93 protein-coding genes, 2 tRNA genes and 19 pseudogenes (2 of these 114 running past the window's edge) are annotated in these 115,343 nt (G+C 61.9%); 61 read left to right on the forward strand and 53 right to left on the reverse strand.

The features are described 5' to 3' along the window. Positions 1-1,456: pseudogene (locus tag L0Z65_RS07565) on the forward strand (3-hydroxyacyl-CoA dehydrogenase NAD-binding domain-containing protein) (it extends 748 nt beyond the left edge of the window). Between the two features lie 151 nt (positions 1,457-1,607). Here the strand turns inward: L0Z65_RS07565 and L0Z65_RS07570 are convergent. Together L0Z65_RS07570 and L0Z65_RS07575 are read right to left on the reverse strand one after the other, a co-directional pair. Next, entirely contained in the window at positions 1,608-2,297 is a 690-nt protein-coding gene (locus tag L0Z65_RS07570) for a Hint domain-containing protein (protein WP_040173098.1), read from the reverse strand. Between the two features lie 164 nt (positions 2,298-2,461). Beyond that, positions 2,462-3,127, reverse strand: a complete 666-nt coding sequence (locus L0Z65_RS07575) for a sulfotransferase family 2 domain-containing protein (protein WP_405112087.1) — start codon at positions 3,125-3,127, stop codon at positions 2,462-2,464. Between the two features lie 169 nt (positions 3,128-3,296). On the opposite strand from L0Z65_RS07575, the gene L0Z65_RS07580 reads away from it, so the two are divergent. After that, positions 3,297-4,925, forward strand: coding sequence for an AMP-binding protein (locus L0Z65_RS07580; protein ID WP_405112486.1), 1,629 nt, complete (start codon positions 3,297-3,299; stop codon positions 4,923-4,925). A gap of 113 nt (positions 4,926-5,038) precedes the next feature. Further along, a complete protein-coding gene (locus L0Z65_RS07585; RefSeq protein ID WP_027247543.1) occupies positions 5,039-6,049 on the forward strand; it encodes a hypothetical protein in 1,011 nt (336 codons plus the stop codon). 88 nt (positions 6,050-6,137) lie between these two features. Here L0Z65_RS07585 and L0Z65_RS07590 read toward each other — a convergent pair whose 3' ends face one another. The 6 genes and pseudogenes from L0Z65_RS07590 to L0Z65_RS07615 form a co-directional block, all read right to left on the reverse strand. Continuing rightward, positions 6,138-7,460, reverse strand: coding sequence for an SPOR domain-containing protein (locus tag L0Z65_RS07590; protein ID WP_405112091.1), 1,323 nt, complete (start codon positions 7,458-7,460; stop codon positions 6,138-6,140). 206 nt (positions 7,461-7,666) lie between these two features. Continuing rightward, positions 7,667-8,299, reverse strand: a complete 633-nt coding sequence (upp, locus tag L0Z65_RS07595) for a uracil phosphoribosyltransferase (RefSeq protein WP_040173087.1) — start codon at positions 8,297-8,299, stop codon at positions 7,667-7,669. 141 nt (positions 8,300-8,440) lie between these two features. After that, a complete protein-coding gene (locus L0Z65_RS07600; RefSeq protein ID WP_405112094.1) occupies positions 8,441-9,661 on the reverse strand; it encodes a phosphopentomutase in 1,221 nt (406 codons plus the stop codon). Beyond that, positions 9,661-10,972 (reverse strand): annotated as a pseudogene (locus L0Z65_RS07605) (thymidine phosphorylase). Before L0Z65_RS07605 ends, L0Z65_RS07600 begins: the two are co-directional and overlap by 1 nt. Positions 10,973-10,975: 3 nt before the next feature. After that, positions 10,976-11,367, reverse strand: a pseudogene (locus L0Z65_RS07610) (cytidine deaminase). Positions 11,368-11,506: 139 nt separating this feature from the next. Continuing rightward, a complete protein-coding gene (locus L0Z65_RS07615) occupies positions 11,507-12,604 on the reverse strand; it encodes a cupin domain-containing protein (RefSeq protein ID WP_405112097.1) in 1,098 nt (365 codons plus the stop codon). Positions 12,605-12,759: 155 nt separating this feature from the next. Between L0Z65_RS07615 and L0Z65_RS07620 the strand changes: the two genes are divergently transcribed. The 3 genes and pseudogenes from L0Z65_RS07620 to L0Z65_RS07630 all read left to right on the forward strand — a co-directional run bounded on the left by L0Z65_RS07620 (position 12,760) and on the right by L0Z65_RS07630 (position 18,840). Next, the gene (locus L0Z65_RS07620; RefSeq protein WP_102897174.1) at positions 12,760-15,048 is read left to right on the forward strand and encodes an NADP-dependent malic enzyme; all 2,289 of its coding nucleotides are present in this window, start codon (positions 12,760-12,762) and stop codon (positions 15,046-15,048) included. Positions 15,049-15,360: 312 nt separating this feature from the next. Further along, positions 15,361-17,251: pseudogene (prpE, locus tag L0Z65_RS07625) on the forward strand (propionate-CoA ligase PrpE). A 144-nt stretch (positions 17,252-17,395) separates the two neighbouring features. Further along, positions 17,396-18,840 (forward strand): annotated as a pseudogene (locus tag L0Z65_RS07630) (amidase family protein). Between the two features lie 359 nt (positions 18,841-19,199). Here the strand turns inward: L0Z65_RS07630 and L0Z65_RS07635 are convergent. Further along, positions 19,200-19,962 (reverse strand): annotated as a pseudogene (locus tag L0Z65_RS07635) (NAD kinase). A gap of 170 nt (positions 19,963-20,132) precedes the next feature. Between L0Z65_RS07635 and glyA the strand changes: the two are divergent. Then, positions 20,133-21,431, forward strand: coding sequence for a serine hydroxymethyltransferase (gene glyA, locus L0Z65_RS07640; RefSeq protein WP_040178175.1), 1,299 nt, complete (start codon positions 20,133-20,135; stop codon positions 21,429-21,431). A gap of 77 nt (positions 21,432-21,508) precedes the next feature. On the opposite strand, the gene L0Z65_RS07645 is transcribed toward glyA, so the two are convergent. The 4 genes from L0Z65_RS07645 to L0Z65_RS07660 all read right to left on the reverse strand — a co-directional run bounded on the left by L0Z65_RS07645 (position 21,509) and on the right by L0Z65_RS07660 (position 23,668). After that, positions 21,509-21,793, reverse strand: coding sequence for a hypothetical protein (locus tag L0Z65_RS07645; RefSeq protein WP_014874314.1), 285 nt, complete (start codon positions 21,791-21,793; stop codon positions 21,509-21,511). Positions 21,794-21,871: 78 nt separating this feature from the next. After that, complete coding sequence (locus tag L0Z65_RS07650; protein WP_096873113.1) at positions 21,872-22,549, reverse strand: PspA/IM30 family protein; 678 nt, start codon at positions 22,547-22,549, stop codon at positions 21,872-21,874. Positions 22,550-22,641: 92 nt separating this feature from the next. Beyond that, positions 22,642-23,229, reverse strand: a complete 588-nt coding sequence (locus tag L0Z65_RS07655) for a TetR/AcrR family transcriptional regulator (protein ID WP_096868589.1) — start codon at positions 23,227-23,229, stop codon at positions 22,642-22,644. A 73-nt stretch (positions 23,230-23,302) separates the two neighbouring features. Continuing rightward, the gene (locus tag L0Z65_RS07660) at positions 23,303-23,668 is read right to left on the reverse strand and encodes a hypothetical protein (RefSeq protein ID WP_405112102.1); all 366 of its coding nucleotides are present in this window, start codon (positions 23,666-23,668) and stop codon (positions 23,303-23,305) included. A 144-nt stretch (positions 23,669-23,812) separates the two neighbouring features. Between L0Z65_RS07660 and L0Z65_RS07665 the strand changes: the two genes are divergently transcribed. Then, entirely contained in the window at positions 23,813-24,571 is a 759-nt protein-coding gene (locus tag L0Z65_RS07665) for an alpha/beta fold hydrolase (RefSeq protein WP_405112105.1), read from the forward strand. Positions 24,572-24,600: 29 nt separating this feature from the next. Here L0Z65_RS07665 and L0Z65_RS07670 read toward each other — a convergent pair whose 3' ends face one another. Together L0Z65_RS07670 and L0Z65_RS07675 are read right to left on the reverse strand one after the other, a co-directional pair. After that, complete coding sequence (locus L0Z65_RS07670) at positions 24,601-24,783, reverse strand: hypothetical protein (RefSeq protein WP_014874309.1); 183 nt, start codon at positions 24,781-24,783, stop codon at positions 24,601-24,603. A 282-nt stretch (positions 24,784-25,065) separates the two neighbouring features. Beyond that, positions 25,066-26,439 carry a methyl-accepting chemotaxis protein gene (locus L0Z65_RS07675; RefSeq protein ID WP_405112108.1) on the reverse strand — a complete coding sequence of 458 codons (1,374 nt, stop codon included), beginning with the start codon at positions 26,437-26,439 and terminating at the stop codon, positions 25,066-25,068. 456 nt (positions 26,440-26,895) lie between these two features. Here L0Z65_RS07675 and L0Z65_RS07680 point away from each other — a divergent pair, with 456 nt between their 5' ends. From L0Z65_RS07680 to L0Z65_RS07690, 3 genes are read left to right on the forward strand one after another with little or no spacing between them, the layout of a single operon-like run. Continuing rightward, the gene (locus L0Z65_RS07680) at positions 26,896-27,474 is read left to right on the forward strand and encodes a CHASE domain-containing protein (protein ID WP_405112111.1); all 579 of its coding nucleotides are present in this window, start codon (positions 26,896-26,898) and stop codon (positions 27,472-27,474) included. Next, entirely contained in the window at positions 27,461-28,498 is a 1,038-nt protein-coding gene (locus L0Z65_RS07685; RefSeq protein WP_405112114.1) for a histidine kinase dimerization/phospho-acceptor domain-containing protein, read from the forward strand. Before L0Z65_RS07680 ends, L0Z65_RS07685 begins: the two co-directional genes overlap by 14 nt. After that, on the forward strand, positions 28,479-29,426 hold the full coding sequence (locus tag L0Z65_RS07690; protein WP_405112117.1) for an ATP-binding protein: 948 nt from the start codon (positions 28,479-28,481) through the stop codon (positions 29,424-29,426). Before L0Z65_RS07685 ends, L0Z65_RS07690 begins: the two co-directional genes overlap by 20 nt. Positions 29,427-29,455: 29 nt before the next feature. Here L0Z65_RS07690 and L0Z65_RS07695 read toward each other — a convergent pair whose 3' ends face one another. From L0Z65_RS07695 to L0Z65_RS07710, 4 genes are all read right to left on the reverse strand, one after another. After that, positions 29,456-30,436 (reverse strand): glycosyltransferase family 2 protein, encoded by a 981-nt coding sequence (locus tag L0Z65_RS07695; protein ID WP_405112120.1) that lies wholly within the window; start codon positions 30,434-30,436, stop codon positions 29,456-29,458. 31 nt (positions 30,437-30,467) lie between these two features. Beyond that, positions 30,468-30,553: transfer RNA gene (locus tag L0Z65_RS07700), tRNA-Leu, on the reverse strand. Between the two features lie 108 nt (positions 30,554-30,661). Beyond that, the gene (locus L0Z65_RS07705) at positions 30,662-31,291 is read right to left on the reverse strand and encodes a tetratricopeptide repeat protein (RefSeq protein WP_405112123.1); all 630 of its coding nucleotides are present in this window, start codon (positions 31,289-31,291) and stop codon (positions 30,662-30,664) included. Between the two features lie 69 nt (positions 31,292-31,360). Then, positions 31,361-31,834 carry an Lrp/AsnC family transcriptional regulator gene (locus L0Z65_RS07710; protein WP_014879695.1) on the reverse strand — a complete coding sequence of 158 codons (474 nt, stop codon included), beginning with the start codon at positions 31,832-31,834 and terminating at the stop codon, positions 31,361-31,363. Between the two features lie 168 nt (positions 31,835-32,002). On the opposite strand from L0Z65_RS07710, the gene putA reads away from it, so the two are divergent. The 3 genes from putA (at position 32,003) to L0Z65_RS07725 (ending at position 36,778) form a co-directional block, all read left to right on the forward strand. Then, positions 32,003-35,446 (forward strand): bifunctional proline dehydrogenase/L-glutamate gamma-semialdehyde dehydrogenase PutA, encoded by a 3,444-nt coding sequence (gene putA, locus L0Z65_RS07715; RefSeq protein WP_405112489.1) that lies wholly within the window; start codon positions 32,003-32,005, stop codon positions 35,444-35,446. 86 nt (positions 35,447-35,532) lie between these two features. Continuing rightward, a complete protein-coding gene (locus L0Z65_RS07720) occupies positions 35,533-36,321 on the forward strand; it encodes a rhomboid family intramembrane serine protease (protein ID WP_405112127.1) in 789 nt (262 codons plus the stop codon). Between the two features lie 40 nt (positions 36,322-36,361). Beyond that, positions 36,362-36,778: a GFA family protein gene (locus L0Z65_RS07725; protein WP_405112130.1), complete on the forward strand. Its 417-nt coding sequence runs from the start codon at positions 36,362-36,364 to the stop codon at positions 36,776-36,778. Between the two features lie 93 nt (positions 36,779-36,871). Here the strand turns inward: L0Z65_RS07725 and L0Z65_RS07730 are convergent, their stop codons facing one another. Continuing rightward, positions 36,872-37,657 carry an inositol monophosphatase family protein gene (locus L0Z65_RS07730; RefSeq protein WP_102897244.1) on the reverse strand — a complete coding sequence of 262 codons (786 nt, stop codon included), beginning with the start codon at positions 37,655-37,657 and terminating at the stop codon, positions 36,872-36,874. Positions 37,658-37,862: 205 nt separating this feature from the next. Next, a complete protein-coding gene (locus L0Z65_RS07735; protein WP_040173045.1) occupies positions 37,863-38,768 on the reverse strand; it encodes a LysR family transcriptional regulator in 906 nt (301 codons plus the stop codon). A 96-nt stretch (positions 38,769-38,864) separates the two neighbouring features. Between L0Z65_RS07735 and metF the strand changes: the two are divergent. The 3 genes and pseudogenes from metF to L0Z65_RS07750 all read left to right on the forward strand — a co-directional run bounded on the left by metF (position 38,865) and on the right by L0Z65_RS07750 (position 42,087). Beyond that, positions 38,865-39,736, forward strand: a pseudogene (gene metF / locus L0Z65_RS07740) (methylenetetrahydrofolate reductase [NAD(P)H]). 177 nt (positions 39,737-39,913) lie between these two features. Then, positions 39,914-40,369, forward strand: a complete 456-nt coding sequence (locus L0Z65_RS07745; RefSeq protein WP_405112492.1) for a PaaI family thioesterase — start codon at positions 39,914-39,916, stop codon at positions 40,367-40,369. A gap of 377 nt (positions 40,370-40,746) precedes the next feature. Beyond that, the gene (locus L0Z65_RS07750; protein ID WP_405112134.1) at positions 40,747-42,087 is read left to right on the forward strand and encodes an alpha/beta hydrolase family protein; all 1,341 of its coding nucleotides are present in this window, start codon (positions 40,747-40,749) and stop codon (positions 42,085-42,087) included. A 336-nt stretch (positions 42,088-42,423) separates the two neighbouring features. On the opposite strand, the gene L0Z65_RS07755 is transcribed toward L0Z65_RS07750, so the two are convergent. From L0Z65_RS07755 to L0Z65_RS07765, 3 genes and pseudogenes are all read right to left on the reverse strand, one after another. After that, the gene (locus L0Z65_RS07755) at positions 42,424-43,611 is read right to left on the reverse strand and encodes a DUF2235 domain-containing protein (RefSeq protein WP_405112137.1); all 1,188 of its coding nucleotides are present in this window, start codon (positions 43,609-43,611) and stop codon (positions 42,424-42,426) included. After that, positions 43,589-45,888: pseudogene (locus L0Z65_RS07760) on the reverse strand (xanthine dehydrogenase family protein molybdopterin-binding subunit). Before L0Z65_RS07760 ends, L0Z65_RS07755 begins: the two are co-directional and overlap by 23 nt. 122 nt (positions 45,889-46,010) lie before the next feature. Continuing rightward, entirely contained in the window at positions 46,011-47,162 is a 1,152-nt protein-coding gene (locus tag L0Z65_RS07765) for a type III PLP-dependent enzyme (protein WP_405112140.1), read from the reverse strand. Between the two features lie 110 nt (positions 47,163-47,272). On the opposite strand from L0Z65_RS07765, the gene L0Z65_RS07770 reads away from it, so the two are divergent. The 19 genes and pseudogenes from L0Z65_RS07770 (at position 47,273) to L0Z65_RS07860 (ending at position 66,676) form a co-directional block, all read left to right on the forward strand. Next, positions 47,273-47,710 carry an Lrp/AsnC family transcriptional regulator gene (locus L0Z65_RS07770; RefSeq protein ID WP_014874276.1) on the forward strand — a complete coding sequence of 146 codons (438 nt, stop codon included), beginning with the start codon at positions 47,273-47,275 and terminating at the stop codon, positions 47,708-47,710. Positions 47,711-48,144: 434 nt separating this feature from the next. Continuing rightward, positions 48,145-51,213 carry a valine--tRNA ligase gene (locus tag L0Z65_RS07775; protein WP_405112143.1) on the forward strand — a complete coding sequence of 1,023 codons (3,069 nt, stop codon included), beginning with the start codon at positions 48,145-48,147 and terminating at the stop codon, positions 51,211-51,213. A gap of 274 nt (positions 51,214-51,487) precedes the next feature. Continuing rightward, positions 51,488-51,781, forward strand: coding sequence for a DUF1330 domain-containing protein (locus L0Z65_RS07780; protein WP_014874274.1), 294 nt, complete (start codon positions 51,488-51,490; stop codon positions 51,779-51,781). 42 nt (positions 51,782-51,823) lie between these two features. Continuing rightward, on the forward strand, positions 51,824-52,375 hold the full coding sequence (locus L0Z65_RS07785; RefSeq protein ID WP_405112147.1) for a TerB family tellurite resistance protein: 552 nt from the start codon (positions 51,824-51,826) through the stop codon (positions 52,373-52,375). After that, positions 52,372-52,812 carry a TerB family tellurite resistance protein gene (locus L0Z65_RS07790; RefSeq protein WP_014879681.1) on the forward strand — a complete coding sequence of 147 codons (441 nt, stop codon included), beginning with the start codon at positions 52,372-52,374 and terminating at the stop codon, positions 52,810-52,812. The genes L0Z65_RS07785 and L0Z65_RS07790 overlap by 4 nt, the downstream gene beginning before the upstream one ends. Then, complete coding sequence (locus L0Z65_RS07795; protein ID WP_405112151.1) at positions 52,809-53,594, forward strand: phosphate/phosphite/phosphonate ABC transporter substrate-binding protein; 786 nt, start codon at positions 52,809-52,811, stop codon at positions 53,592-53,594. The genes L0Z65_RS07790 and L0Z65_RS07795 overlap by 4 nt, the downstream gene beginning before the upstream one ends. Before the next feature lie 269 nt (positions 53,595-53,863). Continuing rightward, positions 53,864-54,643, forward strand: a complete 780-nt coding sequence (locus tag L0Z65_RS07800) for an ABC transporter ATP-binding protein (protein ID WP_102897255.1) — start codon at positions 53,864-53,866, stop codon at positions 54,641-54,643. Between the two features lie 36 nt (positions 54,644-54,679). Beyond that, the gene (locus tag L0Z65_RS07805; RefSeq protein WP_014874269.1) at positions 54,680-55,390 is read left to right on the forward strand and encodes a transporter substrate-binding domain-containing protein; all 711 of its coding nucleotides are present in this window, start codon (positions 54,680-54,682) and stop codon (positions 55,388-55,390) included. Between the two features lie 113 nt (positions 55,391-55,503). Then, on the forward strand, positions 55,504-56,385 hold the full coding sequence (locus tag L0Z65_RS07810; protein ID WP_405112495.1) for an ABC transporter permease: 882 nt from the start codon (positions 55,504-55,506) through the stop codon (positions 56,383-56,385). Continuing rightward, a complete protein-coding gene (locus L0Z65_RS07815; RefSeq protein WP_405112155.1) occupies positions 56,382-57,188 on the forward strand; it encodes an ABC transporter permease in 807 nt (268 codons plus the stop codon). Before L0Z65_RS07810 ends, L0Z65_RS07815 begins: the two co-directional genes overlap by 4 nt. Before the next feature lie 160 nt (positions 57,189-57,348). Further along, positions 57,349-58,669, forward strand: a pseudogene (locus tag L0Z65_RS07820) (glutamine synthetase family protein). A gap of 93 nt (positions 58,670-58,762) precedes the next feature. After that, a complete protein-coding gene (locus L0Z65_RS07825) occupies positions 58,763-59,443 on the forward strand; it encodes a type 1 glutamine amidotransferase (RefSeq protein ID WP_405112158.1) in 681 nt (226 codons plus the stop codon). Then, a complete protein-coding gene (locus L0Z65_RS07830; protein ID WP_040177998.1) occupies positions 59,443-60,801 on the forward strand; it encodes a glutamine synthetase family protein in 1,359 nt (452 codons plus the stop codon). Before L0Z65_RS07825 ends, L0Z65_RS07830 begins: the two co-directional genes overlap by 1 nt. 114 nt (positions 60,802-60,915) lie before the next feature. Beyond that, positions 60,916-62,227 (forward strand): annotated as a pseudogene (locus L0Z65_RS07835) (NAD(P)/FAD-dependent oxidoreductase). Between the two features lie 171 nt (positions 62,228-62,398). Continuing rightward, complete coding sequence (locus L0Z65_RS07840) at positions 62,399-63,619, forward strand: DegT/DnrJ/EryC1/StrS aminotransferase family protein (protein ID WP_040177997.1); 1,221 nt, start codon at positions 62,399-62,401, stop codon at positions 63,617-63,619. A 168-nt stretch (positions 63,620-63,787) separates the two neighbouring features. Beyond that, complete coding sequence (locus L0Z65_RS07845; protein WP_405112162.1) at positions 63,788-64,729, forward strand: nucleoside hydrolase; 942 nt, start codon at positions 63,788-63,790, stop codon at positions 64,727-64,729. Then, positions 64,726-65,253 (forward strand): GrpB family protein, encoded by a 528-nt coding sequence (locus L0Z65_RS07850; RefSeq protein ID WP_405112165.1) that lies wholly within the window; start codon positions 64,726-64,728, stop codon positions 65,251-65,253. The genes L0Z65_RS07845 and L0Z65_RS07850 overlap by 4 nt, the downstream gene beginning before the upstream one ends. Next, positions 65,250-65,699: a GNAT family N-acetyltransferase gene (locus tag L0Z65_RS07855; protein WP_405112168.1), complete on the forward strand. Its 450-nt coding sequence runs from the start codon at positions 65,250-65,252 to the stop codon at positions 65,697-65,699. Before L0Z65_RS07850 ends, L0Z65_RS07855 begins: the two co-directional genes overlap by 4 nt. A gap of 701 nt (positions 65,700-66,400) precedes the next feature. After that, positions 66,401-66,676: a glycine zipper 2TM domain-containing protein gene (locus tag L0Z65_RS07860; RefSeq protein WP_024097740.1), complete on the forward strand. Its 276-nt coding sequence runs from the start codon at positions 66,401-66,403 to the stop codon at positions 66,674-66,676. Positions 66,677-66,883: 207 nt separating this feature from the next. On the opposite strand, the gene L0Z65_RS07865 is transcribed toward L0Z65_RS07860, so the two are convergent. The 6 genes from L0Z65_RS07865 to L0Z65_RS07890 form a co-directional block, all read right to left on the reverse strand. Next, a complete protein-coding gene (locus L0Z65_RS07865; RefSeq protein ID WP_040177992.1) occupies positions 66,884-67,141 on the reverse strand; it encodes a hypothetical protein in 258 nt (85 codons plus the stop codon). Between the two features lie 245 nt (positions 67,142-67,386). After that, a complete protein-coding gene (locus L0Z65_RS07870) occupies positions 67,387-67,710 on the reverse strand; it encodes a hypothetical protein (protein WP_405112172.1) in 324 nt (107 codons plus the stop codon). A gap of 8 nt (positions 67,711-67,718) precedes the next feature. Continuing rightward, complete coding sequence (locus L0Z65_RS07875) at positions 67,719-67,904, reverse strand: hypothetical protein (RefSeq protein WP_405112175.1); 186 nt, start codon at positions 67,902-67,904, stop codon at positions 67,719-67,721. Positions 67,905-67,968: 64 nt separating this feature from the next. After that, positions 67,969-69,243, reverse strand: coding sequence for a phosphopyruvate hydratase (eno, locus tag L0Z65_RS07880; protein WP_040173008.1), 1,275 nt, complete (start codon positions 69,241-69,243; stop codon positions 67,969-67,971). A gap of 174 nt (positions 69,244-69,417) precedes the next feature. Continuing rightward, on the reverse strand, positions 69,418-70,314 hold the full coding sequence (locus tag L0Z65_RS07885; protein WP_405112179.1) for a DMT family transporter: 897 nt from the start codon (positions 70,312-70,314) through the stop codon (positions 69,418-69,420). Between the two features lie 259 nt (positions 70,315-70,573). Beyond that, positions 70,574-70,987, reverse strand: a complete 414-nt coding sequence (locus L0Z65_RS07890; RefSeq protein ID WP_014874254.1) for a Fur family transcriptional regulator — start codon at positions 70,985-70,987, stop codon at positions 70,574-70,576. 378 nt (positions 70,988-71,365) lie between these two features. On the opposite strand from L0Z65_RS07890, the gene L0Z65_RS07895 reads away from it, so the two are divergent. Then, complete coding sequence (locus tag L0Z65_RS07895; RefSeq protein WP_254683086.1) at positions 71,366-72,697, forward strand: DEAD/DEAH box helicase; 1,332 nt, start codon at positions 71,366-71,368, stop codon at positions 72,695-72,697. A 157-nt stretch (positions 72,698-72,854) separates the two neighbouring features. On the opposite strand, the gene L0Z65_RS07900 is transcribed toward L0Z65_RS07895, so the two are convergent. Next, a complete protein-coding gene (locus L0Z65_RS07900; RefSeq protein ID WP_405112183.1) occupies positions 72,855-73,580 on the reverse strand; it encodes an endonuclease/exonuclease/phosphatase family protein in 726 nt (241 codons plus the stop codon). Between the two features lie 159 nt (positions 73,581-73,739). Between L0Z65_RS07900 and L0Z65_RS07905 the strand changes: the two genes are divergently transcribed. Then, positions 73,740-74,651, forward strand: a complete 912-nt coding sequence (locus tag L0Z65_RS07905; protein WP_405112186.1) for a DMT family transporter — start codon at positions 73,740-73,742, stop codon at positions 74,649-74,651. Positions 74,652-74,661: 10 nt separating this feature from the next. Here the strand turns inward: L0Z65_RS07905 and L0Z65_RS07910 are convergent, their stop codons facing one another. Beyond that, positions 74,662-76,101, reverse strand: a complete 1,440-nt coding sequence (locus L0Z65_RS07910; RefSeq protein ID WP_405112189.1) for a protein adenylyltransferase SelO — start codon at positions 76,099-76,101, stop codon at positions 74,662-74,664. 78 nt (positions 76,102-76,179) lie between these two features. On the opposite strand from L0Z65_RS07910, the gene L0Z65_RS07915 reads away from it, so the two are divergent. Next, on the forward strand, positions 76,180-76,611 hold the full coding sequence (locus L0Z65_RS07915; RefSeq protein WP_405112192.1) for a cupin domain-containing protein: 432 nt from the start codon (positions 76,180-76,182) through the stop codon (positions 76,609-76,611). A gap of 60 nt (positions 76,612-76,671) precedes the next feature. Here L0Z65_RS07915 and L0Z65_RS07920 read toward each other — a convergent pair. Continuing rightward, positions 76,672-77,839: pseudogene (locus L0Z65_RS07920) on the reverse strand (anhydro-N-acetylmuramic acid kinase). Positions 77,840-77,992: 153 nt separating this feature from the next. Here L0Z65_RS07920 and tyrS point away from each other — a divergent pair. Beyond that, positions 77,993-79,342, forward strand: a pseudogene (gene tyrS, locus L0Z65_RS07925) (tyrosine--tRNA ligase). A gap of 93 nt (positions 79,343-79,435) precedes the next feature. Here tyrS and L0Z65_RS07930 read toward each other — a convergent pair. Then, positions 79,436-79,573 (reverse strand): hypothetical protein, encoded by a 138-nt coding sequence (locus L0Z65_RS07930; RefSeq protein WP_165587458.1) that lies wholly within the window; start codon positions 79,571-79,573, stop codon positions 79,436-79,438. A 45-nt stretch (positions 79,574-79,618) separates the two neighbouring features. Between L0Z65_RS07930 and L0Z65_RS07935 the strand changes: the two genes are divergently transcribed. From L0Z65_RS07935 to L0Z65_RS07950, 4 genes and pseudogenes are all read left to right on the forward strand, one after another. Then, positions 79,619-80,563, forward strand: a complete 945-nt coding sequence (locus L0Z65_RS07935; protein ID WP_040172996.1) for a GNAT family N-acetyltransferase — start codon at positions 79,619-79,621, stop codon at positions 80,561-80,563. Between the two features lie 72 nt (positions 80,564-80,635). Then, positions 80,636-81,392: pseudogene (locus L0Z65_RS07940) on the forward strand (SDR family NAD(P)-dependent oxidoreductase). Between the two features lie 169 nt (positions 81,393-81,561). Next, a complete protein-coding gene (locus tag L0Z65_RS07945; protein ID WP_405112197.1) occupies positions 81,562-82,056 on the forward strand; it encodes a GFA family protein in 495 nt (164 codons plus the stop codon). Next, positions 82,053-82,607 (forward strand): sugar O-acetyltransferase, encoded by a 555-nt coding sequence (locus L0Z65_RS07950; protein WP_405112200.1) that lies wholly within the window; start codon positions 82,053-82,055, stop codon positions 82,605-82,607. Before L0Z65_RS07945 ends, L0Z65_RS07950 begins: the two co-directional genes overlap by 4 nt. Positions 82,608-82,773: 166 nt before the next feature. Here L0Z65_RS07950 and L0Z65_RS07955 read toward each other — a convergent pair. From L0Z65_RS07955 to L0Z65_RS07965, 3 genes and pseudogenes are all read right to left on the reverse strand, one after another. Next, positions 82,774-84,586 (reverse strand): annotated as a pseudogene (locus L0Z65_RS07955) (ABC-F family ATP-binding cassette domain-containing protein). A gap of 41 nt (positions 84,587-84,627) precedes the next feature. After that, positions 84,628-85,446: a GNAT family N-acetyltransferase gene (locus L0Z65_RS07960; RefSeq protein WP_405112203.1), complete on the reverse strand. Its 819-nt coding sequence runs from the start codon at positions 85,444-85,446 to the stop codon at positions 84,628-84,630. 156 nt (positions 85,447-85,602) lie between these two features. After that, on the reverse strand, positions 85,603-86,070 hold the full coding sequence (locus L0Z65_RS07965) for an outer membrane protein assembly factor BamE (protein ID WP_014879657.1): 468 nt from the start codon (positions 86,068-86,070) through the stop codon (positions 85,603-85,605). 87 nt (positions 86,071-86,157) lie between these two features. Between L0Z65_RS07965 and L0Z65_RS07970 the strand changes: the two genes are divergently transcribed. From L0Z65_RS07970 to L0Z65_RS08005, 8 genes and pseudogenes are all read left to right on the forward strand, one after another. Then, positions 86,158-86,703 carry a DUF177 domain-containing protein gene (locus tag L0Z65_RS07970; RefSeq protein ID WP_040172981.1) on the forward strand — a complete coding sequence of 182 codons (546 nt, stop codon included), beginning with the start codon at positions 86,158-86,160 and terminating at the stop codon, positions 86,701-86,703. 219 nt (positions 86,704-86,922) lie between these two features. Then, positions 86,923-87,129, forward strand: a complete 207-nt coding sequence (gene rpmF / locus L0Z65_RS07975; protein ID WP_014874239.1) for a 50S ribosomal protein L32 — start codon at positions 86,923-86,925, stop codon at positions 87,127-87,129. A gap of 39 nt (positions 87,130-87,168) precedes the next feature. After that, positions 87,169-88,295 (forward strand): annotated as a pseudogene (gene plsX, locus L0Z65_RS07980) (phosphate acyltransferase PlsX). 15 nt (positions 88,296-88,310) lie between these two features. Then, positions 88,311-89,284 (forward strand): annotated as a pseudogene (locus tag L0Z65_RS07985) (beta-ketoacyl-ACP synthase III). A gap of 119 nt (positions 89,285-89,403) precedes the next feature. Further along, a complete protein-coding gene (gene ihfA / locus L0Z65_RS07990; RefSeq protein WP_014874236.1) occupies positions 89,404-89,706 on the forward strand; it encodes an integration host factor subunit alpha in 303 nt (100 codons plus the stop codon). A gap of 29 nt (positions 89,707-89,735) precedes the next feature. After that, positions 89,736-93,059 (forward strand): MerR family transcriptional regulator, encoded by a 3,324-nt coding sequence (locus L0Z65_RS07995; protein ID WP_405112208.1) that lies wholly within the window; start codon positions 89,736-89,738, stop codon positions 93,057-93,059. Between the two features lie 75 nt (positions 93,060-93,134). Next, a tRNA-Pro gene (locus tag L0Z65_RS08000) sits at positions 93,135-93,211 on the forward strand. Between the two features lie 110 nt (positions 93,212-93,321). Continuing rightward, entirely contained in the window at positions 93,322-94,440 is a 1,119-nt protein-coding gene (locus L0Z65_RS08005) for a 2'-deoxycytidine 5'-triphosphate deaminase (protein ID WP_096788945.1), read from the forward strand. A gap of 6 nt (positions 94,441-94,446) precedes the next feature. Here L0Z65_RS08005 and L0Z65_RS08010 read toward each other — a convergent pair whose 3' ends face one another. From L0Z65_RS08010 to L0Z65_RS08050, 9 genes and pseudogenes are all read right to left on the reverse strand, one after another. Further along, complete coding sequence (locus L0Z65_RS08010; protein ID WP_096871026.1) at positions 94,447-94,653, reverse strand: hypothetical protein; 207 nt, start codon at positions 94,651-94,653, stop codon at positions 94,447-94,449. Positions 94,654-94,758: 105 nt separating this feature from the next. Continuing rightward, positions 94,759-95,421, reverse strand: coding sequence for an SMC-Scp complex subunit ScpB (gene scpB / locus L0Z65_RS08015; RefSeq protein WP_405112212.1), 663 nt, complete (start codon positions 95,419-95,421; stop codon positions 94,759-94,761). After that, complete coding sequence (locus tag L0Z65_RS08020; protein WP_405112215.1) at positions 95,421-96,212, reverse strand: segregation and condensation protein A; 792 nt, start codon at positions 96,210-96,212, stop codon at positions 95,421-95,423. The genes scpB and L0Z65_RS08020 overlap by 1 nt, the downstream gene beginning before the upstream one ends. Further along, positions 96,205-97,210 (reverse strand): annotated as a pseudogene (gene nagZ, locus L0Z65_RS08025) (beta-N-acetylhexosaminidase). The gene L0Z65_RS08020 and the pseudogene nagZ overlap by 8 nt, the downstream one beginning before the upstream one ends. Positions 97,211-97,373: 163 nt before the next feature. After that, positions 97,374-98,384 (reverse strand): SPOR domain-containing protein, encoded by a 1,011-nt coding sequence (locus L0Z65_RS08030; RefSeq protein WP_405112218.1) that lies wholly within the window; start codon positions 98,382-98,384, stop codon positions 97,374-97,376. Further along, positions 98,317-98,757 (reverse strand): hypothetical protein, encoded by a 441-nt coding sequence (locus tag L0Z65_RS08035; protein ID WP_405112221.1) that lies wholly within the window; start codon positions 98,755-98,757, stop codon positions 98,317-98,319. Before L0Z65_RS08035 ends, L0Z65_RS08030 begins: the two co-directional genes overlap by 68 nt. A gap of 92 nt (positions 98,758-98,849) precedes the next feature. Next, the gene (gene argS / locus L0Z65_RS08040) at positions 98,850-100,595 is read right to left on the reverse strand and encodes an arginine--tRNA ligase (RefSeq protein WP_405112224.1); all 1,746 of its coding nucleotides are present in this window, start codon (positions 100,593-100,595) and stop codon (positions 98,850-98,852) included. Between the two features lie 205 nt (positions 100,596-100,800). Next, positions 100,801-101,130, reverse strand: a complete 330-nt coding sequence (locus tag L0Z65_RS08045) for a hypothetical protein (RefSeq protein WP_040172957.1) — start codon at positions 101,128-101,130, stop codon at positions 100,801-100,803. Between the two features lie 112 nt (positions 101,131-101,242). After that, positions 101,243-102,401, reverse strand: a pseudogene (locus L0Z65_RS08050) (deoxyguanosinetriphosphate triphosphohydrolase). Between the two features lie 123 nt (positions 102,402-102,524). Here L0Z65_RS08050 and L0Z65_RS08055 point away from each other — a divergent pair. Together L0Z65_RS08055 and L0Z65_RS08060 are read left to right on the forward strand one after the other, a co-directional pair. Continuing rightward, positions 102,525-102,848 carry an iron-sulfur cluster assembly accessory protein gene (locus L0Z65_RS08055; protein WP_014874225.1) on the forward strand — a complete coding sequence of 108 codons (324 nt, stop codon included), beginning with the start codon at positions 102,525-102,527 and terminating at the stop codon, positions 102,846-102,848. Positions 102,849-103,055: 207 nt separating this feature from the next. Further along, positions 103,056-103,574 carry a DUF421 domain-containing protein gene (locus L0Z65_RS08060; RefSeq protein WP_096871020.1) on the forward strand — a complete coding sequence of 173 codons (519 nt, stop codon included), beginning with the start codon at positions 103,056-103,058 and terminating at the stop codon, positions 103,572-103,574. Between the two features lie 12 nt (positions 103,575-103,586). On the opposite strand, the gene L0Z65_RS08065 is transcribed toward L0Z65_RS08060, so the two are convergent. Together L0Z65_RS08065 and L0Z65_RS08070 are read right to left on the reverse strand one after the other, a co-directional pair. Further along, positions 103,587-104,840 (reverse strand): DUF6902 family protein, encoded by a 1,254-nt coding sequence (locus tag L0Z65_RS08065; RefSeq protein ID WP_405112229.1) that lies wholly within the window; start codon positions 104,838-104,840, stop codon positions 103,587-103,589. Between the two features lie 71 nt (positions 104,841-104,911). Then, positions 104,912-105,148: a hypothetical protein gene (locus L0Z65_RS08070; protein WP_405112232.1), complete on the reverse strand. Its 237-nt coding sequence runs from the start codon at positions 105,146-105,148 to the stop codon at positions 104,912-104,914. Positions 105,149-105,536: 388 nt separating this feature from the next. On the opposite strand from L0Z65_RS08070, the gene xth reads away from it, so the two are divergent. Continuing rightward, the gene (gene xth / locus L0Z65_RS08075) at positions 105,537-106,343 is read left to right on the forward strand and encodes an exodeoxyribonuclease III (protein WP_040177970.1); all 807 of its coding nucleotides are present in this window, start codon (positions 105,537-105,539) and stop codon (positions 106,341-106,343) included. An 89-nt stretch (positions 106,344-106,432) separates the two neighbouring features. On the opposite strand, the gene L0Z65_RS08080 is transcribed toward xth, so the two are convergent. The 3 genes from L0Z65_RS08080 to dksA all read right to left on the reverse strand — a co-directional run bounded on the left by L0Z65_RS08080 (position 106,433) and on the right by dksA (position 108,671). After that, the gene (locus L0Z65_RS08080; RefSeq protein ID WP_405112235.1) at positions 106,433-106,705 is read right to left on the reverse strand and encodes a hypothetical protein; all 273 of its coding nucleotides are present in this window, start codon (positions 106,703-106,705) and stop codon (positions 106,433-106,435) included. 197 nt (positions 106,706-106,902) lie between these two features. Then, positions 106,903-108,129, reverse strand: a complete 1,227-nt coding sequence (locus L0Z65_RS08085; RefSeq protein WP_405112238.1) for an FAD-dependent monooxygenase — start codon at positions 108,127-108,129, stop codon at positions 106,903-106,905. 119 nt (positions 108,130-108,248) lie between these two features. After that, the gene (dksA, locus tag L0Z65_RS08090) at positions 108,249-108,671 is read right to left on the reverse strand and encodes an RNA polymerase-binding protein DksA (RefSeq protein WP_040173297.1); all 423 of its coding nucleotides are present in this window, start codon (positions 108,669-108,671) and stop codon (positions 108,249-108,251) included. 193 nt (positions 108,672-108,864) lie between these two features. Between dksA and L0Z65_RS08095 the strand changes: the two genes are divergently transcribed. Both L0Z65_RS08095 and L0Z65_RS08100 read left to right on the forward strand, forming a co-directional pair. Beyond that, the gene (locus L0Z65_RS08095; protein ID WP_040172939.1) at positions 108,865-109,704 is read left to right on the forward strand and encodes a MoxR family ATPase; all 840 of its coding nucleotides are present in this window, start codon (positions 108,865-108,867) and stop codon (positions 109,702-109,704) included. A gap of 392 nt (positions 109,705-110,096) precedes the next feature. Then, complete coding sequence (locus L0Z65_RS08100) at positions 110,097-110,810, forward strand: DNA helicase (RefSeq protein WP_096871014.1); 714 nt, start codon at positions 110,097-110,099, stop codon at positions 110,808-110,810. 138 nt (positions 110,811-110,948) lie between these two features. Here L0Z65_RS08100 and L0Z65_RS08105 read toward each other — a convergent pair whose 3' ends face one another. Both L0Z65_RS08105 and L0Z65_RS08110 read right to left on the reverse strand, forming a co-directional pair. After that, positions 110,949-111,299: a DNA-binding transcriptional regulator gene (locus L0Z65_RS08105; protein ID WP_036767018.1), complete on the reverse strand. Its 351-nt coding sequence runs from the start codon at positions 111,297-111,299 to the stop codon at positions 110,949-110,951. A gap of 1 nt (position 111,300) precedes the next feature. Continuing rightward, positions 111,301-111,678, reverse strand: a complete 378-nt coding sequence (locus L0Z65_RS08110) for a hypothetical protein (RefSeq protein WP_096871012.1) — start codon at positions 111,676-111,678, stop codon at positions 111,301-111,303. 300 nt (positions 111,679-111,978) lie between these two features. Between L0Z65_RS08110 and L0Z65_RS08115 the strand changes: the two genes are divergently transcribed. From L0Z65_RS08115 to rsgA, 4 genes and pseudogenes are all read left to right on the forward strand, one after another. Beyond that, a complete protein-coding gene (locus tag L0Z65_RS08115; RefSeq protein ID WP_405112499.1) occupies positions 111,979-113,322 on the forward strand; it encodes a DUF2927 domain-containing protein in 1,344 nt (447 codons plus the stop codon). A gap of 95 nt (positions 113,323-113,417) precedes the next feature. Next, positions 113,418-113,585, forward strand: coding sequence for a hypothetical protein (locus tag L0Z65_RS08120; RefSeq protein ID WP_040177966.1), 168 nt, complete (start codon positions 113,418-113,420; stop codon positions 113,583-113,585). Between the two features lie 53 nt (positions 113,586-113,638). Beyond that, positions 113,639-114,823, forward strand: coding sequence for a vWA domain-containing protein (locus tag L0Z65_RS08125; protein ID WP_405112244.1), 1,185 nt, complete (start codon positions 113,639-113,641; stop codon positions 114,821-114,823). A gap of 252 nt (positions 114,824-115,075) precedes the next feature. Then, positions 115,076-115,343, forward strand: a pseudogene (rsgA, locus tag L0Z65_RS08130) (ribosome small subunit-dependent GTPase A); it runs 826 nt beyond the window's last position.

Below are 115,343 nucleotides of genomic sequence, written 5' to 3' on the forward strand. Positions count from 1 at the left end.
GATGGTGCATGGCAAGACCTTCGGCGCCTTCCCGGCGGCCAAGGCCCTGCTGAGTGCCGTCTATGAGGGCGCGCTCGTGCCCTTTGACACCGCGCTGAAGATCGAGGCGCGCTGGTTCACACATGTGCTGATGAACCCCTCCTCCGAGGCGATGATCCGCTCGCTCTTCCTCAACAAGGAAGCGCTGGAAAAAGGCGCCGTGCGTCCTGCGGGCATCGAGGATCAGTCCGTGAAGAAAATCGGCGTTCTGGGTGCTGGCATGATGGGGGCAGGCATCGCGCTGGTCTCCGCTCAGGCTGGCATGGAGGTTGTGCTGGTTGACCGTGATCAGGACGCCGCTGACAAGGGCAAGGCCTATACCGAGAGCTATCTCGACAAGGGCATCAAGCGCGGCAAAGTCACCGCCGAGAAGAAAGAGGCGATGCTGTCACGCATCACCGCAACCCCGGATCTGGACACGCTCAAAGGCTGTGATCTGATCATTGAGGCGGTGTTTGAAGATCCTGGTGTCAAAGCCGAGATGACCAAAAAGGTCGAGGCGATCATCCCTGAGGATTGCATCTTCGCCTCCAACACCTCGACCCTGCCGATCACGGATCTGGCGGAGGCCTCGGTGCGCCCGGAACAGTTCATTGGCATTCACTTCTTCTCGCCGGTGGAAAAAATGTTCCTGGTGGAGATCATCAAAGGTGAGAAAACCGGTGACCGCGCGGTGGCCAAGGCGCTGGATTATGTGCGTCAGATCCGCAAGACACCGATTGTGGTCAATGATGCCCGGTTCTTCTACTGCAACCGCTGCATCATCCCTTACGTAAACGAAGGCGCACGGATGATCACCGAGGGCGTCGCCCCGGCGCTGATCGACAATGCCGCACGTCAGCTGGGCTTCCCCGTTGGACCGATCCAGCTGACCGATGAGACCTCGATCGATCTGGGCGCCAAAATTGCCCGCGCCACCAAGGCGGCGATGGGTGATGCCTATCCGGAGAGTGCAGCGGATGACCTGATCTTCTGGATGGAAGAACAAGGCCGTCTCGGGCGCAAGTCCAACGCTGGTTTCTTTGACTATGACGACAAGGGCAAGCGTCAGGGCTACTGGAAGGGCATGCAGGAGAAATACCCGCAGGCCGAAGAGCAGCCCGATCTGATCGAGGTGCAGGAACGCCTGATGTTCGCACAGGTTCTGGAAGCCGTGCGGGCGCTGGAAGAGGGCGTTCTGATGGACATTCGCGAAGGCGACGTAGGCGCTATTCTGGCCTGGGGCTTTGCGCCGTGGTCCGGTGGTCCGCTGAGCTGGCTCGACATCATCGGCACGCCCTATGCGGCTGAGCGCTGCGATCAGTTGACCGCGAAATACGGTGAGCGCTTCACCTGCCCGCCGCTGCTGCGGGAGATGGCGGAGAAAGGTCAGACCTTCTACGGTCGCTTTAACCCTGAGGCCGAGAAGGCCGCCTGATCAGGCCACAGCAATCCAATCGCATTTGAAAGCGGCGCCCTTGGGTGCCGCTTTTTCACGTCAACACAACCTATGAAGGGCATGTAAACACGAAAAAAGCCGCCTCCGGATCGGATGGCGGCCTTGGTCGACGCAGTCTGTGTTCAGCGGTTTAGACCATCGCGGCATATTCTGCCGCGCCATGACCACCCGGCCCCATCGGCAGGGTCGTGGCCCAGACGCTTTCCTCAGTGATCATATCGATCACCAGTTCTCGGGCGGTCTCGGGCTGCAGCACGCGATAAAGATCCGGCTGCGCGCTTGTGTCGAACGACAGCAGGTCACGCGGTGAGACGCTGAACCCAAGCAGGCCCGCCTCCAGATAGATGACTTCGTCCTGTGCAAAACGCGGTACGACGATCTCAAGCCGGGTCTCTGGTTCCGCGCGGCGGATCCCGCGATAGCCTTCCAGCGCGCAGGCTGGCACCACCACAAAGGGATCGCCCTGCCCGTCACAGGCCAGATCGCTTTCGATCAGAATTCCCTGGTTCGGCATCACCCAAAGCGGCGCGCGATTGTTCAGCGCATCCTGCGGAATATAGACCGGACATGTCAGTGGATTGGGGGCACCGCTGGTCAGCAACAGCGTCTCGCGGTGGATATCGACGATGGGCTGCATCCCATGGTCAAAGGTAAGGGCCATATCGCCCACGGCCAGGGCCTCAATCGGGCGCCAGCCAAGATGTGAGGCCACATGCGTGCCCGACAGGATCCCGCCCTGTCCGGCTGCGACCAACGGATACTCTGTCGCCAGAGCCTCGGCCATCGGAGAGAGCTTGCGTTTCAGCAGCCAATCCAGCATCGGTTTTCCCTTTCACCAAGGCAGCCATACGTTCTGCATGACCCGTCACGTTACCCGTCCGACAGGCGACAAGAGCCGACCTGCGGGAGAGTTGTTCACGATTTCGGATCAAAGCTGCGCCATTTTGGCGGAGGCTTCGAAAACCCTGTGATTCCATCTCTCGACTACTGGTCTATCGGTGAATCGTTAAAAGAGTATTCAAACTGGGCAAGATCCATTGCACAGGCCTCTGCCACCGCCATACGTGCCGCATCTGTATAGGCCCCTTGCCAGCCGCGCGGGCGATCAGAGACATTGGCCACGGGCAGGCGCAGCTCAAACCCCAGGTGATCGAACAGGGGTGCGGCGTCCTGAGCGAAATGCTCAAGCCGGATATAGCAGGCGCATTGCTCCACCCCGTCCGCGCGCCGCATATAGGCGCGCGCCGGGGTGGCGCGAAACGCTGCCAGCATCTTGGGATGACAGGCAAAATCGACAAAATCCAACGTCTTGGCCAGCGGCACTGACGGGTGATCAAAGCTCTGCGCACGCAGCCAGTGATAGAGGCTCAGCACCCGGTCAAAAGGGTTGCGCACCAGCGTGAAGGCAAAAAGGCGGCACAGATCCGCCGCAGGGACCAGCCCGTCGATATCCGCCAATGTCGAATGTTTCCACAGCCGACCATGCGTTTTGACCCCTTTGAGACGGCGCCTGCGGCGTGTTGCCTTGGGGGTATCGCCGAGCATCATATCATCCGCCATGGCCCGCGCCTCAAGCGCCAGCGACAAGGCGGTGCCTCCGGTCTTCGGAATATGCACAAAGACGTAGGAACGGCCGGGTGACAGGATCATGGCGCCAAGCTAAGCGGTTTACTCCCCGAAGAAAACCCGGACTGACACGGTGTGGCAGCGTGGTCGCCAGCTGTCACCGAAAAACAAAACGGCCTTACGCCTTCCCTTGGTTGCAACTATGCGCAATATCTTGACCCAACGACGCATGAATCATCTTGAGGAGGCCGAAATGGGCTGGATGTCGGACGAGTCAGGACTGGAAAAAACAGCCGCCAATTATGTGCCGCTGACACCATTGTCACATCTGCGCCGCGCCGCACATGTGTTCGCTGATGTGCCAGCCGTGGTCTACGGCAATCACCGCAAGACATACGCGGCCTATTATGATCGCTGCACGCGGTTGGCCTCAGCTCTGGCCGGGATGGGCGTCCGCCCGGGTGACGTCGTGGCCACGCTGATTCCAAACCTGCCAGCCCAGGCCGAAGCGCATTTCGGGGTGCCCGCCTGTGGCGCTGTGCTAAACACCATCAACACACGCCTCGATGTCAGCACTGTCGCCTATATCTTCGATCATGGAGAGGCCAAGGTGGTGTTGGTCGACAGCCAGTTCCTCACCCTCGCCGAGGAGGCAAAGGCCGCCTGCGATGGTTCCGGACCGCTAATCATCGAGGTGCCGGATGATCAGGCCAGCTACCCTGCATCAGGCCGCCATCCGATCTATGAGGATATCCTTGCCGCTGCGGCCCATGATTTCGAGTGGATCATGCCTCAGGACGAATGGGAAAGCCTTGCGCTGAATTATACATCCGGCACCACGGGTCGGCCCAAAGGTGTCGTCTATCACCATCGCGGCGCCTACCTAATGACCATGGGCACGGTGATTTCCTGGCGCATGGTGATGCAGCCGAAATACCTTGCCATTGTGCCCCTGTTTCATTGCAACGGCTGGAACCACACCTGGATGATGCCGGTTCTGGGGGGCACGCTGATCTGCTGTCGCGATATCACCGCGCCTGCGATCTACGATGCTATCGCCGATGAAGGCGCGACCCATTTCGGCGGCGCGCCGATCGTGCTCAATATGCTGGTAAACGCCGCCGAGGAAGACCGTCGCCAGTTCGATCACACGGTTGAGGTCTTTACCGCAGGCGCCCCGCCCGCGCCCGCGACACTGGAGAAGATCGAAGCGCTCGGCTTTCATGTCACGCAGGTCTATGGGCTGACGGAAACCTACGGCCACGTCACCGAATGCCTGTGGAAAGGCGACAGCTGGGATACGTTGGACCAGCAGGGTCGCGCCGCGATCAAGGCACGGCAGGGCGTTGCCTTCCCGATGATGGATCATATCACGGTCATGTCCGATGAGATGCAGCAGATCGCGATGAACGGCCAAGATCAGGGCGAGATCGTCATGCGCGGCAACTCGGTCATGAAAGGTTATCTGAAGAACCCCGATGCCACCGCCGAAGCCTTTCAAGGCGGATATTTCCACTCAGGTGATATCGCGGTGCAGCACCCGGATGGCTACATCCAGATCGCGGATCGCGCGAAGGATATCATCATCTCCGGGGGCGAGAATATCTCCTCGGTTGAGGTGGAGGGCGTGTTGATGGGGCACCCGGATGTAAACCTTGCAGCCGTGGTCGCCAAACCCGACGAGAAATGGGGCGAGGTGCCCTGCGCTTTTGTCGAACTGAAGCCCGGCGCAACCGTGGACCCCGCCGATCTGGTCCGCTTTGCCCGTGAAACACTGGCAGGTTTCAAAGCCCCAAAACAGGTGATTTTTCAGGAGCTTCCGAAGACCTCGACCGGGAAAATCCAGAAATTTGAACTGCGCCAGAAGGCCAAGGCACTCTGACATGGGTTCATAAAGCACGCGCGGACGGAACTGTCGCAAAGTCAATTGCTGACGCCCTGATCGCCGTGCTATTTGACCTGTGAACAATTAACGGTAAAGGTGCATCGTTTTTCATGACTGCATTGCGGGAATATCAACGGCTTGAGGCTGCTGCCCTGTGGCGGGCCGCCCCTGATGCGCAGCGGCGCGATGTTATCGTTTCGGTCGGGGACGCAACCCTGACCATCGCCGATATGAATGACCGGCCGTTGGCGCATTGGTCCCTTGCAGCACTTGAACGCCAGAATCCCGGCAGTTTCCCGGCCCTCTTTCATCCCTACGGAGATCACGGCGAGACGCTGGAGATTGCCGAAGATGAAACGGCCATGCTGGATGCGATCAACCGGTTGCAATCCGCCCTCACCCGCGCGCGGGCCCGCCCGGGCCGCCTGCGCGCTGTTACGCTGCTCTCGACATTAGCGGTTGCGGCCGGTCTTGCCGTGTTCTGGCTGCCCAATGCGCTGCTGTCCCATACGGTCGACGTGGTGCCGGATATCAAGCGCAAGGCGCTGGGGCAGGCCTTGCTCGGCCGGATTGAGCGGGTGTCGGGTCAGGCCTGCAGCACGCTGGAGACCGCGCCCATTCTGGACCGGCTGGCGGAGCGGCTGGATGTACGCCAGCTGGTCATCCTGCGCAGCGGTGTGGCCAGCAGCCTCTATCTGCCCGGCGGTATCGTCCTGCTGAACCGTGATCTGGTCGAGGATCACGAAGATCCGGCTGTCGCAGCTGGCGCCGTTCTGGTCGAACGCGCCCGCGCTGTGGAACAGGATCCGCTGGCTGAGCTGCTGGCCGCCGGGGGCATCCGGGCGACCTTCAGGATGCTGACAACCGGTGAGCTGACACGAGCGACCTTGGACCGTTACGCAGAAACCGTCATCAGCGCGCCGCGCCCGACCCCGGATGAGACCACGACGCTGGCCGAGTTCGCGCGCGCAGCGGTGCCCTCCAGCCCCTACGCCTATGCGCAGGACATCACCGGTGAAACCGTGCTTGGCCTGATTGAGGCCGACCCGATGGCCGGGCGCGAGCTACAGCCGGTGCTGAATGATCGTGACTGGGTTCAATTGCAGAGCATCTGCGGCTGAACCGGCCCAAGTTGCTCTCAGGGGAATCCTGAGACGTCGCAAACCACGCGCCCTTAGCATGCCCTGTGCCAATCTGCTGATCTGCTGCCTACTTGCTCAACCGCGCCCCGGCAAAGCCTGCTGCGCGCACTTTGGACAGGGCCGACTGAGCCGCCTGCCCACCAGTGAATGGCCCGGCCAGCACCACCTGCAAGGTTTGTCCCTTGCGGTTGACCCGTCCCAGACGTACCGGCAGCCCCTTTTGGCGCAGCCGCTGTGCCACCGCTTCCGCCTGCGTCACATCGGCAAGGGTCGCGGCCCGCACGTAGCGGGAGGGCGCAACAGGCGCGGACAAGGCCGCCGAGGCCTCTCGGCGCGGGGTGGTGCCCGCCGAAGGTTGCGAACGCGTGGACAGACGGGTGACAAGGATATCATCCTGCGCCACGGCTGCCGCGGCATCGGTCCGCTGTCTTGCCGAGAGGGTCACAACAGGCCGGTCTACCGGGCGGCGGATCCCCTCGCGCGGGACGGTGCGTGTCCAGATTGCGGTCCCCTGCGGCCCCCGGTTCGGATTGTAACGGTCCTGACGGGCAACCCGCACGTATCCGGCAGGCACACCGCCATTGGCACGCGCCAGAACGCCGCCGAGTGACATTTCGGCCCGTCGCGGATTAAGGCGATCATCGCCCCAGGCCCGACGATAGCCGTCAGGCACCTTCAGACCACGGCTCAGCGCGCGTTCCTGATAGACATGTTTGGGAACCACGCGGGTGTTGGGGTCCAGAACCGATGACAAGCGGTTGCTGCCCCCCTGCGGGCCGCAGCGCACATTCCCAGTCCGGTTGATGTATTGCTGGCTCAGCGCCGAAGCACCGGGACAGCGGCCATAGCCCTGACTGATGACGGTGGGCGCAGCGGTGGGAGGGCGATAGGCGTCATCCAGCAGCGGGCGCTGTCGCGGCACAGGGCCGGTAGAGGCCGCAGTCCGCACCGGCTTGGCCTGCCGAACCGCGCTGCGCTGTGGCTTGGTGGTCGTGACACTGCGCGGCGCGGTCGATGCTGCGACCGGGGGCGTGCTCTCTTCTGCGACGGTGATCTCGGCGCCATTCGCGCGTTGGTCCGCTGGCAACGTGATCAACTCAGGTGCCGGTGTGGAGGTCGATTTCGGCGCGCTTGGTGCGGCAGCCACTCGTGTCGGTTCAAAACCACACAGCTGCTTGCGGCTTCGGGTCACGCGCGGCACCCATGTGACAGTGCCGTCGATACCCGCCCGGATGAAAACACACCCGCGACTGTCGACATATTGCTTGCCCTCAAAGGAGGCAGGCGGAAACTCAGCCGGGGCTTCGGTGGTGCGGGCTGACTGCGCATGCGCCCCGCCAAAGCTGGCCGCCGCGATCAAGGCACTTGCAATAATTCTAGTAAGCGTCATCCGAAAGCCCCACAATATATGGCGGCAGGATGCCTGAAAAGCGAATCTGAGTAAAGCAGGGTTTCCGCAAATTAGCGAAAGTTCCCAAAGGCATCAGCCCGCCCGATAGGCCCGGATCAGGCCGGGAGCCCCCCGCAATGCAGCGAGGGCGCCCGCAATCGGACGCCCCTGTTTCTACACGCAGCACATGCCGAAACGGCAAATGACTACTTGGTCCCGAACATCCGGTCGCCCGCGTCACCCAGTCCCGGTAGGATATACCCTTTCTCGTTCAGCTGACGATCGAGAGAGGCTGTTACAATCGGCACATCCGGGTGTTTTTCTTTCATCAGCTCCACCCCTTCGGGCGAGGCCAGCAGGCACAGGAAACGGATGTCATTGGCACCGGCTTCTTTCAGAAGATCAATCGCCGCCGCAGAGCTGTTGCCAGTGGCCAGCATCGGATCAACCGCGATCACCAGACGATCCTTCAGCTCCTCCGGCGCCTTGAAATAATACTGAACCGGCTGCAGCGTTTCCTCATCCCGGTAGAGGCCGACAAAGCCGACCCGCGCCGAGGGGATCAGCTCCAGAACGCCGTCCAGCATGCCATTGCCCGCCCGCAGGATCGACACCAGTGCCAATTTCTTACCCGCAAGGATCGGAGCTTCCATTTCTTCCATCGGCGTGTCGATGGTGGTGGTGGTCAGCGGCATTTCGCGGGTGATCTCATAGGCAAGCAGCTGGGTGATCTCGCGCAGCAGGCGACGGAACCCGGCGGTTGAGGTGCCCTTGTCGCGCATCAGGGTCAGCTTGTGCTGCACCAGCGGGTGATCGACAACGGTCAGGTGATCGGACATTGGGCACTCCTTTCAGGAAAATTCAAACTCTCTTAGTCCTTGCACCGCAGGACAGGCAAGGCGGATTTGCCGCGTATTGGCGTAAAACCCTGCAAACACTACGGGGGACAACAGGCCGGGATCTTTCACCGGCCCGCTTCATCATGTCCTGAGTGCTGGTCGCCCCGGCCCCTGCGCAGGCACGTTCAGATGCGCGGCAACCGTGGCCGCCACATCCGCGAAACCGATGGTGCCCAGGGGGCCGACCCCGGCCCCGGCGATCAACACCGGCACCTGTTCACGCGTGTGATCGGTCCCCGGCCAGCTGGGATCGTTGCCGTGGTCCGCAGTCAGGATCAGCAGGTCCCCGTCCCGCAGCTGTGACAGCAATCGGCCGATTTCTCCATCGAACCATTCCAGCGCCCTCGCGTAGCCCGAGATATCGCGCCGGTGCCCATAGAGACTGTCAAATTCCACAAAATTGGCAAAGGTAACGCTCCCCTCTTCAGCCTCTGCCACCGCATCGTGGAGATGCTGCATCAGGGTCGCATCGTCACCTTTTTTCAGCGTATCTATCCCCTGCATAGAGAAGATATCACCAATCTTACCAATGGCATGCACCGGCTGGCCTGCGTCCTGCACCCAATTGGTCAGGATCGGCGCAGGTGGCATAATGGCATAGTCACGCCTGTTGGTGGTGCGCTGGAACCCAACTTCCGGTGTTCCAGTAAAGGGCCGCGCAATGACCCGCCCCACTTTCATCTGATGCAGATAAGGCGCCACCGCCTCGCAGAGCGCCAGCAATCGGTCCAGACCAAAGGTTTCCTCATGCGCTGCGATCTGAAACACGCTGTCAGCAGAGGTATAGCAGATCGGCAAACCCGACTGCATATGCGCGGCGCCATGTTGGGCAATGATCGCAGTGCCCGATGCATGACAATTGCCAAGGATCGCCTCGGTTCCTGCCGCCGCGCAGACATGTGCAACCAAGTCGTCCGGAAAGGTCGGTGTCTGATCCGGGAAGTAACACCAGTCCCATGGCACCGGCAGCCCGGCCAGTTCCCAATGACCCGATGGCGTGTCCTTGCCCCGGCTGATCTCGCGGGCCGCGCCCCAGCGCCCGGTGCTCCCGGCGCCCCCAAGATCCGGACAGGGCACAGCGGACGCCAGCGCGACCGCAGCTCCCAGGCCCAACTGATCCAGATTGGGCAGGTGCAGGGGGCCACTGCGTCCCTCCTCCGCCTGTCCCGCTGCGCAGGCTTGGGCAATATGGGCCAGCGTGTTGGCGCCCAGATCAGGCAGATCGCCGTTGAAATAGGCACCGGCATCCGGCGCACCGCCAATCCCGACCGAGTCCATCACCACAAGAAACGCGCGCGGCATTATGAAATCCTTTTGTAGATCAGGGGCGGCACCTCCGGCGCAGCCTCCGACAGCTGATAGGCCGCGCGCAGACGTGCCTCAGCTACATCCGCCGCTGCCTCGTCCGCTGCGTGAACGATCCCCAGCTGGTCGCCTGCAGTTAGTTTCCGGCCCAGCGGCGCCAGTTCCGACAGGCCAACGGTGGGGTCCACCACATCGCTTTCGATCATGCGTCCGCCGCCCAGCTGGACCACCGCCAGACCTAGCGCTTCGCCATCAATGGCGCTGACATAGCCGCCCTGCTCCACTTTGATGCCGCGTTGCACCGGCGCTGCTCGGCAGGATGCTCTGCCAGGTTTCGGCAAAATCACCCGGTCCCCCCATGGCGGCCACCATCCGGGCAAAGCGCTCAGCGACGGCTCCGCTGGCAATCGCCTTGCGGATCATCGCAGCCCCCACCTCGGCATCCGCCGCCAGCCCACCATGGGCCAGCAACACACCGCCCTGCGCCGCCGTCAGCTCCGCCAATGCGCCGCTTTGCCCCGACACGCCGGTCAGCACCCGCATGACCTCCGCCACCTCCAGCGCATTGCCCAAGGCAGGCGCCAGCGGCTGGTTCATATCAGTGATCAAAGCCGAGGTTCGGCACCCTGCCGCATTCGCCGTTTCACTGAGACTGCGCGCGAGGGCCTCCGCCTCTTCCAGCGTCTTCATGAAGGCACCGGAGCCGATCTTCACATCCAGCACCAGCGCATCTGTACTTGCGGCCAGTTTCTTCGACAGGATGGACGCGGTGATCAGATCGAGACTGTCCACGGTGGCCGTCACATCGCGGATCGCATATAGCCGCTTGTCCGCCGGGGCAATCTGCGCCGTTGCACCGGCGATGGCACAGCCTACGCTCTGCATCATGGCCATCAGGTCCTGTTCAGACACCTGGGTGCTGACGCCCGGAATAGCTTCCATCTTGTCGAGCGTGCCGCCGGTATGGCCCAGTCCACGCCCCGAAATCATCGGAACATACGCCCCGCATTCCGCCAAGGCCGGAGCCAGCAGCAGCGACACACAATCGCCGACGCCGCCGGTGGAGTGTTTATCCAACACCGGCCCGTCAAGATCCCAGCGCAACACATCACCGCTGTCCCGCATTGCCAGCGTCAGCGCCCGGCGGGCCTCCACGCCCAATCCCCGCAGACACACCGCCATAGCAAAGGCGCCAGCCTGCGCATCGGACACCGTGCCATTGGCCAGCCCTTCAGCAAACCAGCGTAAATCTGCGTCACTCGGGGTGTCTCCCCGGCGCAGGCTGGCAATGATTGCGCGCGCATCCATAGCTTAGCTCCGCTCCATGTGATCCGCGCCAAAGGCCCCCGGAAGCAGGTCACCAATGGTGGTCTCACGTTCCAGACCGTCGGTTGTGGCAAGCGTCACCTGCACGTCAGCGGCGCCGAACTCGGCCAGTTTCTGACGGCAGCCCCCGCAGGGCGGGATCGGTGCCGGGCAGTCGGCAATCACATAGGCAGCCTCCAGCCGCGTCTCACCGGCTGCGACCATCGCCGCAATTGCGCCCGCCTCAGCGCAGGTCCCTCAGGGTAGGCAACATTTTCGACATTGCAGCCAACATAGACGGTTCCGGACGCCGCTCTGATCGCTGCGCCGACCTTGAAATTGGAATAGGGCGCGTGTGCGTTTTCACGAACGGCGGTGGCAGCGTCTTTGAGGTTCATGGCGATTCCCTGATTTTTTGATCATTTGGTCAGAATTGGTGACCCTAGCGGATTTTGCCGAGGGAGTGAAAGCCCCCCCGGCACATGCTGGCGACTGTAACACACCATCCGGCCCAAGCCGCCATCCGCTGATCGCGCCTCAGGCTGATGGGTCGCCCAATGTGGTGTTGAACACCCCGGGCAAGGTCACTTCAAGCAGCTCCACATCAGCCGAAGGCGCGCTCAACCGGGTCTTCATGCCCGGTGGAATGACGAATGCGTCGCCCTGTTCCAGCTGAAACGGCTCTCGCCCCTGCCCTTCGAGGGTCAGCGTGCCATTCATTACAAAGGTGAAGTGAATATCGGTGTCATGCGCCGCCCACTGCGGCGTGCCCTCGCCCCGGCGTACCACCTGCACCCCGGCCACGCCTTTGGTGTTCTCGGCAATCGACGTGTCGCGGCAGATATACCCCGGCAGGCGGAACGGCGCCCATTCGGCACCCTCGGCCGTGTTGTAGACAAACCGCTGGCCCTGCCATTCGCGTTCTGGTCTCAGATGGGGTGTCGGCAGCGTCATCTTATGATCGATCTCGGTCACGTGTTCAGCGGGCACGCCAATTTCGATCACCTGCACATTGTCGCTGGCTTCCAGCACCCGGTGACGGATCTCCGGTGGCTGAATGAAACAGTCGCCCGCCGTCAGCCGCATCTTCTCGCCCTGATCCTCGTAGACCACATCAACCCAGCCATGGATGCAGAAGATCAGTTGAAAGCCGACCTTGTGAAAATGCACCATATCCGGAACCGGCCCCCCATCAGGGATGCGAATATGGCTGGCAATGATTGAACCGCCCAGCCGGTCCGGCACCAGATCACGGTAGTGCATGCCAGCGCGCCCGATGATCCAAGGGGCCTGATCCTTCAGTCGACGCACCACAAAGCTGTGAACCGTTTCCGGCATCACCAGTGGCGGGTTGCGCTCCTCAATCTCGATCTTGGTGCCATTGGGGGCGGTCAACCGGCGGGCGCCTTCTGCAAACCCGTCAGGATCGTCTGTCAAAATGCGAATGGTGCCGGGGGCTTCACTCGCGCCCCGTTCGATCCGCAGCCGCAGACCATGGCCGGAGAACACCCCGATCGCCGGATCATCTGCCGGGTAGATGGAATCGAGCTTCATCCCAAGTGTTTTGGTATAAAATGGAATATCGTCCCGCAGCTCCTGCGTGGGCAATCGCAGCTCCGCAATCGTATCGGTCATTTGTCGCTCCCTTGACGTCTTTTTTCACCACAGTGAGACGAAGCGTGTTCAGGTGCAAGCACTTGCCCACCCCTGCTGCAGCAGCAGCCATGAATAGCCTGTTTCCCTGACGTCAAAAGTCGTTTAACACTAAACTATAGTCTCTGGAGCGCCTGATGACCAAAAATCCGAAATCCGATACCCAAACCCTGCGCGACGCCGCATTGCATTACCACGCCTATCCCAATCCGGGGAAGCTGGAGATCCGCGCGACCAAGCCGATGGCCAATGGCCGGGATCTGGCGCGCGCATATTCGCCCGGCGTTGCCGAGGCCTGTATCGAAATCAAATCCGATCCGGCGGATGCGGCAAAATACACCTCACGCGGCAATCTGGTAGCGGTGGTGACCAATGGCACGGCGGTTCTGGGTCTGGGCAATATCGGTGCGCTGGCCTCCAAACCCGTGATGGAGGGCAAGGCCGTCCTGTTCAAAAAATTCGCCAGCATCGACTGTTTCGATATTGAGGTGAACGAGAGCGATCCAGAAAAGCTCGCCGATATTGTTTGTGCGCTGGAACCAACCTTCGGCGCGATCAACCTTGAAGACATCAAGGCCCCGGATTGCTTCATCGTTGAGAAAATCTGCCGCGAGCGGATGAACATCCCGGTTTTTCACGACGACCAGCACGGCACCGCGATTGTCGTGGGTGCTGCCGCCAAAAACGCGCTGCATGTGGCGGGAAAGCGGTTTGAGGATATCAAAATCGTGTCCACCGGTGGTGGCGCTGCGGGCATTGCCTGTCTCAACATGCTGGTGAAACTGGGTGTGAAGCGCGAGAATATCTGGCTCTGCGACCTGCACGGTCTGGTCTATGAAGGCCGCACCGAGGATATGAACCCGCATAAATCCGCATTCGCCCAGAACACCGATCTGCGCACATTGGATCAGGTCATTGACGGCGCCGACCTCTTTCTCGGCCTCTCTGGTCCGAATGTGCTGAAGCCAGAGATGGTCGCCAAGATGACCGACCGGCCGATCATTTTTGCCCTCGCCAACCCCAACCCGGAAATCCTGCCGGATGTGGCACGCGAGGTCTCTCCTGATGCGATCATCGCCACCGGCCGCAGCGATTTCCCAAATCAGGTCAATAACGTCCTTTGCTTCCCGTTCATCTTCCGCGGGGCGCTGGATGTCGGCGCGACAGAGATCAACGACGAGATGCAAATCGCCTGCGTCGAGGGCATTGCCGAAATGGCCCGGATGACCACCTCTGCCGAAGCCGCCGCCGCCTATCAGGGCGAACAGCTGACCTTTGGTGCAGATTACCTCATCCCTAAACCATTCGATCCGCGTCTTGTTGGGGTGGTGTCATCCGCCGTGGCCAAGGCCGCGATGGAAAGTGGCGTTGCGCAACGCCCCATAGACGATCTTGCAGCCTATCGGGCCAAACTGAACCAAACCGTGTTCAAATCCGCGCTCCTGATGAAACCGGTGTTTGAGGCGGCAAAGGCCGCCGCACGGCGCATCGTCTTCACCGAGGGCGAGGATGAGCGCGTGTTGCGCACCGCCCAGGGCATTCTGGAAGAAACCACCGAGACACCGATCCTCATCGGTCGCCCAGAGGTGATCGAAACCCGCTGCGAACGCCTTGGACTGCGTATTCGTCCCGGCACCGATTTCCAGATCGTGAACCCGGAAAACGATCCGCGCTACTATGATTACTGGACCAGCTATCACCGCGTCATGCAGCGCGAAGGCGTGACGCCCGATCTGGCCAAGGCGATCATGCGGACCAACACCACCGCCATTGGTGCCATCATGGTTCATCGGGGCGAGGCCGACAGCATGATCTGTGGCACCTTTGGTGAGTATCGCTGGCATATGAACTATGTGAACCAGGTCCTTGGCGGCGGCACCTATGAGCCACATGGTGCGTTGTCGCTGGTGATCCTTGAGGATGGGCCGCTGTTCATCGGGGACACCCATGTGCGGATTGAACCCACCCCCGAACAGATTGCGCAGACCGTTATCGGTGCCGCGCGCCATGTCCGTCGGTTCGGTCTGGAGCCGAAAATTGCGCTTTGTTCACAATCTCAGTTTGGCAACACCCGTTGCGATTCCGGTGCCCGCCTGCGCGCTGCGATCCAGATTTTGGACGAGACGCCCCGCGATTTCATCTACGAGGGCGAGATGAATATCGACACCGCGCTGGATCCCGAACTGCGCGCGCGGATTTTCCCGAACTCACGGCTGGAGGGCGAAGCCAATGTGCTGATCTTTGCCCACGCCGATGCGGCGAGCGGCGTGCGCAATATCCTGAAAATGCGCGCCGGTGGGCTGGAAGTCGGTCCGATCCTGATGGGCATGGGCAACCGGGCGCATATCGTGTCCCCGTCGATCACCGCGCGGGGGTTGCTGAACATGGCCGCCATCGCCGGGACACCAGTCACCCATTATAGCTGACATCTGACATCCGACTTGCCGGTCACTTGTCAGCAACACGCAAAATGCCCGCAGGCGCACGCATAGAATCACTGCGCCTGCGACCTGACCTCTGCCAGGGGTCCAACGCGCGGTCACCAGCTAGACTTTGCAAACCCACCGCCATCTTGCTGTTAATTCCGCGAATGAGCCCTGTTTGCAAAACTTTGCAACATCGAATTGGCAAAAAATGCAAATTTCTTGCGCCAATCTGACGCGACGTCGCGCAGCGCGCTTGCCCGGTGACGATCCATGCGCCTAACTCATTGCCAAGGATGAGTGAGGAGGAACCGCATGTCGTATTCAGAGGTCTATGAGGGCTGGAAGGCCAATCCGGAACAATTCTGGATGGAGGCAGCTGAGGCGATCAGCTGGGACAGCCCACCAAGCAAGGCCCTGACCGACAAGGGCGATGACCTCTATGAGTGGTTCGCCGATGCCAAGGTGAACACCTGCTACAACGCCGTCGACCGCCATGTCGAACAGGGGCGCGGCGAGCAGACAGCGATCATCTACGACAGCCCGATCACCCATACGAAGCGCGAAATCTCCTATGTTGAACTGCGCAACCGTGTTGCCACATTGGCTAAGCGCCCTGCGCGCCAAAGGCGTGGAAAAAGGCGACCGCGTCATCATCTACATGCCCATGATCCCCGAGGCACTGGAGGCCATGCTGGCCTGTGCCCGTCTGGGGGCTGTGCACTCTGTGGTCTTTGGTGGATTTGCGGCCAATGAACTGGCTGTGCGCATTGACGACGCCACACCGAAGGCGATCATCGCCGCCTCCTGCGGGCTGGAGCCGGGGCGCACGGTGCATTACAAACCCCTTCTGGACGGCGCGATTGAGCTGGCAACCCACAAACCCGACTTCTGCGTAATCTTCCAGCGTGAGCAGGAAGTGGCAGAGCTGGTCGAAGGCCGCGATGTGAACTGGCACGGGTTCCAATATGGCGTCGAACCCGCAGAATGCGTCCCGGTTGAGGGCAATCATCCGGCCTATATCCTCTATACCTCCGGCACCACCGGCCAGCCCAAGGGCGTGATCCGCCACACCGCCGGGCAGTTGGTGGCGCTGAACTGGACGATGAAGAATATCTACAACGTCGATCCCGGCGATGTCTTCTGGGCGGCCTCAGATGTGGGTTGGGTCGTGGGCCACAGCTATATCTGTTACGGTCCGCTCATCCATGGCAACACCACCATCGTGTTTGAGGGCAAACCCATCGGCACACCGGATGCGGGCACGTTCTGGCGAGTGATTTCCGAACATAACGTCAAAAGCTTCTTTACCGCCCCCACCGCGTTCCGCGCAGTGAAGCGCGAAGACCCCAAGGGCGAATACGTCAAGAAATACGACCTCAGCGGCCTCAAGCAGGTCTATCTGGCCGGTGAGCGTGCGGACCCCGACACCATTACCTGGGCGAAGGAACAGCTGAAGGTGCCGGTAATTGACCATTGGTGGCAGACAGAAACCGGCTGGTCGATTGCCGCCAACCCGCTGGGGATCGAAGAGCTACCAACCAAACTCGGCTCTCCTGCCGTGCCAATGCCGGGCTATGAGGTCGATATCCTTGACGAGGGCGGCCACCCTGTAGCCCCGGGCGAGCTGGGTGCCATTGCGGTAAAACTGCCACTGCCACCCGGCACTCTGCCGACGCTGTGGAATGCCGAAGACCGGTTCAGGAAAAGCTACCTCACCACCTTCCCGGGATATTATGAAACCGGCGATGCCGGGATGAAGGATGAGGACGGCTATCTCTACATCATGGCGCGCACGGATGATGTCATCAATGTCGCGGGCCACCGCCTGTCCACTGGCGCGATGGAGGAGGTTCTGGCAGGCCACCCAGACGTGGCAGAATGCGCCGTTATCGGCGTCAACGACAGCCTTAAGGGGCAGGCCCCTGTTGGCTTCCTCTGTCTGAATTCCGGTTGTGAGACCCCACATGACGCGGTTGTCGCGCAGGTGGTCAAGTTGGTGCGCGAGAAAATCGGACCGGTTGCCGCCTTTAAGCTGGCCTGCGTCGTGGACCGGCTGCCGAAGACCCGCTCCGGCAAGATCCTGCGGGGCACTATGGTGAACATCGCCGATGGCACCGATTGGAAAATGCCCGCGACCATCGACGATCCCGCTATTCTGGATGAGATCACCACTGCATTGCAGGGGCTTGGTTACGCGAAGTAGCGCGCACCCGGCCGTACTGGGCGCCACATTTGTTCTGATACTGAACAGCTGCCGGAAACCTGAATAGGTTTTCGGCTTTTTGCCGTGCGGTTTCCCTTGCAACTCGGATGCCCCAGCCTACCCTGCCAGCAAGGAGGCATCTATATGACACAGAGCGACATCTGGCGATTGAGCGCGACAGAACTGAGCCAACGCACCATAGCGGGCGACCTCACGGCGGAGGCGGCGGTCACGGCCTCTCTCTCGCGCATGGCTGAGGTGAACCACGATCTGAATGCAGTGGTGGAAGATCTGAGCAGCGACGCCCTTGATCGCGCGCAACAGCTGGATAAAGCACGCGCGCAGCGGCGCGCCCTGTGGCCCGCTGCATGGAGTCCCTGTCACGATCAAGATTAACGTCGATCAGGCGGGGCATGCGACCTCCAATGGGGTCAGCGCGCTGAAGGATCTGATTGCACCGGATGATGCCCCGGTGGTGAGGAATCTACAGGACGCAGGCGCAGTGGTGATCGGGCGCACCAACACACCTGAATTTTCCTTCCGCGCCGATACAGATAACCCGCTGCATGGTCGCACCCATAACCCCTGGGGGCGGCATATCTCGCCGGGCGGCTCCTCCGGTGGTGCCGGGGCCGCTGTGATGGCGGGAATTGGCGCTTTGGCCCATGGCAACGATATTGGCGGCAGCTTGCGCTTCCCCGCCGCTGCCAATGGTGCGGTGACGGTAAAACCCGGCCTTGGCCGTGTGCCCGCCTGGAATCCCAGCCAATCGGCGGAACGGGGCATTCTGGCGCAGAACATGTCGGTCCAAGGGCTGATCACCCGCAGCGCCCGCGATTTGCATCTGTCGATGCCCAGCCTGATTACGCCAGACCCGCGCGACCCGTTCCATGTGCCCATGCCCTGGCGTGGCGACGCACCGGACGGCCCGATCCGCGTTGCCTTCTCCAAGGAGACCTACGGCTATGATCTGCACACCGAGGTCGACGCCGCCTTGGATGACGCCCGTGCAGCCCTGTTGGATGCGGGCTATCAGGTCGAAGAAGTCACCCTCCCGGATGTCTTCGACGCAGGCCGCACCGGCTATCGCGCCCTGATGGGAGAGGTCTATGCCCTGATGAAGGGCGACGTTGATGCAGCTTAGCTCACAAACCGTGCGCGATATCTTCGAAGTCTATTTTCAGGAATTCCCCCCCTTCGCCGGAGTGGAGCTCCTGCAGATGATGGCCAAGCGCACACAATACGCGCGAGACTGGTCACTGTTCATGCAGCGCTACCCGCTTGTCCTGACCCCCTTCCTGCCACACCCCTTCTTCAGACCCGATCGCGATACCGAAGGGGCGGCGGGTGTGCATGAGGTGCTGGGGTGTGCAGTCTATTCCTATGCGATGAATTTTCTGGGCCTGCCCGCCGCCTCAGTGCCAAGCCGCCTTGCCGAGTTGCCATCCGGACCACAGCCGATCAATGTGCAGATCGCAGCCCCCCGGTGGCGCGAGGATATGGCCGTGGATGCCTGTATCGCAATCGAGGATCGCATTGGCCGCATGTGCGACCCGCTGTGGCAACGGATGTCAATTGCAAGCGGGTGACGCAAAGAAATCCGGGGCTCGGTATGCGCCGACCCCCGGATATTCCGATACCACCGGATACTCGTTCACGAAAATCATCACACGAAGGATGCGGGACCATCGCCCCGGCGTTTCCCGCCTTCGAGGACCCAAACGCGCGCAGATGGTAACCACCGCACAGTCCGGCTAACGCAAAGTTTAGGTGCTTAAATAAGGGGCCGATGGCCATCCCGGTAGATCGTGCGCCCCTCGTCGGGGACGCTATGCCCTTTGGCTGTCACCGCTGGCATCGGCCTTATGTAGAGTTCGATTATCGCACAAAATCGCAAGACTTGCGTTCACAAACGCGTGATACAACCCTAAGGTAGCACCCTCTTTCGTTAGGTGAATTGTTCCGAGATCAACCGCTCTTCCAGTCCGTGGCCGGGATCAAACAGGATCTTGTGGCGAGATCTTGGTCTGGGTTGCGATCTCCACCCAGCGAATATTGGCAAAGGAGACAGAGTCCGCATCTGCCATCACCGGTCGCTTCTCCGGCTCCAGCACGTCAAACCGCACGGTGGCATTGCTGGGCAGCAACGCGCCACGCCAGCGGCGCGGGCGGAACGCAGCGATGGCGGTCAGCGCCAGTACGTCGGATCCGATCGGCAGGATCGGACCATGGGCGGAATAGTTATAGGCAGTGGACCCCGCAGGCGTCGACACCAGCGCCCCATCACAGACCAGTTCCGCCATGCGTTGCCGCCCGTCGACAGAGATTTTCAGCTTCGCCGCCTGCGGCCCGGCCCGTAGCAAGGACACTTCGTTGATGGCAAGCGCCCGGTGGCTGCGCCCCTCACCATCCATGGCCACCATAGACAGCGGGTTGATGATTTCCTCTTCTGCAGCCTGCAACCGCGCCAGCAGCCCGCTGGCGCTATACTCGTTCATCAAAAAGCCGATGGTGCCCCGGTTCATGCCATAGACCGGCGCGGGCAGGTCAATCGTCTCATGCAGCGTGTCCAGCATGAAGCCATCACCGCCTAAGGCGACGATCACATCCGCGTCTTCCTTCGGCACAGTGCCGTATCGTCTTACCATTTCGGCTTGTGCTGACTGCGCCACCGGAGCCCGGCTGGCCAGAAAGGCGATTCTCATGGTCATCAAATCTGTTTCCGGTGTTACGCAATTCGTTCCGAAACAATCACAGCTTTCCCAAGATTGCCAGTCTTGCCGCTCTCAGCAAGGAATTCGTCGTATTCCGGGCTTTCAGGGCTGTGGTGTTTCCGATAGGAAATCTCACAAATGGAACGCCAACTCATGGAGCCAGCAGCATGACCGAGACCACTTCCCGCGACCCCGGTTTTTTCACCCAATCCCTCGCCGAGCGCGATCCGGAGCTGTTCGGCTCAGTCACGGATGAGCTTGGCCGTCAGCGCGACGAGATCGAACTGATCGCGTCGGAAAACATCGTCTCCGCCGCCGTGATGGAGGCGCAAGGCACCGTCCTGACCAACAAATACGCCGAGGGCTACCCAGGTCGTCGCTACTATGGCGGCTGCCAATACGTTGATGTTGCAGAGAACCTTGCCATCGACCGCGCCAAGCAGCTGTTTGGGTGTGAATTCGCAAACGTGCAGCCCAACTCCGGTTCGCAGGCCAACCAGGGTGTGTTCCAGGCGCTGATCAAACCCGGCGACACCATCCTTGGTATGGATCTGGCCTCCGGCGGTCACCTCACTCACGGTGCGCGCCCCAACCAGTCCGGCAAATGGTTCAACGCGGTTCACTACGGTGTGCGCGAAGACGACTGCCTGATTGACTACGACCAGGTTGAGGCCCTCGCGGTTGAGCATCAGCCCAAGCTGATCATCGCCGGTGGTTCCGCCATCCCGCGCGTCATCGACTTTGCCCGCTTCCGCGAGATCGCCGATAAGGTTGGCGCCTACCTGCATGTCGACATGGCGCATTTCGCCGGTCTGGTCGCCGCGGGTGAGCACCCCTCCCCCTTCCCACATGCCCATGTTGCCACCACCACCACGCATAAAACCCTGCGCGGCCCGCGCGGTGGCATGATCCTGACCAACGATGCTGATATCGCAAAGAAAGTGAACTCCGCGATCTTCCCCGGTATCCAGGGTGGCCCGCTGATGCATGTGATCGCCGCCAAGGCCGTCGCCTTTGGGGAAGCACTGCGTCCTGAGTTCAAAGACTACCAGAAGCAGGTGCGCGCCAATGCCGTGGCCCTCGCGGATCAGCTGATCAAGGGCGGTCTGGATATCGTCACCGGCGGCACCGACACTCATGTCATGCTGGTCGACCTGCGCCCCAAAGGCGTGACCGGCAACATCGTGGACAAGGCTCTGGGCCGCGCCCATATCACCACCAACAAAAACGGCATCCCGTTCGACCCGGAAAAGCCGACTGTGACCTCGGGCATCCGCCTTGGCACCCCGGCAGGCACCACCCGTGGCTTTGGAGAAGCAGAATTCCGCGAGATCGCGGATCTGATCATCGAAGTTGTCGACGGTCTGGCCGCCAATGGCGAAGATGGCAACGCTGCGGTCGAGGCTTCGGTACGCGAGAAAGTGGCCGCCCTCTGCGCCCGTTTCCCGCTCTACCCGAACCACTAAGAAGTTCGAATGAAAAAGAACCGCCGCGTACCCTTGGTGCGCGGCGGTTGTCTTTTGGGCTGTGACTGCCTACCAGATCAGAGCGGCTTGGTCTCAGCCAACGCCTCTTCCAGCATCTTCTCATTGCGCGCCTCTTCGATGCGGCGGATACGGTCCTCGCTTGAACGGATGTCAAAGCGGTATTTCACAACGTTGATCAGGCTCAGTGTCAGCAGCATGATGCCCATACCCCAGAAGCCTTTGGTTGCCAGCGGCACCTCGGTCGAAAGCCAGAGCGAAATCCCCAGCATCCCATAAGCCACGGCCACACCGGCCACATTGAGGGTGATGATCAGGTTGTTGTCGTTGCGTGCGTTGGTCATTGGGTCTCTCCCGGTTGATGGTCTTGATTTTTCAAATACTTAAGAAAGCTGCGCCAATTTCTGGGCGCTGGCGGTGTGTCAGCTTTTCGGCGTCAGCCGCGCCAGAACATCCGCAGCCGTGCTGCGTGTCGGGGCGCCGAACCCGGCATCCGCCAGATCGTCTGCCACCGTGCCATGGCTCAGCCCGGTTTCGATGTCCTTCAGGATTTCGCTATGCTCAAACGGATCCTCGGCAGACATCACACGATTGATCAGCGCCTCCGCCTCCCCCAGCGTGTCGCCGGAGGTTTCGCCCCGCGCCATGCCACTATGCGCGCCTTGCGCCTTGCGGGTGGCCCGTGCGGCAACCGCGCCCTGTTTCAGATCCATCAGGCGGCGATGACAGGCCTCGACGGATTGGCGCAGCTGCAGGCTACGCTGCTCCAGCATATCGACGGTGCGGCGACGCATGGCTTGCTCGTTTTCCAGCTCGGCAATGGCGGTGGCCGCAGCCTGCGCCAGATCCTGGCGATCCTCTGCAAGTGCCGCGCGGGCTCGCTCCGTCAGATCGTTGATCCGCGTTGTGACCGCCTCCAGTTGACGGGTCTCCATACGGGATTTCTGGATCAAACCGGCCAGCGCCTGTTTGGCGCGGGTCAGATCGGCCTCGCCGGTGCGGATCTTCTGATCAATCAGCTCAATCGCATAGGTGTCGCTCAACCGCTCTTCAGCGCGGGCATCAATGCCCCGGATCAAGGTCTTAATCGTTGCAAACATGGCTTCCTCCATATCATGAACATCGTTCACAATATGGGTATAGAAATATTATGAACGCCGTTCAAGCACTATTTTGAACAATGTTCAAAAAATCATGTAAGCCGCGACAACACCTCGGAAATCATGCGCTCAATTTGGTCAACTGGCACGCCGGAGATCCGGTTTTCCAGTCCCAACAAAACGATTCCATGCACGGCCGAGAACAACGCCCGCACCATAAGCACCAAATCCTGGGGTGTTTTGTCGGGAAAAATCTCCGCAACCGGCGCCGCAATGTTTGAAAACAGATCCTCCAGCGCGGCACGGTACCAGTCAGGGACCTCCGTCTCCTCCGCCTGCACATCGAACAAGGCGCGCCACAGCCGGGTATTCTCAGCGGCGAAGCCCAGATACGCATTGCTCATCAGGATCAGCCGTTCGGTCGGCGCCGCAGCTTCCGCCCCGTTGAGAGACTGCTGCACAGCCTGCCCCAACGCCTGAAAGGTCTGCCCGTTCACCGCCATCACAATGGCATTCATATCGTCAAAGGCATTGTAAATGGCGCCCACCGCGCAGCCCGCGTCCGTCGCAAGATCCCGCGCCCGCAGTGCCCCTGCCCCATCACGGCGGATGCGGATCTCAGCCGCTGCCACCAGTTTTTCACGCAACTCTTGCTTGCGGATTTCGGCCTTGCTTGCCATTTGCTCTGCCCTTCAGTCTTGAACCACGTTCAAGATACCGGGCCGCGCCCGCAAGGGAAAGGGGTGTCAGGCCTTAGACAAATCCCCGCCAGCGCAGCACCACCACGAGCAATATCGCGACCACGATTAACGAGAAGGCCATGGTGGCGACGATATCCAGTAGCCGTCCGCGACGGCGGTCTGCGAGGTCGATGGACTTCAGGTGCTTGATCACCTCTCGCGCCGCGCGCTGCAACGGATCATGCTCAACCGTCAGCCGCAGCTTCGGGTGCGCCAGCAAATGCTGCGCCTCGGCAAGCCGCATACCCTGACGGTAGATCCGGCGTGGCAACCGGCGTCGCGCGTGTTTCAAGGCAGAGGCAAGGTCGCCGTCGGCCTGTTCGCGGTCTTTCAGCAGTTCCTGAACCTGTTCAATATCGCTGAGAAGTGTATCTGCCATGGATGGTCCGGAATCTTAAAAACTAACGGCACAGTAACGGCGCTTTGCGGTGCGCTCAATGGCCAGCCGGAGATATCAAACACAACAGCAATCCCCCGCGCAAAGGGGCTGGCGAGCGGACGATGCCGACGTTATCACGGGGATATGCTGAACACGATCCGCCATGGCGCCCCGACCGACAAACCCACTTTGATGATCGCGCATGGGCTTTATGGCTCTGCCCGCAACTGGGGCGCAATTGCCAAGCGGCTTTGCGATGAGCGTGAGGTCATCGCAATCGATATGCGCAACCATGGCAGCAGCCCCTGGACCGAGACCCACAGTTACCACGATATGGCCGATGATTTGGCGGAGGTGATTTCAGCGCATGGCGGGCCTGTTGATATGATTGGCCATTCTATGGGCGGCAAGGCAGCGATGACGCTCGCCCTCAACCACCCCCAGGCGCTGCGCCGCCTGCTGGTCGCGGACATCGCACCAGTGGCCTATCAGCACAGCCAGATCCAGTACATCCATGCGATGCGTCAGGTTGATCTTGCCAAGGTCGAACGCCGCTCCGACGCCGAGGCGCAGCTGGCCAACCTCGGCGTTGAGAAAGCCCTACAGAGTTTCTTCACGCAGTCCCTTGATCTGCCGAACAGGCGCTGGCGCCTGAACTTGGACACCCTCGAACGCGACATGCCCCACATCATGGGGTTTCCCGAAACCGACGCACAATGGGAGGGCAGCACGCTGTTTCTGTCTGGCGCGGCCTCGAACTATGTCCTGCCGGAGCATCGCCCTTTGATCAAGGCGCGGTTCAGCCAGTCACATTTTGCCAAACTTCCCGATTGCGGACATTGGCTTCACGCCGAAAATCCGCGTGCCTTCGTGGCAACGGCCCGCGGGTTCTTCGACGCGTGAACGGCCCCCTGCCCAGGGCGCGGGGATGCTCAGCCCTGATACAGCCGTCGGGCCACCAGATAGGACACCGGCAGTCCGGCAACGGCGCCAACAGCGGCCGCCATCAGAATAGCCGGAACAGAGACATGCCCGGCCACCAGAACCGCGATCACAGCGGCCCCAGCAAGGCTGCTGCCGATCAGGGAATAGAGGATGGATGCTAGGCGGATCATGGCGGTCACTCCGGTCATGGGTTGGCAAGATTTGGTTATCTGTCTCCATAGATCATGGTGTCGGAAGACCGGTCTTTGATCCTGATCAGTTCCAGGGCAGCACAGCGCCGAAATGGCCACTGATCAGCCCCTGAAAACACTGCGGTCAAAATGCCAACCGCCGCAGCTGCTGGTGCAGTGCGGCGGCCATGTGCTGAGGACATTTGGTACAGACAGTTCCCCAGATCGTTCTTCTGACTGGGAGAGGCGGCGCCTCAGATGGACAGCCTTTTGACGCCTCATTCAGCCGGTTGCACGGACACCATAGCCCTGAGCTGCAGTGCCGCCGCTTCCAAATGACACGATGTTCTGGGTGCCCGATCCGGTCTTGAAGATGGAAATCTGGCGGGTCAATTCGTTGGCGTCATTGGAGAGCGTCTGGCTGGCCGCAGTTGCCTCTTCGACCATGGCTGCATTGTGCTGGGTCACCTGATCCAACTGGCTGACACCGGTGTTGATCTCCACAAGGGTCACGGATTGTTCCGCAGCACCGGTTGCAATCTGGCTGACATGGCCGGAAATCGTGCTGACGCTGCCGATGATTTTCTGCAGCTCCTCACCCGCGCGGCTTACCAGCTTCACACCGTTGCCGACATATTGCGAACTCTCGTTGATCAACTGCTTGATCTCACCCGCCGCGTCAGAGGATCGCTGCGCCAGCGCGCGCACTTCGGAGGCAACAACCGCGAAACCGCGCCCCGCCTCGCCTGCCCGCGCGGCCTCAACACCTGCATTCAACGCCAGCAGATTGGTTTGAAAAGCGATATCATCGATCACCGAAATAATCTGCGAGATCTTGCCGGAGGATTCCTCGATCTGCGACATCGCCGTCACCGCGTTGCTCACAACTTCACCGCTTTCCTCCGCGGTTGCGCGCGCGTTGCTGACGATGTCCTCAACCTCACGGGCGCCATCGGCGGCAGAACGCACTGTGGAGGTCAGCTCCTCAATTGCAGCGGCGGTTTCTTCCAGTGTGGCGGCCTGGGTTTCGGTACGATGCGACAGCTCACTAGAGGACTGGCTGATTTCAGATGCCGTACTGCCGACCGCATCGGCGACCGCCTTCACCGTTTCAACAGCGCCATTCAACGTATCCTGCGCGTTGTTGAACGCCTCGCAGAGTACCCGCATATCCGGCAGGTCAGAGGGCTGCACCCGGTAGCTCAGATCCCCCTCACTCAGGGCTTCGAGCCCTTTTGAGATATCCTCAACACTGTTCTGCCGCGCTGTGATGTCGGTGGCCAGTTTGATCACCCGCACCGTCTTGCCCATGCTGTCGAGGACCGGCGCATAGGTGGCTTGGATCCAGATCGTCTCCCCCGCTTTTGATACGCGCGGATATTGATCGGTGAAAAATTTACCCGCCGCCAGATCCGCCCAGAACGATTTATAGGCGTCGCTGCGGGCATAATCGGGATCCACGAACATCGAGTGATGCTTACCTTGGATTTCCTCAAGTTGGTATCCGACCGCGCCCAGGAAATTCGCATTGGCCTCCAGAATCGTTCCGTCGGGTTCGAATTGGATCATGGCCTGAGTTCGATCGATCATATCCATGATCGACCGTTCCATTGTCGATTCAGCTTGCTGTTTCTTTGCATCACGTTTGAAAAACATCGTTACCCTCGGCCATACATTGAAAGTTGATCTAAAAATCAATATCGGAGGTTCCTTGCCCAAATATTAACTTTGAAAAATGCGCTACGTCAGGGGCCGGAGAGCAGCACCTCCCCTGTCTCACTCATAATTTCATTATTGCCTACAATAACTTAATTACCCTTCCAAAGTGTTCACTATAGATCACAAAGACACGCATTTACGCTAGCGCTCGTTAATGCGTTCAACTCAAGATGGTCCCCCTTCCGTTGGCAGCCACCTAAAAACCGCTCAATTTAACTTTAATCAGAGAGACGACTGTCAGGTTTTTTCAAACCAGATCCCGCTACGCGTGAGCGATCGTAAGAAAAACCTCTCAAAGTGGAAAAGCTCGGGCATCGTTAATATTGGTTGAACAGTTTTGCGTCAGGAATGACTGTATATTTACAGCAGACGACAATCACCGGTGTACCTTTCATGAGATTTCGGCCCAAAGCGTGGATCCAGGCGCTGAACAATCGGACCTATCTGCCGACCCTGGTCGCCTTGGTGGTGATCATCGCCGCGGGCATATCCGCTGAATCCCAGAATGATACCATCTATGAACAAAAGCTGCGGGCCGATGTCCAATATGAGGCGGGGCTGATCCGCGCCCGAATCGAGGGCAATCTGGCAGCGGACATTCAACTGGTTCGCGGATTGCAGGCCGTGCTGTCGACGGAACCCGATATGACACAGCGCCGATTTGCCCAGTTGGCGGATCATCTGCTGGGCGCCGAAGATAGCCTGCGCAATATCGCTGCGGCGCCCGATCTCGTCATCAAACTGATGTATCCGATCGAAGGCAACGAGGCCGCAATCGGATTGGACTATCGCAAAAACGATGCCCAACGCGCCGCCGCCCTCTTGGCACGCGACAGCGGCGATCTCGTGCTCGCAGGTCCGGTTGATCTGCTGCAGGGCGGTCGCGGCATGATCGCGCGTTTCCCAATCTTCATCGGGCCGCAGGGAAGCGAGATCCTTTTGGGGCATCCTCTCCTCAGTGATCGACATTGACGCCGTCTACTCCAAGGGCGGGCTGACGGATCCTGATCTGATGATCGATGTCGCCCTCGTCGGGAAAGATGGCAAAGGCGCCAGTGGCGTGCAGTTTTACGGCGATGCAGATATTCTTCAGGATCGCCCTGTCCTGATGGACATTGTCCTGCCCGTGGGCACCTGGCAACTTGCGGCGCGTCCGAAGCGGGGCTGGCCTACCCGCGCGGACAACAAATGGCAACTGCGGTTCACCATCCTGCTGGCTGGCGCATTCATTCTCTTTCCAACCGCGCTTGCGGGCCGGTTGTCTGCGGCCCGACGGTCGGTGATCCAGACCCTCAAACGGCGCGAGCGGGAGCTTGAGGCGCTGTCACGCCGTCTGGAGATGGCTGTTGAAACCTCGAAAATCGGCATCTGGGAGATTGAGGGCAGTTCAGATGTTGCCATCTGGGATCGCAGAATGCGGGAGCTTTATGGCGACCCCGTCGGTTCAAGCGATGTGCCGCTCTCCGTCTGGAGGTCCTTTCTGCACCCCAATGACCGTGATCGTGTCATCAATGGTTTTCAGGAGGCGCTGCGCCATGTTCGCAACCACTCCATCGATTTCCGGGTCAGGCTGGAGAACGGCACCCATAAGAATATCCGCGCAATGGGCTGTTCCTTTCGTGACTCAAGGGGACGCAACCGGATGATCGGCGTTGAATGGGATGTGACCCGCGACGTCGATCTCAACAATGAATTGAAGCGTACCAACCAACAGCTGACCCACCGCAACGCCCAGCTGACCTATGCCAAACAGGCCGCCGAAAAGGCTGATCAGGCAAAGACCGAGTTTCTTGCCAATATGAGCCATGAGATTCGAACCCCGATGAATGGCATCATCGGCATGTCCGATATCCTCGCCGAAAGCCCCCTTTCGGTGGAACAGGAGCAATGTGTCGATACCATCCGGGACTCCTCGGTCGCTCTGCTGAAAATCATCAATGACATTCTGGATCTGTCCCGGTTGGAGGCTAGGCAAGATGGAGATCAGCGCCGTTGATTTCAATCTGCGCAAATGCATCGATGGGGCCGTCGATGTCCTTCGCCCGAAGCTGCGTGAAAAGGGTCTCACCTTCACGCAAACATACGCTCATGAGCTGCCCGAGCAGGTTCATGGCGACGATGGGCGGCTGCGCCAGATCCTCGTGAACCTCCTCAGTAATGCGGTGAAATTCACCCAGGACGGCAGCATTTCTCTGCATGTCAGTCGCGATACGAAGGACCCCTATCATCTGTTCATTGAGGTCGTGGACACCGGCATCGGCATCTCAGAGGATCAGGCCAGACATGTGTTTGAGCGGTTCTCGCAGGCCGATGCCGCCACCACGCGCCACTATGGCGGCACCGGTTTGGGGCTGACCATCTCGAATATTCTTGCGCAGCGTATGGGCGGGGGCATCAGCCTGAACTCAAACGAAGGTCAGGGGTCCCGCTTCCGGCTCGAAATTCGCCTGTCTGCCGCCCGCAGCGCGCCCAGTGCCCCAACACAGATCAACCCGGAGGCCGCGCATCTCCAGCCTGGCCCTGGCGTTTTGCTTCTGGCAGATGACAATCGGACCAACCGCCTGCTGATCCGAAAATTTCTTGCCGATACCCCGCTTAAGGTGATTGAGGCTGAGAACGGGCGCGAAGCGGTAGATATGTGTCGCGACCATCAACCGGCCATCATCCTGATGGACATGTCCATGCCAGAGGTCGACGGCCTGACCGCAACCCGCCAGATTCGGGCCAGCGACATGGCGCAGCCTGCGATCATCGCCCTGACCGCCAACGCCTTCGAAAGTGACCGCCGCGCCTGTCTGGACGCCGGGATGGATCGCTTTTTGCAAAAACCGATCCGTAAACCGCTGCTTCTGGAGACTATCGCCTCGGTTCAGGCCGAACGCGCGGCGCCGCCGGATCAGACAAAAGATGGCACCAATTCCTGATCCCTTTAGGGGCCAGCCACCGGACACGTTCAGTCTCTTGTGGCCAGACCAGGATTTTCCAGACAATAAGTATAGAGGTCGCGGTACGCAGTAGCAGGATCTTCCATCAGCGCGTCAAACCGGCTGCGGTGCAATTCGATCGCCTGCTGTCGCAGAGCTAGCAACCGACCACCTGACGCCGCATCAAGTTCCTGCATCCGACCACGAATTGCATCGGTTCTTGCGGCCAGAAGCAGATCTTCCTGACTATTGTGATTGCGCCGCGTCCAGTATTTTCGATCGATGGCGCGATTGGCCTGATGCGCGCTGCCACGGTACGACTTCAGAACAAAACTCGCCGCGTCCTTCGTGTTATAGTGATTAATCTGCGCCAACGCCCGCTGGCCAGGATCTTTGGCCCGAAAATTACGATGCTCGTAGGCGCTGAGCGGCAGGCCGGAGCCGTTGCAGATGCGGATCTGATCGTCCGGGATTAGTTGCCCCTGTGGCCGGTGGACACCACATCGCGTATATGCGTTTGGATCGAACATTGCCTTAAATGGCGTCAGTTGCGTTTTGACGCGCGCCTCATCCTCGGCCATCGTGAAGGTTTCAACCACCAGATCCTGCGAGATCCGCGTCTTGCCTGAACCTCCAAAGTGCTTCCAGTTCAACATGATCTGATTGCACTCTGGCATCGCGTCAATGAGGTCCTGCACGGTTCCGCCATCCGCATGGACGACCAGAAATTCGTCAAGATCCAGCGCCAATACCCAGTGTGCATCTCGAAACGCCGCCTGCTTTGCGGCTCGCTTGTAGGCCTTCACCTGATGCCGCCCGCGCTCTGCACGGTTGTAAAAATAAGCAATCTCGCCCATGTCCCTCAGGGTTTTCAAGGTCTCATGGGTAAAGTCATCTGAATCGTTCTGATAGATGATGATGGTCTCAAAACCGATCATCTTGTGATAGGCGACCCACTCCAGAATGGTCGGCCCCTCGTTCTTGGCAGTTGCCACCAATGTGTAGCGCATTCACTGCTCCCGATACGACGCCTTCCAAAACTGGTGCGGACGGCGGGACTCGAACCCGCACGGCCATACGGCCAGGAGATTTTAAGTCTCCGGTGTCTACCATTCCACCACGTCCGCGCAGCAGGCTAGACCGCTGCTATCACAGACCTACCTAGGACGCTCCAGCGGTACAATGGGCTATCTGATCTGTTTGGCGAATTTTTCCGGGCGACGCCATGCGGTAACTTACAGCTCCACCTCCGGCGTGGCGGGGTCTAAACCTTCTGGGGCCAGCGGTCCACCTGGCGCCGCCAGATGCCGCTCCGGCAGCCAGGGGTTCAACGACAGCGCCTGCTCCAGCGCCACACGCGCCTCGCTCAGGCGGGACAGCCCATATAGCGACAGCGCGCGCCCACTCAGGGCCGCCACATGGCGTGGCGACAAGGCCAGCGCCCGATCCAGATCCGTCAGGGCCGCCGCAAAATCCCGCCGCAGATAGTGAACAAAGGCACGCTGGTTATAGCCCTCGGCATAGTCCGGACAATAGGCGACCAATCGGTCGAAGGCCTCCAACGCTCCCAGAAAATCAAAGGCTGAGCGCCGGGTCATCCCACGATCCAGTAAGGCCTGCGCCTCAGCGTTGGGGGCATCTGCCCAATATTGCCAGAACTGGTTGGAAATCTGCTGCGCCGATACCTCATCCGGGGCCGCCTGCACACGGCCAATCAACTGGTCGACCGCGCCCTGATGATCCGGAGCCGCCGGGCAGCATGCAATATCGCCGGATGGCGGCGGCCCTGCCCCCTCCGCCTGCGCGAGGGACGCAGCCGTAGCGAAACCAAGACCAAGAAGCGGGGCAATCCAGAACTGTCGCATTCCCCAATCTTGGTGCAAAGCCTTTGCCGGACAAGTCACGATTTCGCGCGCACCCGCCCGGCCTGCCGATCACGGCAGCACAGCGCTGTCCTCAATCACCGCCTGCATCGCCACATAGGTGGAGGTCGACGCCACATGCGGCAACGCAGATATCTTCTCACCCAGCACCGCCCGATAGGCCGACATGGATCGCGTCCGCACCTTCAGAAGATAGTCAAAATGTGAGGCCATCAGATGGGCCTGTTCAATCTCGGGCACCCGCGCAAGGGCGGCGTTGAATTTCGCCAGGGCTGCCTCGCGGGTGTCCGTCAGTTTCACTTCGACGAACGCCACATGATCCAGCCCCAGCCGGATCGGATCGATCAATGCCCGATAACCGGTGATGATCCCCTCAGCCTCCAGCCGCCGCAGCCGCGCCTGTGTTGGTGTCTTCGACAGCCCAATGCGCCGCGCCAGATCCGCGATCGACATGCGCCCGTCCTCGCCCAAGGCGGCCAGAATCGCCTGATCAAACCGATCCATTCCCGGAAAGTCCATTTGCATCGAAAACCCGCCTCTTTTTGGCCTATTGCACTTCATATCCCACATTTTTGGCCGTTTGTCCCAATCGATTCACGATATCATGTGTGAAACGACCAACTTGGGCATCGCCCATGGTTCTTTCGGAGAGTTCCCAACATGACCGCGCCCCAAACCCAGACCACGCCCGCAATGCCTTCTGCGCCGACACCTGCGCATGGCAACGCCCTGCGCTATCAGATTGATGCAGGCACCTATGTTGATCAGGCCCAGATGCGGGACCAGCTGTTCGCGCTTGCCAATCTGGACGCAACGGACCGCAGCACCATCAGCGCCAATGCTGCGGCACTGGTGCGCGATATCCGCGGCCATTCCTCCCCCGGTCTGATGGAGGTGTTTCTCGCCGAATACGGGCTCTCCACCGATGAAGGCGTCGCGCTGATGTGCCTTGCGGAGGCGCTGCTGCGGGTGCCTGACGCGGACACCATTGACGCCCTGATCGAGGATAAGATCGCGCCGTCGGAATGGGGTAAGCATCTGGGCAAATCGACCTCCTCACTGGTCAATGCCTCCACCTGGGCACTGATGCTGACGGGCAAGGTGCTGGATGAGAAGCGCAGCCCCGTCTCCGCCTTGCGCGGTGCCATCAAACGTCTGGGGGAGCCGGTGATCCGCACCGCTGTCAGCCGCGCGATGAAGGAAATGGGCCGCCAGTTCGTGCTGGGCGAAACCATTGAAGGCGCCATGAAACGCGCCGCCGGAATGGAGGCCAAGGGCTATACCTATTCCTACGACATGCTGGGAGAGGCCGCCCGCACAGAAGCGGACGCCGCCCGCTACCATCTGGCCTATTCGCGGGCGATTTCGGCCATTGCGGCAGCTTGCAACAGCGTGGATATCCGTCAGAATCCAGGGATTTCGGTAAAACTCTCGGCCCTACATCCGCGCTATGAACTGGCGCAGGAAACCAGCGTCATGGAGCAATTGGTCCCCCGCCTGCAAGCGCTGGCCCTTCTGGCCAAGGCAGCCGGTATGGGCCTCAATGTCGATGCCGAGGAAGCAGACCGCCTGTCGCTGTCGCTTGAGGTCATTGACGAAGTGATCTCCGATCCCGCTCTCGCAGGCTGGGACGGGTTTGGCGTCGTGGTGCAGGCCTATGGCCCGCGCACCAGCGCGGCGCTGGATGCGCTGTATGACATGGCCAACCGCTATGACCGCCGCCTGATGGTGCGTCTGGTGAAAGGCGCCTATTGGGACACCGAGGTGAAGCGCGCGCAGGTTGAAGGCGTTGACGGCTTCCCGGTCTACACCCACAAATCCCTGACCGATGTGTCCTATATCGCCAACGCCCGCAAACTCCTGTCGATGACCGACCGGATCTATCCGCAGTTCGCCACCCACAACGCCCACACGGTCTCGGCCATCCTGCATATGGCCAAGGATACGGACAAGGGAGCCTATGAATTTCAGCGCCTGCATGGCATGGGCGAGACCCTGCACAATATGGTGCTCGAGCAGAACCAGACCCACTGCCGGATCTATGCGCCGGTTGGGGCGCATCGCGATCTTTTGGCCTATCTGGTGCGTCGCCTGCTGGAAAATGGCGCCAACAGCTCCTTTGTGAACCAGATCGTGGACGAAAATGTCCCGCCTGAGGTGGTCGCCGCCGATCCTTTTGCGCAAGTTGAGGATCTGACCGCAAATCTGCGCAAGGGGCCTGACCTGTTCCAGCCGGAGCGCCCCAATTCGATGGGATTTGATCTGGGCCACGCGCCCACCCTTGCGATCATCGACGCCGCCCGCGCGCCTTGGAAGAGCCACAGCTGGGCTGCAGCGCCGCTGTTGGCCAAGGCGCCCGCGACCGCAACCACCACAGATGAGCCAGTGCGCAACCCTGCTGACCTGACCACCGTGGGCCATGTGCAGACAGCCGGTGAGGCCGAGATTGACGCCGCACTCAGCGCCGCAACCCCTTGGGAGGCCAGCGCTGAGACCCGCGCCGAGATCCTGAACCGTGCGGCTGACCTCTATGAGGAAAACTACGGTGAGCTGTTCGCGCTGCTGACCCGCGAGGCGGGCAAGACCCTGCCCGATTGCGTCGCCGAATTGCGCGAAGCGGTGGATTTCCTGCGCTACTACGCCGCGCGCATCCTGGCGGAACCGCCGGTTGGTGTTTTCACCTGTATCTCACCCTGGAATTTCCCGCTGGCAATTTTCTCAGGTCAGATTGCGGCTGCTCTGGCCGTGGGCAATGCGGTTCTGGCCAAACCCGCAGAGCAGACGCCGCTGATCGCGCATCGCTCCATCTCGCTGCTGCATGAGGCGGGTGTGCCGCGCAGCGCGCTGCAACTGCTGCCGGGCGGCGGCGCCGTTGGTGGCGCCCTCACCTCCGATGCCCGTGTCGGCGGTGTGGCCTTTACCGGCTCTACCGCGACCGCGCTCAAGATCCGCGCCGCCATGGCCGAACATCTGCACCCCGGCGCCCCGCTGATTGCGGAGACCGGCGGTCTCAACGCAATGATCGTGGACAGCACCGCCCTGCCAGAACAGGCTGTGCAATCCGTGATCGAAAGCGCCTTTCAATCCGCAGGTCAGCGCTGCTCGGCCCTGCGGTGCCTCTATCTTCAGGACGACATCGCCGACAATGTGCTGAAAATGTTGAAGGGCGCGATGGATGCGCTGCGGCTTGGCGACCCCTGGAACCTGTCCACCGACAGTGGCCCAGTCATCGACGAAGCCGCGCGCGGAGGAATCCTCGCCCATATCGACGCCGCCCGCGCCGAGGGACGGGTGCTGAAGGAGATGACCGCTCCGCAGGGCGGTACCTTCGTGGCCCCCACCCTGATCGAAATCCCCGGCATTCAGGCGCTGGAACAGGAGATTTTTGGCCCGGTTCTGCATGTGGTGCGCTTCAAATCGCAGGATCTGGACCAGATCATCAGTGACATCAACGCCACCGGTTACGGGCTGACCTTTGGCCTGCACACCCGGATTGATGACCGGGTGCAATACATCTGTGACCGGATCCACGCGGGCAACCTCTATGTGAACCGCAACCAGATCGGCGCAATCGTCGGCAGTCAGCCCTTTGGCGGCGAAGGCCTCTCCGGCACTGGACCCAAGGCAGGCGGCCCCTTCTACATGACGCGCTTCTGCGCCCCGGACCGGCAGCAGATGGCGGGAAATTGGCCCGCCGAAACCGCGATCATGAGCACCCTGCCCGCCCCCACCGGCCAGCCCATGCAGGAGGTCACCACCAGCCTGCCCGGCCCCACCGGTGAGTCCAACCGCCTGTCCCAGCTCGCGCGTCCGCCACTCCTTTGCCTCGGGCCGGGACAGCAGGCCGTCGCAGCGCAGGCCCGCGCGGTCCATGCCCTTGGCGGCACCGCGATTGAGGCGTCCGGCCCGATCGAGATGTCACAGCTGCCAACCATGGACGGGATATCCGGCGTAATCTGGTGGGGCGATGCGGCCACCGCGCGCGAGATTGAGATCTGGCTGGCGAAACGCACCGGCCCGATCCTGCCGCTGATCCCCGGCCTGCCGGATATCGCACGGGTGCAGGCCGAACGGCATGTCTGTGTCGATACCACCGCTGCGGGCGGCAACGCGGCCCTTCTGGGCGGTATGTCCTGACTGCCGCACCAGTCCGGATGACGCCCGGACAGGCGACGCGCGGGTAAGCTCTTGACGCTGGGCCATATTCGGCCCAGCGTTCCCCCATGTTTCCGATCCGTGACCACAACCCGTCCGGGCGCACGCCCTATGTGACCTACGCGCTGATGGTGGCGAATATCGCGATCTTTGCGCTGACCTATTTTGGCTATGACAGTCCGCGCCGCCTGACCGCGCTCTACAACGCCTACGCCCTGCTCCCGGCAGAGGTCACATCAGGCTACGACTGGAAAACGCTGCTGACCTCCACTTTCCTACATGGCAGCTGGATGCACCTTGGCGGCAACATGCTGTTTCTGTGGATCTTTGGCGACAATATGGAAGATGAGATGGGTCATTTTACCTTCCTCGCCTTCTACCTTGTCTCCGGGATCGGAGCGGGGCTGATCCATGTGGCCAGCGCACCTTATTCACTGGTGCCGCTGGTCGGCGCCTCCGGCGCCATTGCCGGAGTCATGGGCGGGTATCTGCTGCTCTTCCCGCGGGCGCGCGTCGATATTCTGTTGATCCTGATCGTCTATTTCCGCGTCTTCTCAATTCCCGCCTTTGTGATGCTGGGTGTGTGGCTAGGAATGCAATTTCTGGGCGGCATCGGCTCTGATCCCCAGGCGGGCGGTGTGGCCTATTGGGCCCATGCGGGCGGTTTTGGTGTCGGGCTGGTGCTGACGATCCCGCTCTGGCTGCGGCGGGGTGGACCGGCCTATTGGGGCAAGACCCATGGACAGCCGCCCCACCCCAAGGTCAGCTACTCTGCCAGCCGCATCCCCCGCGTGGCGCGCAAATCCCCGCGTGATGACCGCAGGAACAGCCGCCGAGATAGCCCATGGGGCCGATAGGGACGCACCATCTCACATTCCTTAGAAAAGGCCCGCCTCAATGACCTCAGGCACTCCCGCACCCGTCGCCACCGACGGCCCAACAACCTGCCATGCCAACTGCCACTGTGGCGCGGTTGAGATCAGCGCCGACCTCCCCCGCGGCCTTGCCTCTGCCAGCCGCTGCAATTGTTCTTTCTGCATCCGCAGGGGCGCCGCAGCTGTCACTGCCCGCACCGACAGCCTCCGCATCCTCAAAGGGGCGGAAAACCTCAGCCTCTACACCTGGGGCAGCCATACGGCGAAGCACTATTTCTGCAAGACCTGTGGCATCTATGTCTATCACCAGCGCCGCTCCGATCCGGCAGAATGTGGGATCAACCTCGGGTGCATCGACGGGGGCAACCCGCGCATACATGCCGAAACCTATGGTGAGATCCCCTGGCACGATGGCGTGAACCACCCGTCGGACCAATAGGCAACAGCAAAGCCGCCAGCCCACTCAGACAGAACGTACAAACGAAAAAACGCGACCCAAGGGCCGCGTTTCAAAACTTGCTATCGGACCTGATCAGTCCCGGATCACCTTGGCGAAGCCATCAAAAATCGCCTCATTGGCGCAGAGCACCTCTCCGGAGGTCAGGATATCATCCTCCGGGTTCACCGCTTCAATCAGCCCGCCAGCCTCTTGCACGATGATGATGCCAGCCGCCAGATCCCAGGCGTTCAGCCTGCGTTCCCAATACCCCTCGTAGCGGCCCGCCGCCACATAGGCCAGATCCAGCGCCGCAGCCCCCCAACGGCGCACACCTGCGCATGCGGGCATAAGACGCGCCAGATCCTGCAGGGTCGCAGGCAAGTCGGACCGCCCGGCAAAGGGCAGGCCAGTGGCAAAAATCGATTCAATCATGCGGTGACGACCAGAGACACGGATACGGGTGTCATTCATCCAGGCGCCAGCACCTTTTTCGGCAAAGAACATCTCATCTTTGGCGGCATCATAAACGACACCGGCCACAACTTTGCCCTTATGCTCCAGCGCGATGGAAATCGCCCAATGAGGCAGACCGTGCAAGAAGTTGGTGGTGCCATCCAACGGGTCCACAATCCAGCGACGGGTCGGATCTGCGCCCTCGTCCTCGCCCCCCTCTTCGGCCAGCCAGCCATAGGTCGGGCGCGCGCCCATCAGTTCTTCTTTCAGGATCTTCTCCGCAGCGATATCGGCCTTGGAGACAAAATCGCCCGCGCCCTTTCTCGACACCTGAAGGTTTTCAACTTCGCGAAAATCCTTGACCAGCGACCGCCCCGCCTTACGGGCAGCTTTGATCATGATGTTGAGGTTTGCGCTGCCAATCATGCGAAAGACTCCTGAGCAAATAGGGGGAGATGTCGGTCAAACCGTGCCTATACGCGCCTCATTGCCGCTTGCCAAGGCCCAATAGCGGCATAACCCCGCCCCCGGCGCACATGAGAGCTATGCCCCGGACGCATGTGTCTCGCGAGGGCGAGCGACGATGAGCAGACAGGCCATCGCCAAGCACCAAATCCCCAGGGCCAGCGCTCTACTGCTGCTGTAGCCTGCGCGCCTCAACCTTGGCCAGGCGGATCAGCTCTTGCATATAGGGTTTTTCACGGTCCTCACTGCGGATCGCCGCATAAAGCCTGCGGGTAATGCCCTTGGATGTCAGGGGCCGTGTCACATAGTCAGAGGAATATTTCACCTCCCGCACCACCCAGTCGGGCAGTACAGAAATGCCCCGGTTCGATGCCACCAGCAGTAGGATCACGGCCGTCAGCTCCACCTGCCGGATATGCGCAGGCTCAACCCCCGCCGGGGTCAGCAACTGGCTGAAAATATCCAGCCGCGACTTCTCCACCGGATAGGTGATCAGGGTCTGGCCGCGAAAATCCTCGGCCTCAATATGTGGCTTCTCCGCCAGCGGATGCAGCGCAGAGGCCACAAAAACCGGTTTGTAATCAAACAGCTCAATGAACTCGATCCCCGGCAGAACCTCCGGGTCAGAGGAAATCACCAGATCAACCTCCTCCTTCTGCAGCGCGGGCAGCGCGTCAAAGGCAAGGCCCGGACGAATATCCACATCCACATCGGCCCAATTCTTGCGCAAGCCCTCCAACACCGGAAACAGCCATTCAAAACAGGCGTGACACTCAATCGCGATATACATCCGCCCGGTGTTGCCATCCCGCAGCGCAGAGAACTCCGCCTGCATCGCCTCCACCTGTGGCAAGACCTGATCCGCCAGCCGCAACAGTCGCAGACCCGCCGCCGACAGCTTCATCGGTTTGGAGCGCCGCAGGAACAGTTCCACCCCGGCCTGATCTTCCAGCCCCTTGATCTGATGGCTTAATGCGCTTTGGGTGATATTCAGCTGATCCGCCGCCCGCGCCAGCCCGCCTTCCTGATGGATTGCCTTGATCGTGCGCAGGTGACGGAATTCGATATGCATCTATCGTGTCGCTCATGTTGTTCTTGAGTATTATGAAATTGTTTCACAATAGGCTGTATGCAACAAGAGATGAAATCATGCGGAGCGCTTTTTAAAATGACGACCCCTGACATCTCTTTTGAATTCTTCCCGCCGCAGTCTCTGGAGGCCTCATTTCGGCTTTGGGACACGGTGCAGACACTGGCCCCACTGGCCCCCCGATTTGTCTCGGTGACCTATGGCGCCGGGGGCACCACCCGTGACCTCACGCGGGAGGCGGTGGCAACCTTGCACAACGCCTCCGGCCTCAATGTCGCGGCGCATCTGACCTGCGTCAACGCCACCAAAGCGGAGACCATGACGATAGCCGATCAGTTTGCCGAGGCAGGCGTCCGCGAAATCGTGGCCCTGCGCGGCGACCCGCCAAAAGGCGCCGCCGGGTTCGAGCCTCACCCCGACGGCTACGCCAATTCGGTTGAACTGATCGCCGCACTGGCTGAACGCGATCAATTCTCCATCCGTGTCGGCGCCTACCCTGACCGCCACCCGGAGGCCACCAGTGCCCGCGCGGATGTCGACTGGCTGAAGCGCAAACTGGATGCTCGAGCGCGGATGAGGCGCTGACCCAGTTCTTCTTTGAGGCCGATACCTTCCTGCGCTTCCGCGATGACTGCGCCAAGGCCGGGATCGACACCAGCCGCATCACCCCCGGCATCCTGCCGATTGAAAACTGGAAGGGCGCGCGCAACTTCGCCAAACGCTGCGGCGCCACCATTCCGGCCTGGATCGACGATGCCTTTGACAAGGCGATCCGCGACGGGCGCGAAGATCTGCTTGCCACGGCTCTGTGCACTGAACTTTGCTCCGATCTGATGGACAACGGCGTCGACAAACTGCACTTCTACACGCTGAACCGCCCGGAGCTGACCCGTGATGTCTGCTTTGCGCTTGGCATCACGCCCGATGTCTCGCTGGAGAACGTGGCGTAGCGCTTGCCCTGCGACCTGCGCGCTTCTAGCCTCCGATCCTGACGCCCCTGCTGTTTTCGGCTGGGGCGTTTTGTTCAGGACTAAGATCAGGATTGCCGCATGACCGCACCGTCTCCCTCATCCGTCGCGCCCTCTGCCGCCCCTCACCGACGCCGTGCCACAGGTCTCGCCGATCTGATGAAGCCTGAGGAGATTTCGCGGATTTCCGGGCTGGAGTTCATGCAGTCCATTCTTGACGGCCGCCTGCCCGGTCCGCCCATCGGGGAAACCCTGGGCTACCATCTGCATAGCGTCGAGGCGGGCAAGGTGGTTTTCCGTGGCACCCCGGAATTTGCTGTTACCAACCCGCTCGGTACGGTCCACGGCGGCTGGTATGGCACCCTGCTGGACAGCGCCATGGCCTGCGCCGTGATGACCCGCGTGCCCAAGGGGTCGGTCTATACCACACTGGAATTCAAGGTGAACATCCTGCGATCGATCCCGCTGGGCACCGAAATCGAATGTATTGGCCTCACCGATCACGTCGGGCGCTCCACCGGCGTTGCCCATGGCGAGTTGCGCGGTGTTGCCGACGGCCGTCTCTACGCCACCGGCTCCACCACTTGCATTGTCATGCAGATCACTCCCAGCTAGGGGCCAAAGCGTTTCTCCATCCGGCGCTGGCGCTGCTTCGAGGTCGGGAAGCCCCCTGACAAAGATCGCCCACACACTGGGGCATGACTGACCCGGCTATCACTTTGTTGGCGATAAAGATGCGCCAATCTGCAAACATCGGGCAAAGTCTGGCCGACGCTTTGCAAACCACGGCACGACCAGCTGTCCAGCTCCTCGTGAGGAGAGCGAGAGCAGCCCGTCACAGACGAGCCGGTGAAAGATCTAGTCTCCGATGTTCTGCCGGGCAACGAATGGCTTGTTCGGGAGTGCCGGGGAAAACAATTGTCGTAAACAAGCGCAGTCGGTACCTTGCTAAAGTCAATCAACATCGACCATGCGCTATTTGAGAGGTGGTCATGCGTCTGTTCTTCGCCCTTGCCATATTACTGCCCCTCGCAGGTCAAATTCGGGCAGAGGATACGATTGTAATTGGCGATGCACCGCTGCCAGCAGGCATCGCGATTGGCGACGCAGGGCACTCTCCTTTCGCTGGTGTTTGGGTGGGCAGATGGGATTCCTGGCGGAGCCATATTCTCGTCGTGGAAGGCCTCGACGACGACGGGCTGCTTGACGTCATCTATTCTGTGGGACGTGACCAGCAGGGTGGAGGCAACTGGTTTCGGGCAAAGGCGCGTCAAGAGAACGGGACTCTGGTCTTCGCAGATGATGATTTTGCAGCGCGCTATGTGGTATCCGATACCGGGCGTTTGCGCGGTATATACCCAACCGAAGATCACTTCGCTGTGTTGGAGCGCCAGGAGTTATCAGCCATGCTCGCGGCACCGACCGATGATTGGTTTCAGCTAGGTCGGCGCGAGTTTCTGGTGACCGACATGACGGAAGACGGCAAACCAATCGAGCTCGCGGTCGCCATGTATCTTCCCGATGGTGATGGCCCCTTCCCTCTGGCACTTGTCCATCATGGATCAACGGGTTCTGGCACCAACCCACGCGACTTTGAATGGTTTTTCACGCATGACTGGCTTGCTGATTTGCTCAATGCTCACGGTTGGGTGGTGGCTTTCCCTCAGCGCCGAGGTCGCGGTGGGTCCGACGGGCTTTACGATGAGGGTTTCTCCGAAGACCGGTCGCAGGGCTATTCAACGGAGGCGCGCCTTTCTCTGCCCGGCGCGACGAGGGCCCTCATTGATGCAAATGCCGCCTTGGCTGCGCTTCGAAAACGCCCTGAAGTCAGCGATGGCGCGGTGCTTTTCTCCGGAGTTTCGCGCGGCGGCGTGGTCGCACTTATGCAAGCTGGGGATCAGCCAGAAGACACGGCTGGTGTGATTAATTTCGTCGGGGGCTGGATGACCGCGAGTCCGGGTGATCCTGAGATCAATCCAACACTCTTTCGCCGCGTCGAGGGGTTCGACGGCACGGTCTTGTCAATCTATGGCGAGGATGATCCGCTCTACAGCATCGACCACTCTCGGTCGAACCTCGCACACATTGAAAAGGTGGGCGCGGAAAACGAATTCCATATTGTAACTGTGCCCGGATTCAACAGAGGCCACTGGGTAATGTGGTGGCCAATGCTCTGGGAGGAGATTGTCAGCGACTACCTCCAAAGGATCGAGAGCTCAGCCTTGATTTCGAGGAGGAGGACGGCAACTCCGCCCACCCTTCATATCATTGCACACGCGATGAAGGTCCAGTCTGGGTCCAAACCGCTTGACGGTTGGGTCAGCGCTGCATGACACGGCTTTCGACCGGATGCGGACAACCCGCCGCATCGGATGGCGCTGCGTGACGATCCGCATTTCTCCCGTTGGCGTTCACAGCCGACCTATATGCCAGGGATAGGATGGGTCGAGAACACGCATCCCCCGGTCCTCACAGGTCCCCTTGCACCGCAGGTAAATTCAGCAACAGCCTGTCGGCAGGCCCGGCACTCACACTCGAACCCGTAAATCTCGCACCGATGTAGATTGGCCGCATGCGCAGGCGTCAGATCTGACACCCAAGGGCGCGCGCTGCGCGTCGGCCGGTTGGCCATTCCCGCCCGTCAGAGTCACCGGTGCGCGGCCAAAACGCTAACGCGCCACTTTGGACAGCTCCGACTGCCACTGCGCCACACGTTTGTCGGTGATATTGGCGCCCACGCTGCTGTGCAATCGCTCGCTGCTGTCCAACCCGACGCGACGGTTGCCGCGCAGCAGGAAAATCTTGCCCCAGCCGCGCCAGGTCCCGACCGAGGGCGCGGTCGGATCAACAGAAAACCGCATGCGCCAGTCACGCGGCAGCGGCAGCCCGCAGTTTTCGGCCCGCTCCAGCATCCAGACCAGAGAGACATTGGACAACGGCCGCGCCTCCTCAAATCCGCCCAGCTGCCCGCCCACATCGCCATGGCTGCCCCGGAACCAGACCTGCTCCACCTTGCCATCATGCCCGTCGGGGCATTCCCAGAGGACCGGCGCAAAGACCTGCCGGGTCTCATCCAGCGCCAGCGCGTGAAAACCGTTTTTTACATGTTTGCCGAGCTGATGGTTGTGAAACCCGTGCCGCCGCTCCGCCCAGCGCCACAACAGCGGCAACCGCAGGCCCAGCGCCTTCACCGTGTCCCAGACGCCAACCATCTCAATCTCCACATCCCGGTGGCAATAACGTTCCGTGAAAGTGGAGGCGACACAACCCCCGGTCTGCGCCGCCGCCTGCGCGGTAGCGCCTGCGTCTTCCGTCTCAGCGATGTCGGGTTTAGCCGTCGTCTGCGGTCCTTGCGTCTTGCCCGGTCCGCTGGCCGATGCACCACCACATTGGTAGTGCCGATACGCGGTGCGGATATTGCGCACGGTGGCATGTTCGGCCTTCAGCAGCCCGACCTCGTCTATGACACCGGCGAGCGAGCGCACCGCATAGGCGCCCCGCGAATAGCCCATGAGATAAATCCGGTCCCCCGGACGGTAGCGCGAGGCGAGATAGCCATAGGCACGCCGGATCTGACGGTTGATACCACGCCCGATCATCACATCCGCAGTTTTGCGCCAGCTCTGCCATTGCACCCCCGCCTCATAGAAGACAGAGACCTGCGGGCCGACCTCCTGGCACAGCCGGTAGACCATGCCAGCGTGGGTTTCATGCCCCGGTTCCAATGTCGACATGGTGCCATCAAGGATGATCAGATGGGCCTGCGGCCCGCGCAGCTTGGTCTCGGCAGAATGCTCGGAGCGCAGCGGGCGCCCAAGCCATCCCAGGATCCTCTTACTCAGCTGCGTCAGCGACATTCCTCAATGCTTCCCATAGTCTAAGTGGTGTGTAAGGCATCTCAACCTGCCGCACGCCACGATCCCAGACCGCGTCCTGCACGGCATTTGCCACCGCTGCCAACGCGCCCACGGTCCCGGCCTCACCGCAGCCCTTCATGCCCATCGGGTTCTGGGTCGATGGCACCGGCGCAAAACCTACATCAATCATCGGCACATCCGCCGCACGCGGCAAGGCGTAGTCCATAAACGATGCTGTGAGCAGTTGCCCATCGGCGTCATAGACCACCCGCTCCAGCAGCGCCTGCCCCAGCCCCTGCACCACCCCGCCATGCACCTGACCTTCGGCCAGCAGCGGGTTGATCAGATTACCGAAATCATCGACCACGGTATAGCGGTCCACATGGCTGACGCCGGTTTCCGGGTCGATCACGATCTCGGCAACATGGGCACCGTTTGGAAACGACCGCCCCGGCAACTTGGCCCGTGCCGTGTGACGCAGCAACGCGTGATGCCCCTGCGCACGGGCCATCTCAGCGGCCTCCACCAGGGTTGGCCGCTGGTTGCTGCCCGGCGCGCTGAACTGCTCGCCATCAAAGGTGACAGACCCAGGCTCCACGCCCAGTTGCTCTGCCAAAAAGGGAATGAAGGCGTCGATCATCACATCAACTGCCGCCAATGTGGCATTGGCCTGAGTGGTCACTGACCGCGATCCACCAGTGCCGCCACCCTGCGCGATGCGGTCGCTGTCGCCCTGCACCACGGTAATATCTGCTGCAGGAATACCTGTCTGGTCCGCCAGAAACTGCGCATAGACCGTCTCATGGCCCTGCCCGTTGCTCTGCGTGCCGACATAGATGCTCACCCGCCCCTCCTCTTCAAAGGCAACTTCCGCGCTTTCTGAAGGATCCCCCAAAATACTTTCGATATAGTAACACAGGCCAACGCCCCGTAAATTCCCCTGCAACGCATCGGCGGCCCTGCGCTGTGCAGAATCCAGCCAGATCCGCCGCCGCTTCGGTACGGGCCAGAAGCTGATGGAAATCGCCCACATCGTATGTCTCATCCGTTGCGGTCTTGTACGGGAACTGATCCGCACGGATGAAATTGCGCCGCCTAAGCTCCCATGGGTCAACCCCCAGCTCACGCGCGGCATGATCCATCGCCCGCTCCAGCACATAGATCGCCTCAGGACGTCCTGCCCCGCGATAGGCATCCACCTGTGCGGTGTTGGTATAAATCCCCTCCACCCGCAGCCAGGTGGTGCGAATGTCATAGACCCCCGCCAACACCCGGCTGAACAGCTGTGTCTGCACCGGCTGGCCGAAATGGGAATTATACGCCCCCAGATTACACTGTGAATGAACCCGGTAACCGGTGATGCGCAGATCCGCGTCAAAGGCCAGTTCCGCGAGTGAGGTCAGATCCCGCCCGGCATTGTCGCTCAGCATCGCCTCGCTGCGGTCCGACATCCACAGCACCGGCCGCCCCAGCAGGCGCGCAGCCTGCGCCACCACAAAATACTCAGGGTACGGCATCGCCTTCATGCCAAAGCCACCGCCAACGTCGGGCGTGGTGACATGCACATCCTCCGCCGCCAGTCCCAGTTTGTCGCTGAGCTGCTTTTTCATCGCCCAGACGCCTTGCCCACCATAGGTGAACTGCAAACGGCCCTCGGTCCAATTGGCAAAACAGCCGCGCGGCTCCATTGTGTTGACGATGATCCGGTTGTCCTCAACCTGCAGCGCCACGCGATGCGCCGCCGACGCGAAGGCGGCCTCGGTTGCCGCCTCATCCCCTATGCCCCAGTCAAAGGCCCGATTGTCCGGCGCCTCTGCGTGGAGTTGTTCGCCGCCCGCTGTCAGATCCACCTTGGCTAAGCAGATCGTCGATATCCAATTCGATCAGCTCTCCCGCATCCCGGGCCTGCTCCAGCGTCTGCGCGATCACCACGGCGATCGGCTCGCCCACGAAGCGCACGCGACCGCGGGCCAGCATCGGACGCTCCGGCGCGGCACCCTTGCTGCCATCGCGGTTGTCCACCACCGCGCCATCCATGCCCACGCGGATGCCAGCGGCCTCCAGATCAGCCAGTGTCAGGATGGCTTGCACGCCCTCAGCCTCGCGAGCCATCTCAATATCCAGATGGGTGATGGTGCCATGGGCCACCGGGCTGCGCAGCACCCAGGCCCGCAGTGCGCCAACCGGTGCGGCATCTTCCAGATAGCGCCCCTGCCCGGTCAGGAACCGTATATCCTCAACCCGCCGCACCGGTTGGCTTTTGCCGAATTTATCCATCTCTGCCCCTGCCCTCACTGATATGCCGGACCTGTTTTGCCGATGGCAAACGCAGAAACGCGGCGCACAGGTATATGCCCTGCGCACCGCGCCAATTGATCCCGTCAGGAGCGACAGTAGCCTTAAGGGCGCGCTTGTCCAGACAGCTCGATCACCGTCGCCACGTCAGACAGCCCATAGCCGTTGAACTGCGTGCTCATGGCCGAGGAATAAGCGCCAAGACCGGGGAAAAGCACATAGTCACCAATCTGCGTATCACGAGGCAGCGGCAGCCCATCCGGCAACCGATCCAGACTGTCACAGGTCGGACCAAAGACCACGCGCGGCTGGGCCTCTGCCCTCCGGCGGGTGCCGTCAGCGGCGACCACTTCGACCCGCCCCGGCAGCCCCATATCGCGGATATCCACCAAGCCGCCATAGATCCCGTCGTTGAGGAACACCACCTCACCGGCCTTGCGCATTCCCTTGATCCGCGCCGCCAGCGTAAAGCTCTCCGACACCATGGCGCGCCCCGGCTCGCAGATCAGCACCGGTTGCTCCGCACCAAAGGCCGCCTCTGCCGCCGCGGAAATCGCGGCGAAAACCTTCTCCAGATCCGGTGCCACCCCATCGCGGTTCGCCGCAAAGCCACCGCCGACGTTCAGCCGCGCAATCTTCACCCCTGCGGCGTCGATGATGCGCTTGGCAGCGTGAACATATTCAACCCAGGCGCTCTCGTCCTCGCACTGCGTTCCGGGGTGGAAACACAGCGCAGGCGTCCAGCCCTCTGCCGCCACCCGCTTCAGCAATTCGACCGCCATATCCGGCTCTGCCCCGAACTTGCTGCCAAAATCATAGGCCGCACCCGCCACCGGAAGGGCAAAGCGCACAGCGATTTCACAGCTCTTGGGCACATCGGACAGCTTGTCCAGCTCGCTCGGCTCATCCACCGACCAGCTCGCCACCCCATGGGCGATACCCGCCGCGATTTCCACGTCCGAGCGGACCGGGTTGTTGTAATGCATCACCGCATCCGGGCTGGCGGCACGCACCGCGTCCATCTCCGCAGGCGAGGCCACGTCAAATCCGGTAATGCCCGCCGCCACCAGATTGGATAGCACCGCCGGATGCGGGTTCGCCTTTACCGCGTAGGTCACCAGCCCCGGAAAACCGCGCTGAAACCGGTTGGCCACCTCATGCAGCACGCGCGGCGAAAAATACAGGATCGGATGATCCGGTGTACTGCGCGCCAAATGGGTTTCAGGGGAAAGCCAGAGAGGTGGGATTTGCTGCATGGATATCGGCCTTAATTGGATGTTTTTCCCAGTTTCCGCCACTACGCCGTCGATTTCGCTCGTCACATTGACTATAGTGACGAAAAATAACGTCACATCGCAGGCCACATATGCAAACCGACGAAACCGACCAGAACCTTCTGACGCTCCTGCGGGAAAACGCCCGCCGCCCGGTGGCCGATCTGGCACGCCGTCTGGGCCTTGCGCGCACCACGGTTCAGGCGCGGATTGAACGATTGGAAAGCTCCGGCGTGATCAGCGGTTACACGCTGCGCACCTCGGCGCAGGCGCGCCCGCCATTGCAGGCCACTGTGCTGATCTCAATTGAACCGCGCTCCGGCCCAGAGGTTCTGGCCCGGCTGCGCGGATTGCCAGGTGTCGAGGTCGTGCATACCACCTCAGGCCGGTTTGACCTCCTGGCGCAGGTGGTGGCGCAGACCACCACCGAACTGGACGAGACGATTGATCGCATCGGCGAGGCGCGCGGCGTGCGCTCCTCCGAGAGCCTGATCCATCTGGCCACCAAACTGGACCGCACTGGCCAATAGATTGCCCGCGCCAGTGAATTGCACGCGAAGCGCTGACCAACTGACACGCCTGCTGCGATAATCATCCCTGAAAACTCGTGCGCCCGGCCACCCCTGCGGTATCCGCATCAAGGGTGCCCGGGCGGCTTAAAACCATAGGCATCGACAAACGGGACCCGAGGGAGATCCCGGTGGAAAAGGCGGCTTGGAACTCCACCCCGGTTGACCGGACGCGACATCACTCACTGTCATCTGCATCCCAGTCCCCCCACCACTTACCGTGCCGGATTAACCTTAAAACGCCGTTATCGCCGGGATCGTTCCATAATATTTTTGATATTCTCAGGATCCTTGTCGCTCCCCTCTTGGCAGGCCCGCCTATGGAGACTTTCCCTTTGCCGCACCATTCGGTATGGGATGACCCGATCAGATAGATACGCAGGCAGGACATTCCGATGGCGATGGACAAGACATTTAACGCAGCCGAAGCCGAAGCCCGGCTTTCCGAGGCCTGGGAGAAGGCAGGCTGTTTCCGCGCGGGCGCAAACGCCAAGCGCAGCGAAACCTACAGCGTTATGATCCCGCCTCCGAATGTCACCGGCGTTCTGCACATGGGCCATGCCTTCAACAACACGCTGCAGGACATCCTGATCCGCTGGAAGCGCATGCAGGGCTATGACACCCTTTGGCAGCCCGGCACCGACCACGCCGGCATCGCCACCCAGATGGTGGTGGAGCGTGAGCTGGCCAAGACCCAGCAGCCCTCCCGTGGTGAGCTCGGCCGCGAGAAATTCCTGGAGAAAATCTGGGAGTGGAAAGAGCAATCCGGCGGCACCATCATCAACCAGCTGAAGCGCCTCGGTGCCTCCTGTGATTACGACCGCACCGCCTTCACCATGGCAGGCGCCCAGGGCGACACCCGCACCGGCCATGAGAACTCCCCCAACTTCCACGACGCCGTGATCAAGGTCTTTGTGGAGATGTACAACAAGGGGCTGATCTACCGCGGCAAGCGGCTGGTGAACTGGGATCCGCATTTTGAAACCGCGATTTCCGACCTTGAGGTGGAGAATATCGAGGTTGCAGGCCACATGTGGCACTTCAAATACCCGCTCGCCGGTGGCGCCACCTACACCTATGTGGAGAAGGACGAGGACGGCAACGTCACGCTGGAGGAAGAGCGCGATTATATCTCCATCGCCACCACCCGCCCCGAAACCATGCTGGGCGACGGCGCGGTGGCTGTGCACCCTTCGGACGAACGCTACGCGCCCATCGTGGGCATGCTCTGCGAAATCCCCGTCGGCCCTAAGGCGCAGCGCCGCCTGATCCCGATCATCACGGATGAATACCCGGATAAGGATTTCGGCTCTGGCGCGGTGAAAATCACCGGCGCCCATGATTTCAACGACTATCAGGTCGCCAAACGTGGCGGCATTCCGATGTATAACCTGATGGACACCAAGGCGAATATGCGCAGCGACGGCGCGCCCTACGTCCAAGAGGCAACAACTGCGCAGGCCATCGCCAATGGTGAGGCAGAATTCACCGAAGCCAGCATCGCCGCGATGAACCTGGTGCCGGAAGAATACCGTGGCCTGGACCGTTTCGAGGCGCGCAAACGCGTGGTCGCCGATATCACCGCCGAAGGTCTCGCCGTGATGCAGACCGTGACCAAGACAGTGAAGGATGAGGACGGGAACGAGAACGACATCTCCGAAACCGTGCCCTACGTCGAAAACAAGCCAATCATGCAGCCCTTTGGCGACCGCTCCAAGGTTGTGATCGAGCCGATGCTGACCGACCAGTGGTTCGTGGACGCCGCGAAGATCGTCGGCCCGGCGCTGGACGCGGTGAAAGACGGCACCGTCAAGATCCTGCCGGAGAGCGGCGAGAAGACCTATTACCACTGGCTGGAAAACATCGAGCCCTGGTGCATCTCGCGCCAGCTCTGGTGGGGCCACCAGATCCCGGTTTGGTTTGATACTGATGGCAACCAGTATTGCGCGGAAAGCTTCGAAAGTGCAGCAGAACTGGCACGGCAAAAGCATGGCGCAGACGTCGAAATTCGAGAGCGCTCAACCGGGGACGAATTCACTGTTGAAGGGCAGCGAAAAGCTCCCAATCCTAGTAAATCACAAATTGGGAACCCACAGGTCAAAATGAAGACCACGAGCGTTACGCTTGAACGCGACCCCGATGTCCTCGATACTTGGTTCTCCTCCGGCCTCTGGCCCATCGGCACCCTCGGCTGGCCTGAGCAGACCGAGGAACTGGCAAAATACTTCCCGACCTCAACCCTCGTCACCGGTCAGGACATTCTGTTCTTCTGGGTTGCGCGGATGATGATGATGCAGCTGGCGGTTCTGGATCAGGATCTGCCGGTTGAAAAACGCATCCCCTTCGACACCGTCTACCTCCATGGCCTTGTGCGCGATGCCAAGGGCAAGAAGATGTCGAAATCCACCGGCAACGCTGTCGACCCGCTGGAGATCATCGACGAATACGGCGCCGACGCGCTGCGCTTCACCAATGCGGCGATGGCCAGCCTTGGTGGCGTGCTGAAGCTCGACATGCAGCGCATCGCGGGCTACCGCAACTTTGGCACCAAACTGTGGAATGCGGTGAACTTCGCCCATTTCAACAACGTCTATGATGCCGAAACCCCGGCCTATGCCTGTCCCGACGCAAAGGCTGCCGTGAACCAGTGGATCATCGGCGAAACCGCCAAGGTCCGCGTGGAAGTGGACGCCGCTCTTGAGGCCTACCGCTTCAACGACGCGGCCCTCGGCCTCTACGCCTTTGTCTGGGGCAAGGTCTGCGACTGGTACATCGAACTCAGCAAACCGCTGTTCGGCTCCGAGGATGAGGCGGTGATCGCTGAAACCCGGCAGACGCTCGGCTGGGTGCTGGACCAGTGCATGATCCTCCTGCATCCGATTATGCCCTTCATCACCGAAGAGCTCTGGGGCAACACCGCCAAGCGTGACACCATGCTGGTGCATGAAGACTGGCCGACCTATGGCACCGAATTGGTCAACGCCGATGCCGACGCCGAAATGAACTGGGTGATCACCGCGATTGAGAATATCCGCTCCACCCGCGCGCAGATGCATGTGCCCGCCGGTGCCAAGATCCCGATGGTGGTGACAGAATTCTCCGATCAGGCGCGCGCCGCCTGGGAGAAGAATGAGGCGATGATCCAGAAACTAGCCCGCATCACCACGCTGGAGCAGGTTGAGAGCTTCCCCAAAGGCTGCGCCTCCGTGGCGGCCCCCGGTGCGTCCTTTGGCCTGCCGCTGGCGGATGTGATCGACGTGGATGCTGAAAAGGCCCGTCTGGAGAAAACCCTCGGCAAACTCGCCAAGGAGCTGGGCGGTCTGCGCGGGCGTTTGAACAACCCCAAATTCGCCGCCTCCGCCCCGGAAGAGGTCGTCGCCGAAGCTCGCGAAAACCTTGCCCTGCGCGAGGAAGAAGAGGCCAAGATCAAAGAGGCGCTGGCGCGTCTGGCTGAAATCGGCTGATCGCCTATAATAACGGGGCAAGCCACTGGTATCATTACCGGCTTGCCCCAAAAACCGCACATAAAACATTGCGCAGACCGCTGGTGCTTCTGCGGAGCGCCCCAAGGGTGCCCTCACATCTGCGCTAAATCTGCGTAAATCGGCCCATCCGCTGAACGGTCCCGTCAAATCTTCCGCATAAGGGGAAAAACCGCGCAATGCGGTCATTGCCTTTGGCCCGGTTCTGTATCAGCCTGTGGCAACAGCTTGATATCCGCGCCAGAAAGGACCCCCCATGCCCAAAGGATACTGGGTCGCCCATGTCGACGTTGATGATATGGACCGCTACAAGGACTATGTTGCGGCCAATGCGGCCCCCTTTGCCGAATACGGCGCCAAATTCCTGATCCGTGGCGGCCCCAAAGAGGTCCGCGAAGGCCAGACCCGCGCCCGCACCGTGGTGATCGAATTCAAGGATTTTGCCACCGCCAAAGCCTGTTACGACTCCGTCGCCTATCAGCAGGCAAAGGCGCTGCGCGATCCGGTCTCCACCGGCGATATGGAAATCATCGAAGGCTACGGCGACTAGGGCCTGCTTGGTTCTGGACGCGCTCAAGGGTAGAATAGTGCCATGCTGAAAAAACTGTTTCAGGTCTTTCGACCGCAAAAGACCCCCGCCCAGCCGGACCCCGATGCCGAGCTGGCGCTTGGCGCGCTGCTGGTGCGGGTGGCGCAATCAGACCGGGACTACCAGCTGGAAGAGATCAGCCTGATCGACCGCATTCTGGCCCGTCTCTATCAACACGACGCGATTGAGGCGGCAAAGGTCCGCGCCGCCTGCGAAAAACTGCACGCCGCCGCGCCGGAAACCGACACGTTCGGTCGCCTGATCCGCGAAACCACCGGGCTTGAGGAACGGCTCGCAGCGCTGGATGCGCTCTGGGAGGTGGTGCTGGCGGATGGTCATGAACACCCCGGCGAGATGAAGATCGTCGAGGACGCACGCAAGGCGATGGGCCTCTCCAAGGCCGACAGCGACACCGCCCGCGCCCGCGCGCAGGGCAAACTCCTTGGCCCGGAGCAGGGCGTGGCCGCAGGCCAGCCAGCCACAGAAAGCGCGCTTGCAGGCGCCACCACGGTATCGCCCACCCCCGACCCGTCAGATAAGGAGCCGCAGCCATGATCAAGGAACTGCTTGGACGACTGCTGGCCCCCGCGCCGGAGCCGCTGGACGATGGCGATGCGCGCCTCGCCCTTTGCGCCCTTCTGGTGCGGATTGCGCGGTCTGATCACAATTACTCCGACGATGAGCGGGACCGGATCGACCGGATCCTGCGGGCGCGCTACGATCTCGATCTGGGCGGCGCCATCCTGCTGCGCGAACAGGCCGAGGCGCTGGAGGCCGAGGCCCCCGACACCGTCCGCTTTACCCGCGCGATCAAGGACGCCGTTGCGTATGAAAACCGCATGGCCGTGGTCGAAGCCCTGTGGCAGGTGGTGCTGGCCGATGGCAAGCGTGACGCGGCCGAGGATGCGCTTCTGCGCCTGTCTGCCAGCCTCCTGGGGGTAAGCGATGTCGACAGCGCCCGCGCCCGTCAACGCGCGGAGGCCAGCTCATGATCGCCAGTCTGGCGATGTATGACCGCCCTGAAACCGCCCCTGCCCTGGATGCCCTGTGGCAGGCGATCCGCACTGAGTTGGCCGCGGCTTCCATCGATGCGCCGGAAACCCTCACCCGTGGCGGCGACCTCTGGTCGATCTGGTCCGATTCGGAGCTGCTGCTGGCGCAGACCTGCGGCCTGCCCTACCGCACCCGTCTCTATGAGCAGGTCACTCTGGTCACAACGCTGGATCACGGCGTCGCGGACTGCCCGCCGGGGCACTACACCAGCGTCTTCATCGCCCATCGCAACCGCGCAGGCCATAGCCTGCGAGAGATCGCTGGCGGCAGCTTCGCCTATAATGAGGCGCTGTCGCAGTCCGGCTGGGCCGCGCCGATGCTGCATCTGCGTGACCTCTCCCTCCTCCCCGGCAGCCTGTTTCAATCCGGCAGCCACAGCGCCTCCGCCCGTGCGGTGGCCGAAGGCACCGCCGATTTCGCCGCCCTTGATGCGGTCAGTTGGGCCTTGATGCAGGCGCATGATGATTGGGCCAAGGATCTGGTCGAAGTGGCGCGGACACCGCCAACGCCGGGTCTGCCACTGATCACCGCCAGCAGCCGTGATCCGGCCCCCCTTCGCACCGCTGTCGCGCAGGCTGTCGCCAATCTGGATGATGACCACCGCAAAACCCTGCATCTGAAGGGTGTGAGCGAAATCCCACCGGGCGCCTATCTGGCAGTACCGACACCACTCGGTCCGGTGCTGACCGAGCAATCCATCCGCCAGCAGGCGGCAGGCTGACCCCCCCGACCCCTCCGCTCGGGCTGGCGCCGGAGCGGAGATCACATCCCCTACAACCGCGCCGCGACCTGCCCGGTGCGGATACCCACACGACAGGGCTGGCGCAGAGGTCGGCAGAGGGCCCACTGGTGAACAGTCCAAGGACAATTTGATCAGATTATCCGCCAAAATGCCAATTTCCTCGCGTGCCTTCTCGGTTTGCACGTTGCATCCGCTCTTTTTTTCGGTCCAATAAGGACGAATTCAACGACAATTGGACGAGAGACACCTTGACCGACACAACGCCAGTTCTGGAAATCCGCGGCCTGCACAAGTCATATGGCGAGCTGGAAGTGATCAAAGGTGTCGATATCACCGCCCACCGCGGCGATGTGGTTTCCCTCATCGGATCCTCCGGGTCGGGCAAGTCCACTCTGCTGCGCTGCTGCAACCTGCTGGAAGACAGCCAGGAGGGGGATATTCTCTTCAAGGGTGAGCCGATCAACTGGTCCGGAACCGGCCTTGCCAGGCGTCCTTCGGATGCAAAACAGGTGCTGCGCATCCGCACCAACCTGTCCATGGTGTTCCAGCAGTTCAATCTCTGGGCGCATATGACCATTCTGCAAAACGTGATGGAGGCCCCGCTGACCGTCCTCGGTCGTGACCGCGCCGAGGTGGAAGAGGCCGCCCGTAAATACCTCACCAAGGTGGGGATCGGCGACAAATGTGATGCCTTTCCGGCGCAGCTCTCCGGCGGCCAGCAGCAGCGCGCAGCCATCGCGCGCGCGCTTTGCATGGAACCTGAGGCGCTGCTGTTTGACGAACCCACCTCCGCCCTCGACCCCGAGCTGGAGCAGGAGGTGGTCAAGGTGATCAAGGATCTCGCCGCTGAAGGCCGCACCATGATCATCGTGACCCATGACATGAACATGGCTGCAGATGTCTCCAGCCACATCGTGTTTCTGCACAAAGGCCTGATCGAAGAAGAAGGCAGCCCGGACGAAGTCTTCGGCAGCACCCGATCCGAACGTCTGCGCGGCTTCCTTGCCTCCACGCGTCACGGCAAATAACCACCAACAAAGACCAAACCAAACGGGAGTAACCTCATGAAATCTCTTATCCTCGGCACCGCAGCCCTGGCCCTCACTGCAGGCATCGCAATGGCGGACACTGTCCGTCTGGGCACCGAAGGCGCCTACCCTCCGTATAACTTCCTGAACGATGACGGTCAGGTTGACGGTTTTGAGCGTGAGCTGGGCGACGAGCTGTGCAAGCGCGCTGAGCTGGACTGCGAATGGGTCACCAACGACTGGGATTCGATCATCCCCAACCTGCTGTCCGGCAACTACGACACCATCATCGCCGGCATGTCGATCACGGCCGAGCGTAAGGAAGTTGTGAACTTCACCACCGGCTACACCCGCCCGTCGCCCTCCGCCTATGCGGCGATGTCGGCTGATGTGGATGTGAACAGCGCCGTGGTGGCAGCTCAGGCCTCCACCATTCAGGCCGCCCATGTCGCCTCCACCGGTGCCACCCTGGTTGAATTTCCCACTCCGGATGAAACGGTTGCCGCTGTGAAAGCAGGCGAAGTGGACGCGGTCATGGCCGACAAGGACTTCCTGATCCCGATCGTGGGCGAAACCGAGATGGAATTTGTCGCAGATGACGTCCTCTTGGGCGACGGCATCGGCATGGCGTTCCGCAAGTCCGATGACGAGCTGCGCGGCAAGTTCGACGTGGCCATCGAATCGATGAAGGCAGACGGCTCCCTGAACGCTCTGCTAGAAAAATGGGAAATCGAAGGCCAGTTCTGAGCCCTCGCATCATCCTGATATCAAAGAAGGGGGGCGCCATGCCCCCCTTCACCCTTGACCGGTCCCGGCCCCATCGGTGCCCCTGACCCGTCCTTGTCCGAACGAGGCCCGCCATTTTCTCCTTTTGCTCTGATCCGGCCAGCCTGGAGGGTTTCCAGTGGCTGAGCTGTTACCTGACCACCGGCAAGCATTTTGCTTTCTACGCCTCCTTTGGGACGGTGCTGCTGCTTCTGGCCGTCACCGCACCGGCAGCACTGGCGTTTGGCTTCGGCGGCGCCATGGCCGCCCGGTCGCATTTCACACCGCTCTCCTGGCTCGGGAAGGCCTATATCGCTGTGGTGCGCGGCGTGCCGGACATCGCATTTTTCCTGTTTTTCGTGATCGCATTGGATCAGGGCATTGAATATCTGCGCCATCAGGTGAAATGCCCCGACTGGGACGCGCCCGTACGGCAGGGCAATGACTTCGTTGTCTGTGACATCGCCAAGATGCCGCTCAGCTCCTCCGATCAGTGGATCCACGAGGTCTACGGCTTCTCGCTAGCGGTAGTGACCTTTGCCATCGTGTTCGGCGCCTTTGCAGCCAACGTGCTGTTTGGCGCGATGCGGGCCGTGCCCCGTGCCCAGATTGAGACCGCCGAAGCCTATGGCATGACCCATCGTCAGGCCTTCTGGCGCATTCTGGTACCGCAGATGTGGACCTATGCGCTGCCTGGCCTGTCCAACCTGTGGATGGTGCTGATCAAGGCCACGCCGCTGCTGTTCCTTCTCGGAGTTGAGGATATCGTCTACTGGGCGCGTGAGCTTGGCGGCTCCAAAACCGCCCGCTTCACCGATTACCCCCATGGCGACTGGCGGATGTGGTATTTCCTCGGCCTGCTGGTGTTCTACCTCGCCTTTACCAAACTCTCCGAAGTCGTGCTCGAACGTATCCGCACCCGGCTCGCCCATGGTCAGGCCACCCTCGCAGGTGAAGCGCAAAGGAAAGCGTCATGAGCTGTATTCAGACCCTTCAGGACTACGGCCTGCGCGCACTCGGCATCGGCGAACGCATGTTGCCCCGCAGCGATTTCACCCTCTGCGACCAGTTTGTCCTCATCGGCTCGGGCATGCTGTGGAACATCTACTTCGGCGCTATCGCCGTCGTCATCGGCTTTGTCATCGCCAATGGCGTGGCACTGGCCAAGAACTCTACCTCAACGCCGCTGCGCAAAACCGCTGAATGGTTCATCTTCATCTTCCGTGGTTCGCCGCTGTTCATCCAGTTCTTTTTTGCCTACTTCCTGTTCCTGCAGCTGAAGTCGGTCTCGCCAATCTTCAATCCGCTGTCGGCGGCCTGGCTTGGCGCGCTGATCGTGCTGATCCTCAACACCGCCGCCTATTCCGCCGAGATCTTCTACGGCGCGCTGCGCTCGATCCCCAAGGGCGATATCGAGGCGGCAGATGCCTATGGGCTGTCCGGCTGGACCCGCTTTCGCCGAATCATGTGGCCAACAATGATGCGTCTGGCTTGGCCGTCCTATACGAATGAGGCGATCTTCCTGTTCCATGCCACCACGCTGGTGTTTTTCTCCGGGTTCCCGGCCTGGCAACAGCGCGGCGATGCGCTCTATTACGCCAGCTATTTCGCGGATAAGACGTTCAACCCCTTCGTGCCCTACCCGATCCTGGCCTTCTATTTCATCCTGCTGACGCTGGTGGTGATTGGCATCTTCGGCGTGATCAACACCCGGCTGAACGCCCATCTGCCGCAGGAAAAACGCCGCAAGATCCGCTACAGGCCCAACCTGATCCGCTGATCAACTTGCTGGAACCCAGCAACCCAAAGGCGCCCACTGCGGCGCCTTTTTCTTTGCCCTGCCGGTGCCTGTGATCGGGTCAACAAAACTTTTGATCAAATTTTCTTTGCGTCTCGCGGATCCTGCTTTAGTAATGGGGCAATCAACTAGGGAGCCTCCGATGGATCTGTCTCATCTGCGCACTATCCGCATCGCCGCCTGTGACCTGAACGGGCAGATGCGTGGCAAGCGTATGCCCGTGGGGCTGGCAGACAAGCTGGCAGATGGCGCCGCACGGATGCCGATCTCTACCCTCAACGTCGATCTTTGGGGCCGCGATGTCGAAGACAACCCGCTGGTGTTTGAGACCGGCGACGCCGATGGCGTGATGCTGCCAACCGAACGTGGCGCCGTCCCGATGCCCTGGCTGGCCAACCCATCCGCGCTGGTCCCGATGGCGATGTACTGGGAAGACGGCCGCCCCTTCATGGGCGACCCGCGTCATGTGTTGGCCGATGTGCTGACCCGCTACCAGCAGCGCGGCTGGCGCGTTGTCGCCGCCACCGAAATGGAGTTCAGCCTGCTGGATGACAGCGGCGCACAGCTGAGCCCCGCCCATCGACCCGCTCACAGGCCGGGAGCTGGATCAGCAGTCGGTCCTGTCGGTCGCGGAACTTGATGCCTTTGATGCGTTTTTCACCGACCTCTATGAAGGGTCGGAGGCGATGGGCATTCCCGCCCAATCCGCCATTTCGGAGGCGGGGCTGGGCCAGTTTGAAATCAACCTCAACCATCAGGATGCCATGCGCGCCGCCGATGATGCCTGGCTGTTCAAGGCCTTGGTCAAAGGTCTGGCCCGCAAGCACGGTTTTGCCGCCACATTCATGGCCAAGCCCTATGCCGAAGAGGCTGGAAACGGCATGCATGTGCATTTCTCGGTCGAGGATGAGGGCGGCAACAATATCTTCAACGATGGCACCGAACGCGGCTCGGATCTGCTGATGAACGCGGTGGCCGGCTGCCTCACCGCGATGCCCGCCAGCACGCTGATCCTGGCCCCACACGGCAATTCCTATGACCGGCTGGTGCCGGGGGCCCATGCGCCCGTCAGCGCCGCCTGGGCCTATGAAAACCGCACCGCCGCAATCCGTATCCCCGGCGGCAGCCCCAAGGCGCGCCGCATTGAACACCGGGTCGCTGGCGGCGATATCAACCCCTATCTGATGCTTTCCGTGGTGCTCGGCGCCGCGCTCGCCGGGATCGAGGACGCCGCCACGCCCCCTGCCCCGTCCGAGGGCAACATCTATGAGATTGACGGGTTGCCGCAGCTGGCCCCCGACTGGAACGCCGCGATCGACCTCTTCGACAGTGACCCGCTGATCGCACGGATCCTGCCCGACCGGGTGATCCGCAATCTGGTGATGATGAAACGTCAGGAGCTGGCAGGCTTTGCCGAGCGCCCGGCGGAGAGCCATTGGCTGTCCTGGCTTGAGGCGGTATGACATCAGCCTGTCAAAGCCCACAACGCTCCGCATCAAGCGCTTGCCTGAGTTGCGGACCTCGGCTAGGCTTAATTTGATCAAATTTGGTGACCCATGAAAATCGGCATTCTGCAAACCGGCCACGCGCCCGAAAACCTGATCGGCAACTCGGGCAACTATGACCAGATGTTCCGCAACCTGCTGGCCGACGGCGATTTTGACTTTGACACCTACGCGGTGGTCGACAACGTCTTTCCCAGCGGCGCCGACGCAGCAGACGGCTGGCTGATCACCGGCTCCAAACATGGCGCCTATGAAGACCACGACTGGATCCCCCCGCTAGAGGATCTGATCCGCGAGATCCACGCCCGCAAACAGCCACTGGTCGGCATCTGCTTTGGCCACCAGATCATTGCGCAGGCACTTGGCGGCAAGGTTGAGAAATTTGCCGGCGGCTGGGCCGTCGGCCCGGTCACCTATCAGATGGATGGCAAACCGCTGCGGCTCAATGCGTGGCATCAGGATCAGGTCACCGCCCTGCCCGAGGGTGCGCGGGTGCTGGCCGGAAACGACCACTGCAAGAACGGTATCCTCGCCTATGGTGATCACATCTGGACCCTGCAACCGCATCCCGAATTCGCCAGCAGCTTTGTAGGCGGTCTGATCGACAGCCGCGGACGCGGCGTGGTGCCGGATGCGATCCTGGATGCCGCCAGCACAGAATTACACCACCCGGTCCAATCGGGTGAAATCGCAACCTTCCTCAATGCCTTCTTCCAGAAAGAGAGGACCTGATGTCAGCCTGGCTCGACACCCTTCCCGAAGCTGCAAAAACCTATCTGGAGGGCCGTCGTCTCGACGAGGTTGAATGCATCATCTCGGATCTGCCGGGCATCGCCCGGGGCAAGGCGGTGCCAGCGTCCAAATTTGCCAAGCAGGATTATTTCCACCTGCCCGACAGCATCTTCTACCAGACCATCACCGGCGATTGGGCCGAGGCAGCGGATGACGATGGCTGGATCGAAAAGGACATGATCCTGAAACCGGACATGTCCACCGCCACCGCCGCCCCATGGACCGGTGACTGGACGCTGCAAGTCATTCACGACGCCTATGACCGCGATCACAAACCGATCCCCTTCAGCCCACGCAATGTGCTGAAACGGGTGGTTCAACTCTATCATGATCGCGGCTGGGATCCGGTTGTGGCACCGGAGATGGAGTTCTTTCTGGTCGCCCGCAACACTGATCCTGCGCGCGGGATCGAACCGATGATGGGCCGTTCCGGCCGTCCGGCCGCCGCCCGCCAGGCCTATTCCATGACCGCCGTGGACGAATTCGGACCGGTGATCGACGATATCTATGATTTCGCCGAACATCAGGGCTTTGAAATCGACGGCATCACCCAGGAAGGCGGTGCCGGGCAGCTGGAAATTAACCTGCGCCATGGCGATCCGGTGAAGCTGGCGGATGAGGTGTTCTATTTCAAACGGCTGATCCGCGAGGCCGCGCTACGCCACGACTGTTTTGCCACTTTCATGGCCAAGCCCATTGCCGATGAACCCGGCTCTGCCATGCATATCCATCACTCGATCATCGACATGGAGAGCGGCGACAATATCTTCTCCGGTCCACAAGGCGGCGAGACGGATGCGTTTTACCACTTCATCGGCGGGTTGCAGAACCACCTGCCCGCCGGTCTCGCGGTGATGGCGCCTTATGTGAATTCCTATCGCCGCTACGTGAAGGAACAGGCCGCCCCGATCAATCTGGAATGGGCGCGCGACAACCGCACCACCGGCATCCGGGTGCCCCTCTCCGGCCCCGAAGCGCGGCGCGTGGAAAACCGCATCGCCGGTATGGACTGCAACCCCTATCTGGGCATCGCGCTGTCCCTGGCCTGTGGTTATCTCGGTCTCACCCGCGAGGAACGCCCCCGCAAGCAGTTCAAGGGAGACGCCTACGCCGGTGACGGCGATATCCCCCAGGTGATGGGTCAGGCGCTCGACCTCTTTGAGGAAGCCACAGACCTGCATGAGGTGCTGGGGCCGGAATTTGCCCGCGTCTATTCCATCGTGAAACGCGCCGAATATGACGAGTTCCTGCAGGTGATCTCCCCCTGGGAGCGGGAGCATCTGCTGCTGAACGTCTAACATTCTCAGCGCTGGCGTCCTGGGAGATGTCAGCGCTGGTGAGTATTTATGGAAAGATGACAGGCAGTTGCGCTTCGCAGTATAGGCGGCGCCTGCCGGGGATTGAGGTGTGCCATGGCGTTGAACCTGCTTTACTCCAATGACCGCAAGGGGACCTATCCCAACAGCTGGTACGCCGCCACCGCCACCCCGCTCGCGCCCTTTGCCCCCTTGCAAGGTGATGCTCGGCGCCGATGTCTGCGTTGTTGGCGGCGGCTACACCGGCCTCTCCGCCGCATTGCATCTGGCGGAGGCCGGGCGCTCGGTCATCCTGCTGGAGGCCAACCGTGTCGGCTTTGGCGCCTCGGGCCGCAACGGCGGTCAGCTGGGCAGCGGCCAGCGCATGGAGCAGGATGGGCTGGAAAAGCTCATGGGCGATGCCGACGCCGCCAAACTCTGGTCTCTGGCTGAGGAGGCCAAGGATCTGGTGAAATCCCTGATCACCCGCCACGACATCGACTGCCACCTGAAACCCGGCATCGCCCATGCCTGTTTCTCCAAAGCGGAAGTCGACGACGAACATCGCTATGTCGAGCATCTGCAAAACCGCTATGGCTACGGTGAGATTTCTGCGCTGGACAAGGCCGGGCTGGAGGCGATCTGCCCCTCGCCTACTTATGTTGGCGGCTCGCTTGATACCGGGGCGGCCCATTTGCACCCGTTGGCCTATGCCCTCGGCCTCGCCCGTGCCGCCGCAGCAGGCGGGGTGCAGATCTGCGAGGGCAGCGAAGTGCTCGACATCGAAGACGGCGCGCAGATCCGCCTGCGCACCGCCGAAGGGCAGGTCACCGCCGACCATCTGATCCTGGCCTGCAACGGCTATCTCGGCGGCCTCAACCGGCAGGTGGCCGCGCGGGTGATGCCAATCAACAATTTCATCGCTGCCACCGAACCTCTTGGCGAGCAGGCCGCCCGTGTCTTGGCCCGCGATGTGGCGGTGGCGGATAGCAAATTCGTGGTGAACTACTTCCGGCTCAGCCATGACGGGAGATTGCTGTTTGGCGGCGGTGAGAGCTATGGCTACCGCTTCCCCAGCGATATCGCCGCCACCGTGCGCAAGCCAATGACGGAGATTTTCCCGCATCTGCGTGATGTAAAAATCGACTACGCCTGGGGCGGTACCTTGGCCATCACCCTGAAACGGATGCCCTATCTGGCCCGGCTTGCCCCGAATATCCTCAGCGCATCGGGCTATTCCGGCCATGGCGTCGGCACCGCCACCCACGCCGGTCAGCTGATGGCGCGCGCCATCGCCGGTGACAGTGACGGCTTCGATACAATGTCCCGCGTGCCCGCCCCCGCCTTCCCCGGCGGCGCGGCCATGCGCAGCCCGCTGCTGGCCTTGGCCATGACCTGGTATTCGCTGCGGGACAGGCTGGGTATCTAAAGATCCTGCAAGGCGCCCGCCAATGCGGTGCGCTCCCTCTTGCCCCGGACAGACCCAAAGCAACAGTTTCGTGAAATTCGTCGCCAAAACCCGCCAGTCCGTCCGGGGGTGCTTGGCATTCGCCTTGAGACCTTTTATATTTTTGAAAAGGTAACTTCAGGATTTTGAAATATGAGCCAGGCATCCCCGTCGCAGGTCCCGAATGTCCATCAGGCAGAACCCATCCCGGAGGCCGCGCGCGCCGCGCTTGAGGCGCTGATGCACTCTGGCGATCTGTTCCGCTATACCGCGCCGCAGGATGCGCCCGTCGCCCTGCTGGAGGAGGAATTCGCCCAGCTCCTTGGCAGCAAGTACGCGCTGGCGGTGTCGTCTTGCTCGGCGGCCCTGTTCCTGTCGCTGAAGGCGCTGGACCTGCCCCGTGATGCGCGCGTGCTGATCCCCGGCTTTACCTTCGCGGCGGTCCCCTCCTCCATTGTGCATGCCGACTGCGTGCCGGTGCTCTGCGAGGTGGGCGCGAACTACCGCATCGACATGGCTGATTTCGAGGCCAAGCTGGACGATGTGCAAGCCGTGATCATCAGCCATATGCGCGGCCATACCTCCGATATGGATGCGATCATGGCGCTTTGTCAGGCCCGCGACATTCCGGTGGTCGAAGACGCCGCCCATTCACTGGGCACCACCTGGCATGGCCGCAATATCGGCACGCTCGGCGCGATCGGCTGTTTCTCCTTCCAGTCCTACAAGATGATCAACGCCGGTGAAGGCGGCATTCTGGTCACCGATGATGCTGATCTGGTGGCCCGTGCGGTGATCATGTCCGGCGCCTATGAGCACAATTGGAAGAAACATAAAGCCGCGCCGGGGGACAATACCGGTGCTCTGGAACAGGCCTTTGCCAAGTGGCAGAACCAGCTGCCGCTTTATAATCTGCGGATGAGCAATCTTTCCGCTGTGGTGATCCGCCCGCAATTGCCGGAACTGGCCCGCCGGGTTCGCGATGGGCTGAAGAACCACGACTACGTGGCCGATCAGCTGAACCGCTCGCCGCATATCGACGTGCCCGCACCGCTGGCACCAGAGCAGCGCGCCCCGGATTCGATCCAGTTCAATCTGGTTGATATGAGTCATGATGAGATCACCCGCTTTGCCGCCGCAACCGAGGCACGGGGCGTCAAGGTACAGATCTTCGGCCGTTCAGCAGACAATGCCCGTGCCTTCTGGAACTGGCAGTTCCTGCGCGATATCCCGGAGCTGCCGCAGACCCGCGCCATGCTGATGCAGGCCTGCGATGTCCGCCTGCCTGTGCGCCTCAGCCGCGACGAGCTCGATGTGATTGCGGGCATTCTGCTCTCTGCGATGGACGACACCATGGGCGCAGCCGCCGCCTGATCCTTCTGCACAAGCCAGACCCACCGCTAAGGCGCGCTATATCCGGCGCGCCTTTGTCCGTGTGAGGGTGGGAGGAAACCGGCGAATTCCCGACCGCAGCCCGCGCCACCGCTGGACATTGCCCGCCACCCTTGCGAGGGTCGGCGCGACGACCAGAAGGACAGCCCCATGAGCGCGCGCAAGATTATCATCGACACCGACCCCGGACAGGACGACGCAGTCGCCATTTTGCTGGCACTGGCCAGCCCGCAAGAGATTGATCTGCTTGGCATAACCTGTGTTGCTGGCAATGTGCCTCTGGCCCTGACCCAAACCAACGCGCGCCGCGTCTGCGAGGTGGCTGGCCGCCCGGATGTCGCCGTGCACGCCGGCTGTGACGCCCCTTTGCACCGGCCCCTGATCACCGCCGAACATGTGCATGGCAAAACCGGTCTGGACGGGCCCGAACTGTGGGATCCCACCATGCCGCTGGCGGAGGCGCATGGCGTTGATTTCATCATTGACACCCTGCGCCGCGAAGCGCCCGGCACCGTCACGCTCTGCCCGCTGGGGCCGCTCACCAATATCGCCGCCGCCTTTCAAAAGGCCCCCGATATCGTGGACCGCGTGCAGGAAATCGTGTTGATGGGTGGTGCCTATTTCGAGGTCGGCAACATCACCCCGGCAGCAGAATTCAACATCTATGTCGACCCGGAGGCTGCCGCCGCAGTGCTCACATCAGGTGTGCCGGTCACCATGATGCCGCTGGATGTCACCCATAAGGCGCTCGCCACCCGCGCACGCGTCGAAAGGATCCGTGCCCTCGATACCAAAGTGGCGCGTTTCACCGCCGAGATGCTTGATTTCTTTGAACGCTTTGATGTGGAGAAATACGGCTCCGAAGGTGGCCCGCTGCATGACCCTTGCGTCATTGCCTATCTGATCCGACCAGAGCTGTTCTCGGGCCGCCATGTCAATGTTGTGGTGGAAACCACGTCCGAGCTGACGCTGGGCATGACCGTGGCCGATTGGTGGGGGGTCACCGACCGCCCGGCCAATGCGCTGTTCATCGGCGATCTGGAGGCCGATGGCTTCTTCGATCTGATCACCAGCCGATTGGCCCTGCTATGAGCCTGATCGTTGCCCCAGATCCCAACTGGCCGACACAAGCCAAGGCCGAAGCAGACCGCTGGTCAGACAGCAGGATAGACGGCTTGGTGACGGTGCATCATATCGGGTCGACCTCGGTGCCTGATCTGCCCGCCAAACCCATCATTGACCTCATACCTGTCTTTGAGAGCGAAGCGGCCATGGATGCCGCCCGCCCACAAATTGAGGCGCTTGGTTTCGAATGGCTGGGTGAATTCGGCCTGCCCGGACGGCGCTACTGCCGCGCTGATGATCCAGAAACCGGAAAACGCCGGGTGCAGGCCCATTGTTATGTCGCAGGCTCTGACGAGATCACCCGCCATCTCGCCTTTCGCGATGCGCTGCGGGCCAACGCGGCACTGCGGGCGGGCTATGCGGCGATCAAGGGCAAATGTGCCGCGCTGCACCCCGGCGACATGCACGGATATGGTGACTGCAAATCAGATTGGGTGCAAAAGGCAGAAGCCCACGCGATCAACGCGCTGGCAGCAAAGGAAACCTCATGAGCGCCGCATTGCACCTCGCCCGCACCGAAGATCTGGACCGCGTTCTGGATCTGGTCGCCGCCTTCCACGCCGAGATGGGGATCCCCTCCGATGACACGCTGCGGCGGGCCGCGATTGAACCGCTGCTTGAGGGCTTACCTTATGGCGCGGTCTATCTGATCGGCCCCGCCCGCGCCCCAGTGGGCTATATCGTGGTCACCTTCAGCTGGTCGGTAGAGTTTGGCGGCATGGACGGCTTTGTGGATGAGCTGTTCATTCGCCCCCCGGTGCGCGGGCGCGGCATCGCCACCGAAGTGCTCTTTGCCCTGCCCCGCACCCTCGCAGCGGCTGGCATCAAGGCGCTGCATCTCGAAGTTGACAAAACCGATGAGACCGCCCGCAACCTCTATGCCCGTGCCCGGTTTGAACCGCGCGACACCTACATGCTGATGAGCCGCAAGCTCTGATCCTGCCGCAGGGCGAGCGGTCCTAACGGCTACGACAGGGCGGCCAAACCAACCCGTCCAGTCGCCCCGCGCTGCGCCCGCAGCAGTTTTTCCACATGTTTTTTCCCACGCAGAGGGAACCCTTGCACAGGTTGCGCGTTCCTTCTCAGACAGCGCACGGCAGAACCCGACAGTCTTCCGCACCGCTGACCGATATTGAACACACCGTGGGACGTGTGGGAGCGCGCCGCCAGAGAGAGCTTTGGCAGCGCAACTGAGACAGCGGCAGAAGCCGCAACGTATGGCCACCCACCGGGGTGGTCGCCAAGGCAAAGCTGACGGCACAAACACCAGCATGGGTCCGGCGCATTCCGATGGGATATGCCCCCTCAACACCGGCTTAGGGGAGCCGAGAGGGACCAGATCCAGACTGCTGCGGCCACATCAATGGCCAAACCGGCCGGGGATCAGGGGTGAGACCCGGCCAGCAGACCAGAGCCTCCCCAGGGGTGAGGTGGCTCTGGTCTGCCACAGAATTCAACCGGATCTACCGCGCCCCCCGCGCGGCGTGGCCCCCTGTCTCTGCTCGGACGGGGGCCACCCTTAGACCACACAGCGACCACTCCAATCCGGTCGCTCCGCATCGCAAGATCATCGCGACCGCCACGACCCAAGTGCGTCCGGCTCAACAGGACCGCATATAAGACAGGAAAGGAACCCTTATGAAAACGCATATTCTCGCCGGGCTCAGCGCAGCCACTCTGGCCCTCTCCGCCTGCTCTGACCTCACACCCGAACAACGCACCGTCGCCGGGGTCGCTGGTGGTGCCGCCGCCGGTCTGATCGCCGCCGATGCGCTCAAGGCGGATGATGACTGGCGTCTGATTGCCGCCCTGGGTGGCGCGGCGGCGGGCACCGTGGTGGCCCAGAACAACCAGTCCCGCCAATGCGCCTATTCGCGCGGCGATGGCACCTATTACACGGCGGCCTGCCCCTAAGGCCCAGGTCGACCAGCCACCCCACGTCTGACCGCGACCCAAACGGCCCGACATGGAAATATACAGACGAAAAAGACCCTGAGAGCCAACCGCCCTCAGGGTCTTTCCCATTCGCCAACGGCTGAAAAAGCCGCGCCCCCCGTCGGCGCAGGCCCCCCGGAACAGAGAGAGGGCCCAGATGCTGTCGATCCCCCTTGGCAGCGCGCGTCAAAGCCCCCCGGCAACAGTCGCGCCCTGTGTCATCGACAGGCTAAGAACCGGATCGCTCATCCCAACAGTCTGCCCGCTCAGCGGATAGCGCCCAGGCCCCGCGCATCCCGCCAGCAGCGCCACCGCAACAACAATCCCGATGGGCAGCCAGCTTCCTGCACCGGCCGTCGCAAGAGCAGCGCCAACCGGCACTGTTGCGTCAGCCTTGGTCACCGAAACGGTTGGCCGGGCTTTCGGATGTGGTCTTACACGCATGGTCTTCCCCCTCCTCAGCCAGCGCCACCCCCGTAGCGCCTGACCCAGAGACTGCCACAGCCGTCCTCACGCGTCTGTGAACAAGGCCACAGACGCGCGCTATTCGCACATATTTGAAGAATGAGCCTTGAACTGGCCGAACGACAGGCCCATCGCCAGCAGCTGCCCGGTTGGGGCCTACCTAGGACAGGACGTCGAGAAGGCGCAGATTGAAATCGCCGCCCCACGCGAGGGGCGGCCGCGCCTCAGGCCAAGCGGCGCATCAATTGCAGATCACAGGCCGTGGCATAGCCCATCGCGCGCTTGATCCCCGGCAGCATGGCTGCACCGTTCATGGCGAAACTCAGCTCAATCAGCCCCGTCTCGCCATAGGCCGCGCGCACAATCTCCCGTGCCTCCGGATCATCCGTTCGCGTACCAGCCACAGCCCCAGAAAGCCGCACCACCGCCTCCAGCTCCGGCTCCAGCGTGCCCCCCGTCAGGATCGACTGGATCAGCTCCGGCGCCAGCCCTGCGGCTTTTGCCAGGTTGATCTCCGCCTCAACGCAGGTGCCGCAATCCGCACTCAACGCACCGGTCAGCCGCGCCGCGTGATAAGCCGCCGCTGCAGCACATGACGGTTGGGATCCAGAAACCCGAAGACCCGATTGTAACGCGTCAGCAGGCCAAAATCAGCCTCCGCAATCGCATGGGAATACTCCAGAGAAACACCCACCCGGCGCTCCGCGCGTCGAATGAAAAAATGCGCAATTTTTTTAAGCATGGTCAAACACCACAAATACAAACACCAAGTAAAAAGGCCGGAGCAAACGCCCCGGCCTCAGATCTTATTTCAGAATGGAGCGGCCCGCATATTCGGCCACTTCCCCCAGCAGCTCCTCAATCCGGATCAGCTGGTTGTATTTGGCGAGCCGGTCCGACCGCGCCAGCGACCCGGTCTTGATCTGGCCGCAGTTGGTGGCCACGGCGAGGTCGGCAATGGTGGCATCCTCAGTCTCACCCGAGCGGTGCGACATCACATTGGTGTAGCGCGCGCGATGGGCCATATCGACCGCCTTTAGCGTCTCGGTCAGTGTGCCGATCTGGTTCACCTTCACCAGCATGGAGTTGGCGCAGCCGCGCGCGATGCCATCGGCCAGACGTGCGGGGTTGGTCACAAACAGATCGTCGCCCACCAGCTGCACCTTGTCGCCCAGCTCATCGGTCAGCGCCTTCCAGCCGTCCCAGTCGTCCTCGCCCATGCCATCTTCGATGGAGATGATCGGGTAGTCCTTCACCAGCGCCGCCAGATAGGCCACATTCTCATCAGACGACAGGGTTTTGCCCTCGCCCGACAGGACATATTTGCCGTCCTTGTAATATTCCGTCGCGGCGCAATCGAGCGCCAGGTAGATTTCCTCGCCCGGTTTGTAGCCCGCCTTCTCGATGGATTTCAGCACGAAATCCAGCGCTTCGCGGGTGGAGGCGATGTTGGGGGCAAAGCCGCCCTCGTCACCGATCCCGGTCGAAAGACCCGCCGCCGACAGCTCTTTCTTCAGGGTGTGGAACACCTCGGAGCCCATGCGCACCGCGTCGCGGATGTTCTCCGCAGCCACCGGCATAATCATGAATTCCTGAATGTCGATCGGGTTGTCGGCGTGTTCGCCGCCGTTGATGATGTTCATCATCGGCACTGGCAGCATCCGCGCCGAGGTGCCGCCGATATAACGATAAAGCGGCTGGGTGGTGAAATCAGCGGCGGCCTTGGCCACGGCCATCGACACGCCCAGAATGGCATTCGCGCCCAGACGACCCTTGTTCTCAGTGCCGTCCAGCTCAATCATCGCCATGTCGACAGCAACCTGCTCAGTCGCGTCAAAGCCGACCAGCTCCTCCGCGATCTCGCCATTCACCGCAGCAACCGCCTCCAGTACGCCTTTGCCCATATAGCGGGATTTGTCGCCATCGCGCTTTTCCACCGCCTCATAGGCCCCGGTCGAGGCGCCGGAGGGCACCGCGGCGCGGCCCATGGTGCCGTCTTCCAGCATGACATCAACCTCGACAGTCGGGTTGCCCCGGCTGTCCAGAATTTCACGGGCGTGGATATCGATAATAGTGCTCATCACTCGGGTCCCTGATCTTGGCAAATGGTTGCGGCAATTCTTGCCAGCGTCATAGCATCCACAGGGCAAAAGTAAACCACGGGCGTTATCGCTAACGTGACTTATTTTACGGGGTTAGGGCTAACAGGGGCCTGTTTGCGCAACCAATTGCCGCCGGTTTTCGCCGCCTGTTCCTCAGGCTGCAGCCACCGCTGCCGCGCGCGCTGCATGCCGTGCCAGACGCCGCTCCCGCAGGAAGGTATAGAGCCCCGAGCCAATGATCAGCGCGGATCCAATCAGCGTCATACCATCGGGCGCCTCGGCAAAGACCACCACGCCGATAAGGGTGGAAAACACCAGCCGGGAATAGCGAAACGGCGTGATCACAGCGGCGTTGCCAATCCGGGTCGCTGTAACGATGCCATAGTAGCCCAGCACGCCAAAGATCACGCCACCCAGCAGCATGCCCCACTGGCCGCCCTGCAGGGCGACAGGCTCTCCGGGGAGGACCAGCAGCATCACCAGCCCCGCCGGGATCACCGACCCAAAGGCCTGCGAGCTGACCACGGCAGAGGGCACAGCGCTGTCCATGACCCGCGTCATCAGGTCGCGCGCCGCAACCGCCACAACCGAGATCAGCACCAACAGCACACCGGGCTCAAATCCCGCCAGACCGGGCCGCACGATCATCAACACACCCGCAAAGCCGACAAGGATCGCGCTCCAGCGCCGCCATCCGACGTCCTCGCCCAGAAACAGCGCCGCCCCCACGGTAACCGCCAGCGGCATCGCCTGAAACACGGCCGCCACGGTGGAGATATCCACCACCGCCAGGGCCGAGGCAAAGCTGACCGCCGCCAGGGCCTCCAATGAGGCGCGCAATACCGGCCGCCAGCGCCAGTTGCGCGGCGCCAGGACCCGGTGTCCCTGCAGCTTGGCCCAGATCACAAACACCGTGCCGCTGCCAAGACCCAGCATCATCAGGATCTGACCCACAGGCACCGATTTGGCGAGCTGCTTGATGAACATATCCTCCAGCGAGAACCCCGCCATGGCGAGGATCACCAGCAAAATTCCTGTGACATTGTTCATCGTGATCCTCCCGTGATGGTGGTTTGTGCCCATGATGATGATTTGTGAACGGCGGCAGGGCAGCGGCGCCGATCAATCCAGCCAACAAACCTCAGCCAGCGACACCGAACTACTCCGTTTGCGACGTCGCCCCATGACTTCATGTGACCTCTGCCATCACACCCGGTGATGGGCAACCCGCATCCGCCCCGGTCGCACAGCGGAATTTTCCGCAAAATTCCGTCCCGTTTTCTTTTGATAAGGAAACGACCTGCGCGGTTCAGTCCCGCTTACGAGGCACGCCATAGAGTTCCAGCTTATGGCCTCGCAGCTCATAGCCCAGCTTCTCAGCGATCTTTTCCTGCAAGGCTTCGATCTCGGGGTCGCAGAACTCAATCACCGCCCCGGTGGTCATATCGATCAGGTGGTCGTGATGCTCCCGGTCGGCATCTTCATAGCGCGCGCGCCCGTCGCCAAACTCCAGCCGCTCCAGAATGCCCGCCTCATCAAACAGCTTCACCGTGCGATAGACCGTCGCCAGCGAAATCGCCCCATCCAGGGCACTGGCACGGGCATAGAGTTCCTCGACATCCGGGTGATCGGCGCTCTCTTGCAGCACGCGGGCAATCACCCGTCGCTGGCCTGTCATCCGCAGACCTATGGCTTCGCAGCGTGCGATAATCGTCTCGCTCATGACCGTCCTCTATGCAGCGTGGCGTCCCTGTTTATACAAAGACGCAGGCCACGCAAACCGGGTTTTTACACTCTTTGGCGCAGAATAAGCGGCAATTCACCATTGACTTTCATCGCCGACAGGCCCATCTCCCGCTGCAGGCATCCCTCCCTGCCGCGTGAGCAGAGGACGTCGGGCCGCGACAGAAGCGTGCGCAGGCCACTGAACCGACCCTAAGGATATGCCACCGTTCCCAATATCACGCGTGGGGCACTCGCAGCGACCAGCGGTCTGGCATGATGCCCGTCCGCCCGAGGTCCCTGCCCCAACGACAGTCCGCCCGGCATGCGCATGGGCGGCACCGGCCGTGGCATCCGCCCGGCTGTGAAAGGACGAGACGTGACAGAATTTTCAACCATGGGGCTGCCCGAAAAGCTCCTGACCCGCATTGCTGAGCTGGGCTATACCGATCCGACCCCGATTCAGGCGCGCGCCATCCCGCATGCGCTGAACGGCAAGGATGTGCTGGGTCTGGCGCAGACCGGCACCGGCAAGACCGCCGCTTTCGGCGTGCCTTTGATCGCTCAGATGATGCAATATGGCCGCAAGCCTGCCGCCAAGACCGTGCGCGGTCTGGTGCTGGCGCCGACCCGCGAACTGGCCAACCAGATCGCCGCCAACCTCAAGGGCCTGACCGAAGGCACCCCGATCAAAACCGGGCTGGTTGTCGGGGGTGTGTCGATCAACCCGCAGATCAGCCGCCTGTCGCGCGGCACCGACATCCTGATCGCCACGCCGGGCCGTCTTCTGGACATCCTTGATCGTGGCGCACTGGACCTTGGCTCCTGCGACTTCCTCGTGCTGGACGAGGCGGATCAGATGCTGGACCTCGGCTTCATCCACGCCCTGCGCAAAATCGCAGCACTGCTGCCCGAACAGCGCCAGACCATGCTGTTCTCGGCCACCATGCCCAAGCAGATGAACGAGATCGCCAACTCCTACCTGCAAAGCCCGGTCCGGATTGAGGTAAACCCTCCCGGCAAGGCCGCAGACAAAATCACCCAGTCGGTGCATTTCATCGCCAAGGCTGAAAAGCTGTCGCTCCTGAAGGAGCTGCTGGGCGCCCATAAGGATGAGCGTACACTGGTCTTTGGCCGCACCAAACACGGTATGGAAAAACTGATGAAGACGCTGTCCGCAGCAGGATTCTCAGCGGCGGCAATCCACGGCAACAAATCCCAGGGTCAGCGCGAACGCGCGCTTGCCTCGTTCAAATCCGGCGAGGTGAAGATCCTCGTGGCCACCGATGTGGCCGCCCGCGGTCTGGACATTCCCGACGTGAAATACGTCTACAACTACGAGCTGCCCAACGTCCCCGACGCCTATGTGCACCGCATTGGCCGGACCGCACGCGCGGGCAAGGACGGTCAGGCCGTGGCCTTCTGCGCCCCGGATGAGATGGGCGAGCTGAAGGCCATTCAGAAGACCATGAACCTCAATATCCCGGTGGCCTCCGGTCGTCCTTGGGAGGTGCTGCCCGATGCCAAGGCTCCGGCTGGACGTCGTGGTGGTGGTGGCAAACCCGGTGGCGGCGGCAAACCCGGCGGTCATCGTCGGCGGCGCAGTGGCGGCGGTGGCGGCGGCCAGGGCGGCGCGCGCAGCGGTGGTCAGGGTGCAGGCCAAGGTGGCGGACAGGGCAAACCCGGCGGCCAGCGCCGCCGCGCCCAGTAAGCCCAACCGGGTGACCTCAGCGGGCCCTCTGCAGGGCCGCCGTTGAAACCAGATCTAAAGCCGGGGTCGCAGTCCGTGTCTCCGGCTTTATATTTTTTCGGCTTTTGCCCTGTGCCCGCCATCTGGCCACGGCGGCGCGTTGGCCGGTCGGCGCGCCCTAGGGTTGGTCCACCGCCACCAGATCGGCCCAGACCGGCAGATGGTCGGAGGCAATATGCGCGGGCCGCGTCCGGTAAACGCCGCTGTCCACCACCTCAAGCCCCGCGCTCACCGCAATCCGGTCCAGCGCACCCATGGGCCGCAGCGCCGGAAAACTGGCGCGCGGCGGCACAAACCGCAACTGCGGCGCCAGATGATCCAGCACCGGCTGGCGTGACCACTCATTGAAATCACCAGCCCAGACGGTCGGCAACTCAGGCTCTCTTGCGATCACCTCGGCCAGATGATGCACCTGCTCATGGCGCGCCTTGGTGGTCAGGCCCAGATGCGCCCCCACCACCCTAAGTGGTCCAAGCCCGGTCAGAAACAGCGCCCAGACCGCGCCGCGCGGCTCCAGCCCCGGCAACGGGATATGGCCATGATCCTGCAAGGTCAGCGCCGCGCCCCGCCAGATCACCGCATTGCCATGCCAGCCCAGGGACTCGGCTCCGCCCAGATCCACGATCTGCCAACCGGCCTCATCCAGAATGAAATGCGGCAAGGCTGCCGGGCGCGGCGGCAACCGCTTGTCCGCCTCCTGCAACAGCACCAGATCCGCGCCCGTCCCCTCGATCACCTGCAAGGTCCGACGCGGGCGGCGGCGCAGATCAAGCCCGACAGACTTCTGGATATTGTAACTCGCCAAGCGCAGCCGACCGGGCTGCCTGCTCTGTTCCTGCGTCATTCCGCCTGCCTTATCTGCTGCCAATCTGATGCGCGATACGCGCCACAGCATGACCCAAAACCAGCGCACAGGCCAGAGCCGGGCGAGGCCGATCCGCAGTGACCTAAACATCTGTTTTGCCACCTTGACTCTGGGATCTCCCACCCCTCCTCTGGCGCCATGAGTGAAAAACGCGCAATGGACGGTCTCGGGGCCGCAATGCTGATCGGCTTCAGTGGGTTGATGGGCTTCAATCAGGTGGTGATCAAGGTCTCCAACGGCGGGTTTGGCCCGGTGTTTCAGGCAGGCCTGCGCTCTCTGATCGGGCTGGCGGTGCTGCTTGCATGGCTCGCCTTTCGCGGCCAGTTGAAACGCGCAAACCCGCCAGCGCCTGCCCAGACGCCAACACATTGGACCCGCTCTGTCCATCTCTGGGGGCTGGTATCCGGCCTGTTGTTCACAGCCGAATTTGTTTGTCTTTATATCGCGCTGGACCTCTCCTCCGTCTCGCGCGTCACCATTATCTTCAACTCCATGCCGGTCTGGCTGGCACTGGCGGGCCATCTGCTCCTGCCCGGAGAGCGGCTCAATACGCTGCGCATGCTCGGTCTTGTGCTGGCCATGGGGGGCGTTGTGCTGGCGGTCCTGCACCGGGGCAGCGGCGATGCCTCGCTGCTCGGTGATGTTCTGGCGCTTGCGGCCACGCTGGCCTGGGCCGGGATCGCTCTGTGTGCGCGCCTCTCGCCCCTGTCCGCTGTACCGCCCATCCGCCAGCTGACCTATCAGCTGGCGACCTCGGCGCTGGTGCTGCTGGCGATCTCGCCGCTGTTCGGTCCGCTTTTGCGCGACCCCACCGCGCTGCATATCTCCGGCGTGGTGTTTCAGGCCGTGGCCATTGCCAGCCTCGGCTATCTCCTGTGGCTCTGGCTGATCAGCATTTACCGCGCCAATGCGGTCGCCTCCTTCAGCTTCCTGTCACCGGTGATCGCCGCCATTCTCGGCTGGCTCCTGCTGGACGAGGTGATCTACCCGCAGGTCTGGGCCGCGCTGGCACTGGTCGCAATCGGCATCGTGCTGATCAATCGCAAGTAGCCACGCGCCATCAGGTGCCGCAGAAGGTCGCCTTGACGACCTCACTTTCCGCGGGAGGGCGGCGCAGATCCTCGGCCCCTTCCTGCACGGTGTATGGATCCGACAGCACCGTATTCAGCCGCTCAAACGGGGCGAAATCCCCCGCCACGGCAGAGGCGATCATCGCCTCGATCCGGTGATTGCGCGGGATATAGACCGGGTTTGCCACCGCCATCACCGCCACTGGGTCTGCCTCCTGCGCCAGTCGCGCGCGCCAGTCTTCCGCCCAGCTGTCAAAGGCCTCAGGCGCCAGAAACTGATCTCGCGCCGCGCCTGTGTCTGGCTCAACCTCTCCCAGCAAGGCCCGGAATGTATTGGTGAAATCCGCCTGACCTTCTGCCATGCGCGTCAACAGGCCGGTGATCAGCGCCATATCCTCAGGTGTCGCCTCAGCGAGACCGATCTTGGCCCCGAACCGGCGCAGCCAGGCGGCCTCAGTCAGGGCGGGCATCGCATGCACAATCTCCGTCGCCTCTTCCACCATCGCCTGCGGATCCTCCGCCTGCTGGATCAGCGCGGTCGCCAGCTGCGCCAGGTTCCACACCGCAATATCGGGCTGGTTGGAATAGGCATAACGTCCCATCCGGTCGATCGAACTGAACACTGTGCTGGGATGATACACATCCATAAAGGCGCACGGCCCATAGTCGATCGTCTCACCGGAAATGGACGAGTTATCGGTATTCATCACCCCGTGGATGAAGCCCGCCGACATCCAGGCCGCGATCAGCTCCGCCTGACGATCCCGCACCGCCCGCAGCAGCCCCATCGGGCCGTCCGCGTCAGGATAGTGGCGCTGGATGGCATACTGCGTGAGCTGACGCAGCGCCGCCTGCTCGCCACGCGCGGCAAAGATCTGGAACGTCCCAACGCGCAAATGGCTGGAGGCCACCCGCGTCAGCACAGCCCCCGGCAGCCCGCCCCCTTCGCGCCAGACGGGCTCGCCCGATGCCACCGCCGCCAGCGCGCGAGTGGTTGGGATGCCAAGCGCGTGCATCGCCTCGCTGACCACATATTCCCGCAGGACCGGCCCCAGCCAGGCCCGCCCGTCACCGCCCCGCGAATACGGCGTGCGCCCCGATCCCTTCAGCTGGATATCGCGCCGCGCCCCCTCCGGGCCAACAGCTTCGCCCAGCAGGATCGCGCGCCCATCCCCCAGCTGCGGATTGTAATTGCCAAACTGATGCCCCGCATAAAGCTGCGCCAGCGGCTCGGCCCCATCGGGAACTCGGTTGCCAGCGAAGACCTCCGCCAGCTCAGCCGTCTCACCTGCGGTGATGCCCAGCTCTGCCCCAAGCGCGGCGTTATAGGCCAGCAGCTCTGGCGCCTTCACCGGCACAGGGGCCTGTTTCGTGTAGAACACCGGCGGCAGCGCGGCATATGTATTGTCAAAGGGAATGTGCAATGTCATGGCCCAAACATATGCGGCAAATGTCAAATTGCCAGAGCCAAACCTACCCTGTGCCAACAGACAAAACGGAGCAGAGACATGACCGCCGATGAGATCATCGCCAAGCTGGACCTCCAGCCCCATCCCGAAGGCGGTTACTATCGCCAGACATGGATTGCTGGTAACGCCGACAGCCACAACGGCCGCGCCACCGGCACCTGCATCTATTTCCTGCTGAAGGCGGGCGAAAGCAGCCATTGGCACAGGGTCGATGCCACCGAAATCTGGCTCTACCACGCTGGCGCGCCGCTGGTGCTGTCACTCTCGGCCAGCGACGATGGCCCGGCACAGGACCACCTGCTGACCCCTGAACTGACAGCGGGCGAACCTCAGTTGATCGTCCCCGAAGGCCACTGGCAGGCCGCCCGCACCACCGGAGATTATACGCTGGTCAGCTGCACCGTCTCGCCAGGGTTCCAGTTCGAAGGCTTTGAACTCGCCGCACCCGGCTTTGACATCCCCCGCGCCTGACCACAAAATTTCTACATAGAAATTTGCCAAGAAACTTCAAAGTTTCTTGGCTGCCAGACCTCAGCCCGCGCCGCCAGGCACGCTCACCACACCGCCGCCCACGCAGGCGCGAACCCCTGTGGTGCCCGGACAGGACGTCGGCAGCCCCCGCGCCACCCGCACCGCCAGATGGGCAAAGGCCTGTGCCTCCAGCATGTCACCATCCAGCCCGACGCTCTCAATCGGGGCGACCGGGCAATCCAGCGACACCCGCAGCATCTCCATCAGCACCGGATTATGCCGCCCGCCACCGGTGATCAGCACCACCTCCGGCGGCTCCGGGCAATGCTCCATTCCTTGTGCTACCGCCGCCGCACACATGCCCGTCAGCGTGGCCGTCGCATCGCGATCGGTCAACTCACTGACCAGATCAATCATCTCGGCAAAATCATTCCGGTCCAGAGACTTCGGTGGCATCCGGGCAAAATACGGCTCCGCCAGAAACAACTCCAGCGCGCCGGTTTCCACCACACCGCCCCGGGCAATCGCGCCGCCTTCGTCCATCATCTGACCGCAGCGCGCCTGCACCAGATCATTGATCGGCGCATTGGCTTAGCCCGGTGTCAAACGCCAGCAGCGCCCCGGGATCCTCCGCCGTGTCAAACCGTGGATCGACATAGGTCAGATTGCCCACCCCGCCCAGATTCAGAAAACACAGGGGCTTGTCTCGTTTCAGATATTTCGCGCAGGCGAAGTGAAAGAACGGCGCCAGCGGCGCGCCTTCACCGCCCAACCGCACATCATCGCTGCGGAAATCCCAAACCACCGGCGTTGCCAGCTCAACCGCCAGCGCCGCCCCATCGCCGACCTGCAGGGTGCCCTGCATCCGCGGCGCATGGGCCAGCGTCTGACCGTGAAAACCGATGACATCCACCGCCCGCTGATCCGTTTCCGCCTGATCAGATAAAACCTGCGCCAGCAGATCCGCATGGGCGCGGGTGACGATCTCTCCTGCCGCCTCCACCTGCGGCCCCTGCCAGTGCCCCAGCGCGGCGGCCAGCTGCGCGCGCTCCACCGGTTCATAGGCGCGATACGCACTGGCCCCAAAGCCGTGGATCGCCACGCCATCCGTTTCGACAATAGCCGCGTCCACCCCGTCCAGCGAGGTGCCGCTCATGGTGCCAAGGGCGCGCAACACGCCGGTTTTGGGGATCGCGGACAAACGCGCCGGAGGATGGGATCTTGTCATGCTGATAAGGCCTGCTGAGATATTGGGCGCATCGCGCCGATTTGGCCGCAAGGATACAGCAGCGAATTTCTTCCGCAAAGCCGTTCACACTGCTTTCCCCCGTGCAAATTGCGTTTTATACAGCAGCGCGCAATTCAAAAGCCGAGGCACATCATGACCTACCACCCAAAATCGGATTTCATCGCAGTTATGATGGAACGCGGCTATCTGTCCGACTGTACCGATTATCAGGGCCTGGACGAGGCGCTGATGACTCCCGGTCAATCCGCCTACATCGGCTTTGACGCCACCGCGACCTCGCTGCATGTCGGATCGCTGATCCAGATCATGATGCTGCGCTGGTTCCAGAAAACCGGCCACAAACCGATCACCCTGATGGGCGGCGGCACCACCAAGGTGGGCGATCCCTCCTTCCGCGCTGATGAACGCCCGCTGCTGACCGATGCCCAGATCGACGACAATATCGCTCGGCATCAAGAAGGTGTTCGACGCCTATATCGACTATGACAGCGGCGCGGGTAACGCGGCGATGATGCTGAACAATGCCGAATGGCTGGACGATCTGAACTATCTCGCGTTCCTGCGCGACATCGGCCGCCATTTTTCGGTGAACCGAATGCTGTCGTTTGAGAGCGTGAAATCGCGTCTCGACCGCGAACAGTCGCTGTCCTTCCTAGAATTCAACTATATGATTCTGCAGGCCTATGACTTCCTTGAGCTGAACCGCCGCTATGGCTGCGTGTTGCAGATGGGCGGATCGGACCAATGGGGCAATATCGTCAACGGTATCGACCTGACGCGCCGTGTGCTGGACCATGAAATCTATGGCCTCACCTCGCCGCTGCTGACCACCTCAGACGGCAAGAAGATGGGCAAATCTCAGAACGGCGCGATCTGGCTCAATGGCGATCTGCTCTCGCCGTATGAGTTCTGGCAGTTCTGGCGCAACACCACCGACGCCGATGTGGGCCGCTTCCTCAAGCTCTACACCGAGCTGCCGGTGGAGGAATGTGACCGCCTCGGCGCGCTCGAAGGCTCCGAGGTGAATGCCGCCAAGGTGATCCTCGCCAATGAGGTGACCACCCTGCTGCATGGTGCTGAGGCCGCCGCCGCCGCCGAAGCCACCGCCCGCGAGGTGTTTGAAAAAGGCGGCATTGGCGACGATCTGCCCAAAATCACAATCTCGATTCAGGACTTCATCTGGATCGGCGCAGACCCAAGCTTCACTAACGGCATGTCCTTAAATGAAAAAAATCAGTTCCTGTCTTCGCTTACTCGCGGTGCAAACGAATTTCATATCAACGTTGTCCAGTTGTTTGTCAAAACTGGCCTCGCCAAATCTGGTAAGGAAGCTAAACGTCTCATTATCGAGAATGGCGCTAAGATAAACGACGAGCCCGTCAAAGAGCCGGGCTATATGGTCAACGCAACTAACTTCGCCTCGCCGATCAAACTCTCGGCTTAAGCAAAAAACGCCATGCGCTGGTGCAGCTGGAGGGCTGACCCCGCGCATAGATCACGACAATGATCCAAGGGGGGCCAATCGGCCCCCTTTTTCGTCTCAGCCACGGGTCCCACCGCAGCCAATCCGCGCCCTCACAACAGCAGCAGGTCCACCAGAAGAAGCCCCAGCCCAACCGGCACAGAGAGCGCCAGTGCCGCCAGCAAAGCGGCGGCTTTGGTGATCCTCGGCCCCGGAGCATGATGATTTCGAATTTTATTCGTATTTTTCATACCCCCATTAACCATCATTTAGGTTTCGCTGCGGTTAATGGCGCCATGTTCGATTTCACACCAGCAGATGTCATGCCCCGACCCATTCTTCGCGACGAAACCATCTCTGCCTTGCCGCAATCGGCAGAATTTGCCCGCGCACTTCAAGCCACCGGCAAGGATCCTCTGGTGCTTGGCCAGATGAAGGACACTGTCGTGATGCGCCGCAAAATCTGGGGCCGCATCGATGTTGCCATGGTGAACCGTGCCCGCATCGACAAACCGTTGCGTCTGCTGGAACACCTGCAGGAGAACGGCCTCCGCCGCACGCCGGTGATCCTATCCCCCGAAACCCCCACCCCTGCCCTGGCACGCCACGGCGCCGTGGCGCTGGTCAGCCCGGCCCATGTCGGGCTGGTGGACCTGACGACTGACCCTGATCAGCGCCGCGCCAATCTGCACCAGAAATGGCGCAACCGGCTGGTCCACGGCGAACAACAGGGGCTGCGCATCACCCGCCAATCGCTGCCGCAGACACCCGCGCATTGGATCTTTGCCGCCGATGCCGCGCAGCAATCCAGCCGCGGGTATCGCAGCTGGCCCGTGGATCTGACTCTGGCCTACGCCCGCGAGAACAAAGGCATGGCCAAAATTTTCGAAGCCCATGACGGCAAGGACATCGTCGCGGGCATTCTTGTTCTGCGCCATGGGCGCGGCGCGACCTACCACATCGCCCACACCACCGACCGGGGCAAGGCACTCTCCGCCCATAACCTCCTGATGTGGGAGGCGATGTCCTGGCTGGCCAAACAGGGCTGCGAACAGCTGGATCTGGGGGTGATCAACACAGAAGATGCCGCAGGTCTGGCCCGGTTCAAACTTGGCACCGGCGCGCGGTTGCACCAACTGGGCGGCACCTGGGCCTATTGGCCGCCGCTGGGTCGCCTGCTGCGCCCCTTGGCCGCGCTCGACAAACGGCTGATGAATCCCGGGCTCTCTGGACACTGCTAGGGGGACGTGATTATCTGAACACATGTTCAGATATGAACCCGATAGCACAGACCCCCGGGAGGAGCCCTGCTCATGAAACTGTCGCAAACCGCCGCCGTCGTCACCGGCGGCGCCTCTGGCCTTGGTGAGGCCACCGCCCGTCATTTCGCCGCCAATGGCGCCCAGGTCACCCTGTTGGACCGGGACGCCGAACGCGGCGCCGCCGTGGCCGCCGAAATCGGGGGGCATTTTGCCGAAACCGATGTCACCAGCGAAGAGTCGGTTGCTGCTGCCATGGCGCTCGCCAGCGAGAAAATGGGCAAGATCAACGCCTGCGTGAACTGCGCCTAGCATCGCCCTTGGCATCAAAACCGTGGGCCGCGATGGCGCACATCCCCTTGATGCCTACCAGCGCACCATCGACATCAACCTCGTCGGCACCTTCAACGTGGCCCGGCTGGCCGCTGTGGAAATCGCCAAATGTGACGCGGCCGAAGATGGTGGCCGCGGCGTGATCATCAACACCGCCTCCATCGCGGCCTTTGACGGTCAAAAGGGCCAGGCCGCCTATGCCGCCTCCAAAGGGGGTGTTGTGGGCATGTGCCTGCCGATGGCCCGCGATCTGGCCTCTTCGGGCGTGCGGGTGATGACCATCGCGCCGGGGATCTTCATGACCCCAATGCTCGCAGGCCTGCCGGAAGAGGTGCAGCAGCAGCTCGCCGCCGATGTGCCCAACCCCGCCCGCCTGGGCGATCCTGCCGAATATGGCCGTCTGGCCGGGTTTATCGTCGAAATGGGCTATCTCAACGGCGAGGTGATCCGCCTCGACGGCGCGCTGCGGATGCGCTGACGCGCCCACAGGTGCACGCATTGCAACTGATACCACGCTGATACCTCAAGGGGGGATCCCCCTCTTGAGGCCCCCCTCCCCCTGATCGACGCGGCAGGGAAATGAGCAGCGACAGCCCCCAGAAACTCCGCTAGCCTGTCGCGGAGCCTGACCGAGGGGGAGCCGACCCATGACCCAGCCCAACCTGCCATTGACCGGCGCCTGTCTCTGCGGCGCTGTGCAGCTGCATGTCACTGCCGCGCCCCTGCTGACGCTGGCCTGCCATTGCCGCGATTGTCAGAAACTTGCCGCCAGCGCCTATTCCCTGACCGTCATGTTCCCGACCGGGGCCGTCACCACCACGGGAGAGCTGGTGCTGGGCGGCCTCCACAGCGCAGAGCGCAAGCATTATTACTGCCCGAGCTGCCTCAGCTTCGTCCTCTCGCGCCTGAAGGCGGCGCCGGAGCGGGTGAATCTGCGTGCCTCCCTGCTGGATGATCTGACGTGGTTCACCCCCTTCGTCGAGATCATGACCGAGGAGAAACAGCCCTGGGCAAATGTCCCGGCCCCCCACAGCTATGCCCGCTTCCCCACCACGGCGGAGGCGCTGGCGGATCTCATGGCCGATTACGCCAAAACCATCGCACCACCCCCGCCGCCCTCACCCGAAACAGGCCCGGCATGAGCCGAACTGAGCGGCAAAAGATGCAGGCGGGCGACTGGTACTGTTGCATAGACAGCGAGCTCTCGGTGTTGCGTCATCAGGCCCGTCTGGCAGTGCATCAGCACAATCACCGCGCCCCGGACCCCAGCGAAACCCTCAGCCCATCGCTGGCTGCGCTCTTCGCTGAACATGGACAGAACTGCCTGATCGAGACCCCGTTTCACTGCGCCTATGGGATCAATATTACGCTTGGCGATCAGGTCTATATGAATGCGGGCTGCACCATTCTGGATAGCGCCCCTGTGCGCATCGGGGATCGCAGCATGCTGGGGCCAAATGTGCAGATCTACTGCGCCGATCATCACCGCGATCCTGCGTTGCGCGCCAAGGGGTTAGAGGTCGCGCGCCCGGTCACGCTGGGGTCCGATGTCTGGATCGGCGGCGGTGCGATCGTCCTGCCCGGCGTCACTATAGACGATGGCGCAATCGTCGGCGCTGGTGCCGTGGTGACACGGGATGTGGAAGCCGGGGTGAGGGTTGTCGGCAATCCGGCGCGGGCGCTGCCCGGCTGACATCCGCACGGTCAAAACGCGGAGCTGTTGCGCAGCAGGCGCGCGCCGCCTTAGACTTCAATCAGGAAAATTTATATTTTACAAACGACTACGGCAGCGTCTTTGACCCAATGTTTCGCACGCGAAACATTGGATCAATATGACTTACCAAAAAACCAGACGGGCCTCAGCCCGCAGATTTCTCTTCCAGCTCCAGCCATTCTTCCTCAGCGGCGGAGAGCTTTTCCTGCCGCTCCACCAGCGCATCGGTGGCTTTTTGAAACTTCACCGGCTCGCGGGTGAACAGCTCAGGATCGGCCATCAGCTGTTGCAATTTGGCGATCTCCGCCTCCAGCCGCTCGATCTCTCCGGGCAAGGCCTCCAGCCGGTGTTTTTCCTTGAAGCTCAGACCGTCCTTCGGCTGCGCCTCCTGCTTGGGTTTTGATTTCGCCGCCTTGGGTTTTTCGGATTTCTCCGCCACCCCGGCCACAGGGCCACGCTGGGCCAGATAGTCGCTCCACCCAGCCGGCATAGGCCGTGGCCCCGCCGCCGCCTTCCATGGCGATGGTGGTGGTGGCCACACGGTCCAGAAAATCCCGGTCGTGGCTGACCAGCAAAACCGTGCCGTCGTAGCTGTCCAGCAGCTCCTGCAACAGATCCAGTGTTTCGACATCCAGATCATTGGTCGGTTCATCCAAGACCAGCAGGTTGCTCTGCCGGGCCATCAGCCGGGCCAGCAGCAACCGCGCCTTTTCGCCCCCGGACAGGGACCGCACCGGTGCGCGGGCCTGCGCCTCATCGAACAGGAATTCCTTCAGATAGCCCACCACATGTTTCGGCTGCCCCCGCACCATCACCTGATCCGCCTTGCCGGAAATCCCGAGCAGAGGATCAGAGGTCAGGTTTTCCCAAAGGCTGGCATCGCCGTCCAGCTGATCACGGGTCTGATCAAACAGCGCCAGCTCCAGATTGGTGCCCATCTGCACCCGGCCCTCGTCCGGTTGTTCCAGCCCCAGCAGCATCTTCAACAGCGTGGTCTTACCCGCACCATTCGGCCCGACAAAGGCGACGCGATCACCACGCTGCACCTTGATTGAGAAGTCCCGCACAATCGCCTTATCACCGTAGGATTTCGTCAGCCCTTCGGCCTCAATCACCTTGCGGCCCGACTTCGGGCCTGCGTCCAGCGCCAGTTCAGCAGTGCCCTGCCGTTTGATCTGACTGGACCGCTCCGATTTCAGATCCTGCAGCGCGCGCACCCGACCCATATTGCGTTTGCGCCGGGCAGAAATCCCCTCAACCGCCCAGCGGCTTTCGGATTTGATCAACCGGTTCAACTTGTGGCGCTGCTGATCTTCTTCTTCCCAGATCTTGTCGCGCCAGGCCTCAAAGGCATCAAACCCCTTCTCCTGTCGCCGCACCTGCCCCCTGTCCACCCAAAGCGTCGCGCGCGTGAGCGCCCGCAGAAACGCCCGGTCGTGCGAGATCAGCACAAAGGCGGCGCGGGTAGATTTCAGCTCATTCTCAAGCCAGGTGATCGCCTCAATATCCAGATGGTTGGTTGGCTCATCCAGCAGCATCAGATCCGGCGCCTCGGCCATCAGCTTGGCCAGCGCCGCGCGACGCTTCTCACCGCCAGAGGCCGTCGCCACCGGGCGCGCGGGATCAAACTTCAGCCCCTCGCCTGCGCGCTCCACCTTGTACATCTCACCGGGGTCCAACTCGGAGGCCGCGAAATCGCCCAGCGTGGCAAAGCCGGTCATCTGCGGGTCCTGTTCCATATAGCCGACGGATTTTCCGGGCGGCACCACCAGCGACCCCGCGTCAGCTTCGACCAGACCGGCCATCACCTTCATCAGGGTGGATTTGCCGGAGCCATTGCGCCCAACCAGCGCCACCCGGTCGCCGGGTTGCACCACCAGATCAAGATCCGCGAACACCGGATCGCCCCCAAAGGTGAGGGAGATACCGGACATCTGTAAGAGAGGAATACGTGCCATAGGAGCCAGCTAAACCGGGGCGCGGGGCAGGTCAACGGCTGTCAGGCCCCATGACTGGCGAAGCCCCCGGCAACAGCGCGCAGCAGACGTTTGCGCGCGGCGGGAATGGCGGCGATTTCAACGCCCGTAAACAGATGCAGCGTGTCCAGATCACGGTCAATCACCACGTGGTCGCTGACCCAGCCGCCCATCATCAGATAGGTGCGCAGCAGGGGTGGCATCTGCTGCAGGGCCTGTTTGACGTCCACGCGGGGCAGGTCCAATGCGGCCAGCTCCAGCACCTCCGCCGCACGCACCCCGACGCCCTGCCCCGGCGGGGCCTGATGACGCAGCCGCAGCAGGGCCAGTGCCTGAGAGTAAGCCGCCGGATCCGTGCCCCGGAACGACGAACAGCCAAACAGCAGCTCCACGCCCTGCTGGTCCACAAACGCGGTCAGCGCGCCCCAGGCCAGCCGCAGAATATCCGCGTCCTGCCAATCGGGATGGATGCAGAACCGGCCCAGCTCCAGCAGCGGGCCAGTACGAGACTGCAATCGGGTCAGATCATAGCGCTGCGCGGCGTAGCTGACCCCAAGATGCGCGCCATCCGGCAAGAGCAGCAACCGGCAGCAACAGACCAAACGGCCACTGGCCTGATCCTCCACCAACAGATGCCGACAGCGCGCATCCAGCGCCTCGGCATCCGGCCCCGGTCGTCCAAAACACAGACCACGCAGGCGCTGTGCCTGTTGCAGATCGGCTTGGGCCAGCGCCCCCTCCGCCCCATCAATGACGCGGACACGGTAGCGGCCGCCATGCAAAACAGCCTCAGGCTCTGCATCACCTGTCATCCCGACCGGATTGATCACATCACGCAACACAGATCTTCCACCAACCACAGACACCGCAAGCTACCGCACAGCAAACAACTCAGGCCTGCCTACCATGGATCACATCTCAGCCAAATGACGAAAGCCACCCCGGATCGGGATGGCTTTTCAGAGATCTCGATATGCAGGCCGATCAGACCCGCCCTATCATTCGATCAGACCACCGGGGCCAAAGTTGCCGAGGCTGCCCAGAAGCTGGCGCAGGAATGTCTTGTCCTGCACGTTGGAGCTGGTCACGCGGCGCTGCAGGGGAATCACCCGGCCCTGTTCCAGACCGTAGCGTTCGATCCCGGTGACCACACCCTGATCGTTGAAGTTGATCGCCACCAATTCGCGCGAGACCGGCTTTGTCGCTGACGGGCCGCGGCGGCGCATCAGGGTGGAGACGTAGTAATACCCGCCATCGGTCAGCACGCCCTCTGCTGCAGGCACGCCGACGGTTTCGGCCACGCTGTCCTTGGTATCAACGCCCACAACCACCTCGGAGAGCAGCTCCTCGCTGGGGACATATCCATGTTTGCGATACATCGCGCAGCCACTGACCGCGAGCCCCGCAACCAAGAGAACCGTGACCCTTGTCGCCGCCTTCAGCGACCTCATGCGTTTGGATGTCATGCTACTCTCTTGCCCCCCGGCTTGAATACGCCTTTGAACCGGATTACCTAAACCGAGCCTCCGGTTCAAGAAACGAAAGTCCCCCAAATGTCTGAGAGCACCGCTTTTCGGGTCGCTGACCTCCCGCAAAACCGCGCAACCACCTTTGAACTGCGCCCTGACACCGCCACGATGAAGGCGCTCGCCCAGGAGCTTGGCGTTGATGATCTGCGCAAGCTGCGCTTTGCCGGAGAGATCCGCGCCCTGGGCAAACGCGACTGGGAACTGGTGGCGGATCTGGGGGCGACCGTGGTGCAGCCCTGCGTGGTGACACTGGATCCGGTGACCAGCCGCATCGACCAGAAGGTGCGCCGCAGCTTTATCGCCGGGATGGTGCATCCCGACAGCGAGGAAGAGGTGGAGATGCCGGAAGATGACACCAGCGAACCGCTTGGCAGCCATATCTCCCCGCAGGAGGTGATGGTGGAGGCGCTGGCGCTGGCACTGCCGCAATACCCCCGCAAAGACGGCGCCGAACTGGGAGAATCGGTGCATGCCGAACCCGGTGTGGCCCCGATGCGCGATGAAGACACCAAGCCCTTTGCCGGGCTGGCGGCTCTGCGCGATCAGCTTGACGGCGGCGGCGAAGACTGAAAAGAGAGCAGCCAGACGATTCCGATTGGTGTTCCTGCGCTGACCGGCCAAAAAACCACTTGCGCCAGCGTCAATTCGCAGTATTTTCGCGCGCTCATCGGAATTTTGGTTGGACATCGGCAAGGCTGCGGCCTAAACGCACGGCAGACCGATCGAAACATTGAATGTGAAACGCGCCGCGGGGACAGCCCCAAGGCCCCAAGTGACAAAGGTTGAGACATGGCTGTCCAACAGAACAAAGTATCCAAGTCGCGTCGCAACAACCGCCGCGCGCACGATGCACTGGTTGCTGCAAACCCGAACGAATGCGGCAACTGCGGCGAGCTGAAGCGCCCGCACCACGTTTGCCCCTCCTGCGGCCACTACGACGAGAAAGAAATCGTCGCAGCCGCTGACGAGATCGACATGGACGAAGACGCGGCCTAAGCCGCGTCTGACCCAGACTTATGTCAGGCAGGCCTTTTCATGGCGGGTAAACCCGATCAGATGCAGAAGAATGCTTAGCCGCATAGTCATTTCGGTTGACGCCATGGGCGGAGATGCCAGCCCCGCAGTTGTGGTGGCCGAGCATTGCTATGTCCGCCGACAAGAACCCCGATCTGGGGTTCATCCTGCATGGTCCCGAAGATCAGCTGAAACCGCTGGTCGCCAAGAAACGCATCCTCAATGGACGCGTGGAATTCCGCGATGCCCGCGATGTGGTCACCATGGAGGACAAACCCTCTCAGGTGATGCGCAACGGCAAGGGCACGTCGATGTGGTCGGCGCTCGACTCAGTCAAACAGGGCGAAGCCGCTGGCGCCGTCTCCTGCGGCAACACCGGCGCGCTGATGGCGCTGTCGATGCTGCGCCTGCGCAAACTGCCCGGCGTGAACCGTCCGGCGATTGCGATTCTCTGGCCGTCACGCAATCCGCAAGGCTTCAACGTGATGCTGGATGTCGGCGCCGATGTGCGTGCCGATGCGCAGGATCTGCTGCAATATGCCCTGATGGGCACCTCTTATGTGCGCAATTCGATGGATATTCCCCGCCCCCGCGTGGGTCTGTTGAATGTCGGCACCGAAGAACACAAAGGCCACGCCGATCTGAAAGAGGCCTACGGGCTGATCTCCGATCATTCGGACAACGGCAGCTTTGATTTTGTTGGCTTCGTCGAGGGCAGCGATATCCCCGGGGACGTGGCCGATGTGATTGTCACCGACGGGTTTACCGGCAATGTGGCGATCAAGACCGGCGAAGGCACCGCCAGCCTGATGCGTGTCGCCCTGCGCGAAGCGTTTGAATATTCCTTCCTGTCGAAGATTGCCGCGCTGCTGGCGATGACCTCACTGAAGCGGCTCTCCAAACGGCTGGACCCACGCCGGGTCAATGGCGGCGTGTTCCTAGGTCTGAATGGCACCGTGGTGAAATCCCACGGCGGCGCTGATGCCACCGGTGTCTCAGCGGCGGTCAAGCTGGCGTTCCGTCTCGCCCAGCAGGGGTTTGCAGAAAAACTGGCGGCACGGGTTGCATCCTCTGTGGCGCTTACCCAAGATAAACCAGCGCAAATGGACGAGACCACAACCGACCAGGCGCCCACCAAAAAAGACTAAAAGGCAGGCCATAGAATGACGCGACGCGCAGTAATTGTCGGGACCGGGCATTATCTCCCTGAACGCGTGGTCGAAAACGCGGAATTCGAAGCCACGCTAGACACCACCGACGAATGGATCTCGCAGCCGCTCCGGGATTGAGCGCCGCCATTTCGCCGCCGAGGGGGAAACCACCTCGATGATGGCCACCAAGGCCGCGCAAAATGCGCTCACCGATGCGGGGCTGACGGCCGAAGATATCGACGCCATCGTCGTGGCCACCTCTACCGCCGATCTGACCTTCCCCTCTGCTGCCACCATGGTGCAGGCGCAGCTGGGTATGACGCGCGGCTTTGCCTTTGACGTGCAGGCGGTCTGTGCCGGTTTCGTTTACGCGCTGAGCAACGCCAATGCGCTGGTTGCCTCCGGTCAGGCCGAAAAGGTGCTGGTGATCGGGGCCGAGACCTTCAGCAGGATCATGGACTGGACCGACCGCTCCACCTGCGTTCTGTTTGGTGATGGCGCGGGCGCGCTGGTGCTGGAGGCGCAGGATGGCGCTAAGCAGCAGCGATGATCGCGGCATTCTGGCAACTGACCTCAATTCCGACGGGCGCTACAAAGATCTGCTTTATGTGGATGGCGGTGTGTCGACCCAGAACACCGGTCATCTGCGCATGCAGGGCAATCAGGTGTTCCGCCACGCAGTTGAGAAACTGGCCTCCACCGCCCATACCGCGCTGGAGCGGGCCAGCCTTGGCGCGGATGACGTGGATTGGATCGTGCCGCATCAGGCCAATATCCGCATCATTCAGGGCACAGCCAAGAAGATGGGCCTGCCGATGGAGAAAGTTGTCGTGACCGTACAGGACCACGGCAATACCTCCGCCGCGTCGATCCCGCTGGCGCTTTCGGTGGGCAAGGCCCGGGGTCAGATCAAACAGGGCGATCTGGTGGTCACCGAAGCGATTGGCGGCGGTTTGGCCTGGGGATCGGTGGTGCTGCGCTGGTAAGCGGCAAGGCAACGCTCAGAAGGCGTGCGATTTTACCAGCCCAACTCCCCGATGCAATTCATTGATATTGACAGGGAAATTCCCCCCGCCCTATGCTTCGACAAACAGCGGGGATAGTCATGGGCGAAAAAACACTAACACGAATGGATTTGAGTGAAGCGGTCTTCCGCGAAGTCGGCCTGTCGCGCAACGAAAGCGCGCAGCTGGTGGAAAGCCTGCTTCAGCATATGTCTGACGCCCTGGTCCGTGGGGAACAGGTCAAAATTTCTTCCTTCGGGACCTTCAGCGTGCGCGATAAATCCGCCCGCGTGGGACGCAACCCGAAGACTGGCGAAGAGGTGCCCATTCAGCCTCGCCGGGTTTTGACCTTTCGACCATCGCATTTGATGAAGGACCGGGTGGCAGACGGGAACCGTAAATAACGGTCAGTAACCACGGGACACACCACGCGATGTCAAAATCACCAGACGCCTTCCGCACCATCAGCGAAGTTGCGGAGTGGCTGGGGATCCAGGCGCATGTCTTGCGTTTCTGGGAAAGCAAATTCACCCAGATCAAACCGGTCAAACGCGCAGGCGGGCGTCGGTACTATCGGCCTGCCGATGTTGAATTGTTGGGCAGCATCAAGATTTTGCTGCACGACAAGGGGCTGTCCATCAAGGATGTGCAGGCGCTGTTGCGCGAACATGGTCCCGCCCATGTGGCCGCCATGGGTGCCGGAGATATCCCTGCCGCTGAGGCCGAGGCAACTGAACCCGCCCCCTCAACGGGTGAGATGGTGATTGAGGGAGAGGTAAGCCCGCCCGAGGAGATCGCCGTCGCGGAGGTTCAGGCCGAAGTTCAGGCTGAGGCCCCTGTCGAGGCGGAAGGTCCAGCAGACTCAGCCCCGCAAGAGGCTCCCACCGCCACCGAACCGCCGCTGGCCGCACCGGCAGAGGCGGCGCAGGCGACAGAATCGCCAGCACAATCCGTGCAACCCGGACAGGCTCAACCGACGCAAGTCCAACCGGCGCAGGCGCAACAGGGACTGGCGCAACCGGGGCTGGCGGATCCAACACCCGCCGCACCATCTGTCAGCGCCGCCCCCCCTGCGGCCTCGCCCGTGACGGGCGCCCCGATTACTGCGGCTCCTGCGCCCCCCAGCGCGGCTGCCCCCGCATCTGCCCCAGCTGCGTCTGCACCGCTGGCCCCAGCGGACCCGACACCTGTGGCGCCGCCGCAGGGTGAGACGCCTGTTGCAGCGCAGACAGAAACCGCGCCCGTGGCCCCGGCAACGCCTGCCGTTGAGGACGGGACCTCTGCCGCCGTGGAACCCGCGTTCGACGCCGCGCCGGGGTCTCCCTCCATGCCCGCCGCTGCGCCTGCCGCTGATGGTGTGGCTCCCGCTGCCGATCCGATTGACACTGCGGTGTCTCAGACCGGGTCGCTCCACCCGCCAGCCGCGCCCACCAGCGAAACGGCGATCCCCGCCGCGCCAGCGCCTACGGGCGAGATGCCAGGCGAGGTGGTCGGTGAAACACCGGTTGGGATGACAGGTGGCACACCCGGCGATGCGGCGAGCACGCCTGCCGCGCCAACAGCGGCACCAATGGCAACACCTGCCGCCCCCCCACCGGAACCATCGACCCCGCCTTCCGCTGCGATGGGTGCGGCGATGGCCGATACGGCTGCGCCCGCGCCAGAGGCCCCGTCGGAAAGCCCCGCAATGGCTGCCCAACCGGGTCTGCCGCTGGATGTCGCGGATCAGACGCGTGATGCTGTGATTATCGCAGGCGAGAGTGATGCCACTGCCCCGGCTGAAATCGATCAAGCCGTTGATACAACAACAGATGTTGATGCGCCCACGCCGGAACAGGGCCAGTTGTGGGGTGCAACACCTGAGGTGTCTGAGGTCGAAGGTGCGGACCCAGTCGCGCCCCTGCCGACTGAGACAGAGACGGCGGCAGAGGACGTGGATGTTCCCCTCGAGGCGGCGGAGCTGATGGCCCCGGCTGCGCAGACCGTCACCTCGGTCGCCCCCGTGGAAGGTGACGCTGTCGAAGGTGGCGCCGTGGAGGTTGAGGCTGATCCGGCGCCCACCGCTGAGCCGAGCCTTGGCCCGGTGGCCGCGGGAACAGACGTGGAGACTGTGGCCGCAGTCGATGAAACCGACGCCGAGAGCGCCTCTCCCTGGAGCGATGGAGATGCCCCGGACCAGCCTGTTGTGGATGAGCCGGTGCGTGCTGCGGAGGCTGTTGCACCGCAAGCGCCGGGTCTGATCGCAGACCCTGAAACAGCTTCCGCAGCTGCTGCGCCCCTGCATGATGCGACAGAGACGGTCGAGACGACAACGCATGAGACTGCGGACTCAGTGATTGCCGATCTTGAAACTGCCGATCCAGAGACGTCGACTCCTGATGCCGTGGCTGAAGGTGACGTGCCGGATCCGGTGGTTTTTGATCAGGGCGACAGCCCAGCCCCGGTGGTCGAGGCGCTGGACAGTGACCCTGCCCTTGCCGATGTGGTGGCGCCGGAACAGGTCGCGGCGGTTGAGGCCGAGCCCCTTGCCGAACCGCCCTTAGATCTGGGAGATGATCTTGCGGAGGCCGAACCGCTGGTCTCAAGCATGGAGGTGCCAGCCGCAGAAGAACAGTTGACCGCTGCCACGGAAACACATGCCGACCATCAGGCGGATGACGACGAAGCCCCCTCCCCCGAGGACAATCCCTTGGCCTTTGCCGATGAGGCGGAGATGCCGGAGCCACCTGCCGATGCGCCGGATCTGGCTGAACCGGCAGAGCTGCCGGAGATGACTGACGACAGCGCAGTGGCAGCCGACGCGGTGGATCTGGACACCCTGGATCTGGATGCGCCGACGCTGGACGACAGCGTGGTCAGCGACCCGGTCCTGAGCGCGCCTGCGGTCTCCGATGATCTTCTGGACACGCCACTGGCGGAGGACGCTGCGCTGCAGGAGCCGCAGCAGGTTGTGGCAGATCTTGCAGATGCAGAAGCTGCGCCCCAGCCGGAGCATACTGCCGCACCATTCGCGGAAGAGACGCCGGATGTCATGGCTGAAACGCTGGAACTGGCCGCTCCGGCGGAGCTGGGAGACCCGGTGGAACTGACGGCGCCTGCGGAGATTGAAGCGCCTGCGGAACTGACCGAGACGGCCCCGGACCTCGCGCCACAGGCGGACATCCCGGAGGTCGCGGCGGAGATCACTGCCGAGGAGACGACAGCCGCGCTGCAGAGCGATCTGCCAGAGGATGCGGCGCTGGATCCCGAGATGTCCGCGCTTGGCGTACAGGATGCGGAACCCCCTGAGGTCACACCGGCAGCTGACATGCCCGAACCAGAACAGGATGTTTCTGAGCCGGATGGTCCCGCATTGGCGGAGGCGGACCTGGGTGACGCGGATGTGGCCGAAGTTGAGCTGACGGATCCTGCTCCGGTCGTGGCCGATCCCCTTGATCAGGAGAGTGTCGACGCGGACGACGGCGAGGACGAGGACGGGGGTGAGCCAGATCTGGGCGCCCCGGACCTGATCAATCCGGAACTGGTGGCTGCGGATCTGGCGGAAGCTGAGGCGCCGGTCGGTGAGGAGGTCGCTGAGGGTGCCGCAGCAGAGCCAAAACCGCTGGTGATCGACATTCCAGATGAGGCGGAGCCGCATGCGCCGCAGGCGTCGGGCGTGCTGGCGCGACTGGCCGGGGTGGACCATCTGCCGGCCGATCACATCGCGGAGGTGCGGGCCTGCGCCGAGAGATTGCGCGCGCATCAGGGGGCGGCCTAGAAACTTGCCAGCGGGGCGAAAGAAACTGATCTTTTCGCTTGCCCCTGCCGGAAAAAAGGGTAGAAACCAGCGCAACGGGCTATAGCGCAGCCTGGTAGCGCGTCCGTCTGGGGGACGGAAGGTCGCAGGTTCGAGTCCTGCTAGCCCGACCAAAATACCCCGCCTCGCAAGGGGCTAAAAAACGCCCGCCCCTTTCTGGGGTGGGTGTTTTTGTATCTGCCTTTCGTGCAAGGTGTTGATAATAAAGCGTTGGGAGAATGGGATGACATCTGAGGGACAGACGCGCAGCAGCCTGACACAGGGTGTGCTGTCGGACCGGCAAATCCGGCAGATGATCACCGAGGGCGCGATTGCCGCCTCCTCTCCGATCCTGAATGATCAGATCCAGCCTGCGAGCCTTGATCTGCGGCTGAGCGACTGCGCCTACCGGGTGCGTGCCTCGTTCCTGCCCGGTCTTGGGCGCACGGTTGCGGAGCGGCTGGAGGATCTGACCATGCACCGGGTGGCGCTGACCGGCGGTGCGGTGCTGGAAAAAGGCTGCGTCTATGTGGTGCCTCTGATGGAGCGCATTCGCCTGCCGGAAGGGATGACGGCGGCGGCCAGTGCCAAATCCTCCATCGGGCGGCTGGATGTGATGACGCGGGTGATCACCGATCAGGGTGTGGAGTTCGACCGGGTGCCCGATGGCTATGACGGGCCGCTTTATGCGGAAATCTGCCCGCAGAGCTTTTCTGTTGTGGTGCAGCCGGGGCAATTGCTGACGCAGATCATCTTTCGTCAGGGGCGGACGTTCCTGAGTGACGCCGACCTGCGCGCCGTGCATGAGGCGACGCCGATTGTGTCTGGTGATCCGGTGATTTCAGATGGTCTCGGCTTCTCCGTCGATCTGCGACCCGAAAGCGGTGATCTGGTGGGCTACCGTGCCAAACATCACACCGGCGTGGTCGATCTGTCGAAACTGGGTCACTACGACCCGGCAGAGTATTGGGAGGAGGTGCGCACCACCAAGGGGCAGATCATTCTGGATCCCGGTGCGTTTTACATTCTGGTGAGCCGCGAGGCGATTGCCATTCCGCCGGAGTATGCTGCCGAGATGGCGCCCTATCTGGCGATGGTGGGCGAATTCCGGGTGCATTACGCCGGGTTCTTCGATCCCGGATTCGGCTATGCCGCCGCTGGCGGTGCTGGGTCGCGCGGTGTTCTGGAGGTGCGCTGCCATGATGCGCCCTTTGTGCTGGAGCATGGGCAGGTTGTCGGGCGGCTGGTCTATGAGCGGATGTCCGAAGTGCCCGAGCAGCTTTACGGTGTTGATATTGCGTCGAACTATCAGGGTCAGGGGCTGAAGCTGTCAAAGCATTTCAGTTCACCAGAGAACGTCTGATTCTCCCTAGAACCGGGGCGGTCGGGTGTTGCGACGCATCAGACGCGCCTTCTGGGCTGCTGCCTCATCCTGGTGGACCGGGCGATTGCCCTTGTCTGCGCCCTGCGCTTTGCCACGTTTTGAGACAGCCTTGATCCCGGCATTAACGCCTGCGTTCACCGCGCGGCCCACAAGGCGGCGCAGGATCATATTGATCACGCGTTCAATGTTCATTTGCCTGTCTCCTTCGCACCAATCGGGATCGCCGGGCCACCAGCCCGGCCGTGTTAGTGTGGCCCCTCTATGCGGCGGATTTAGGGCGTCTGTCCCGGTGGGCAATCAATCGCCAAAGAGTTCCGGCTGTTCCTCCACCTCGTCGCTGTCGCCGCGCCCGCCCAGGGGCAGGCTGCCCGGTGGCGGGCGGTTTTCCAACAGGCCTGCGGCGCGCAGCTCCTTGAGGCCGGGCAGATCGCGCGCACTTTCCAACCCGAAGTGATCAAGGAATACCGGCGTCACAACAAAGGTCACCGGACGGCCCGGCGTCATCTTGCGGCGACCAAGGCGGATCCAGTCCATTTCCAACAGCTGATCAATGGTGCCGCGCGACACAGAGACGCCGCGCACCTCCTCGATTTCGGCGCGGGTGACCGGCTGGTGATAGGCAATGATGGCAAGGGTTTCGATGGCGGCGCGCGAGAGTTTGCGGGTTTCCACCGTTTCCTTCTGCATCAGAAAGCCGAGATCAGAGGCGGTGCGCAGCGCCCAGGCATCGCCGACGCGCACAATGTTGACGCCGCGCCCCTCGTAGCGTTTGCGCAGGTGCTCCATCGCGGTGCCCGGCTCGCAGCCGTGCGGCATCCGCGCCTCAAGATCGCGCACGGTCACCGGTTCGGCGCTGGCAAACAGCACCGCCTCCACCATGCGTTCCTGTTCGGCCATCGGCGGCGCCTCAAACAGGGTTTGGGTTTCCTCCGCAACGGCGTTCTGGCTGTGGTCGTCCATCAGGTATCCTTGTCACGAATGCGCAGCTGAATGGGCGCATAGGTCTCGCTCTGGCGCAGCTCAAGATGGCCTTCTTTCACCAGTTGCAGCGAGGCGGCAAAGGTGGAGGCCGTGGCGGAGCGGCGTTTCATCGGGTCGGAGTGCCAGCCTTCGGGCAGATAGGTGAGCATATCGGTCCAACTGCCGGTGTAGCCTATCAGGTGGCGCATCCGTTCCAGCGCCGCCTCCATGGTAAAGATCGCCTCACGGTCCAGCACGAAGGGGCGGAAATCATCCCGCGTACGGATGCGGGCGTAGGCCTGCATCAGATCCAGGAGGTTCGCCGAGTAGCTGACGGTGCGGATGCGAGTGACATCCTCGCTCTGGCCACGGGCAAAGAAGTTGCGGCCCAGTTGGTCGCGGGCCATCAGCCGTGCGGCGCTGTCGCGCATCGCCTGCAAACGCTCCAGCTGAAACGCCAGATGCGCGGCCAGTTCCTCACCGGAGGGGCCTTCTTCGCTCGGGTCGGGCGGCAGCAGCAGCCGGGATTTCAGATAGGCGAGCCAAGCGGCCATCACCAGATAATCGGCAGCCAGTTCAATGCGCAGCTCATGGGCCTTTTCCACAAAGCTGAGATACTGGCGGGCCAGTTCCAGCACCGAAATGCGGCGCAGATCGACCTTTTGCGTGCGCGAGAGCGACAGGAGCACGTCAAGCGGCCCCTCGTAGCCGTCAACGTCCACGATCAATGCTTCGGCCGCGAGCCGGTCCTCGACGCTGAGCGCGTCGTCGTCAAACAGAGTGTCAGCCATATACCTGTCCGCCCATGAGGGCTGATAGTTCGGCCTCGGCCGTGGGTATGTCAAGCGCGGCGGGCGCGCGGCGGGCGGCTTCGGCGCGCGCGGCACGCGCCTGTGCGGCGTCGGTCATCTCGCCTGCGGCCTCGGCCACGGCGGCGCGCTCATCCAGCGGGGCGTTGCAGAACAGGACCACATCGCAGCTTAGCCGCGATGGTATCTCGGGCGATATCTGCGGGGGCGCCGTTCAGCGCCTTCATCGAGATATCGTCGCTCATAATAAGACCGTCAAAGCCGATGTCCGAACGGATCATCTGCATCACGCGGGGGGACAATGTGGCGGGTTGGCTGTCGAGGGCCTCATAAACCAGATGGGCTGTCATCCCCATCGGCAGATCGTTCAGCGCGGCAAAAGCGGCGAAATCCTCCCGCGCCAGATCGGCGAGAGACGCGGTGATCCGGGGGAGATCATGGTGGCTGTCCATGCTGGCGCGGCCATGGCCGGGGATGTGTTTCACCACCGGCACCACACCGCCGTCCAGCAGGCCGTCAGCGGTCGCGCGGGCGCGGTTGACCACGGTGGCGAGGTCGCTGCCATAGCAGCGGTTTTTGAGGAACGGATGCGTCCCCTCGCCCACCACATCCGCCAGCGGCGCGCAGTTGCTGTCGATGCCAAGATCGCGCAATTCCTCCGCGATCAGCCGCGCGCGCAGATACATGGCACGGTCTGCGCCCGCCCCTGCCGCCTGCGCGTGATCCAGTGCGGGCTGCCATTGCCGCGCCAGTGGCGGGCGCAGGCGCTGCACCCGGCCGCCCTCTTGGTCGATGGTGATCAGGCAATCACGGCCCACCGCCTCGCGCAGGTCATTACAAAGCGCGCGGGTCTGTTCGGCAGTGTCGATATTGCGGGCAAACAGGATGAAGCCAAACGGATTGACCCGCTGAAACAGCGCCTTTTCCGCCGCGCTGAGACGCAGGCCTTCGGCATCTAATATGGTGGCTCCGTAACGCATTGCGATCCTCTTTGTGCTGGGGCGCTGATACACCAGTGTCGCGGGCGGCGCCATGGTCGGATGGGGCAAACTGGCAGCAGTTTGCCGGATGGTAAACGACAAACGCCCGGCTGGGCCGGGCGCTGAGGTGTCGGGGGTGACCCCAAGTCCTGGCGGGGATACCCTAGCGGGTGGTCACGGGAATACAGTCGGCGTTGCCCGCCACCAGCGCGGAGCAGAACCGACGCGCATCGGAGAGATCGGCAAAACCCATCGCCCGCAGGCGGTAGAAAGTGCGACCACCGCTTTCGGCCTTCTGGATCACGCGTTTCTTGCCTTCCAGATAGTCCGCAAAACGACCGTGGATGCGGTCCCATTCGGCGCGGGCCACCTCTGCGCTTTCGTATGCGCCAAGCTGGGCCAGCCGGGTGCCTGCGGGCAGGCTGTCAGGCGAGACGTCCTGGGTGGTGCGTGCCGCCGGGGTGGCCGCAACCGCACGGGTGGGAGAGAACCGCGCCGGGCGCGCTGCGGGCCGCAGTGAGACGCGCACACCGGGGGCGTTGCGCAGGGCCGCGTTCGGTGCCGGGGCCACGGCGGCGATGCTCACGGGTTGCAGGGGTTCCGGCTGCACAATTGCCGGGGCGGCGTTTGGCGCGGCAGCGGCAGCGGAAAGCTGCTCAGCCCCGTTCAGCGCATCCTGTCCCAGTGGGGTGACGCCGTCGGTCAGCTCTGCCACCAGCGCGTCGATGTCGCCGCCCTGATAGGCGGCCACCGCCTCAGTCGAAAGATCGGAGGTGTCAGCCACAGGCGCGCGATCCCGTCCGGCGCCAGAGGTGTCTGTTGTCAGGGCCGCCTGCATCGGCTGATCATCATCGGTCAGCGCCACGTCTTCGGGGGCCAAGGTCAGACGGTCGGCGGGGCTTTCGACATTGCCGTTGGCGGCAACCGCGTTGACCGCAAGGCCCTGATGATCGGCGGGCAGGCCACCGGGATTATCTGGCTGAACCCGCAACGGGCCTTCGACGGCGCGCACCACGGGCACGCCGCTTACGTCGCGTGAAATCAGCTGGTAGCCCCAGAGACCGATGCCAGCGACCAGCGCCAGCGAGGCCACGGCGCCAAGGGCGCTAAACGCCTTCGCCAGTCCGGCGCGGCCTGTGCCGAGCGGGTTCGGGGGTAAATCCATAGTCGTCATAGCGGTGCCCCTGATCGGTACCCGGACCGCTATAGGCGTCCTCTGCCGGGTCGCCATAGGCGGGGGCTGCCTGCTGATAGGGGCTATAGCCCTGCGCGGGCGCCTGCGGCTGATGTTGTGCAAAATACCCACCCGCTTGCGGCTGCTGGCCATACCCTGCGGCGGCCTGTGGGCGCGGAGCGGGTGTCTGCGGATCATGGCCGAAGGGGTGTTCCGGCTGCGGATAGGGCGATTGGGCAACGGGATCGCGCAGATGCGCATCGGCGAAAGACGGCTCCTGCCGGATTCCTTGCGTTTCTGTGGCGGGGTCCGAAGAACGGTCCCCTCCATTGGAATACGACTGGCCGTGACCTGCCTGCGTAAAATACGCCATTTCCGCCTCACTGCCCGCATACGGTGCGCGATGCACCGCCCCGGGTTTCTACTTGATGATCTGCCTCGATCCGGCGGCCTGGGCGATTTTAGCTATCGCATCTCCTGCGCCGGTGTGACCCCAAGAATACCAAGACCGGCGGAAATGACAATGGAAACGGCCTTGGCCAGCGCCATTTTCGCATGTGTTGCAGATGGGTTGCTCTCGTTAACAAAACGTAAACCTTCGTTGGTTTTGCCGAGATGGTAGAGCCCGTGCAGCTCAGACGCGAGATCGTAGAGGTAGAAGGCCACGCGATGCGGCTCATTGGTGCGGGCGGCGATTTCCACCAGACGCGGCCATTCCGCCAGCTTCTTGGCGACAGCCAACTGGGCGTCATCCTGCAACAGCGACAGATCCGCAGCGGCCAGCGTGGCGTCGTCGGTGGCGATCCCCGCCTCCGCCGCCTTGCGCAGGGTCGAGCAGATCCGCGCATTGGCGTATTGCACATAAAAGACCGGGTTGTCCTTGGACTGTTCCAGCGCCTTATCAAGGTCGAAATCAAAGCCCTGATCGTTCTTGCGGGTGAGCAGCATGAAGCGGGTCACATCCGGCCCCACCGCATCCACCACATCGCGCAGGGTGACAAAGGTCCCTGCCCGTTTGGACATCTTGAATTCCTGACCGTCCTTGAACAGCTTCACCAGCTGGCAGAGCTTGATATCCAAGGGCACCTTGCCATCAGACAGGGCTGAGACGGCTGCTTTCATCCGCTTCACATAGCCGCCGTGGTCGGCGCCGAAGATGTCGATCAGCATATCAAAGCCGCGTTCGACCTTGTCATAGTGATAGGCGATATCCGGTGCGAAATAGGTCCAGGCGCCATCGGATTTCTTCACCGGGCGGTCGACGTCATCACCATGTTCGGTGGATTTGAACAGGGTCTGTTCGCGTGGTTCCCAATCGTCGGGCTTCTTGCCCTTCGGCGGCTCCAGCACGCCCTCATAGATCAGGCCCTTGTCGTCCAGGCTTTTGAGCGCGGATTCGATCAGGCCAGTGCCGTAGAGGGATTTCTCCGAGAAGAACTTGTCCATCTGGATGCCAAGCGAGGCCAGATCGGCGCGGATCAGATCCATCATCGCATCGGTGGCGAAATTGCGGATCTCCTCCAGCCAGACATCTTCGGGCCGGTCCACATAGGCATCGCCAACCTTGTCCTTCAGCGCCTGACCAACCGGGACGAGATAGTCGCCGGGGTATGTGCCATCGACAAAGGCGACCTCTTGGCCGTGGGCCTCGAGGTAGCGCAGGTAGACAGAGCGTGCCAGCACATCGACCTGACCGCCGCCATCGTTGATGTAGTATTCGCGGGTGACGTCATAGCCGACAAAATCCAGCAGGCTGGCCAGCGCATCGCCAAACACCGCACCACGGGTGTGGCCGACGTGCAGGGGGCCGGTGGGGTTGGCGGAGACATATTCCACATTGACCCGCTTGCCCGCGCCGAGGTCGGAGCGACCGAATTTGATATCCTCCGCCAGGACGGCCGCCAGCACCGATTGCCAGCTGCTGCGATCCAGACGCAGGTTGAGGAAACCGGGGCCTGCCACCTCGGCGGCGGTGACGCGCGCGTCCGCGGCCAGCTTCCCTGCCAGCGCATCGGCGATATCGCGCGGCTTCATCTTGGCGGGTTTGGCCAGCACCATCGCCGCATTGGTTGCCATATCCCCATGCGCCGCATCGCGCGGCGGCTCTACCGCGACATTGGCAAAATCGAGCCCTTCGGGCAGGGTGCCCTCAGCCACCATTACATTGAGGCAGTCAAGCACGAGCGAGCGGATATCGGTAAAGAGGTTCATGTCTGGCGTCCCATCTGTTCAACGTTGCGGATACCGAGGGCCAGCGGCAGGGTCAACAGGATTGCAGGACACCTATCCGCCTGCGCGGGCCGCCGGGCGGAAAATTTGAGTTTTCTGGTCCATTTTCTCGGTCAGAAAATTGGGCGCGACCGGTGGAGGCGCGCCCGCTGTCGCCTAGGTCAGTACCGCCCCGCAATCCTGCGGATCAGGCCACCGGCGCGTCGCGCACCGGCAGGCGGCCCCAGCGGGTGATCTGATAGCGGCGCAGCGAGGCGACATAATAGGGATCGCGCAGGATCAGACGTTCCACATCACCGCGCGTTTTAGCCTCTACGTTCCAGATGGCGCCGGGAAAATCCTGCTCGGGCCGCATCGCCAGCGCACCGCCGATCTGCAATTCCGGGTGGGCGCGCACAAAGGCGATATGGGCATCCCGGCGCAGCCGGTCCGCGCGGATCCGCGCCATTTCCGGCGCGTCCTGAAAGGTGACGGTCCAATGTGTCAGGCCACTGGTTGTGGTGCCCGTGGGGATCATGGCGCCCTCTTGCGGTTTGCAGCTGTCTCTTGCCTATCAAACCGCATCGCGCCCGCCCGACGATAGAGCCAGTTGGCATCAGCGATACCGCCAGTCGCAGCTCAGCCCGCGCCTATTCCCCCGCGCGCAGGTCGACCTCCGCAGCGGCGGCCTCAGCCGGGAACAGGCGACGATGTTCCTGCAGCGCAAAGCGGTCTGTCATCCCTGCGATGTAATCCGACACAATGCGGGCCAGCGCGGTTTCCCCTGCGGCGGCGGCGATATCGCCCTGCCAGCGGGCGGGCATCTCCTCAGGGTGGTTAAGGAAATGCGGGAACAGCGCCTCGACCACCTTGGAGACCTCGGCGCGTTTGCGCATCACACTGGGGGCCCGATACATGCGGGTAAAGAGGAAGGCGCGGATATCCTTCAGATCGGCCCAAAGCGCATCGGAGAACACCACCACAGGTGCCCCGAGGGAGCGCACATCCTCGACGCTGCGGGCACCACTGGCGGCAAGGCGACGTCGGGCGCCGTCGATCACATCACTGACCATCACGCCAAAGACGCGGCGCAGCGCCTCATGTCGGCGGCGGCGCGCATCCAGACCGGGATAGCGGCTGTCCACCGCATGATAGGCGGCCCCGATCACCGGCAGGTCCATGATATCGGCATCGGTGAACAATCCCGCGCGCAGCCCGTCGTGCAGATCGTGGTTGTTATAGGCGATGTCATCCGCCAATGCCGCCACCTGCGCCTCCGCACTCGCATGGGTGTGCAGCTCCAGATCCACCGCCGCGTTGCACTCGGCCAGCGCCCAAGGCAGATCGCCCACCAACGGGCCATTGTGTTTGGCGATCGCCTCCAGCGTCTCCCAGGTGAGGTTCAGCCCGTCGAAGTCAGCATAATGCCGTTCCAGCGAGGTGACGATACGGATCGCTTGCGCGTTGTGATCAAAGCCGCCGTAGGGCGCCATCAGCGCATGCAGCGCATCCTCACCGGTGTGGCCAAAGGGCGTGTGCCCCAGATCATGGGCCAGCGCCACCGCCTCGGTCAGTTCCTGGTTGAGGCCAAGCGCGCTCGGCGATGGTGCGGGCCACCTGCCCCACCTCAATCGAATGGGTGAGCCGGGTGCGATAATTGTCGCCCTCATGTTCGACAAAGACCTGTGTCTTATGCTTCAGCCTGCGAAAGGCGCTGGCGTGGATGATCCGGTCGCGGTCCCGCTGATAAGGCGAGCGGAAGCTGCTTTCTTCCTCGGGGACCTGACGACCACGGCTGCGGTCCGGCATGGTCGCGTAAGGCGCGTAGGTCACTAATCTTTTCCCCGGTCAATCTTGTCCCTGTCGCGTCACCTTTCTATATTATTGTCTCTGCTGCAACACGGCAGTGATCACCTCATTGGGAGACCAGAGATGCAATTGCCCCCGAAAGTGACTGAGCGCGCCTTTGCCCGGCTGGCCGAAATTGGCGCCGCCGATCAGGGTCAGGCGCTGCGTGTGGCAGTGGAAGGCGGCGGCTGTTCCGGCTTTCAGTATGAAATTGCCCTGGATGCCCCGCAGGCGGATGATCTGATCCTTGAGGGTCAGGGGCAGAAAGTGGTGGTCGATGAGGTCTCGCTGCCATTTCTGGAAAACGCGGTGATTGATTTCACCGAAGAGCTGATCGGCGCGCGGTTTGTGATCAACAACCCGAACGCCACCTCCAGCTGCGGCTGTGGTACGTCGTTCTCAATGTAATGAACCGGGCGGCAGAGGCGGCGGTGTGCAACCGCTAATGCAACCATCTAACTGTCCGTCAATTGGGAACTTTCTCAGAGATGCGCGCGTTCTTTTGGTGAGCGGGCGCCCACGGATACTATTCCCCCTTCGTCAATACGGCTTCGCCGTTTCACGGAAGCGCCGGGCGCGCCGCTCCCGATTGACCCCTATCTGGCGAGGTGCGCAGTGTTTGTCGAAGATATTCTGAGTGATTTTCTGTTAAGATCGGCACTCCTGTCCTCCATCGGAATCGTATGGGTGATTGTGGTCGTACGGCTGGTCGGGCTGCGTGCCTTCTCAAAAATGACTGCGTTTGATTTTGTTGTGACAGTGGCCATCGGTTCTCTTCTTGCCGGGGCGAGCCAAGCAACGTCATGGTCCTCCTTTGGGCAGTCCGCGCTGTCCATCGGGACGTTGCTCTGTGTGCAATACGTCGTGGCCCGGCTGCGACAATCCTCGGAAAAATTCAAAGCCGTTGTGCAGAACACGCCGGTCATGCTGATGCGTGACGGAGATATTCTGCAAAGCGCACTTGCGGCGACACGGGTCTCTGAGGATGATCTGCTGGCCAAGCTTCGCGAGGCAAATGTGCTGTCGCTATCGCAGGTGCGCGCGGTGGTACTGGAAACCACCGGAGATATTTCGGTGCTGCACGGGGACGCCCTGGAGACGCGACTGATTGCGGGTGTTGCCACGCCGTCCTGAAGGGCACGACCTCTACCGGGTCTGATCCGTCAAGCTAATGCCATCAGAATTGATGCGACGGGTCTTATGTAGGGCTTTACCGCGCCTGCTGAAGATGCGCCAGAAGCCCTCAAACATCGGGCTGCTTTGCTGCAGGTCACACAGCTGTTGACCCGCCTGCGGCCCGTGTTGGGCCGTCATCTCATTCACCGCGCTGCGCCAGAGCTGCGGCGCGGGCATCTGCGAGTGCTCCCCGACATCCAGCAGCCAAGCCGACAGCGGACGCAGCAGGCTGGTGGTTTCAGGCATCGCGATATGGAATGCGCCGGCGCGCAAGCCGCCGATATCCACCCCCAACGGCTGCTCCGCCGGTGCGCATATCTGCTGCCACCATAGGGTGACGAAGTAGGCGTGATAGCCATCCATATGCCCTTCAAACCCGTCTGGCGTGATAACAAAGCCCTCCAAGGCGCGCGTCAGGGCCTGCTCCCACAGGGATGGCGGCGTGACACCGCAATAGCGCAGCGCGATGCAGATTTCAGACAGGAGATCCAGATCCTGATCCAGGCAGGCCAGAAGCCCCGCATAGGTCAGGCTGCACTGCACCGCGTCGTCCAGCCCCGGATCGCGGCGACCATAGTCGGAGAGGTAGAATACGATATGGGTCAGCTCATAAGCAGCCTTGCGATTGGGGATGGCGAAGGTCTGGCTGCGGCGGGCGAAGCGCCGCAACCTGTCATCAAGCCCCGGATCCACTGGCACCGCGATGCCGCGGCGCGCCAATAGCTGTCGCGCCTCGGCCCGTTGCAGGTCTGACATTTCCGCCTCGACCAACCCCTGATGGGCCACCCAATGGGCCAGTTCCGCCGCGCGGGTGTTGGGCCCCAAGCGACCGGTCCCGATCAGGTCCTCGTAATCGAGACAGATCGACAGGATAAACCGGTAGTATTGCGGGAAAAACTGCAACTGCCGGGCGGCGCGGTCGTAAAACGGGCGCAGGGGGGACAGGGCTGCCTCATCCCCGAAATCGCCTGCGCCTGCGCCTCTCCCAACCCACTGCTGCATCACCCGAAGCAGGCTCAGCAGCTCTGCGTTCTCCTTCAGCCAATAGACATCCTGAGGCGACCGCCGGTGGCGCGCAAAGCTTTCGACCCACGGCGCAGCTGCACCAGCCGCAGAGAGCCCCGGTCCAGTCGGGGGCTGATGGCTGGGCAGCGTGCCGATGTCGGCGCGACGGATTTTGCCGCCGCCCGCTCCGGGATGTGTGAAAGGCAGGATGACAGTCATGGATTTTGCACCAATGCGGGATTTGCGCCCCGGTGGTAGGGCGCAAATCTGGAAGGTCGGATGGCCGAAGGTCAGCTGCCGGACGAGAACAAGCCGGTTGCGGCACCGCTGACAGTGGCCTGGTCGGCGCGGGGCGCTGAGCCAGAGGAAAACAGCGAGGTTCCGGCGCCTTCCACCATGTCGCCGCGACTGTCGTGATTGAGCGAGCCGGAGGAAAACAGCTCCGCCCCCTGGCCGCTGTGAAGGTCGGTTTCTGGCGCGGTCAATTGCGGTGCCACGGTCTGGCGGCGCTGTGTAGCAGTGGTCATGGATCGTCTCCCGTTCTAGGTGAAAAACACCCGTCGACGATTGACACGGAATGCCTGCTCGACAACATGAAAGCACGCCCTTGGGTTGTTTTTATGATGACACAACCGATGAGCTTTGCGCGGCAGATGCCTGACCAGAAAGAAAATAAGCCGCTTCTGCACAGGTTAACCACAGAGCTGTCCACAGCCCCAGCCACACAAAACGCGGGGGGATCGGCGGCCTCTCCTCTTGCAGCGCTGCAAACCGGGTGTCGCGCAGTTTTGCGATATGTCGCATTTTCGATGGCGATGATTCGGCATGGGCGTCCCGCCGCGCCCTTGCCCCCTCGCCCGGATTGGGCGATAGATCAGGCGCCCCACCCCGGGCCACAGAGGCAGGAGACCGGATATGAAAATCGCCACCTTCAACATCAATGGTATCAAGGCCCGTATCAACGCGCTGCCGGACTGGCTGGATGAGGCGCAGCCCGATGTGGTGGTGCTGCAGGAGATCAAATCCGTCGATGAGGCCTTCCCGCGCGAGCTGTTTGAGGATCGCGGCTATAATGTCGAAACCCACGGTCAGAAGAGCTTTAACGGGGTGGCGATCCTGTCGAAACTGCCGCTGGAGGATGTGCGGCGCGGCCTGCCCGGTGATGACAGCGACGAACAGGCGCGCTGGATCGAGGCGACGGTGGTGGGCAAACAGGCAATCCGCATCTGCGGGCTGTACCTGCCCAATGGCAACCCGGTAGAGCTGGACGCGGAGGGCCAGCCGGTCGAAGGCGGCAAATACGCCTATAAACTGGCCTGGATGGAGCGGCTGCGGCAGCGGGCAAAGGATCTGCTGGCCGAGGAAATGCCCGCCCTGATGGCCGGGGATTATAATATCATCCCGCAGGCTGAAGACGCCAAGACGCCGGAGGCCTGGAAAGACGACGCGCTGCACCGCCCTGAAAGCCGGGCCGCGTTTCAGCGGATCATGGCGCTTGGCTTTACCGAGGCATTCCGCGCGCGCCACCAGGGACCGGGGCATTATTCGTTCTGGGATTATCAGGCTGGCGCCTGGAACCGCAACAATGGCATCCGCATCGACCATTTCCTGTTGAGCCCGCAGGCCGCCGACCTGCTGCGTGACTGCCAGATCGATAAGGATGTGCGCGGCCGTGACAAGCCATCAGATCATGTGCCGGTCTGGGTCGATCTGGATCTGTGAGGCGCTGAGGACCTATCCGCACCGACGGCGCGCTGCGCGGGTGGGTCTTGTCCAGCCAGCTATGCTGTCGCGCGTGAACATCCTCTATATTATTGAAAACGTTCAATAACGTCGAAGAAATTTGCCCACGCGGCCTGCTGCTCATTGGACATGCCGGTCTGGTCGCCGCTGAGAAATTGCTCTGGCGTCACCCCATCAATATTCAGCGGCAGGGCCGCGACGCACAGCTGCTTGGCTTGCTGTTCCGTCACCTCACCACCGAGGAGCCGGGGCAGGCTTTTCACGCCTAGCCGATATCGTCGATAGATCAGTGACCATAGGCGCGATCCCCGCGCGCTCTGCGTCTTCAGGAAAAGCAGCAATAAGAGTGTCAATTTGAGATAGGTCGTCGTCTCTTTGCCCCCCGCAGGCCCATTTGATCGCCAGAGGGAGCAAAACAAAATCAAATCCGAAGAATATGTTGACCGGATTTCGGTTTTGGGCCGAAACCGCTGAACTGGTGATACCGAGACAGACAACAAGGGCCCCGGTCAATGATTTTATGGCTCGGCTCACCCTCTCAGGCCAGCGTCGTGATGGGACCACCTGCGCCGGGGTCGTTGCCTGTTGGGGCGGGGGTGCCGCCGGTGACGTCGTGGCCGTAGATCCAGTCGAATTGCTGCACCATGCGCTGGGGCGCGAGCCGCCCGCCGAGGCGCAGGATCTGATGCGCGGGCCATGCGAGCGGCTGGCGCAGGTGGTATTTCCAGGCATTGCCGGTGGCGGCAGCCACCACTTTGGCGGCGCGGTTGCGGCGGCGACTCTGATAGGTGGCAAGCCCTTCTTCGTCACTGGTGGCGGTGCGCAGGGCATCGACCAGCACCCAGGCATCCTCAAGCGCGAGATTTGCGCCCTGCGCCATGAACGGCAGGGTGGGATGCGCAGCATCGCCCATGATCGCGAGGTTGCCCTGATGCCAGACCTCGGCAACCGGATGGCGAAACAGCCCCCAGAGGGCCACCTGATCGACCTGCGCCAGCAGATCGGCGGCGGCGCCACCAAATCCGGTGAAGGCACTGCGCAGCGCCTCCGGGTCATCACGGTGATGCCAGCCTTCCTCCGCCCAGGTCTTGCGTTCCTGGACCGCGACGATGTTCATCAGGCTGCTGTCCCGCAGCGGATAGGTCACCAGATGGCGACCCGGCCCCATGAAAACCTGTGCCTCCGCCGGGTGATTGTGCAGATTGGCGACTGTCGCGCGCCAGGCCACCTGCCCGGTGAAGCGGGGCGTCGCGACGCCATTCAACGCGGCCCGCGCCTTGGAATGCAGCCCGTCGGCGCCAATCACCAGATCCCCGCCACACTGTGCGCCATTGGCCAGATGCACCACCGGGCGGGCACCGCTGGTGATGCGGTCGACCTTTTGCAGCAGGCGCACCTTGACCCCGGCCTTGCGCGCGGCATCGGCCAGGAGGTTGATCAGATCGGCGCGGTGGGCGAAGTAGAAATTCTGTCCCGGCGCATATTGGTCGAGATCAAGCCGCAGCACCTCGCGGCCCTGCCGGTGGCTGCGCAGGACCACGGCGCGGGCGCGCGGCGCGCTCCAGGCGAGATCATCCGCCAGCCCCAGCGCCCGCAGAACCGCAACGCCGTTGGGGCTGATTTGCAGACCTGCGCCAACCTCGGTGATGGCGTCTGCCTGTTCGAGAACCGTGACCTTTGCGCCCTGTCGGCTGAAGGCAAGCGCTGCCGCCAGCCCGCCAATGCCCGCACCGATGATGGTGATTTTTCGGTCTGTCAGTCTCATCTTGTCCCGCTATCTGCACACAGGCCGGTCCGTTCTGGCCGCGCGATACCCCCAGATAAACGAAAAACGCCGGAGCAACAGGCCCCGGCGTTATGATTTTTTTTACAAATGCAAGAAAGTCAGTCGTCGCGGTGGACTTTTTCCCGGCGCTCGTGGCGTTCCTGTGCCTCAAGGCTCATCGTGGCGATGGGCCGGGCGTCCAGACGCTTGAGCGAAATGGGCTCACCGGTGACTTCGCAGTAGCCGTATTCCCCTTCGTCGATGCGGCGAATGGCCGAGTCGATCTTGGCTACCAGCTTGCGCTGGCGGTCCCGGGTGCGCAGCTCCAGCGCGCGATCGGTTTCTTCACTGGCGCGGTCGGCAACATCGGGAATATTGCGGGTGTTGTCCTGCAACCCCTCAATCGTGTCGCGGCTTTCGGCCAGGAGTTCCTGTTTCCATTCATGCAGCTTGCGACGGAAATATTCCTGCTGCCGGTCATTCATGAAGGGTTCATCATCAGCCGGACGATAATCATCCGGCAGAAACACCTCTTGCTTCATTTCACTACCTTTGGTTTGCCCCATACTGCCGGTCTTCCTCGGTATTGTTTACAAACTCAGCGGCTCCCCCCGCATGCCGCAGCGTTTATCCCCTGCGTCAGCGATTGTCACTACACAATAGTACGCACAAAGGGTTAAAACCTGCATAAGAGCGCCCCCAGGGGTTGCACAGAGGCAACGAGGCAGGAAAGAGATGCAGTTTCAGGGCACTAAGGATTACGTCGCGACCGAGGATCTGAAAATCGCGGTCAACGCCGCGGTTACGCTGGAGCGGCCGCTGCTGGTGAAGGGGGAGCCGGGCACCGGCAAGACCGAGCTGGCGCGGCAGGTGGCCGATGCGCTGGGGCTGCGGATGATTGAGTGGAATGTGAAATCCACCACCCGCGCCCAGCAGGGGCTTTATGAATATGATGCGGTCAGCCGGTTGCGCGACAGCCAGCTGGGCGATGAGCGGGTGCATGACGTCAAGAACTACATCAAGCGCGGCAAGCTCTGGGAGGCCTTCGAGGCGGACGAGAAGGTGGTGCTGCTGATTGATGAGATCGACAAGGCCGATATCGAGTTCCCCAATGACCTGTTGCAGGAGCTCGATAAGATGGAGTTCCATGTCTACGAGACCGGCGAGACGATCCGGGCGCGTCAGCGTCCGATCATGATCATCACCTCCAACAATGAAAAGGAACTGCCGGACGCGTTTCTGCGCCGGTGCTTCTTTCATTACATCCAGTTTCCCGATGCCGAGACCATGCGCAAGATCGTCGAGGTCCATCACCCCGGCATCAAGGACAGCCTGCTGACCACGGCGTTGACGCAGTTCTACGAGATCCGTGACACGGCTGGGCTGAAGAAAAAACCGTCGACGTCAGAGGTTCTGGATTGGCTGAAGCTGCTCTTGGCCGAGGATCTGACAGCGGAAGATCTGAAACGCGACGGCGCGGATGCGCTGCCGAAACTGCACGGTGCATTGTTGAAGAACGAGCAGGATGTGCATCTGTTCGAGCGGCTCGCCTTCATGGCGCGGGGCCGTCGCTGACCTCCGCGACGACGTGAGAGATAAAAAGGCCTGCACCTGTGTGGGCCTTTTTGTTGGCGCGCGACTGTGGCGTGGCGACCAGACACGGCAGGCTTGCGCAGGGACTGGGCAGTCGAGACATCCGCAGAGGCTCGGATGAGGTACCTTAGTGGACACCGTAGAGATGATCCGCGTTGAGCCCAACGTGAGCGTTCGTCAGCGTGCTGCGAATGACCGAAATCCAATTGTGTATGTCGAGCGATCAGGGTAAAATTTGGTCGTGGCCTTGCTCGGGCCTCCTCCCTCCACTGGGGCAGCATTTGACATGCGGAGCGATACCATTTCGAACCGATCCTGTTCGAGCACGCGCATAAGGAGGGATTGCGGAAACCGCTCGTTACCGGAGGTTTAAGATGAGACTATCATCACCAATCTACACACTTAAGCGTCAGGCCAAACTGATGGCACGCGACAATGACATCAGGCTCCACAAGGCACTCAACCAGATTGCCATCAATGAGGGCTTCAGGAGCTGGAGCCACTTGGCGTCCAGCTCCTCCAAAGCGACACCGGCCAAGGAAATCATAAACCAGCTCAAGCCAGGAGATATTGTGTTGATTGGTGCGCGACCCGGCCACGGTAAGACCCTTCTTGGATTGGAACTGACTGCATTGGCAGAGAAGAACAATCGCACCGGCTATGTTTTTTCATTGGACTACAATGAAACGGATATCTGGGATCGGTTTGAAAAACTTGGTTTCGATCGAAAAGAGCATGACGGTCCAATCATCGTTGATACCTCGGACGATATCTGCGCTGCGCATATTGTTGACCGCCTCAGCAATGCGCCGGACGATGCATTCGTCGTTGTCGATTACCTGCAGCTTTTGGATCAAAAGAGAAGCAATCCTCCGCTTGAAGAACAAGTCAGGGCGCTCAAGAAATTTGCCATCGAACGTGGGGCGGTTGTGGTTCTGATCTCGCAGATCGACCGCGCTTTTGAACTATCGTCCAGTGACATGCCAAGTATAGAGGATGTACGACTGCCAAATCCTGTCGATCTGTCACTTTTCGACAAGCGATGTTTCCTACATAATGGCGAAATCCAGATAGAAGCGGCGGCATAACTCCATGCAGAACTGCTTTGCGGACGTTCGCTGAATGTCCGCAAAGTCCCGCACCATCACCATTGGACCTTGGCGCAAAGGACGCGCGTTTAGGGCGCGGTGCCGTTAGGGAGATGCCCCCCTCGTCTTCGTGGTTGATCAGTAAGCCTCGCGCAGGAAGCGTTCGACGCGCTCTGGATCATCCTCAATCATGCGCAGCAGAATGCGGGCCGGGCGTTCCGGCAGGCGGCGGCCCTGCTCCCAGTTGCGCACCGAGCCGAGGCGAAAGCCGAAGTGGCTGCAAAACCGTTCCTGGGACATGCCGAGGGTTTTGCGCAGGCGTACAACGTCCACCATCGGCACCTCGCGGCTGGCCATGGTCTCCAAGGGCGTTTTACCGGAGATATCGTCCTGCATCTGCTGCAGCGCCATGGCATCACGGTCCGCCTCGCTTTGCTGGCGGATACGGCCGGTGCCTCTGGCCTGATGGTTTGCCTTATGCTCTGCCATATCAATTAGCCTCCTTCAGCAGCGCCTTGATGCGGGATTTCACCACATCCAGCGCCAGATTGCCCACCGCCCGCGCGCCCTGCGCCATCAATCCCGACAGGCGCGGATCCCGCTGTCGGCGGTGTATTCTGAGCACATAGACCATCATCAGATCAGGACTGGCCTGATGGATGCGGTAGCGCAGCGTCAGATCCCCGGCGACATGGTGGTAATCTTCATCCGTCTTGCGCCCGATGGTGGGGTCGCGCACCAGGGTGGCGATCAGCCGGGCCAGCTCGTCCTCGTCCAGATAGGCGTGGATGGCGTCCTCGATCGCGACCGGGGTGATGCGGTAATCCACCCGCAGGCATTTCTGTGTCTCTTTGCGTATATACGCCATTGGCGTAGCCTTTTCAACCTGTCTCTGCGTTTGCCCCTGACCCGGGGCGGATGGTCCTGCCTCGCCTCACGGCAGGAGAGGTGTTGCCGGGGTGCCCTTCTCTTTGCGGCTCTGCTGCGCTATGGCCAGCCATAACATTGATTTTTAACCCTGTCTTGGCACAAGCTGGGGCTGTCCTGTCGCAGGAGAGATCGCTTGTTCACATTCCGGCCCCGTCTGTTGCCCGCTGGTCCTTCTGCCGGTCCTCTTGCAGGGCGGCCCTCCCCCCTACGGTGCTGGCGCGGGTTTGCGGCGCTGGCGATGGTGGCGGCACTGGCTGCATGCGGGGCTGAGACACGATATGCGCCCCCGAGCCGCACCGCTGCGGCACTGGCGCCGCTGGCCCCGGCCAAGAGCTTTGCCCGCGCACATCCGGTGGCGCCGCAGCGGGCCAACAGCGATATTGCGCGGGATTTCCTCGATCTGCATTTTCAGCTGGAAAGCGGCACCGCCCTGCCCGTCTTTACCCGGTTTGAACACCCGATCACGCTGCGCCTTATCGGTCAGCCCACCAAAAGCCTGAACCGGGATCTGGCGGCGCTCATGCAGCGGTTGCAGCGCGAGGCCGGGCTGGATCTGCGGCTGCTGGGCGGAGAGGCTGTGGGCCCTGCTGCCAATATCACCATTGAGGCTGTGCCGCGCAAAGCCATCCGCCGCGCCTCGCCCCGCGCGGCCTGTTTCGTGGTGCCCAATGTCAGTTCGCTGGCGGAATACCGCCGCTCCAAGCGCAAACCCCGGACCAATTGGGCCAATCTGCGCGCGCGTCAGAGGCTGGCGATTTTTGTGCCCAATGATGTGAGCCCGCAGGAAACCCGCGACTGCCTGCACGAGGAGCTGGCACAGGCCATCGGGCCGCTCAACGATCTCTACCGGCTGTCGGATTCGGTGTTCAATGACGACAATGTGCATACGGTGCTGACCGGATTTGACATGTTGATCCTGCGGGTGGGCTATGCGCCCGAACTGCGCAGCGGCATGACACGGGCTGAGGTTGCCGCCCGTCTGCCGACCATTCTGGCGCGACTGAATCCCGGTGGGGCTGGTCGGGCGGCCCAACCACTGCCCGCCACCTCGCGCGACTGGATCGACGCGACCGAGGCGGCGCTGACACCGGGCAGCAGCCGTGCCGTTCGGCTGCGGGCGGCGCATCGCGGGGCGGCGATTGCCCGTGATCTGGGCTGGCAGGATCACCGGCGGGCCTTCAACCACTATGTGCTGGGGCGCATTCTGCAACGGGGTGATCCGGAACTGGCGCAGCAGCATTTCGAGACCGCGCTGATCCATCTGCAAGGACGTTACGACAGCCCGCTGCTGCGCGCCCAGATCGCGAGCCGCATGGCTGCCTTTGATATCATTCGCGGCGATGGCGCCATGGCACTGGCCCGCATCCGGCCTGCCCTGCCGGTGGCGGCGCGGGGGGAGAACGCGGTGCTGCTCTCCAGTCTGATGCTGCTGGAGGCTGAGGCGCTGCTGTTGCAGGGCCAAACTGACGCGGCCTATGCGGTGAGACTGGACAGCCAGGGATGGGCACGCTACGGGTTCGGCCCGGATTGGGCGGTGCGCAGCGCGATGACCGAGATTGCGGCCCTTGCGCCGCCGCACTGATCTGCGGCTGGCGCAGCGCCAGCGGCGTCACGGCTTGACCCGGACCGGCACGGCCCCACCTGAGACATGAACATTCTTAACAGACGGACATCGGCATGATCGTAATCGGCGCATTGCTTCTTGGCGCACTTCTGGGGGTCCGCACGGCCCAAAAACGCGGCGGCAGCTTGGCGGATAAGCTGCAATATGGCGCTGCATACGCCATGGTTTTTGCTATTCTGGGGTTGTTTGCGACCATTCTCGCCGACCGCATGCTGCTCTGACGCAGCGCGCGGGGCGCAAGATGGCCACCTGATCAGCCCTGACGGAGACCCAGATGTTTCAGCCTTTCTTTGAAAACCTGCGCAAGGCGGCGGTTCCGGTGTCCTTGCGCGAATATCTGACCTTTCTTGAAGGGATGAAAGCGGGGCTTGCGACCTATGATATTGATGCCTTCTACTATCTGGCGCGCGCCGCCATGGTGAAGGATGAGCGCAATATCGACAAATTCGACCGCGCCTTTGCCGCGACATTCTCCGGGCTGGAGGCGATCCCCGCTGAGGCGGTGATGGAGGCCGTGGACATCCCCGAGGAGTGGATCCGCAAGATGGCGGAGAAGCACCTCAGCGAGGAAGAGCGCCGCGAAATCGAGGCGCTTGGTGGGTTTGAAAAACTGATGGAGACCCTGAAGGAGCGGCTGAAGGATCAGGAAAGCCGCCATCAGGGGGGCAACAAATGGATCGGCACAGCGGGCACCTCGCCCTTTGGCGCCTATGGCTACAACCCCGAAGGTGTGCGCATCGGCCAGAAGGAAAGCCGCCATCAGCGCGCGGTCAAGGTCTGGGACAAGCGCGAGTTCAAGAACCTGGATGGTGATGTCGAACTGGGCACCCGCAACATCAAGGTGGCGCTGAAACGTCTGCGCCGCTGGGTGCGCGAGGGCGCGGCGGAGGAGCTGGACCTGTCAGGCACCATCCGCGCCACTGCGGAACACGGCTATCTGGACGTGAAAACCCGGCCCGAACGGCACAATGCGGTGAAGGTGCTGTTGTTTCTGGATGTGGGCGGATCAATGGATCCGCATATCAAAGTGGTGGAAGAGCTGTTCTCGGCGGCGCGCAGCGAGTTCAAACATCTGAAATATTTCTACTTCCACAATTGCCTCTATGAAGGGGTCTGGCGCGACAACCGCCGCCGCTGGGATGCGCAGATCCCCACCCATGAGGTGCTGCGCACCTATGGGCCGGACTATAAGTGCATTTTTGTCGGCGATGCGTCGATGTCCCCCTATGAGATTGCCTATCCGGGCGGCGCCAATGAGCAATGGAACCCGGAGGCCGGTCAGGTCTGGCTGGAGCGGGCGCGGGCGCAATGGGCCTCGCATCTGTGGATCAACCCGGTGCCGGAGGCCTATTGGCCCCACACCCATTCGATCCAGATGATCCGGGAGATCTTTGCCGATCAGATGGTGCCGATGACGCTGGCGGGGCTGGAACGCGGGATGCGGGAGCTGACGCGCTAAACGGGGCGGCCCGCCGCGGCCCCGCGCGGCGAAAGCTTGCCAAGTCACCCTGCCTCGGGTAGACCAAGCGCCAGAGAATTGGAGAGTTTATGTCCTGGTGAAGAAGGGGCGGCAGAGGCCACCCCGGTTTGCAGATGGCCCCGGAGAATGCCGCCTGCCCCTATTGGCAGGTGTCAGGGAAGATTTGCGCGACATTCATCAGACATACAGATCCGGGCCAACCCCGCGATCACACCAAGAAAGACATTCCCAATGACAAGGGACTATTCCCAATTCCTGAGCACCCCTGCGCCTGAAGACGTCGCCGACAGCACGCGCCCTTTGAGCGCGCTGGAGCATCTTGGCTGGCAGGGGGTCTTCTCCCAGCAGACCGATCTGGACGAAATGGCGAGCCACCCGCCCGTGCGCATCACCGAAGTGAACCGCAACGGGCTGCGCGCCATGGGCGACGGCATCGACATGGTGATCCCCCCCCGGCCCCGAGGCGACTGTGGGGGATTGGCTGATGCTGGACTCCGAG

Origin of the sequence: Phaeobacter sp. BS52 (assembly GCF_045040595.1) — a bacterium.
Classification (GTDB): Bacteria; Pseudomonadota; Alphaproteobacteria; order Rhodobacterales; family Rhodobacteraceae; genus Phaeobacter; species Phaeobacter piscinae.

Excerpts from the sequence above, each read along its gene's own strand:
- L0Z65_RS07570 (WP_040173098.1), bottom strand. The coding sequence starts at position 2,297 with ATGCTGGATTGGCTGCTGAAACGCAAGCTCTCTCCGATGGCCGAGGCT.
- L0Z65_RS07575 (WP_405112087.1), bottom strand. The coding sequence starts at position 3,127 with ATGATCCTGTCACCCGGCCGTTCCTACGTCTTTGTGCATATTCCGAAG.
- L0Z65_RS07580 (WP_405112486.1), top strand. The coding sequence starts at position 3,297 with ATGGGCTGGATGTCGGACGAGTCAGGACTGGAAAAAACAGCCGCCAAT.
- L0Z65_RS07585 (WP_027247543.1), top strand. The coding sequence starts at position 5,039 with ATGACTGCATTGCGGGAATATCAACGGCTTGAGGCTGCTGCCCTGTGG.
- L0Z65_RS07590 (WP_405112091.1), bottom strand. The coding sequence starts at position 7,460 with ATGACGCTTACTAGAATTATTGCAAGTGCCTTGATCGCGGCGGCCAGC.
- upp (WP_040173087.1), bottom strand. The coding sequence starts at position 8,299 with ATGTCCGATCACCTGACCGTTGTCGATCACCCGCTGGTGCAGCACAAG.
- L0Z65_RS07600 (WP_405112094.1), bottom strand. The coding sequence starts at position 9,661 with ATGCCGCGCGCGTTTCTTGTGGTGATGGACTCGGTCGGGATTGGCGGT.
- L0Z65_RS07615 (WP_405112097.1), bottom strand. The coding sequence starts at position 12,604 with ATGACCGATACGATTGCGGAGCTGCGATTGCCCACGCAGGAGCTGCGG.
- L0Z65_RS07620 (WP_102897174.1), top strand. The coding sequence starts at position 12,760 with ATGACCAAAAATCCGAAATCCGATACCCAAACCCTGCGCGACGCCGCA.
- glyA (WP_040178175.1), top strand. The coding sequence starts at position 20,133 with ATGACCGAGACCACTTCCCGCGACCCCGGTTTTTTCACCCAATCCCTC.
- L0Z65_RS07645 (WP_014874314.1), bottom strand. The coding sequence starts at position 21,793 with ATGACCAACGCACGCAACGACAACAACCTGATCATCACCCTCAATGTG.
- L0Z65_RS07650 (WP_096873113.1), bottom strand. The coding sequence starts at position 22,549 with ATGTTTGCAACGATTAAGACCTTGATCCGGGGCATTGATGCCCGCGCT.
- L0Z65_RS07655 (WP_096868589.1), bottom strand. The coding sequence starts at position 23,229 with ATGGCAAGCAAGGCCGAAATCCGCAAGCAAGAGTTGCGTGAAAAACTG.
- L0Z65_RS07660 (WP_405112102.1), bottom strand. The coding sequence starts at position 23,668 with ATGGCAGATACACTTCTCAGCGATATTGAACAGGTTCAGGAACTGCTG.
- L0Z65_RS07665 (WP_405112105.1), top strand. The coding sequence starts at position 23,813 with ATGCTGAACACGATCCGCCATGGCGCCCCGACCGACAAACCCACTTTG.
- L0Z65_RS07670 (WP_014874309.1), bottom strand. The coding sequence starts at position 24,783 with ATGATCCGCCTAGCATCCATCCTCTATTCCCTGATCGGCAGCAGCCTT.
- L0Z65_RS07675 (WP_405112108.1), bottom strand. The coding sequence starts at position 26,439 with ATGTTTTTCAAACGTGATGCAAAGAAACAGCAAGCTGAATCGACAATG.
- L0Z65_RS07680 (WP_405112111.1), top strand. The coding sequence starts at position 26,896 with ATGAGATTTCGGCCCAAAGCGTGGATCCAGGCGCTGAACAATCGGACC.
- L0Z65_RS07690 (WP_405112117.1), top strand. The coding sequence starts at position 28,479 with ATGGAGATCAGCGCCGTTGATTTCAATCTGCGCAAATGCATCGATGGG.
- L0Z65_RS07695 (WP_405112120.1), bottom strand. The coding sequence starts at position 30,436 with ATGCGCTACACATTGGTGGCAACTGCCAAGAACGAGGGGCCGACCATT.
- L0Z65_RS07705 (WP_405112123.1), bottom strand. The coding sequence starts at position 31,291 with ATGCGACAGTTCTGGATTGCCCCGCTTCTTGGTCTTGGTTTCGCTACG.
- L0Z65_RS07710 (WP_014879695.1), bottom strand. The coding sequence starts at position 31,834 with ATGCAAATGGACTTTCCGGGAATGGATCGGTTTGATCAGGCGATTCTG.
- putA (WP_405112489.1), top strand. The coding sequence starts at position 32,003 with ATGCCTTCTGCGCCGACACCTGCGCATGGCAACGCCCTGCGCTATCAG.
- L0Z65_RS07720 (WP_405112127.1), top strand. The coding sequence starts at position 35,533 with ATGTTTCCGATCCGTGACCACAACCCGTCCGGGCGCACGCCCTATGTG.
- L0Z65_RS07725 (WP_405112130.1), top strand. The coding sequence starts at position 36,362 with ATGACCTCAGGCACTCCCGCACCCGTCGCCACCGACGGCCCAACAACC.
- L0Z65_RS07730 (WP_102897244.1), bottom strand. The coding sequence starts at position 37,657 with ATGATTGGCAGCGCAAACCTCAACATCATGATCAAAGCTGCCCGTAAG.
- L0Z65_RS07735 (WP_040173045.1), bottom strand. The coding sequence starts at position 38,768 with ATGCATATCGAATTCCGTCACCTGCGCACGATCAAGGCAATCCATCAG.
- L0Z65_RS07745 (WP_405112492.1), top strand. The coding sequence starts at position 39,914 with ATGAAGCCTGAGGAGATTTCGCGGATTTCCGGGCTGGAGTTCATGCAG.
- L0Z65_RS07750 (WP_405112134.1), top strand. The coding sequence starts at position 40,747 with ATGCGTCTGTTCTTCGCCCTTGCCATATTACTGCCCCTCGCAGGTCAA.
- L0Z65_RS07755 (WP_405112137.1), bottom strand. The coding sequence starts at position 43,611 with ATGTCGCTGACGCAGCTGAGTAAGAGGATCCTGGGATGGCTTGGGCGC.
- L0Z65_RS07765 (WP_405112140.1), bottom strand. The coding sequence starts at position 47,162 with ATGCAGCAAATCCCACCTCTCTGGCTTTCCCCTGAAACCCATTTGGCG.
- L0Z65_RS07770 (WP_014874276.1), top strand. The coding sequence starts at position 47,273 with ATGCAAACCGACGAAACCGACCAGAACCTTCTGACGCTCCTGCGGGAA.
- L0Z65_RS07775 (WP_405112143.1), top strand. The coding sequence starts at position 48,145 with ATGGCGATGGACAAGACATTTAACGCAGCCGAAGCCGAAGCCCGGCTT.
- L0Z65_RS07780 (WP_014874274.1), top strand. The coding sequence starts at position 51,488 with ATGCCCAAAGGATACTGGGTCGCCCATGTCGACGTTGATGATATGGAC.
- L0Z65_RS07785 (WP_405112147.1), top strand. The coding sequence starts at position 51,824 with ATGCTGAAAAAACTGTTTCAGGTCTTTCGACCGCAAAAGACCCCCGCC.
- L0Z65_RS07790 (WP_014879681.1), top strand. The coding sequence starts at position 52,372 with ATGATCAAGGAACTGCTTGGACGACTGCTGGCCCCCGCGCCGGAGCCG.
- L0Z65_RS07795 (WP_405112151.1), top strand. The coding sequence starts at position 52,809 with ATGATCGCCAGTCTGGCGATGTATGACCGCCCTGAAACCGCCCCTGCC.
- L0Z65_RS07805 (WP_014874269.1), top strand. The coding sequence starts at position 54,680 with ATGAAATCTCTTATCCTCGGCACCGCAGCCCTGGCCCTCACTGCAGGC.
- L0Z65_RS07815 (WP_405112155.1), top strand. The coding sequence starts at position 56,382 with ATGAGCTGTATTCAGACCCTTCAGGACTACGGCCTGCGCGCACTCGGC.
- L0Z65_RS07825 (WP_405112158.1), top strand. The coding sequence starts at position 58,763 with ATGAAAATCGGCATTCTGCAAACCGGCCACGCGCCCGAAAACCTGATC.
- L0Z65_RS07830 (WP_040177998.1), top strand. The coding sequence starts at position 59,443 with ATGTCAGCCTGGCTCGACACCCTTCCCGAAGCTGCAAAAACCTATCTG.
- L0Z65_RS07840 (WP_040177997.1), top strand. The coding sequence starts at position 62,399 with ATGAGCCAGGCATCCCCGTCGCAGGTCCCGAATGTCCATCAGGCAGAA.
- L0Z65_RS07845 (WP_405112162.1), top strand. The coding sequence starts at position 63,788 with ATGAGCGCGCGCAAGATTATCATCGACACCGACCCCGGACAGGACGAC.
- L0Z65_RS07850 (WP_405112165.1), top strand. The coding sequence starts at position 64,726 with ATGAGCCTGATCGTTGCCCCAGATCCCAACTGGCCGACACAAGCCAAG.
- L0Z65_RS07855 (WP_405112168.1), top strand. The coding sequence starts at position 65,250 with ATGAGCGCCGCATTGCACCTCGCCCGCACCGAAGATCTGGACCGCGTT.
- L0Z65_RS07860 (WP_024097740.1), top strand. The coding sequence starts at position 66,401 with ATGAAAACGCATATTCTCGCCGGGCTCAGCGCAGCCACTCTGGCCCTC.
- L0Z65_RS07865 (WP_040177992.1), bottom strand. The coding sequence starts at position 67,141 with ATGCGTGTAAGACCACATCCGAAAGCCCGGCCAACCGTTTCGGTGACC.
- L0Z65_RS07875 (WP_405112175.1), bottom strand. The coding sequence starts at position 67,904 with ATGCTTAAAAAAATTGCGCATTTTTTCATTCGACGCGCGGAGCGCCGG.
- eno (WP_040173008.1), bottom strand. The coding sequence starts at position 69,243 with ATGAGCACTATTATCGATATCCACGCCCGTGAAATTCTGGACAGCCGG.
- L0Z65_RS07885 (WP_405112179.1), bottom strand. The coding sequence starts at position 70,314 with ATGAACAATGTCACAGGAATTTTGCTGGTGATCCTCGCCATGGCGGGG.
- L0Z65_RS07890 (WP_014874254.1), bottom strand. The coding sequence starts at position 70,987 with ATGAGCGAGACGATTATCGCACGCTGCGAAGCCATAGGTCTGCGGATG.
- L0Z65_RS07900 (WP_405112183.1), bottom strand. The coding sequence starts at position 73,580 with ATGACGCAGGAACAGAGCAGGCAGCCCGGTCGGCTGCGCTTGGCGAGT.
- L0Z65_RS07905 (WP_405112186.1), top strand. The coding sequence starts at position 73,740 with ATGAGTGAAAAACGCGCAATGGACGGTCTCGGGGCCGCAATGCTGATC.
- L0Z65_RS07910 (WP_405112189.1), bottom strand. The coding sequence starts at position 76,101 with ATGACATTGCACATTCCCTTTGACAATACATATGCCGCGCTGCCGCCG.
- L0Z65_RS07915 (WP_405112192.1), top strand. The coding sequence starts at position 76,180 with ATGACCGCCGATGAGATCATCGCCAAGCTGGACCTCCAGCCCCATCCC.
- L0Z65_RS07930 (WP_165587458.1), bottom strand. The coding sequence starts at position 79,573 with ATGAAAAATACGAATAAAATTCGAAATCATCATGCTCCGGGGCCGAGG.
- L0Z65_RS07935 (WP_040172996.1), top strand. The coding sequence starts at position 79,619 with ATGTTCGATTTCACACCAGCAGATGTCATGCCCCGACCCATTCTTCGC.
- L0Z65_RS07945 (WP_405112197.1), top strand. The coding sequence starts at position 81,562 with ATGACCCAGCCCAACCTGCCATTGACCGGCGCCTGTCTCTGCGGCGCT.
- L0Z65_RS07950 (WP_405112200.1), top strand. The coding sequence starts at position 82,053 with ATGAGCCGAACTGAGCGGCAAAAGATGCAGGCGGGCGACTGGTACTGT.
- L0Z65_RS07965 (WP_014879657.1), bottom strand. The coding sequence starts at position 86,070 with ATGACATCCAAACGCATGAGGTCGCTGAAGGCGGCGACAAGGGTCACG.
- L0Z65_RS07970 (WP_040172981.1), top strand. The coding sequence starts at position 86,158 with ATGTCTGAGAGCACCGCTTTTCGGGTCGCTGACCTCCCGCAAAACCGC.
- rpmF (WP_014874239.1), top strand. The coding sequence starts at position 86,923 with ATGGCTGTCCAACAGAACAAAGTATCCAAGTCGCGTCGCAACAACCGC.
- ihfA (WP_014874236.1), top strand. The coding sequence starts at position 89,404 with ATGGGCGAAAAAACACTAACACGAATGGATTTGAGTGAAGCGGTCTTC.
- L0Z65_RS07995 (WP_405112208.1), top strand. The coding sequence starts at position 89,736 with ATGTCAAAATCACCAGACGCCTTCCGCACCATCAGCGAAGTTGCGGAG.
- L0Z65_RS08005 (WP_096788945.1), top strand. The coding sequence starts at position 93,322 with ATGACATCTGAGGGACAGACGCGCAGCAGCCTGACACAGGGTGTGCTG.
- L0Z65_RS08010 (WP_096871026.1), bottom strand. The coding sequence starts at position 94,653 with ATGAACATTGAACGCGTGATCAATATGATCCTGCGCCGCCTTGTGGGC.
- scpB (WP_405112212.1), bottom strand. The coding sequence starts at position 95,421 with ATGGACGACCACAGCCAGAACGCCGTTGCGGAGGAAACCCAAACCCTG.
- L0Z65_RS08020 (WP_405112215.1), bottom strand. The coding sequence starts at position 96,212 with ATGGCTGACACTCTGTTTGACGACGACGCGCTCAGCGTCGAGGACCGG.
- L0Z65_RS08030 (WP_405112218.1), bottom strand. The coding sequence starts at position 98,384 with ATGACGACTATGGATTTACCCCCGAACCCGCTCGGCACAGGCCGCGCC.
- L0Z65_RS08035 (WP_405112221.1), bottom strand. The coding sequence starts at position 98,757 with ATGGCGTATTTTACGCAGGCAGGTCACGGCCAGTCGTATTCCAATGGA.
- argS (WP_405112224.1), bottom strand. The coding sequence starts at position 100,595 with ATGAACCTCTTTACCGATATCCGCTCGCTCGTGCTTGACTGCCTCAAT.
- L0Z65_RS08045 (WP_040172957.1), bottom strand. The coding sequence starts at position 101,130 with ATGATCCCCACGGGCACCACAACCAGTGGCCTGACACATTGGACCGTC.
- L0Z65_RS08055 (WP_014874225.1), top strand. The coding sequence starts at position 102,525 with ATGCAATTGCCCCCGAAAGTGACTGAGCGCGCCTTTGCCCGGCTGGCC.
- L0Z65_RS08065 (WP_405112229.1), bottom strand. The coding sequence starts at position 104,840 with ATGACTGTCATCCTGCCTTTCACACATCCCGGAGCGGGCGGCGGCAAA.
- L0Z65_RS08070 (WP_405112232.1), bottom strand. The coding sequence starts at position 105,148 with ATGACCACTGCTACACAGCGCCGCCAGACCGTGGCACCGCAATTGACC.
- xth (WP_040177970.1), top strand. The coding sequence starts at position 105,537 with ATGAAAATCGCCACCTTCAACATCAATGGTATCAAGGCCCGTATCAAC.
- L0Z65_RS08085 (WP_405112238.1), bottom strand. The coding sequence starts at position 108,129 with ATGAGACTGACAGACCGAAAAATCACCATCATCGGTGCGGGCATTGGC.
- dksA (WP_040173297.1), bottom strand. The coding sequence starts at position 108,671 with ATGAAGCAAGAGGTGTTTCTGCCGGATGATTATCGTCCGGCTGATGAT.
- L0Z65_RS08095 (WP_040172939.1), top strand. The coding sequence starts at position 108,865 with ATGCAGTTTCAGGGCACTAAGGATTACGTCGCGACCGAGGATCTGAAA.
- L0Z65_RS08100 (WP_096871014.1), top strand. The coding sequence starts at position 110,097 with ATGAGACTATCATCACCAATCTACACACTTAAGCGTCAGGCCAAACTG.
- L0Z65_RS08105 (WP_036767018.1), bottom strand. The coding sequence starts at position 111,299 with ATGGCAGAGCATAAGGCAAACCATCAGGCCAGAGGCACCGGCCGTATC.
- L0Z65_RS08110 (WP_096871012.1), bottom strand. The coding sequence starts at position 111,678 with ATGGCGTATATACGCAAAGAGACACAGAAATGCCTGCGGGTGGATTAC.
- L0Z65_RS08115 (WP_405112499.1), top strand. The coding sequence starts at position 111,979 with ATGGTGGCGGCACTGGCTGCATGCGGGGCTGAGACACGATATGCGCCC.
- L0Z65_RS08120 (WP_040177966.1), top strand. The coding sequence starts at position 113,418 with ATGATCGTAATCGGCGCATTGCTTCTTGGCGCACTTCTGGGGGTCCGC.
- L0Z65_RS08125 (WP_405112244.1), top strand. The coding sequence starts at position 113,639 with ATGTTTCAGCCTTTCTTTGAAAACCTGCGCAAGGCGGCGGTTCCGGTG.